This is a genomic window from Coriobacteriia bacterium, from assembly GCA_034370385.1.
Classification (GTDB): Bacteria; Actinomycetota; Coriobacteriia; order Anaerosomatales; family PHET01; genus JAXMKZ01.
Genome location: JAXMKZ010000030.1, coordinates 1 through 115,343, shown reverse-complemented (window position 1 = coordinate 115,343; position 115,343 = coordinate 1). Strand labels below are relative to the sequence as shown.

Here is a 115,343-nt window from a genome sequence, read left to right as displayed (position 1 = left end):
CATCACCTGGCGGGGAACGCGTTGATCGAGCACATCGGGAGAAGGGCGGGAACGTGAGCGGAGTGCAACGATCCGATCGTGGACTGAAGCGAACATCTCTCTACGAGGAGCATCTGGCCCTGGGGGCTCGCATGGTGCCCTTCGCGGGTTTCGAGATGCCGGTGCAGTACGCAGGCATCATCGAAGAACATCGGGCGGTCCGCTCGAGAGCGGGCATCTTCGACGTCTCGCACATGGCCGAGTTCCGGGTATTCGGATTCGGAGCGTTCGAGTTTCTTCAAAGGGCGCTCACCAACGACCTTCGCAAGATTTCAGAGATCGGGCAGGCGCAGTACACGCTGCTGCTGGATGAGCAGGGCGCAATACTCGACGATCTGATCGTCTACCACTCCGGTGACCTCGAGTACTTCATCATCGCGAACGCCTCGAACCGTGAGCAGGATTTCGACTTTCTCAAGCGCCAGGCCCCCGACGACGTCGAGCTGGTCGACGAGTCGGACCGCACCGCGCTCATCGCGCTCCAGGGACCTGAGGCTCTACGTATCGTCTCTGAGCTTGTGGGGCCGGACTGGATCGCCCCGGATCGCTTCTGTATCGGCGAGGGCCTTCTTGACGGAGCCGTTCCGTGTCTGATCGCCCGGACGGGATACACCGGCGAGGACGGCGTCGAGATCGTCTGTCGTTCCTCTGACGCCCCGGTTGTATGGCGCCTGCTCCTGTCATTCTCCGAGGTAACGCCCTGCGGTCTTGGTGCGCGCGATACCTTGAGGCTGGAGATGGGCTACCACTTGTATGGCAGCGATATGGACCGGGGAGTGGATCCGATATCCGCCGGACTCGGCTGGGTCGTGGCCAAGGACAAAGGGGACTTCGTCGGTCACGGCGCGGTTCAACGCATCCGGGACGAGGGCCCCGAGCGCAGACTCGTCTTCCTCTCCGTTGTCGGTGGGATTCCCCGACATGGATTCCCCGTGTTGCATGGCGGTGTCGAGGTGGGTAAGGTAGCGAGCGGTACGTTCTCGCCGACTCTCGAGACCGGCATCGCGACCGCGTACGTTCCAGCGGGACTGTCCTCGCTCGGCACGACGTTCGAGGTCGCGATCAGGGCCAAGAAGGCGTCGGCGACGGCTGTGAAGCCTCCGTTCGTGACATCGACATCGCTGTCCGGGGTTCAGACGCCCTGACCAGCACCACACCGGAAGGAGCACCAATGACACACCCCAACGATCGCGTCTACTCCGAGGCGCACGAATGGGTCGTCGTCGAGGGCGATATCGCCACTGTGGGGATCTCGCACTTCGCTCAGGACCAGCTTGGTGAAGTCGTCTACGTCGACCTGCCGTCCGCCGGGGATGCACTGGTCGCGGGCGAGACCTTCGGTGAGATTGAGTCAGTGAAGTCGGTCTCCGAACTATACGCACCGGTTTCCGGCGAGATCGTCGAGGTCAATGACGCCCTGGGTGACTCGCCTGAGACCGTCAATGCGAGCCCGCACGGTGATGGATGGATGGTCAAGATCAGGCTGGGCGATGCCACCCAGGTCGATGGGCTCATGAGCGCTGAGGACTACGACGAGTTCGTAGCTCAGGGCTAGGAATGCGCTACATCCCGATCACCTGTGCGCAGCGGGAGCATATGCTGGCCACGGTCGGAGTGACCGGGATCGGGGAGCTCTTCGCCGATGTGCCGGCGCAAGCGGTGCTTCAGGGGCTGCTTGATCTGCCCGAGCCCCTGTCCGAAGTCGATCTTGTCCGGCACGTGCGCGGTCTTGCGAACCAGAACGTGCCCGCGACCGAGTTGGTGTCGTTCGCCGGCGCCGGGATGTACGACCATCACATCCCCAGTGTGGTCGACCACATTCTCCGACGGCCTGAGTTCTTCACCGCCTACACGCCTTACCAGCCCGAAGTCAGTCAGGGCACGCTTCAAGGCATCTATGAGTACCAGTCCATGGTCTGCGAGCTGACCGGCATGGACGTGGCCAACGCCAGCATGTACGACGGAGCGACCGCTTTCGTCGAGGCAGCGCTCATGGCGTGTCGAATCACCCGGCGTTCACGTGTGGTGGTGTCGGGAACCGTGCATCCCGAGTGGATAGAGACCCTCGAGACCTACGCCGCTTCGGGGCTGCTGGAGGTAGTCGGCGACGAGTGCACCGGCGGTCTCAGCGATGCGTCGAGTCTCGCCTCGTTGGTCGATGACCGGACGGCCGCGGTACTGGTGGCCTCACCTAACTTCGTGGGCAACATCGAGGACCTGGCCGCTATCGGTGCGGTCGCCAGGGCCGCGGGGGCGCTCTTCGTGGTCGCGTCCAATCCGATCATGCTGGGTGTGCTTGAGCCCCCCTCGACCTTCGGCGCCGATATCGTGGTGGGCGAAGGTCAACCACTCGGAAGCCCCATGAGTCTCGGTGGTCCAGGGCTGGGCCTGTTCGCCTGCCGTGAGAGCCATGTTCGACAGATGCCGGGTCGGCTCGTCGGACGCACCGTCGATATCGACGGTAATCACGCATTCGTTCTGACGCTGTCCACCCGCGAGCAGCACATACGGCGCGAGAAGGCGACATCCAATATCTGCAGCAATCACGCGCTCAACGCGCTTGCGGCCGGGGCGTACCTGTGTGCCGTGGGGGCTGAAGGGTTGGTCGGTATTGCGCGTTCGTGCGTGGCCAAGGCGCACTACCTGCGCGATGCGCTGCTGTCCACCGGTCGGTTCTCGGCTCCGTGGGGTACTCCCTTCGGTTACGAGTTCGCCCTTGCCTACGAGGGCGACGCTTCTGAGATGCACGACGAGATGCTTGCTCGCGGGTATCTGGCGGGTGTCGTCGTGGAGGCGCCGGAGGGCGGGGACCTCGTGGTGTTCGCGGTCACCGAGAAGCGGACGCGTGGCGAGATCGACGCGTTCGTGAAGGAGGTGGCCTCGCTATGAGTGAGCATCTGGCCAACACGCCGGCAGGTGCGCCGTTGCCCGGACCTCGGACGTTGATATTCGACCTCGGAGCGCCTGAGTCTTCTTGTGTGCTCGCACCCGCTCTCGACGTGCCTGATATCGACCTTGACGTTGTGCTGGGTGGAGCAGGACGCAACGAAGCCCCGCGCCTTCCCCATGTCACTGAGCTCGAGATCATGCGGCACTACGCGCACCTTGCGGAGATGAACTTCGGGGTCGACTCCGGCTTCTACCCGCTTGGCAGCTGCACGATGAAATACAACCCCCGCGTCAACGAGGACGCATGTCGGCTCGAGGGCTTCGCCGGCCTTCATCCGTATCAACCCCTCGAGACGCTCCAGGGCGCACTGGCGCTCATGCACGGTTTGGCAACCGCACTCGGCGAGATATCGGGGCTGCCCGGCGTCACGCTGCAGCCATCCGCCGGCGCTCACGGTGAGCTTGCCGCGCTCATGGTCTTCCGTGCCGCCCACGAGGCGGCCGGAGACGCGCGCAAACGGGTGATCATCCCCGAGACCGCGCACGGCACGAATCCCGCCACCGTGACGATGTGTGGATACGAGACGGTAACCGTTGCCAGCGATCCGAACGGTCTCGTGGACGTGGAAGCGCTCAAGGCGGCGCTCGACACCGACGTAGCCGCCTTCATGCTCACGAATCCCAACACGCTCGGGCTGTTCGACCCGCGGATACTCGAGATCACTGAAGCGGTGCATGCTGTCGGAGCCTACGCCTACTGTGACGGCGCGAACCTCAACGCGATCATGGGGGTGACCCGACCGGGTGATCTCGGCTTCGACGCCCTGCACATCAACCTGCACAAGACGTTCTCAACGCCCCACGGGGGCGGAGGTCCGGGTGCGGGTCCGGTGTGCGTCAACGACCACCTCGCCCGCTTCCTTCCCGGGCCCCTTCCGGTCGCATTCCCCGACGGTACGTTCGGACTCGATTGGCCTGAGGAGTCCCTGGGCCGGGTGCGTTCGTTCTACGGCAACTTCGGAGTGCTCGTGCGAGCGTACACCTACATCCGCGCGATCGGTGCGTCAGGCGTTCGAGACGCCGCCGAGCAGGCCGTACTCTCCGCGAACTACCTCAAAGAGCGTCTGCGTGACGCGTTCGAGGTACCCTACGACCGCACATGCATGCACGAGTTCGTCCTGTCCGGTTCACGGCAGAAGAAGGCCAACGGGGTTCGCACCCTCGATATGGCCAAGCGTCTGCTTGACCACGGATTCCATCCGCCGACCGTCTACTTTCCCCTGCTTGTCGACGAGGCGATGATGATCGAACCGACGGAGACAGAACCGCTGAGTGCGCTCGATGCTTTCGCTGAGGCTCTTATCGCCATAGCTGGAGAGGCCGGCTCGGACCCTGACCTGGTGAAGGGCGCACCGTACACGACCCCGGTGAGACGCCTTGATGAGGCTCGCGCTGCGCGCACGCCCGATCTGCGCTGGAGGCCCCCGCAAGCGTGAAGCCGGTATGGAGGCTCCTTATCGACGGCCCGGTCGACGGCGCCTTGAACATGGCGCTTGACCGGGCCGCGCTGCAGGCTCGGGACGACGGCGCGGTTGCGCCGACCCTTCGACTGTACGGATGGGCGCGTCCCACCGTGACGATCGGTCGTTTCCAGGGCGCTGAGGGAGTCGACCGCGACTACTGTGCCGCTGAGGGCATAGACGTGGTGCGGCGCCCTACGGGCGGCAGGGGGGTACTGCACGACGACGAGGTAACGTACGCCCTCATCGCTTCCGCCGACGACGGGATCCCGCGCGGTGTGGCTGCTTCGTATCGGCACCTGTCGGCCGCGTTGGCCGAGGCCTATCGTCTGTTGGGGGTAGACGCCGCGCTGGTGCACCACGACCGAACGGATACCGCGACCGCGGCATGCTACCTTTCGACGACGCGTGCGGATCTGTCGCTTGGGCCACTCAAGCTCTCTGGTTCGGCACAGGTGTGGTCGGGAGCGACGGTGCTACAGCACGGCTCGTTCACCCGAAGCCGCGATATAGGCCGCGAGGCTCGGGCGTTCATGCTGGATACCGAGTGCGCGCAGCGTCTCGCCCGACAGACCGTCACCCTGGACCAGGCGCTCGGCGAAGCCCCCGAGACCCCTCGCATCACCCAAGCCGTCGTCGACGCGTTCGGGCAGATCCTCGATGTCGACCTTCGCCTCGGTTCGTGGACCGCGCATGAGTCCGAGCTCGCACGCGCGGCTCTGGCCTCGACCCGCGTTTGTTCCTGATCTGCACGCGCAGGATAAGGCTTGACCTCACGTCGAGCCATTGTCGGTGCCATGCGATACAATCTGACATGCGCCACTAGGGGAGGAGAGAGATGACCGAAGAGCACAAGCAGATCGATGAGGCACTGCTCGACCTCAGCGCCAAGACCAATGACGAGCTGAGATCGCTACTTGATGATCTCTATGCGGAGGAGCAGCGCACCTCGTATCGTCGCCGCGTCTTGCATGGGAAGATCGACATCCTGCGTGCTGAGCTGGTGCGCAGGCTCAAGAGCAGCCACGACGCCGGCGACGATGTCATCGGAGGCAGCGATGTCGAGCGCCTGATCGACATTCTGGCAAACGACCTGAGGGGCGTCTCGCGCTTCGATGTAGCTATGGACGACTTGGAAGAAGACTAGTCAGGTTGGTGTGACGCCCATGACGGGCCGACAAGGAGGACGTGTGTCAACAATCAATGAGCGACTCAAGAGCTTCCTCGATGACGTCACCACCGACGCCGTCGAAGAGCGAGTGATCGAGTACACGATTCGCGAGGTGCACAACGGGCGCCGACTCATGGAGGTCATCGACGATCCCTACGTTCGTAATCGGCTTAACGATCAGAAGCGCGCTGAGATTCTGGAGAATCCGGAGATCGTCGACGCCCTGGAGAGCGAGATTCGTGCAGCCATGACCAACACGGGATCTGACCTCTTCGGCTAGCCGGCAGGGTCTCGGGAGGTGACGACACGTGCGTGAATGCAGGGTGTGCGGTGCGGACATCAGTGCCGACGCTTCGGGTTGCCCGGCGTGCGGTACCTCGCAGTCCGATGCCACCGAGTCGTTCGAGCCGGTCGTAGCTGAGCTTCATCATGACTCAGCCTTCGGGGAAGCCAAACAGGGCCCCGTACTCGTTGTGCGCAAGGGGCCGGAGACGGGTGAGAGCTTCTACCTTGAGCGTGAGACCCTGAACATCGGCAGAGACCCCGAGAGCGACATCTTCCTCAATGACATGACCGTGTCACGCCGACACGCTCGGCTTGAGGTCTCTTCAGGCGAGGTCACCGTGCATGATGACGGCTCGTTGAACGGGACGTACGTCAATGGCGTATGCGTTGACGTCGCGCAGCTCTCAGACGGTGACGTTCTGCAGATCGGCATGTTCCAGATGGTCTACTCAGCGGGGCGTCATCGCTCGTGAGCAGCAGAGACTACCTGACCATCGGTGAGGTTGTTCAGCGTTTGAAGGGCACCTATCCCGATCTGTCCATCTCCAAGGTGCGGTTCTTGGAGGACGAGGGCCTCATCTGCCCTGAGCGCACCCAAGGTGGCTATCGGAAGTTCAGCCAGTCCGACGTCGCTCGGGTCGAGATGATTCTGCGCCTCCAGAAGGGGCACTTCCTGCCGCTGGCGGTCATCAAAGAGCGGCTTGTCGAGTACGATCGCGGTCGCGTTCCCGCTGAGTTGGAGCGCACGGGAGTCGCCGAGGAGCCCCTGCAGGTCGTCGTGGGCGACGAGGATCCGGTTCCGGTCGACGATGTGCCCTCCGCGTTCGGGATTCCCGTGACGTTCGTGCGCGAGCTTGCCGAGTTCGGTATCGTGCGGCTCATCGTCGGCGAGCGGGGGGACGCCGTCGACCGGGCGGACGTTCCATCGCTTCATGCCGCATGGGATCTGCGGCGTTTCGGCGTCGAGCCCCGTCATCTCCGCATGTACGAGACGTTCGCCGAACGTGAGGCGGCCCTGTTCTCACAGATCGTGCTTCCTACCTTTCGGCACCGCACCGCGGAGTCACGCCAGCGCCTCGCCGAGACGCTCTCAGAGCTTGGCAGCCTGACAGATCAACTGAAAGGCCGGTTGCTTCGCAGGGCGCTAACCAAGTCCTTCGAGGACTTCTCCTGATTCATGGGGAACCGCGCCGACACCAACGCACAGGGCGCGGCGGGCGAGGCGCTGGCGCATCCACCGCTTGACCAGATCGAGTTCGCGCACGCCAGCGAACGAGTGGCGGCTGAGATTCTCGACTACTACCGGATAGCCTGGCAGTACGAGCCCACGTCGTTTCCGATTCAGTGGGACGGCGAGGGTAACGTCATCGCCTATTTCACGCCCGACTTCTACTTGTCCGATTTCGATCTCTACATCGAACTCACCACGATGAGCCAGAAGCTCGTGACGAAGAAGAACCGCAAGGTGCGTCGGCTGAAGGAGCTCTACCCCGAGGTGAACATCAAGGTGTTCTACCAGAAGGATTTCCGCGCGCTCCTCGCGCGGTTCGGCGTCACCTCCGAAGCTCGCGAGCATGCCGATGGAGGCGGATTCGTCGCCTCACCGGACGGCTCCGAATCGGGACGGTTGCCGTGATTCCCGATCCGCCGCTGCCCCCCGAGTGCTCTCGTGTGGTTGCGACGTCAGCTCAGATCGCGACGCGCGTGGCTGAACTGGGCGCCAGACTCGCTCATGACGGTGGTGGAGACACGGTACGGTTGGTCACCGTTTTGCGGGGAGGCGTGTTCTTCCTCGCTGACCTGTGCCGCGCGATGGAGTGTGATGTGAGGCTCGACTTCATGGCCGTTGCGCAGTACGTACCGGGGCAGGGGGGTGCCGTTCGCGTGACGAAGGACCTCGACGATGATATCGAGGGCGCGCGGGTGGTCCTTGTCGAAGACATCGTCGACACCGGCCTGACCGTCAACTACGTGCTCGGCCTTCTGAACGCAAGGGGGGCGGCGAGCGTCGAGGTGTGCGCACTGTTCGACAAGCCGGCGCGCAGGATCGCCGATGTCCCGCTGGCCTATCGTGGATTCGAACTGTCTGACCGGTTCTTGGTCGGCTACGGATTGGATCTAGGGGGGCGGTACCGCAACTTGCCCTACGTGGCCGAACTGCGCGATGAGGCAGTCTACGGATGATGCGCGTGTGGAGGGAGCAGCCTCCTTAAGGTACGCTGTGCGGGCTTCATTCCAACCGACAGGAGGAACCAAGTGGACCTTTCGAGCTACATCCGCGACGTGCCGGACTGGCCGAAGGAAGGCATCATCTTCAAGGACATCACGCCCCTGCTGGCGAGCCCTGAGGGGTTCCATGCCGCGATCGATACCCTGTGCGGTGACTACGCGAAGCACGGGGTCACCAAGGTCATGGGTGCCGAAGCACGAGGTTTCATCTTTGGCGGCGCGCTGGCCTATCGGCTCGGTGCGGGGTTCGTCCCTGCGCGCAAGCCCGGCAAACTGCCCTGGGAAACCACCACGGTGACCTACGATCTGGAGTACGGAACCGACTCTCTCGAGGTTCACGCGGACGCGTTCGGGCCCGCGGATGTCGTCCTGATCGTCGACGATGTACTCGCAACCGGCGGAACAGCGGCAGCGAAGGCCAAGCTGGTGCTGGAGACGGGGGCGAGAATCGCCGGCTTCGCGTTTCTCATCGAACTCGACTTCCTCGAGGGGCGCAGCAGGCTCCCCGAGGACCTGCCAATCGTATCGCTCATTCACATCGACTGAGCCTGCCGAACCGATGGACCGGCGTGCCGGACGCCCCGCGAGGGGCGTCCGTGCTACTATTGGGGTGGCGATTGTGACACTGATCGACACCTCGTACGTAGCAGTCTTGTTGAAGCAGCAGGAGGTGTGTGGTTGTGCGAGTGCTGGGTCCACGTGCGCGACACGCGCTTGTAGCAGCTCTTGTGGTCGCCCTTCTCGGGGGACTCGTCGTTCAGGCGGGCGCGACCCCCAGTAACGAGCAGATCCGCAAGGCTGAGAAGCGGGCCTCTGAAGCCCGCACGCGCCTCGACGACCTTGCCGCTGATCTCGAAGAGCGGACTGAAGACTATCTCGCCGCCGACGACGCGCTGAAGACCACCCGAGCTCGCATCAGTGAAGCTGAGGCGGAACTCGGTTCTGCGATGACGGAGCTCGAGGGCGCAGAGGGGCAGCTCAACGGGCGCGCGGCCGCCATGTATCGCAACGGGGGTATTGATTGGGTCGAGGTCGTGCTCGGTGCGACCGACTTCAAGGACCTCGTCACGCGCATGGATCTGATGCGACGGATCGGGCAGAGTGATGCCGACCTCGTGCAGGATGTGAAGGCCGCCAAGACCACCATTGAGGCCACGAAGTCATCCCTCGAGCGACGCCGTGCAGAGCAGGTAGTGCAGCGAAACGAGGCTCGTGAGGCGCGCGCGGGGATGACCGCCGCGGTCTCCAAGCAGAAGCGCTACCTCGCAGAACTCGATTCGGACCTCAAGAAACTCATCGTGGCGGAGAAGGCACGGCAGGAGAAGCTCGCTCGCGAACGGGCGGCGCGTGCGGCCGCTGTGGCCACGTCCGGGACAGTGGGCCGTGCCGGGCGTCCGTTCGTCGCGTCAGCGCTTGGCGAGCCGCATGCCGCAGTGATCGATATCGCCCGGAGATACGTGGGTGTGACGTGGTACGTGTGGGGTGGAACGACACCGTCAGGCTTCGACTGCTCCGGCCTCGTGCAGTACTGTTACCGCGAGGTCGGCATCAATCTGCCGCGCACGTCGCGCCAGCAGTATCGCGTCGGGGCGTACATCCCCCCTGATCGTCTGGACCTGCTTCAGCCGGGAGACCTCGTCTTCTTCGGGCGCAACGGCGATCCCAATCGCGTTCACCACGTGGCCTTCTATATCGGAGGCGGTCAGATGATCCACGCGCCGCAGACGGGTGAACTGGTCAGCGAAGCCTCGCTCCTCGCGCGGATCGAATCGAGAGGTGACTACGTCGGCGGCGTTCGACCCTGACGTGTGCGGCTGACGGGGCTGACAGCTGTGACGGCAGGAGCGATTGGCCAGCGGTGAGAGTCCCCTTCCGGCCACGGTGAGTGGCTCGTACCATTGAGCCGCCGTTCACGCCGCTCAGCCGCCCGTTCGCCCCGCTCAGCGTCCATTTCGCGGTCAACCCTGTGCTATTATTCGCCACACCCTGGCGCATAGGCTGGGGCTCGGTTATCCGGCCAGCGTAAGGGGTGATCGTGGGGCGAACGCTGCTTTCGGGCAATGAGGCTGTCGCACAGGGCGCATGGGAAGCGGGCGTCTCGGTTGGGGTTGGCTACCCCGGGACACCGTCAACGGAGACCCTCCAGCACTTCGCGACACTTCCCGATGTATATGCCGAATGGGCTCCCAACGAAAAGGTAGCCCTCGAAGTCGCTGCAGGCGTGTCATTCGGCGGCGCCAGGACCCTCGTGACGACCAAACACGTCGGCTTGAACGTTGCGGCGGACCCGCTGTTCACGCTGGCGTACACCGGTGTCAACGGCGGCTTGGTGGTACTGGTTGCCGATGACCCCGGGATGCACTCGTCTCAGAACGAACAGGACTCTCACAACTACGCGGCATTCGCACGCGTTCCGATGCTCGATCCGTCTGACTCACAGGAGGCGCTGCAGTTCACCCGCGAGGCCTTTGAGCTGTCCGAGCGCTTCGACGTAGTCGTCTTGGTTCGCTCGACCGTGCGAGTCTGCCATGGCAAGTCGATGGTTGAGTGTGGCGAGAGGATCGAGCAGTCCGCGCGTGCACCCTACCGCCCGGACCCGTCTAAGTGGGTCATGATGCCAGCCATGGCCAGGGCTCGCCGTGTTGACCTCGACGCGCGGATGAGCGCGCTGGCGGCGTTTGCCGAGAGTTCGCCGCTCAACCGGGCGGAGTACCGTAAGGCCGAGCTGGGCGTTGTGTGCGCAGGTGTGTGCTACGAGCACGTGCGGGAGGCCTTGCCTGAGGCGTCGGTGTTGAAGCTCGGCATGACGTTCCCGCTCCCGGAGAAGCTCATCGCCGAGTTCGCTTCACGAGTGGAGCGCCTCATCGTGGTCGAGGAGGCTGATGGATATCTCGAGCGCTCGCTTCTGCAGATGGGCGTGGTGCTGAGCGATTCAGGGCTTCCAGGGGCCGGTGAGATCACCCCGGGCATGATCAGAAGAGCTGTCGGCATGCCGGATCCGGTGCTGAGGGAGCGCGACGACACTCTCCCGCCACGCCCGCCGCTGATGTGCCCGGGCTGTCCCCACCGACCCGTGTTCCATGCGTTTCGCAAGATCAAGGCCGTGGTGACCGGCGACATCGGCTGCTACACACTGGGCGCCCTTCGACCGCTGGCTGCTATGGACACGTGCGTCTGTATGGGTGCGGCCGTGGGAATGGCGCACGGGGCGGAACTGGCGGGAGGATTCGCTGACCGCCCGGTCGTCGGCGTCATCGGCGACTCAACGTTTGCGCACTCGGGCATCACCGGACTCGTGAACACGGTGTACAACGGAGGCGGAGGCACCATCGCCATCCTCGACAATCGAATCACGGCGATGACGGGCCATCAAGGCAACCCCGTGAACGGCATCACGTTGCAGAAGCGTCACTCCCACGAACTCGACCTTGAGGCGCTGTGCACGACTATCGGTGTCCAGAGGGTCAGGACGGTCGATCCGCACGACGTGGCGGCGACCGAGTCTGCACTGCGTGAGGAGACGTCAACCGAAGAGCTGTCAGTCATCGTGTTTCGGGCCCCCTGTGCCCTCCTCGTCAAGGACAAGGGACAGCCGTACGCCGTCGATGAAGACGCGTGTACCTCGTGTGGCGCTTGTGTCCGCCTCGGGTGCCCGGCGATCGGTAAGGATGAGGCTACGAGCAAGGCCTATATCGACGTCTCGGTCTGTGTGGGCTGTGCGCAGTGCGTGCAGGTCTGCAAGTTCGCTGCGATCACGCACACAGGTCCGGCCTGCGATATCGGGGAGGTGTGAACGTGCCTGCAACCACGGTGATGTTGTGCGGCGTGGGTGGACAAGGGACGATTCTCGCGGCCGACCTGCTTGCCAAGGTCGCCGCGGCAGCCGGCATGGCCGTGAAGCTGTCCGAGGTGCACGGCATGGCGCAGCGCGGCGGCAGCGTGGATACCATCGTGCGATTCGGCGATGAAGTCCACTCACCGGTGACCGACCCCGGCGATGTCGATCACCTCGTGGCCTTCGAGATCATCGAAGCGATGCGCCGTGTCCACTACGTGAAGCTCGGCGGGCGTCTGCTGGTCAACCCGCGGGCCATTCAGCCGTTGCCTGTTCTGACGGGCGACGTGCGCGCAGTCCATGGGCTGGAAGCTGCCCTTGAGCATGAGGGAGCGATCTTCGTCGATGCGGACGTGCTCGCATGTCGCGCGGGCAGCCCCAAGTCCGCCAACGTCGTGCTCATGGGGGCGCTCTCGGTCGGGCTGGAGTTCGACAAGAGCGCCTGGATCGATGTCATTGCCTCAAGGGTTCCGCCCAAGACCGTCGAAGCCAATCTGCGTGCATTTGAACTCGGCCGAGAGGTATGCCTGAAGGGGGAGTGCGGACTGTGAACGTCAAGCAGCTGAGCGTATTCATCGAGAATAAAGCCGGCAGGGTCAGCGAGGTCACTGAGGTTCTCGGTGCGCACGATGTGAACATCCGCGGATTCTCCGTCTCTGACACCGCCGATTACGGCATCGTTCGGCTTGTCGTGAACGATCCCGAGGCCGGGAAGAGCGCCCTCGGTGATGCCGGGTTCACGGTGAAGGAGTCGGAAGTCGTCTGTCTCAACCTCCCGGATCAACCCGGTGGCCTTGCCGCTGTTCTCAAGCAGGTTTCAGATGCGGGCGTGAATATTGAGTACGTCTACAGCCTCATTTCGACCTACGTGGTCATCAACGTCGCCGACATCGATCGGGCCGTGTCGCTCCTGAAGGACTCGCCGGTCGAGCTCGTAAGCCAAGAAGAGATCGCGCGGATCTAGGGGCTCGTGTCGGGCATCTGCGCGGTCGAACAACCGAGTGCCATAGGAGGTACGGGAATGAGAGGAAGAGTTCTAAGGCTATCGATCGCGGTGTTGGTGGCGGCGTTGTCCGCAGCGCTAGCGGTCACGCTAGTGGCGTGCTCCGCTCCGAGTGAACCGGCGCCCGAGGCCGGTGGGAGCGGTGAAGTAAGTGGCGAGCCGGTCAAGATCGGCGCCGTCGTTTCGGTGACCGGCACGTATGCCGGTCTGGGGGAGCCTGAGAAGGCCGCGCTCGAGATGGAAGTGGAGCGCATCAACGCTGACGGGGGTATCAACGGCAGGCCGGTCGAGCTCATCATCGAGGATGACGCCACCGACGAGGCCAAGGCCGTCGCCGCGACGAGCAAGCTCATCGATCAAGACCAGGTTCTCGCCATCATCGGTGCCACCGGCACCGGACAGACCATGGCGATGCGTGGGGACATCAACCGCGCCGGCGTCCCCCAGGTCTCGATGGCAGGCGGAACCGTCATCACCGCTGAGTTCGACCCACTCGTGTTCGCGACTCCGTGGTCGAATACCATCGTTGTCCCGACCACTCTTGAGGCCATCAAGGCCGCCGGAATCACGAAGATCGGAGTCATCACCGACTCTGGCGGCTTCGGCAAGGACGGCCTTGCTGTGCTCGAGGCCGAAGCACCCAAGGCGGGAATCGAGATAGTCTCGAGCCAGACGTTCAATCCCGGCGACACCGACATGACGGCCCAACTCACCAAGATCAAGGGTACCGATGCGGGCGCCCTCGTCATGTGGACCGCAGGCAAAGAGGCGGCTACCGTCGTCAAAAACGCGAACGACCTTGGCATGAAGCTGCCCGTCTACGGTAGCCACGGCAATGCACGCAAGGAGTTTGCTGAGGGTGCCGGCGAGGCCGCCAACGGCATGAAGATCGCGGCCGGAAAGGTGCTCATCCCTGAGGCCTACGGTGAAGGTACCGAGGGCTATGTGGTCGCCACCGAGTTCATCGCACGTTTCAAGGAGGCCACGGGCGTTGAGCCGTCCACGTTCGCCGGGCACGCGTACGACTCGCTGTATCTCATTGTCGAGGCCGCCAGGCGCGTCCAGGGAGATCTGACGTCTGCTGCTATCCGCGACGAGATTGAGAAGACCTCCGGATTCGTTGGTATCGGCGGCACGTTCAATATGTCGCCCACCGACCACAACGGGCTCACGAAGGACGACCTCACCTTCTACGTCATCGAGGACGGTGCCTTCAAGCTCGCCGAGTAATACCACGTGACCAGCGCAGGTGTGGGCGGGGCGAGGCCCGCCCACACCTGCCGTCGTGAGGAGGCTGAAAGTGGATTCGAGGGTGGGAAGAGTCGTTATCGCCGCGATCGCAGTATTGATGATCGGATCGGCGGTCGGATGTGGCGAGGGCGCGCAGGAGACAACGTCTGACGCGCAACCGGTTCGCATCGGTGCGGTGCTGTCCCTCACGGGGACGTACGCCGCTCTCGGCGAGGCCGAGAAGAACGCGCTTGACCTAGAGGTTGCCCGCATCAATGACGCGGGCGGGATCAACGGGTCCCCGATCGAGCTTCTGATCGAGGATGACGCTACCGATGAAGCGAAGGCAGTCGCTGCCACCTCAAAACTCATCGAACAGGACGGGGTCGTGGCCCTGATCGGGGCAACGGGCACTGGACCGACAATGGCTATGCGCGGCGACATCCAGCGTGCAGGAATCGCGCAGATTTCGCTTGCGGGGGGGACCGTGGTCACGGGGGATTTTGATCCGCTCGTGTTTCAGACGCCGTGGTCGAACAATCTCGTGGTCCCGTACGTGCTCGAGGTCATGAAGGAGTCCGGGCACACGAAGGTGGCCTTGCTCACTGACAGTGGCGGCTATGGCAAGGATGGCCGTGATGTGATAATCGCGGAGGCTCCCCCTGCGGGCATCGACATCGTCGCCGACGAGACATTCAACCCCGGGGACACCGATCTGACTGCGCAACTGACACGTATGAAGGGCTCGGGTGCCGACGCGGTACTGCTCTGGACAGCTGGCAAGGAGGCAGCGATCGCGATGAAGTCCGCGCGTGATCTGGGCATGAAGCTGCCGTTGTTCGGCGGGTCGGGACAGGCCCGTGCCGAGTTCATTGAAGGATCTGAGGGGGCAGCGGAGGGTTTCGTATTCGGAACGGGGAAGAGCCTGATTCCGTCGAACTGGGGCGAAGGGTCGCCTGAGTACCAATCGGTATCGGACTTCGCGACTCGCTACGAGGCGGCGTACGGTGAGGCCCCCGACATCTTCGCTGGCCATGCCTTTGACGCCCTCGCCATCGTGGCGGATGCACTGGAGCGCGCAGGTACCGATGCATCTCCCGCGCAGCTTCGCGACGCCATAGAGGCGACGAGTGGGCTCGCAGGCTTCGGAGGCAGCTTCACGTTCAGCGCCGAGGACCACAACGGCCTCACGCGCGAGGATCTCGCCACGTATCGAATCGAAGGAGGCAAGTGGGTGGCTGCTGAGTGACGCGCTCGCGTTCCCATAGCCTGCAAAAGCCGGTGTCGCGGCGTGGCTGACCTGCTGCAATTCATCGTCGCGGGGCTGAAGAGCGGCGCCGTCTACGCACTGGTCGCCCTTGGATTCACCCTCGTCTACGGCGCGACCGGTGCGATCAACTTCGCCCAAGGCGAATTCTTCATGCTCGGAGGCATGATAGGGGTAGCGCTCGCCCAAGCGGGCGCCCCCCTTGGCTTCGCGGTGATCGGATCCGTACTGATCACCGCGGTGATCGGCGGGGTCTTCGAGCTGCTTGCCGTACGACCGATTGCCTCCGGTGATCCGCTGCGAATCATCATGGTCACGATCGGCGGTTCGGTGGTGATACGGCAGCTTGCCCTGCACGTCTTCGGTCCGGACGAGCGCCCTTTGGCACCGTTCACCGCAGGGCCCTCTCTGCGGGTTCTCGGCGCAGCAATCGAGCGTCAGACGGTCTGGGTGTGGGGAATCACCGCGGTAGCCGTGATCGCCTTGGCATTCATGTATCGACGGACACTCTTCGGCAAGGCGATGCGCGCTACCTCGATCCGCAGGGACGCCGCCCGCCTCGTCGGTATCGACGCCGGCCGCATGGTGACGGTCTCGTTCGCGCTCGCGGCCGCGCTCGGGGCTTTGGGGGGTCTGGTCGTAGCGCCGTTGACGCAGACGGCGTTCTACGTCGGAGCGTCCATGGGTGTGAAAGGCTTCTCGGCGGCGATCCTGGGTGGGCTGGGCAATCCGGTGGCCGCGGTCGGCGGAGGGCTGATTCTCGGTCTGCTCGAGAGCATGACGGCGGGCTACATCAATCCCCTGTACAAGGACGCGGTCGCGCTGATCGTTCTTCTCGGCGTCTTGTTCCTTCGTCCGCAAGGGCTGCTCGGTGGACTCGGCCGGGAGAAGGTGTGACCACGATGAAGAAGGCTCAGCTCATCATCCCGTTCGTAGCGGCCGGAGTCGTGGCAGCAGGACCCCTGCTGATTGACGATCGCTTCCTGCTCAAGGTTCTTACCTTCGTCGGTATGAACGTGCTCGTGATCGTCGGCTTGTCGTTGTTGTTCGGCTACGCAGGACAGGTGTCGCTCGGCCACGCGGCCTTCGTGGGCCTTGGCGCATATACCTGCGCGATCTTCACCGTGCGACTCGAGTTGCCGTGGATCGTCGGGTTTGCCACGGCGGGCCTTGTCGCTGCGCTAGGCGGACTCATCCTTGCCCTTCCCAGTCTGCGGCTCAAGGGACACTACCTCGCAATGGCGACGCTTGGCTTCGGGGAACTGATGACCCTCGCCTTTGTCGAGGCGGAGCCGCTCACGGGCGGTGTCGATGGGTTCTCCGGTATCCCGTTTCCCGTGATCGGGTCGTTTGAGTTCCGCGAACCGGCCGCTCTCTATTGGCTTGTCTGGGGGGTTGTCGGTGTCGCGCTGCTGGTTGCGTGGAACATGACGATGCTGCGCCCCGGTCGGGCGATGAGGGCGCTCCATGGGAGCGAGCTGGGTGCGGTGGCGAGCGGCGTTGATACCGTTGGGGTGAAGGTAAGAGTGTTCGTCATGAGCGCTGCGCTCGCCGGTCTCTCGGGCGCGCTGTACGCCGGTGTCGTCGGGTTCGTATCGCCGAGCATCTTCACGGTCGGAGCATCGGTGACGTTTCTGGCCATGGCGGTCATCGGTGGTACCGGGTCCTTGGCGGGGCCGGTGGTCGCCGCGGTCGCGTTGACCCTGCTGCAGTACTCCGACGCCGTCGTTCCGGGCCTTTCTCGCGACGTCGCGCGTGTCGTCCAATCGTATCGAGAGGACCTGTACGGGTTGGCGATCGTGCTCGTGGTCATTCTCGCCCCGCAGGGGGTCGCAGGCCTGCTGCGGCGCCTCGGGGGAGGGGGGCGATCATGACGCTGTTGCAGGTACGGGAGGTTACCAAGCGATTCGGCGGCCTGACCGCCGTCGACGGAGTCTCGTTCGATGTGCACGAGGGTCAGATCAAGGCGCTTATAGGGCCCAACGGGGCCGGGAAGACGACCCTCTTCAACTGCCTCACCGGGTTCGAGAGACCCGATGATGGCTCGGTTCTGTTCAAGGGCGAGCAGATGGTGGGAGTCAAGCCGATCAGGGCGGTGCGCAAGGGTCTTGCCCGAACCTTCCAAAACACTCAGTTGTTCGATGAGATGTCCGCGCACGAGAACGTCATGGTAGGTGCGGGCGCAGGCCTGAAGTCCGGATTCGTTGCGGCGGCACTACGGCATCCCCGAGCTATCGGCGAGGAGCGCCAATCGTCCGAGGACGCAGCGCGTCTGTTACGCCGCATCGGAATCGAGGAGTGGGCCCAGACACCGGCAGCAGATCTTCCGGCGGGAATCCGTCGCCTCACAGAGATCGCTCGAGCTCTGGCCACATCGCCCTCTCTGGTTCTGCTCGACGAGCCGGCGGCAGGTCTCAATGCGAGCGAGACACGCGATCTGGTCGATACCCTGCGCCGCGTGCGCGACTCAGGCGTCACGATTCTCATCGTCGAACACGACATGGGGCTCGTCATGCAGGTCTCTGATGAGATCGTCGTCATCGATCGCGGATGCAAGATCGCGGAAGGTCCGCCGCGCATGATCCAAAACGACCCCGCCGTGATCACGGCGTACCTTGGAGAGGAGCCGGAAGATGGCTGATCCGCTCCTTCGCGTCGAAGAGCTCATGGCCGGCTACGGTCGCTCGGCCGTTCTCCACGGTATCGATCTCGAAGTGCACGAGGGCGAGCTCGTTGCACTCATCGGCGCAAATGGCGCGGGCAAGTCGACCCTGCTCAAGTCCATCGTCGGGCTTCTGCCTGCAAGCGCAGGGAGGGTGTTGTACGCAGGAGCGGACATCACGCGCATGAAGCCTGAGCGGCTCGTTCGGGAGGGCATCGCTCTGGTGCCTGAGGGGCGCCTGCTGTTTGGCAGCATGAGCGTGGCTGAGAACCTTGAGCTGGGTGCATACAGCGTCTCGGGAGGCCGATCCGGTTCTGCGGCACGGCGCGAGCGCGTCCAGCAGCTGTTTCCCGTGCTCAAGGAGCGGGCGACACAGCCTGCGCAGACGCTGTCCGGAGGGGAGCAGCAGATGCTCGCGGTCGGTCGTGCGCTTATGTCCTCGCCACGGCTGCTACTGCTTGACGAGCCGTCTCTCGGCCTCGCTCCGCTTGTCATCGCCGAGATATTCGCGGCGGTTGACGCCCTGCTCGCTGATGGAGTCACGGTGCTCTTGGTGGAGCAGGATGCCCGATTGGCGCTGAAGCACGCGCAACGCGGGTACGTGATGCGCACAGGGCGTATGGTGCTCGAAGGCACGTCCACGGAGTTACTGGGCGATGAGAGTGTGAGTCGCATCTATCTTGGTGGCGACGTGGCAAGCGGTAGCTGACGCGGCAACAGGTCCGTGATCGGCGAAGGCAGAAGGGATGCCAAAGCGTGACTATATGGAATCCGGAGTACGAGTGTATGGACCGCGTGTCCCTGCACGCCCTGCAGCTCAGGCGCCTGCAGATGACCGTGTCGTGGTCCTACGAGCGCGTGCCGCATTACCGGCGGCTCATGGACGAGCGGGGGATCAAGCCCCGCGACATCCGTTCCCTTGACGACGTGCGCAGGTTGCCGTTCACGGACAAGATCGCGCTGCGGGACACGTACCCATTCGGGATGTTCGCCCTGCCGCTTGACGAAGTCGTGCGGATTCACTCATCGAGTGGAACCACGGGCAAACCTATCGTCGTGGGCTACTCGCGCGGCGACATCAACACGTGGACCGAGCTCACCGCCCGGGTGGCCGCATCGGCAGGTGTCCATCGCGGCGACCTCGTGGACATGGCGTTCCTCTACGGGATGTTCACCGGCGGGTGGGGCATGCACTACGGAATCGAACGTATCGGAGCGACCATCATCCCCGCTGGCAGCGGGCAGACCGAACGTCACCTGATGATGATGGCGGATTTCGGCACCACGGTACTCGTTTCGACACCCAGTTACGCTCTGTATCTGGCAGAACAGGGCGAACAGCTGGGCGTCGACTTCTCAGCGCTGCCGTTGCGGCTGGGACTGTTCGGCGGGGAGCCGTGTTCAGCGAAGATGAAGAGCGAGATCGAAGCCAGACTCGGTATCCGCGCCACGGACAACTACGGGCTGTCCGAGGTCATGGGGCCGGGCGTCAGTGGCGAGTGCGAGTGCTCGTGCGGCCTGCACCTAGCCGAAGACCACCTTCTGGCCGAGGTCGTCGACCCGGCCACCGGTGAGCCGGTTGGACCGGGCGAAGAAGGCGAACTGGTCATCACGACGCTCACCAAGGAAGCATTCCCCGTGCTCAGGTACCGAACCCGCGATCTGACCGTTCTCGACACGTCGCGCTGCGAGTGCGGTAGGACTCTCGCCAGGATGAGCCAGGTCAGACAGCGTACCGATGACATGCTCATCATTCGCGGAGTCAACGTGTTCCCCAGTCAGATCGAGGATGTCCTCTTCGCCATCGAAGGCGTGCGACCCCACTACCTCATCGTAGTCGAGCGTCAACACAATCTCGACGACCTTGAAGTGCGCATCGAAGTCGAGGAGGCCGTGTTTTCGGATATCATGGCGGAGATGGTCGGGTTTCAGAAGGCGGTAGCCGACAAGCTGCAATCCGTTCTGGGGTTGCGCGCGAAGGTTACGCTGGTGGAATCGGGGGCTATCGAGCGCTCAGCTGGCAAATCGAAGCGGGTGTTGGACCGCCGAGACGATAGCTGACACGGTGGATTGAACTCTAGCTGCGCGCAGGAGGTGTGTCCGTGCCCGGTTGGGCGACGATTGCTCTTGTAGTTGGTGTGGTCCTTCTTCTTGCGGCCGCCGTCGGTGGCGCTTTCTTGGGCTGGCGCGCGTACAGCCGGAAGCGCCTGCTTCGGCTCCTCGTGAAGGCGGAGGCGGTCGAGGCCGCCGCACAGGGTCTTGACGAGACCCTCACCCGCTTGTCCGAGGGAGATGATGAGGCTCTCGCTGAGTTCGCCAAAGACCCTGAGTCGAGCGAACGCCGGGCGCTGCATGAGGTTGCGATGCGGGCCACGATGCTCGCCGACGAACTGGATCGGATGGCGCTTCCTCGTTCGTTGGTCGTTCTGGCGGAGGAACTTGGTGACGCCGCATTCCTGGTAGCGCAGGAGGCGTCGCGCATCTCGGATGATGATCGGGAAGAAGGCGCGCTGGAACTTCTGGCGACCATCGACCTCAAGGCTGTCAGGGCATATACGCAGAAGGCGCGCCGAAGCCTTGCTGAGGTAAGCGAGTCCTTTGGCCTGGATGAGACCGCTGTCTACGGTGGGGGACTGTACCTGTGAGCGCAGAGACACTCAAGTACGCCAAGGGCATTGCTGCAGCAGTGGTTCTGCTTGTGCTTGTACTGACAGTACGCGGCTGGTGGAGTGAGTATCGCGACGCCAGCAGCCAGGCCGCGCAGGCTGGAAGCGGAGCCGCCTCTGTTGACACGACCGCCCCCCCGCCAGCGCAAGAAGGGGAGGACGAGGCTGGTGACGAGGCGAAGCCCAAGCCCACAACCAAACCGGAAGCCGCCGCCGGTACAGTCGTGGTGCTCATCGACGGGCTCAACTTCCGCACTAAGCCTGAGGCCGATGCCACGCCCATCCGCGGTCTGAGGAAGGGCGAGAAACTCACGCTGCTATCCAAGAGGTCCGGGTGGTACGAGGTTCGGTCTTCAGATGGCTCCAAGGGCTGGGTGTCATCGAACCCTAACTACACCGAGGCAAAGGACAAGTAACGGCATGAAGATCATCGGTGCAGCTGATGATTTCTGGCGGGTAAGGCTCACGCGCGTCGACTCGACTGATGCCGCCGACTTCGAGTGGCGCGACGATATCTTGTACCGGACGCCTCCTGAAGTGGAGCCGCAGGAGTCTGAGCGGTGGAGAATCGAGGCCGTTCGGCTGGACGACTACGAGGCCGTGGTCTCCGTGGGTGTACTCGAAGATCGCGCCGAGGCTGAGGCGATCCTCGAGCGCGCTCAAGAGGATCTCTTGGAGATGACGAAAGCCCAGTTCGAGGACGCCTACCTGACGCCGTCCCCGGCGCCGGACACCGACGAAGACCCGACCGCCTGAACGCTCGGCTCCGCTGAGCGGGTGTATCCAGGGGACACGAGACTCGCAGGGGATAAGTCTTTCGATATCAATATGACATAAGATGCATTATCAGACATATGCGTCAGTCTCCACCCACGCCCAGCAGGCCTTCTCTGGGCATCGCGTGGTGTCGTCACGGGACTTAGTCCCCGTCCTCAAGATCCTGGACCGCGTCCTGCTGCTGCTGTATCACATCGTTGGCGTCGTCGGCGGCATCCTGCGCGTCGTCGATCGGCTCGGTGATTCCACCCGTGGCTGGCGTCGCCGGCTGGGCCTGCGAGTCGTTCTTGTCGTCGCCTCCGGATGTCGAACACCCGGTCAGGATGAGCGCCAGAGCCGCGGACATGACCACGAGTGTGATCCTGCGGCGGAATCGCATGTATGTTCGCCTCCCTAAGTGACGCCCCCGGCCACCAATCCTTATGGCAACCGGGGGCGTCAAACGTCGGACTCGTGCCTAGCTGCTACGCTCGTGCGTCTGCCGCCTCTGCAGCCTCAGCCTGCACTTCGGCGACGAAGGCCGGCGAGTCGACGGCCAGGCCTGTGCTCTCCTTGGGTAGTACCAGATTGAGCAGGATTCCGACGAAGGCAGCGAGTGCCATACCCGGAACGGTGTACTTGCCCAGCGGAATGGCGAACCCGCCAGTCTCCATGCCGATGCCGATGACCAGTACCACACTTGAGAGAATCAGATTCCGGCTGTGGCTGAAATCGATACCACTGTTGGCCAGCAGGCGGATTCCGCTGGAAGCGATCAAGCCGAACAGGAGCAGCGAGATCCCGCCCATGACCGCCGTGGGAATCGAGCTGATCGCCGCGTTGAACTTCGGCACGAAGCCGCCGATGACAATGGCGAACGCACCGGCGAACCAGAACATCTGAGTCGCGTAGACGCGAGTAACGGCCATGACGCCGATGTTCTCAGCGTACGTGGTCGACGGAGTGCCGCCGACGGCGCCCGAGATCGCGGTCGCCAGGCCGTCGCCGAACAGCGACTCGGGAAGCATCGGGGTGAAGTCCTTGCCCGTGATCTCGTTGATGACCAGAAGGTGCCCGATGTGCTCGATGATGACCACGACCGCCACTGGGGCGATGATGAGTATCGCGTCAAGCTCGAAGACCGGGAACGTCAGCGTGGGCAGCCCGATCCATGAGGCGCTCTGGATACCTTCAAAGCTGACGAGGCCGAGCGGAATGGACACAAGGTAGCCGACGACGATGCCCATGAGCACCGGTATCGTCTTGAGAAAGCCTTTGAAGAAGCTTGAGAACACGATGGCTGCAGCCAGGGTGATCGTGGCCACAGCGATGAGCTTGGGATCGAAGCCCTGAGTCGGGTCCGCAAACGGGAACATGGACATCTTCACCGCCACGGCCGACAGCCCTAGTCCGATGACTACGACGATCGAGCCCACGAGTGCCGGTGGAAGCAGTCTGTTGAGCCAGCCGGTTCCAAATGCTTTGACTACGGCTGCCACGACCATGTAGACAACGCCGGCGACAACAAGTCCACCGAGCGCAGCCGGTATATTCTTGCCACCTGGTCCGCCACCGACTGCGATGATCGGAGCGATGAAGGCGAAGCTCGAGCCTAGGTAGCTCGGAATCTTGTTGCGGACGCAGATCAAGTACAGGATAGTCCCGATGCCCGAGGTCATCAGTCCTACGCCGGGGTCCAGGCCCGTGAGAATCGGGACGAGAACGGTCGCGCCGAACATGGCCATCAGGTGCTGAAGCGAGAGCGGGATTGCGCGCGATAGCGGCATCACTTCGTCGGTTTGGACGACGTCTTGACTGGCTGCCACTTCACCCTCCTTGTCCGTTGTGAGAGGCCCCCGGCTCGTTGAACCGGGGGCCTTGAGCTGTTGTTAGCCGGTGATGAGGCTGAGGATCGGCCCCTGAAGGAACGCGCCGAGGAAAGCTAGACCCGCCACCCACATAAGCGGGTGGATATCCTTGACCTTGCCGTGGAAGATCTTGATGACGATGTAGCTGATGAAGCCCAGGCCGATGCCCCAGCTGATGTTGTACGTCAGCGGAATACCGACGATCGTCATGAATGCGGGGAACGCGTCCTCAAGGTTGTTCCAGTCGATTTCGCGAACACCCTTCATCATGAGGAAGCCGACGATGATGAGCGCGCCCGCTGTGATCGGGAACGAGAAGAAACTGGTGCCATCGGGCACGGTGAAGCCAGCAGCGAGGAAGCTCCCGAACCGTTCGGTGTTGACGACCGCGAATCCCCCACCGATCATCTGAACGACGGGCGAGAAGAACGCCGCAATCGCGAAGAGCACGCCCGCAACGATGGCGGTCAGGCCAGTACGACCGCCCTCAGCCACGCCAGCAGCCGACTCGATGTAGGTCGTGATCGAGCTGGCGCCGAACAGGCCACCGGTGGCGGCGGCCGCTGAGTCCACCAACAGAATGTTGCGAACACCGGGGACGTTGCCCTCGGCGTCAGTGAATCCGGCCTGCTCGCCCACTGAGATCACGGTACCCATGGTGTCGAAGAAGTCGGACAGCATGACCGCGAACACCGCGAACAACAGGGCCGGAGTGAAGATCTGGGTGATGGCCATTCCGCCCTCTACCTGCTGGAAGGGCGCCATGAACGTGGAGAAGTCAGGGTTGGCGACAATGGCCTTTGGCAGCGAGGTGACGTTGAGCAGCAACGCGGCGCCCGTCGCAACCAAGATGCCCCACAGGATGTCGCCCTTGATGCCGAGCGCCATGAACGCGAGGATGGCGAACAGTCCGATAAGGGCCACCCAGACGTAGGGCTTGGTGAAGTCACCCAAGGAGACAACCGTAGCCTGGTTCGGGGTGATGATTCCGCCCTCAATGAGGCCTATGACCGTGATGAAGAGGCCGATTCCCACACCGATGGCACGCTTCAGGTCGAGTGGAATCGCGTTCATGATCGACTCACGAAGCCCGGACAGTACCAGCAGGAAAATCAGGATACCTTCGACGAAGATGACCGACATGCCCACCTGCCACGGTACGTTGGCCTGTGCGAACCCGATGATCGAAAAGGTGACCACCGCGTTCAGGCCCATACCCGAGGCCAGTGCCAAAGGCCGGTTGCTGATGACGCCCATGGCGATGCACATGAGTGCGGCACCCAACGCCGTAGCTGTTGCGGCACCCGCGAACGGAACCCCGGCGGCCGATAGGATGCCCGGGTTCACAAAGATGATGTAGGCCATGGTCAGAAACGTTGTGAGGCCAGCGATGATCTCAGTCTTGAGATCGGTCCCGCGCTCAGAGAACTTGAAGAACCCCTCCATTGATCCACCCTTCTGTCATTGCTTCGTGAGTCTGCCTCTTGCCGCTGTTAGAGCAATGCTGAGCGCGGAGCCGTCACCCCCTTCGTGGAGCATATCGTTCGACCGCCGGTCGACTTATGTCAAACTGTTCACGACCCGGTCGTGAACAGTGAGCCCAAATAGCGCGTGGGTTCAACGCTCTGTCCGCTGAGCATCGCCCGTAGCTGGCCGGCGATTGGCGGCCTCAGGTCTAGACCGGTGAGCGCATCAAGCCGGACCAGTTCCACCGCTTCTACCTGTGCGTCAGATGGTCGGTCCGTGATGGCGCCGCCGACGACAGTGGCAGAGAACGTGATGTTGACGACGTGGCGTGGACCGCTGGGGTCTATCGTGTCGGAGATCAGCAGCGGTTCACCGAGCGTGACCGCCAGGCCGGTCTCTTCCTCGACTTCACGCACGAGCGCGTCTTCAAGGGTCTCTCGATAGCCAACGCCCCCACCGGGAAGCAGGTGGTAGGAGGCGCGTGCTGCACGATGTCGCACGAGGACGAGGCGATCGTCGATCAGGATGGCCGCGGCCACACGAATGCGAGGACCGCTAGGTGCCGGTGCTGCCAAAGCCCCCCTCCCCTCTGGTGGTTGGGTCGAGGGCCGTGACCTGGACCGGAACGACCCGAACCACGGGCTGCACCACAAGCTGTGCGACCTTCTGGCCTCTGGTGACTCGAATCGAATCCACCGGATCGAGGTTGACCGCAATCAGCTTTATCTCGCCGCGGTAGTGACTGTCGATGAGGCCCGGCGTGTTCACGAACGAGAGCCCCGAGCGCAGGGCGAGACCGCTGCGCGGTTGGACGAAACCGGCATAACCTTCAGGTATAGCGACAGCGACCCCGGTTCCGATCAACACGCGTTCGCCCGGCTCGATACAGGTGTCGTGAGCTGCGAAGAGATCGAGTCCAGCGTCGCCCTCGTGCGCGTACGCGGGCATCGGGAGTCCACTGTCGAGGAGACGGATGGGGAGGTCCATGGCTAGGCGAGTCCCTTGAGCTCTCGAGTGAACTCATCGAGGTCCTGGAACTCCTTGTAGACTGACGCGAAGCGCACGTAGGCGACCTTGTCGAGCACGAGCAGGCGCTGAAGGACCATGTCACCCAATGTGAGGCTGTCTACCTCATAGCGAAACGAGTTGTGAAGTTCAGACTCGATGTCGTCTATCAGGAATTCGAGTTCATCGGGAGTGACACCGCGTTTGGCGGTAGCAACGAACAGGCCGCGCATGAGCTTGGCTCGGTCGAACGGTTCAGGTGCACCATCCTTCTTCAGCACCATGAGAGGCATCTCTTCGCGACGCTCATAGGTGGTGAACCGCTCCGTGCATTCGAGGCATTCGCGCCGTCTCCTGATGGCGTCTTGCGACTCCGAGGTACGAGAGTCGACGACTTTGGTCTCACCATGTCCACAGAAGGGACAACGCACGCAGCTCACCCCCACATCTAGGTCAGCTGCGACGTTAGCACACAAGATATAGGGCTTCAACAGAAGGTCATCGAGAAAGCGCATTGCAGCGGGCGTGAACCTTCGGCATTGGCTGAAGCGATCGTGTCACCTTGAGCCCGGATATCCTATGCAGTGAGAGTTCGGCGCCCGAGAAAGCCAGGCTAACGCATGGCCACAGCCGCTCCGGGTGAGACAGACGACGGGACGTGTACGACGCTCCCGGCGATCAGTGCCGAGCCGGACATCTGATTGAGCGAGGCGATCGCGCTGGCGCACTGTGCGGTATCGAGACCTCGCACAGGGTGAGCGCTAGCTAGGCTCCACAGGGTATCGCCAGGCTGGACGGTCACCGATGAAGTCGTCGCAAAGTCAACGGTTGGAGACTTCGATGCCAGCACGGCGGCGATAAGCAGAGCGATCATGACAGTCGCCACGGCCACATCGCGATTCAGCACGGGCACCGCCCGCGCTCGGGGGCTCCGGTCAGAGTGACGTCTCCGGTCCATACGTCCTACCTCCTGCTTCGAGTAATCGTGTGCGGTCAGCCTACGCTGAGGGTCTGACATCGCCAGATCACTAATGCGAACGTACGTTCGTATACATAGTAACGAACACCTGTTCGGTGTCAAGTAGAAATAGCGAACGCGTGTTTGCACTACACAGGGAACAAGCGTTACACTCCCTGCGTACAGGCGTTCGATGTCGAGGGAGACCGCATTGGCTTACCAGCGGGAACTGACCAAGCGCCAGCAGCAGATCTTGGACTTCATCCGCGCGGAGATTCATCGCAAAGGGTATCCGCCGAGCGTGAGAGAGATCGGAGATGCTGTCGGACTATCGTCCTCGTCGACGGTGCATTCGCATCTTTCTGCGCTCGAATCGAAGGGGTTCATCCGCCGCGATCCATCGAAGCCGCGGGCCTTGGAGGTCTTTGACTTCCGCGACACCGATTCGGCGATCGATTTCGGCCAGGTCCACGCGGTGCCGATCGTAGGCCAGGTCGCCGCCGGTCAGCCGATTCTCGCATCCGAGAACATCGAGGGCACGCTCCCCCTTCCGGCTGAGTTCTCAGGCGAGCGGACGTTCATACTGAAGGTCCGCGGTGACTCGATGATCGAGGCCGGTATCCTCAACGGGGACTTCGTCGTGGTGAAGCAGCAGGAGACCGCCTCCAACGGCGAGATCGTCGTCGCCATGGTTGCCGACGAGTTCTCTGGAGAGCCGGAGGCCACGGTCAAGACATTCTTCCGCGAGGCAGACCGTATCCGGCTTCAGCCCGAGAACTCGGCTATGGAGCCGATCTACGTTCGTGACGTGGTGATCCTCGGAAAGGTCGTCGCGCTGTTTCGGAGGATCTAGCCGTCTTCGTCGGCTGGGGCAACCCGGAACTCCTCGAAGCGCGGAGCTAGAACCGGCGGCACCCGCAGGACAAGCTGGGTGCCATCCTCGCCGTGACGCTCGGACAGTATCTGGGCTCGTTCGTGCGCGAGCCGAACCATCTCACCGCGCGTGTAGGGCACGACCAAGGTGAGCGTGACGCTGTCGCGCGCCGCCTCGTCGGCGATGCGATCGATCACGCCGTCCACGCCCTCGACGTTGAGCGCCGAGCAATAGACCGCGGTGGGATGGCGTCTGGCTAGCGCCACGCGCTCCTCGTCTGACAGCGTGTCGATCTTGTTGAACACCACAACGCTCGGACGTGTGTGCGCGTCGATCTCCTGCAAGACCTCGCGCACGGACTGCATCTGGGCATCACGTTGTGGCGCGCCCGCGTCGGTGACCTGGAGAAGCAGGTCTGCCTCATTGACCTCGTCGAGTGTGGATTTGAAAGCCTCGACCAAACCGTGTGGCAGCTTGTGAATGAACCCGACCGTATCGGTGATCGTGATCTCACGACCGTCCGGTATCTCGAGGCGCCGCGTCGTCGAGTCGAGTGTGGCGAACAGCATGTCATACGCGAGCACGTCGGCGTTCGTGAGCGCGTTGAGGAGCGTCGATTTTCCGGCGTTCGTGTAACCCACGAGTGCCACACGAAAGACGCCTGAGCGAGCTCGACGCTTGCGCTGCAGCTCGCGTTCGCCGGAGACGGCACGGAGCTCACGCTTGAGTTCGGAGATGCGCCTTCGGGCCAGACGGCGGTCCACTTCCAGCTGCGACTCACCTGCGCCGAATCGTGTCCCGCGTCCGCCTCCCAGACGCTCTCGCGTCAGGTGCCCCCACATGCCGCGCAGGCGCGGAAGAAGGTATTCGAGCTGCGCAAGCTCCACCTGGAGCTTCCCCTCGCGGCTCTCGGCGTGCAGCGCGAAGATGTCGAGGATCAGCTGCGTACGGTCGAGCACCTTGACATCAGGAAGGATACCTTCGAGATTGGCCTGCTGGCTCGGGCTGAGGTCATCGTCGAAGATGACGGCCGTGGCGCGTTGGCTCGCCGCCAACGCCGCCACCTCTTCGGCCTTGCCGCTTCCGATGAACGTGCGCGGGTGCGGGCGGTCCATGCGTTGAGTCAGGGTGCCGACCACGTCGGCGCCGGCAGTGTGCGCCAGGCGCGTGAGCTCAGCGAGCGACTCCTCGAGCGGCCAGTCGGCGGAGTTGCGATCGATGCCGACCAGAATCGCGCGCTCTCGTTCCGCGTCGTGCTCTTCGCCGGTATGCGGGTACGTCCTGTTCTTGGTCACGTTAGAAGGGTACGCCCACCTAGAGAGAGGTCTTGATCCGCTCGAGGGCCTCGACGAGACGATCGTCAGGCGTTGCCAGCGAGATGCGGATGTATCCTTCGCCGTCGGGTCCGTATGCGCTGCCGGGGGCGACGATGACGCCGGCCTCGTCAAGCACGCGTCCTGCATACTCGGCAGATGTCGTCCCCTCGGGAATGCGAGCCCACACGTAGATGGTGCCCTTCGGGGTGCGTGCTGACAGCCCGATGGAGTCGAGGGCGTCCATCACCAGGTCACGACGGCGCTGGTAGAGCTTGCTCATCTCGACGACGTCGTCCTGTGGGCCGAGCATGGCCTCTATCGCGGCGTCCTGGACGGCCGTGAATATGCCGGAGTCGATATTGGACTTGACCGTTCCAAGTGCCTTGATCGCATCGGGATTGCCTGCCGCGAACGCCGCTCGCCAGCCGGTCATGTTGTACGCCTTCGAGCAGCTGAACAGTTCGATCGCGACATCGCGCGCGCCCGGGCGCTCCAGTAGGCTTGGCGGCTTGTAGCCGTCAAAGCCGATCTCCGAGTACGCGTTGTCGTGCACGAGCAGAATGTCGTGCTCGCGGGCGAATGCGATCGCCTTGTCGAAGTATTCGACCGGCGCGATGGCTGACGACGGATTGTTGGGGTAGCTCAGGAACATCATCTTCGTCTTGGCTAGCACGTCTGCGGGCGTGGACTCGAAGTCGGCCAGCCAGTCGTTGCTGTCACTCATCGGCATCCAGTGGGTCAGTCCGCCAGAGAGGATGCCTCCGGTGTGATACACGGGGTAGCCGACGCCGGGCACGAGCGTGTAGTCGCCCGGATCGACGAACGCCGGGAACAGGTGGGCGATGCCCTCCTTGCTACCGATGAGAGCGAGAACCTCGGTGGCGGGATCGAGCTCGATCGCGAAGCGCCGCCGCACCCACTCAGCGCACGCCTCACGGTAGGGCTTGGAGCCGTAGTAGCTCGGATACTGGTGGTTGCCGGGGTTCCGTATGGCCTGCGCCATCGCATCGACGATGCGGTTAGGCGTCGGCATGTCGGGGTCACCGATGCCCAGAGAGATCACGTCCACACCCTGCGCCTGCTTCTCCTCCTTCTTGCGGTCGATCTCGGCGAAGAGGTACGGGGGCAGATTCGCGATGCGCGTGGCGGTCCTCAAGGCGATCAGCATCCTTCTCGTATCGGTGGACGATCACATCGGTGACCGTGGGTCGTGCGTGACATGGTAACACTCGTGGCGGCCCGGTGAAGTGGCCTTCACGAGCCGTTACGCTTGCGAAACATGGAGACGCGTACCGCACCGGTGACCTCGACCTCGGCGGGCAGTCCGGTGATCGATTCTCGGATGACCGCGTCGTCGACATGGTGCGAGGACGGACCCATAGCCACCAGGTCGGTGATGTCTGAGTGACTCAATCGCATCGCGAAGGCGACGTCATGATCCACAGCCATCTCGAAATCGTCGGCCATCACCGCGGCCAGACGCTCGTGCTTTGCTGGCTCGATTCGCAGCAGCGGTAGGATGGTTCGCACTTCACACAGATGCGAAGCCAGCGGCGTCACCGCGACGACGACGCCCGAAGGGGCGAGTACACGCGCGAACTCAGAAGCGTTCCTGGGGGCGAAGAAGTTCAGCACCGCGTCGAAGACCCCAGAGGCCAGCGGCAGGGGTCTCCAGATGTCTGCGACCACAGACAGGATGCGTGGGTGCGCTTGGGCGGCCCGACGCGCCGCGTACTTGGATAGGTCGAGTGCCACACCGGCGCAACGCGCCGAGTCCGCGTCCAGCACCCGTGAGAGCAGCCACCCGGTGCCCGCCCCGGCATCTGCGATCGGACGGCCTGCGCTTGGTGACGACGCTAGGGCGTCGACGACCGCGGCCGCGATGGGGTCGTAGTGTGAACCCGCCAAGAACCGCGATCGCGCGGTGACCATATCCGCGCTGTCCCCGGTGTCAGACGTCGATCCTCCCGCAAGAAGGCTCACGTAGCCTTGACGGGCGAGGTCGAAAACGTGGCCCGCTTCGCACGCGAGAGAACCGGATGTGGCGTGCAGAGGTTCTGTGCAGACCGGACAGGCAAGCGTAGCGAGTGCCTCATTGCTCAGAGCCAGTGAAGGGCGGCGGTCGACGTCAGTCATCCTCGGGAATGCGGAGCACTCCCGCGAAGACCTCTTCCGCAGGCCCGGTCATGAGTACATGTCCGTCTTCAGACCACCGGATAACGAGTTCGCCTCCGGGGAGTTCCACAGTGGCGTCCCGTCCTCCCCGGCATGACAGCGCGGTGGCTACCGTCGCTGCGCAAGCACCCGTCCCACAGGCAAGCGTCTCCCCCACTCCCCGCTCCCACACGCGCAGGCGCATGCGATCGTCTCCAAGGATCTGGACGAACTCGACGTTGGTCTTTCGGGGAAACGCGGGATCAATCTCGATCTCGGATCCAAGCTCGTACACGGGAGCGGTCTCCACATCATCGACGAAGATGATGCAGTGAGGGTTGCCCATAGAGATGCACGATACGGAAACTGGCCCCGTCGAGGTGTTCAGATCGCAGTTGATGACCGGATCCTCAGGGTCCTCGCACGACAAGGTGGTGGGAATATCGGCGGGACGGAGGATGGGAGCCCCCATGTCGACGGTGGCAGACTCCACAAGGCCGTCATCCGAGCGCCTGATCTCGACCTCATAGACTCCCAGATCGGTCTCGACGCGGACGGAGCGTGACTCAGCAGAGACGAGGCCGTGGTCGACCACGTACTTGGCAAAGCACCGAATCCCGTTGCCGCACATCTCCGCCACGGATCCATCGGAGTTTCGGAACCACCACGAGAAGTCCGCCTCTCCTGTGGTCGCCGGGCGCACCAGCATGAGGCCGTCAGCGCCGATGCCGAAGTTCCTGTCGCAGAACCACTCGACCGCTTCAGGAGCCAGCTCGAGTTCTCCCTCACGGTCGTCGATGACGATGAAATCGTTGCCGAGCCCGTGCATCTTCGTGAAGTTCAGATCCACTGTGTTCGCGCCCCCTGACGTGCGGTAGGTACTCTCATCTTAGCGCCTCTTGGGCCGCAGCGAGCGTTTCGGCAGGTGAAAGATCGGTCACATCCACCCATCGTATGCGTTCGTCCGCGCGGAACCAGGTGAGTTGACGCTTAGCGTAGCGACGTGTGGCCATCTTGACCGAAGCGACGGCCTCATCGACCGAGAGGGCGCCATCGAGGACCGGTACGAACTCCTTGTAGCCGATTGCCTGCGCGGCGGTGAGCGCCTCGCGAAACCCCGAGCGCACAAGCAGCTCGACTTCGGCTAGCAGTCCGGCTGCCATCATCGAGTCCACCCGCCTGTCGATGCGCTCATAGAGTGCCCGGCGTTCCATGGTCAATCCGAGAAACGCCGCAGCGAAGATGCTTGTGCGCTCTGAGAACCCACACGCCTGTGTTGCGTAAGAGACCCCCTCGTCCGCCATCTCGAGGGCGCGCAGGACCCGACGCACGTTGTTCGGGTGGATGAGGGCAGCGCTTTTGGGGTCGCGGTCGGCAAGCAGTGCATGGAGGCCCTGCGGGCCCAACTCAGCCGCCAGGGCCCCATAGCGTTCGCGCGTCGTGTCAGCATCCCGTTCAGCCGGCGGCGGGAACGAAAGTGGATCGAGTGCGGCTCTCACGTAGAGTCCTGTGCCGCCGCACACGATAGGCAGTCGACCGCGCGCAGCACAGCCGGCGATGGCCTCGCGTGCGTCTCGCTGGAAGAGAGCAGCGGAGTACGGGGTGCCGGGGTCGACCAGGTCGACACAGTGGTACGGCACCATCCGCTTAGTCAGGCTCGGCTTCGCCGTCCCGATGTCCATCCCCCGGTACACCTGCATGGCATCGGCCGATACGATCTCGCCGTCGTCGGCCAGTGCGAGGCGCTCCGCGACGTCGGACTTCCCTACGCATGTTGGTCCGACCACGGCCAGGACGCGCAGGGTTGAGGTGTCTGAGGGGTGTTCGCTCACCCGCTAAGTGTAGCGGTCCACCTGGAAGCGCTGCAGGGCGTACTCCTCTTTGGGCCCGATTCCGGCCTTTCGCAGCGCAATGGCGATCTGGGTATCAACGTCGTCCACCCCGTCGAGATCGGGTAGGAGCAGACCGCGTCGCCATCCACTGGTGACGATCACCCCGAAGTGCGCGGGGTCCAGGTCCTCCACTGCGGCGGGCTCGGGAGCATGAAGCACATCCACTTTGATCTCGAGGTCCTCGAGTTCATCAGCTGAGAGTGACGGGAACCGCGGGTCGTTGGTCGCCGCCTCGACTGCGTTGCCCACCACCTCCGCTCCAAGGTACGCCTGCGTGGGTGCGATGGTGCCGATGCAGCCACGCAGGTCCCCGTGACGGTGGAGGGAGACGAAGACGCCGGCGCGCTCCGGATACTCAGCACCCGCGAGCGCGGCGTCGGACACCACGGCGTCGGCGCTCACGCGTGACACGATGGCCCTGCGCGCGAGCCTGACGACCTCAGACTCGTCCGCTCCGGGAGTCCCGCCTCGGTACCCGGTCGCGGGTGTCCGAGCCGCGTCGTCGGATTCGAGGGCTGCGTGGCCGACGAGCGCGGTGAGGTATCCGACGCCCCACGGCCCCTCATACGACAACTTCCGTACGGGTGCGGGGTCCTCGCCGCAGTACCCTCCGAGCGCGATGATGGAGCGAAGCCCGCACTCGCCTCCCGCCTCCGCCAGATCGCGATCACAGTCCACCAGCTGCGCGAGAGACCCTTGGGCAACGCGGTCGATGATCCAAGCGTCCAGCTCCTGTCCCCGAACCGAGTAGCCCGCCGGTGCGTCGGGGGTCAATCGATGCGAGAGATCACCGCTGGCGATGAACGCAACGCGGCGACCGATGCGTTCGGCGGCACAGGCGACCGCAGCGCCGAAGTCACGGTGAGCGTGGTAGCCAAGGTGGGACAGTGAGACGACGACCAGCGCATAGCGCGAGTCCTTGTCGAGAAAATCCAGCGGGACGATCGACGCGTGATCGAGCCAGCCGGGCTGCAGCCGGGGGTCCTCCGAGCGCAGGGCGACCGCGTGTCCCACGGTAGCCACTTCCGAGGCGATCGCGGAAGCGAGTTCAGGGTCTCCTCGATACGAGCGCAAACGATCGTCGCCGAACGTACCAAGTGACCCCGACAGCTGCTCGGCCCCGTCAACGAGGAAGGCGTCTGCGAGCGCGGGAGCGTGCGGAGACATGAGCACGAGGGTATCGGGGTCGAACAGATGCAACGCGTGGGCGGCCCTCTGGAGCGCGTCGATCGATCGTCGGGTCTGATGAGTGCGCTCTCCACCCACACTCGCTACGAAGATCGGAGGATGCGGCGCGATGACGCCGAAGACGGGCACGCTACTCATGTCTGCTAGACCCCCTGGACTGCGGCCTTCCCGTATACGCGCTGCCGGAAGACGACCCTACTTAGGGGTTCGTACCCAGCAAGCGACCGGAAAGGAACCAGGTCTGAGCATCTTCGATGGAGACGTCCAGAACCTTGCCGGCGAACGAAGAGGCGCTCTGTTCGTCCCCAAGGGTCACGTGAACCACCTTGTTGCCGGGGGTGCGCCCCGCGAGCACGCGCGGGTCGCGTTTGCTCGTGCCGGTGAACAGCACGGGTTGCACGGTGCCGGTGAGAACCTTGTTCTTGGCGAATGCCGAGCGCTGCACGAGATCCACAAGCCGGTCGAACCTCACCTGCGAGACCTCCCGGGGCACCTGATCACCCATGCTAGCGGCGGGCGTACCCTCGCGTGGCGAGTATATGAAGGTGAACGCCTGATCGACGCGAGCGGTCTGAACGAGGTGCAAAGTGCGTTCGAAATCGTCCTCCGTCTCTCCGGGGAACCCGACGATCACATCGGTCGACAGCGCCATGTGCGGTAGAGCGGAGTAGAGTTTCTCGACCAGTTCCAGGTAGTGCTCGGCGGTGTAGTGACGGTTCATCCTTGCAAGGATCGCGTCGGAACCGGACTGAACCGGCAGATGCAGGTACGGCATGACTGCAGGAGTGTCGGTCATGACGCGGATCGTCTCGTCCAGAAGATCCTTCGGGTGGCTCGTGGCGAAGCGGATCCTCTGCACCCCGGTATCGGCTACACGCCGAAGGATCTCGGCAAAACGGGGTTCGCCGAAAAGGTCCCGTCCATACGAGTTGACGTTCTGGCCCAGAAGCGTGATCTCGAGTACGCCGTCTGCCACGAGGTGCTGCGCCTCCAGGACGATAGCCTCCATGGAGCGGCTGCGCTCCCGGCCACGGACGTGAGGTACCACGCAGTATGAGCAGAAGTTGTTGCACCCGACCGTTATCGGCAGCCATGCGTGCCATGGATGCTCGCGCTCGCTGGGTAGATCGCTCGTGAACTCGGTGGACTCGGCCAACACCTCCACCTGGGCACGGTTGGCGTCGCGGGCCGCCTGAAGCAGGAAGGGAAGCCTGCTCACGTTGTGCGTGCCGAACACCACATCGATGTGCGGCACCTGTTCGATGAGGCGTTCTCCGTCTCTTTGTCCGATGCACCCACCGACGGCAATCAAGGGACCCTCGCCTCTCCGAGGTTTGAGCGCCTTGAGACTTGCCACCTGACCGATGAGTCGTTCGTCGGCATTCTCCCTGACGCAGCACGTCATGAAGACGATGACATGGGCGTCCTGTGCCTCTGAGACCGGCCGCATGCCAGCGGCTGACAGGAGCCCGCTGATGCGCTCGGAGTCGTGCTTGTTCATCTGGCACCCGAAGGTGCGAATCACGAAGGTGTCCATAGCGGATTGGGAGTGTAGCACGCTGTCCGCGAGCAAAGCTCGGGACCTGATCCGCCCCGTCATCTGCCCGAAGCGGCTAGAAGCCGGCGAAGTGCTTCTTCGGGCAGATCGACGCTGCCAAGAGCCGGGTTAGGCCCGTTCAAGGAATGGAAGTCCGAACCGCCGGTCACGAGGAGCCCAAGACGGGTAGCCTGCTCGGCGAACTCCCGGCGCACCTCCGGCAGATGGTCGGCGTGGTAGGCCTCCACGCCCGCAAGGCCATGGGCGGCGAGGCCCTCGATCAGGTTGCCGAGTCCTCCGACTCCGGGGTGTGCGATGACCGGTATCCCACCGGCACTTCTGATGCACCGAATCGCCTCTTCAGGCGAGTGCGCCTCCTTGGCGACGTAGTACGGACGTCCTCTGCCGATGAGGTGAAGAAAAGCATCGTGAACCGACCGCGCATGACCTGCGGTGACGATAGCCCGGGCGACGTGACTGCGACCGACCGCTCCGCTGCCGGCGTGGTGGAGGACGTCGTTCAGTGAGATGGTCAGACCGGCGGCAGACAGAGCTTCGGTCATGAGAGCCGCGCGGCGAAGACGCGCAGCGCGCAGGTCACGGAGTTCACTTCGGAACGGTGCGTTCGTCCGATCGACGAAGAAGCCCAGAATGTGGACGTCAGAACCGTCAGGGGAGGTTGCGGAGAGCTCGACCCCCGGTATCAGCACCACGCCGAGGTTCTTGGCCGAGGCCGAGGCCTCGTCCAGCCCGTCGACGGAGTCATGGTCGGTGAGCGCAAGGTGGGTGAGACCTGACGAGGCTGCAAGTTCGACAAGCTCACGGGGCGTGAGCATCCCATCGGAGGCGGTGGAGTGTGTGTGCAGGTCCGCCTTCACGGCATGCAAGGTCAGACCCGATTCATGTCCCTGGGCTCTACCAGCAGGCGAATCGCAGTTCTCTCCTCGCCGTTGATCAGGATGTCTGCGAAGGCGGGAACACAGGTGAGCTCCAGGCCTGAGGGCGCTATGAAGCCCCGTGCGATCGCAATCGCTTTGATGGCCTGATTGAGAGCCCCCGCTCCCACCGTCTGCATCTCGACCGCGCCTTGCTCGCGAACGATGCCGGCGAGTGCCCCTGCGACGGAGTTGGGATTTGACTTGCTCGACACCTTAAGGACTTCCACGGTCCCTCCCTGGTGGAACTGTAGCTTCGTGCCGCGTGTGAGGCGGCTGCTGCGTTTGGTGGCGTGATCTATGGTACGACGCGTGTAAGTGGCGCGTTCTTCAGTATATCGCGCGGGAGACGAAGGTGTTAGTCCTCTTTATCCACCTCGAACCGAACACGGATATCGTCCCGACCGACAGTGATCTTCGGAGCCGTACGCAAGTGGAGAAAGTAGCGTTCCGCGATCGCATCGAAAGCGCGCTCAAGCTCGCCCGAGAAAGCGTCCAAGTCACCGGCATCGATCTTCAGACCGCGACGATCCCGGTAGATGTCGACGGCACGGGGATCCACGGCCGCCACAGTCGACTTGAGCGCGGTCGCCGCAACAGTCCTCAAGGGCACTACGTCCCCGGCCAGTATGCGATGAGCGGTTCTCTCGGACACCGGTAGACCGATGTCGCTTGCGGTGTCGCACAGTTCGGCTGCATCGACGGCTGCCCCGGGCCGCTGCCACACCTGCAGGCGGCTCAGATCGTCGCAGCGCAAGAGGTCCACTTCGTCCATCTCGAAGCGAGCCAAAGTCACGACGGTGGCAAGTACCTCGGTGGGCGAGCCGAAGAACAGGTCGATCTCCGGGTGCTCCAGGGCGAACTCAACGACGTTGCGTACGATGTTGTGCGGCCCCCGGGCAACTCGTGCGCTACCCGATGCATTCTTGTCGATGGTCGGCCAGGTGGACTGGTCGGCACGCTCCGTCAGCGAGGAGGTATCGACGGTCACATTGACCGAGGCGCCGCGGTGGGGAGCGCTTGCGATGATGTCGGCCGACAGAGCGTTGGAGCGGATGGAGAAGAGCGCCATCCCCCGCCCGTGCACCCCCCAGCGGTCCATGACCATAGTCTCAAGCTTGCTCGTGACGCGCGGCTCGAAGATGCGCTCACGCAACGACGTGGGCACACCAACTCCATCGTCCAGAACCGTGAGCGTGCGAACGTCGCCCTCGCGCTGAGTCGCCACGAGAATCCGTTGAGCGTGGGCATCGCGCGCGTTTCGAAGGAGCTCAACGACGATGTCCTCGACGCCCCGGATGTCGTGCTTCGCCTGGCGGCGCTCCGCCTCAGAGACCTGGAGGCGAACGAAGCCTTCGCCGAGGTTCTCCTCGACCTTGAGATAGGTGTCACCGGATACTGCGGTGACAAATGAGAGCAGGTCTTTGTCCGTCATGGAGACAGGATAACCCGACTCGGCGCGCTGACACTCACTCGACACATCTCTTCTCGAGCCAAACGAGCGTGGTAGCTGCTGTCTCCTCGGTAGCGAAAAGGCGGTATCCCCGCTTCTCGTACAGTGCACGAGGCGCGACTGCGTCGTGCCCGGTGAAAAGGATGAAGCGCTGGGGGCGAGAGAATGAGGACTCGAGCGCGTCCATCAGGGCGCTGGCCACGCCACGTCGTGTCCAGCCGCTCGCCACACAGAGTCTGCCGACCTCCACGCCGGATTCGGTCTGCCAGCCGCGCACGCTCCCGACGAGTTCGCGCCCGCTGAAGGCCATCAAGAACACCGTTCCTTCATCGAGGAGTCGCTGGAGATCCCCCAGGGTTTCGCGCAGCGGAGGAAGAAGATCACTCGCGATCGACAGCTCGGCAGATACCCGATAGAACGCATCTCGTTGAACCCGCAAGCACTCAGCGAGATCGTCCTTGGTTGCGGTTCGTATTTGAACGGACTCATCCGTCGTGATGATGAACTCCCCCGCTTCCCAAACGACCGAAACCCCCGGCCGGTCAGGCCAGGGGTTTCGTGAGTGAAATCACCAAGAACTACTTCGCGTAGTCCACGGCCCTGCTCTCGCGAATCACCATGACCTTGACCTGACCCGGATACTCGAGCTCGTCCTCGATCTGCTTGGCGATGTCGCGGGCAAGTACGACCGAATCGGAGTCTGAAATCTGGTCCGGCTTGACCATAACGCGAATCTCGCGGCCGGCCTGCATGGCATACGTGCGTTCGACGCCGCGATGCGAGTTTGCGACCGCTTCAAGCTTCTCAAGCCGCTTGATGTAGCTCTCGAGCGTCTCGCGGCGGGCACCCGGACGAGCGGCTGATATGGCATCAGCAGCCTGGACCAAGACGGCTTCGATGGTTGCAGGCTCGACGTCTGCATGATGCGCTTCGATGGCGTGGACGATGGCCTTGGGCTCGTTCATGCGGCGGGCAAGGTCCGCTCCGATGACGGCGTGAGGGCCCTCGACTTCGTGATCGATGGCCTTCCCGAGGTCGTGGAGGAGTCCGGCGCGCTTCGCCAGCGTCGTGTCGACTCCAAGCTCCGCAGCCATGACTCCGCACAACCACGACACTTCGAGCGAGTGGTTGAGGACGTTCTGTCCGTAGCTCGTACGGAACTTGAGGCGGCCGAGGGTGCGAATCAGCTCGGGGTGCAGGTTGTGAACTCCGGAGTCGAACGCGGCCTGCTCGCCGGCCTCGTGTATCTGCTGGCTGACGATCTGGTCCGCCTTGTTGAACATCTCCTCGATGCGGGCGGGATGGATACGTCCGTCTGCGATCAGGGTCTCGAGTGTGATGCGGCCGACCTCACGCCGAACCGGGTCGAAGCTGGAGAGCACGACGGCCTCGGGGGTGTCATCGACAATCAGGTTGATGCCCGTCAACTGCTCGAACGCCCTGATGTTGCGACCCTCACGACCGATGAGGCGGCCCTTCATGTCGTCACTGGGGATGTGAACGACCGACACGGTGGACTCGGCCGTGTGATCGGCGGCAACGCGCTGAATCGCAATGCTCACGATGTTGCGCGCCTTCTTGTCTGCTTCCTCACGTGCACGTGATTCCGCCTCGCGAATGTAGTTGGCGGCGTCACGCTTCACGTCATCCTGGATACGATTGAGAAGCTCCTGACGAGCTTCGTCGGCCGTCATGCCGGCCACCGACTCAAGGCGCCCACGCTCCTCGTCGATCATCTCCTCCAGATCCTTCTCACGCTTCTGGATCTGGCCCTGCTGCGAGGCGAGCTGGTGTTCGCGCTTGTCCATGGACTCGGCGCGCCGGTCAACCGACTCCTCGCGCTGTGCGAGACGGGTCTCCGCGGCTTGAATCTCCTTGCGACGCTCCTTGACCTCGGCTTCCGTCTCCTGCTTCAAGCGGAAGATCTGATCCTTCGCTTCGAGCAGCGCTTCCTTCTTGAGGGTCTCGGCCTGCTTCTCCGCGTCCTTGACGAGGCGTTCAGCTTCGTCTGTAGCGCGGGATGCGCGATCCTTGATGAGGTAACGATTGATCGCGTAGCCGAGGGCGATGCCGATGAGTAGTGCGACGATGACGATGAGTAGCTGCGTTGCGTCCATACGCCCTCCTTCCATTGGTGGTGTCAAGCTCATGTCAATGGCGAACAGCGTGCACAGCTCTCAAACAAAGAATAAGAGCCGGACACATCGGTCCGGCACCCGTGATTCACGACGAAAGGGCGAACGACCTGCAGGTATGCGCACGCGAGGCACTACGGCCATTCGTTAGCGCAAATCGTCAGAACGCCACTCAACCGCTCCCCCGCGTATCACGGAGCGCGAATAATCACAGATGCTATGCAGATAGTACGCTTGAGCAGGAGAAACCGTCAACTGAAGCGCCCCACATGCAATCTGACGAACGGCAAAATGCTCTGACGAACGGCACCGCTACTCGTGCCGTGGTTCTTCGCGAAGCACTTCGAGAACCTGGGTGACGCTGAATCCGCGGTTCACGAAACGGCGCAGAACCTTCTCACGACTATCTGAATCACGCCTGGGGCGGTTGGCGAGAAGCGTCCTGAGAAGCTCGGTCTCGGACCCATACTCTTCGGCCAGAGCCGCGGTGGCAATCGTTTCGGCTACGCCGTGACGACGCAGATCGGCGGCGATGCGCCTACCGCCGAATCCGCTCCGAGCCTGGGTGCGCACAAGCATGCGCGCGAAGCGATCGTCGTCGATGAGACCGAGTTCCACGAACCGACCGCAGATGGTTTCGCTCAGGGCAACCGAGTAGCCGTCGGTCTGCAGGCGCGACGCCACATCGGCTCGCGACCGCTCGCGTGAGGACAGCATTCTCAGTACCCGGTCCCGGGCGCATGAGTCTTCACTCTGGGCGAGTTGCTCTTCATCGACCAGTGACCCCTCTTCCAGCGCCAGGACCTTGATGACCGCAGCGGAAGTTGTCCGCGAGCTGCCGTCATCGAAAACGAGGCGCCGGACCCTGCCAGCGGGTCCGGTCACCTCGATTCGTTGCACGGTCACGGCGCCCATCAAGGCGAGCCTACTTGTCAGCGGCGATCGGCACCACGCTCGCCGCTTCAGGGGAGGCCTCGGCGAGGGCCGGAGCCGCACCTGGCAGCCCGATCGACGATCGGATCTTGAGTTCGATCTCGTCACGGAGATCGGGGGTCTCGCGCAGGAACTCCTTCGCGGCCTCACGTCCTTGGCCGAGGCGCTCCTCGCCGTACGTGTACCAGGCACCCGACTTGGCCACGATGCCCTCCTCGACACCCAGATCGAGGATGGACCCCTCCTTTGAGATCCCGCTGCCGTACATGAGGTCGAACTCAGCCTGCCTGAACGGCGGAGCCACCTTGTTCTTCACGACCTTAGCGCGGACACGGTTACCAACGATGTCGGTGCCTTGCTTGATGGAGTCGACCCTGCGCACATCGATGCGGATCGTTGAGAAGAACTTGAGGGCGCGGCCGCCGGTGGTCGTCTCAGGGCTGCCGAACATGACGCCGATCTTCTCTCGGAGCTGATTGATGAATATGCAGGTAGTGTGCGATTTGCTCAGAGAGCCGGCCAGCTTGCGCAGAGCCTGGCTCATCAGCCGGGCTTGAAGGCCGATGGACGCGTCGCCCATCTCCCCCTCGAGTTCAGCACGCGGGACGAGCGCGGCGACCGAGTCGATGACGACGGCGTCGATCGCTCCGCTGCGAACCAGCATGTCGGCTATCTCCAAGGCCTGCTCGCCCGTGTCCGGCTGGCTGATCAACAGCTCGTCGATGTCGACACCCAGCTTGGCGGCATATCCGGGGTCCAAAGCGTGTTCTGCGTCGATGAACGCGACCACGCCGCCCATCGCTTGGGCCTCGGCCAAGATCTGCAGGGCCAGCGTCGTCTTGCCGGATGACTCAGGACCGTAGATCTCCACGATTCGTCCCCGCGGGATGCCTCCGATACCCAGTGCGGCATCCAGGGCCAGCGATCCGGTGGGTATCACCGCGATCTGTACGTTCGACGCATGGTCGCCGAGCTTCATGATCGACCCCTTGCCGAACTTCTTGTCGATCTGTTCCTTGGTGACGTCGAGAATCTTCTCTTTGTCGCGATCCATTCCTCACTCGCTCCAATCCGGGATGCGGGGAACCCTAGGGGCAACCCGACCCTACACGAACACCTGTTCGATGTCAACGACCTCTGATGTACCTGCGCCGCCGACTTTGACGGTCGATCATCGCGGCACACATCGGTCGTCGTCGTTGCCCCCGAGCGGCCATGATTCCAAAACCTCGTAGACCGGGCCGCGCTTCGTCAGCCGGCTTGAGAACAACGTAACCGAGAGCACTGACATGAAGGTGTCATCGCTGGTCAAAGCCACAGAAGCCCCCGTGAGAGCGACGTCACTCAGCGTGCGGACGCCTCGCGCGCGACAGAGGGTCACGTGGGGTTTCACGGACGGCCGATGCGGCGGTCGACCCAGTGCCTGAAAGGCGGAGCCCGCCACGGCGGTGCATAGGCCGCGGAAGGAGTCGTGATCGTCGGAGAACGAGGCCCAGATCATCCGGCATCGTGACGGATGCGGAATCGCTTGAAGGCCGCCGAATCGAAGTGAGAAGGGCGCTATCGACCCGAGCTGCGAGTCCATCGACGACGAAAGCTGGTGCAGACCGCTGGTCGGTACCTCCCCAAGGAAGCTCACCGTGGCGTGGAGGTTGTCCGCAGTAACCCATTTCTCCCCGCCCCACTCAGGCGCAGCCGCTCGGAGGCTTTGGGTACACCGCACGAGGGCCTCGCGCAGCGCTGGCTGCAGGGCGACTGCTAAGAAGCATCTCAAGGTGTCACAACCCCACGATCTCGCGGCGCAGCAGGTCCAAAGCGACGGTCACCGCCCGATCACGGATCGCGAGGCGACCTGTGGGCGCGAAGCGTCGCGCGACCGCATACGTCTTCGAGCGGTCGGCCACCCCGAACCACACCAGTCCGACTGGCTTGTCTGCGCTGCCGCCCGTGGGGCCCGCGATGCCGGTGACCGAGAGCGCAACGTCGGCGTGAAGCCGGGCCCGGGCGCCCTCTGCCATAGCCTTCGCCGTCTCCTCGCTCACGGCTCCGTACTGGGCAAGAAGGCCGGGAGGTACATCGAGCAGCTCGATCTTGACCTCGTTGTCGTAGGCCACGACCCCTCCGAGGAAGACGTCAGAGGCTCCCGGAACGCTCGTGAGAGCCTGAGACACCATCCCCCCGGTACACGATTCGGCAAGCGCGATGTGTACTTTGGATGCGCGGGCTGCAGCAACGACGGCCCCAGCCAGTGTGTCTCCGTCGATCGAGTAGACGTGATCGTCGAGCTCAGAAGCGACCGCGTCGGCCGCCCGTCTGAGCCGGGCGGCACCGCCGCCCTCATCGACGAGGATGACGTGGACGTCTCCTGGTCGCGCGAGCACCGTGAGGCGCACGCCCGGAAACGGCTCGAGCGCACGTAGTGCCCGGACCTGGGCGTCAGACTCTCCTAGGCCCGTGACTCCCAGGTCGATCGGAAACATCTTTTGCTCCGGGAAGCGTGCGAGCAAGGCTGCAAGCATGGGACGCATCTCGGTCGGAGGACCGGGAAGCAGCGAGAGGATGCACGACCCGGTTGAGATGATCAGCCCCGGGGCGGTGCCCGTCGTGGGCATGATCACATCCGCGCCTTCGAGCACGTCCGCTTGTCTGAGAACCTGAGCTGCCGCCTGCGGGTCGGTGTGACGACTGAGGACCGGTCGCAGATGATTCTCTAGAGCCGAGTCTCTGGTGAGAGTGGCCCCGAGGGCCTGAGCCGCCGCCTCGCGGGTGATATCGTCGTGGGTGGGGCCAAGACCACCCGTGACCACGACGAGTGCGTTCTCATCCGCCAGACGCCGCAGCGTATCGGCGATCACTGACATCACGTCACCAACGCTTACCGTCTCGGCGACCCAGAAACCCCGAGCAGTGAGCGCGTGGGCGACCTCGGCGGTGTTCGTGTCGACTCGAAGTCCCTCGACGAGTTCTGAGCCCACCGTCACTATCGCCGCGCGAGGGCGCATCAGGTCTCGCTAGGAAGTGGAGGCTTCATCTGCCACGGCGAGGTTCTCGGGGTTGGACCACGGACCTTCCAGTACGTCTGCCGCATGGCGAAAGTAGTCGATCATCGACGCGATCGTCATTGCGACCGCAGCGCCCATGACCGCCCATGCGGTGAACTGGAAGAAGAGGGCGAACTGGGATCCGAGCGTGTCGGCAAGGAGCAGCGAATCCTTCACGATGAACATGACCACCGCGACGATCTGAAGGACCGTCTTGACCTTGCCGGACCACGCAGCCGCGATGACCTTCCCCTCGGCCGAGGCCACCATACGCAGGCCGCTCACGATGAACTCGCGGCTGATGATCACGAAGGCAACCCAGGCCGGCAAGACGTTGAGTTCTATGAGGGCGAGTAGCGCAGCGGTCACCAAGAGCTTGTCCGCCAGTGGGTCGATGAACTTGCCGAACGTGGTGATTTCGTTGCGCGATCGTGCGAGGTAGCCATCCACACCATCCGTGGCCGCGAGCAGGGTGAACACGATCGCAGCGATCCACGGCTGAAGCGCGCCCCAGATAGTCGGCGTGTTGAGCCACCGTGGCCAGTCAGAGAGCATCAGGACCAGAAAGACGGGAATGAGCACCATGCGTGTGATGGTGACGGCGTTGGCGGCGTTCATCTTCTTCCTGGGAGCGGTCATTCTGAGAGCACTTCCCCTTCTAGGTCGTAGCCCAGGGTGTCGACGATTCTCGCGTTGACGATCTGTCCGGGTTCGCCCTGGTCCAGCAGAACGAATCCATCGATCTCGGGGGCCTGACCTCGCCACCTGCCGACAACAACCCCTTCATCGGGATCGACACCCTCGACCAACACCTCGAGGACATCTCCGATACGGTGCTGCACCCGTGCGACACACATATCATCGCACAGATCGCGCAGGCGCTGAGCACGCGCCCTGCGTGTACGCAGGGGCACTTGGTCAGGCAGAGTCGCGGCTTCAGTGTCCTCTTCCGGCGAGTAGACGAATACGCCGACGTAGTCGAACTGGGCGCGACGAACGAACTGGTGCAGTGCGGCCACGTCAGCGCGCGTTTCGCCAGGGAAGCCTGCGATGAGGGTTGTGCGCAGTGCGATCCCGGGCAGAACGGATCGAATCCGCTCGACGAGATCGAGGTACTCCTCAAGGGAGCCGCGCCGTCGCATCCGGCGAAGCACCGATGCGCTCGCATGCTGAAGCGGGATGTCCATGTAGCGACACACGTTCGCATGCGCGGCCATACGTTCCAGCAGCAGGTCCGACACCCCGTCAGGCTGCAGGTACATCAATCGCAGCCAGCGTAGTCCGGGCACGGCCGCGATCTGGTCGATCAGGTCCGCCAGCGTCAGGTCGGAGTCGAGGTCACGGCCCCACGAAGTGATGTCCTGCCCGATGAGGACGAGCTCGCGCGCTCCCGAATCGACGAGGTGTTTCGCCTCGTCTACGACCTCTGCCAGAGATCGACTGACGTAGTCACCCCGGATCGAGGGGATGGTGCAGTACGCGCAAGCGCGGTGACAGCCGTCGGAGATCTGCAGGTACGCCGAGGGGCCGCTGCCGGTTCGAGTGGCGGTTCCCTGTGCGGCCGGGGAGCGTGCGATGCCCGTGAGCCGTTCGATCTCGTCTACAAGCCGGTGCTCGTCGCTCACAGGGAGGAAGGCGGACACCTCAGTGAGCGAATCCGCCAGCTCGTCGCCGTATCGGGAGACCATGCAGCCAACGACGATGACCGCCGGGGTCTGGCCCGACGAATCCACTCCGAGAACGTCGAAGACGGTCGCTATCGACTCCTCAGTAGCGTCGCGGATGAAGGAGCAGGTGTTCACCACGATGACGTCCGCCGGTTGTGCAGAATCGACGACCGAGTAGCCGGCATTGAGGGTGTCGGCCCGCATGCGGTCGCTGTCCACCTCGTTCTTGGGGCAGCCCAAGGTGATGAAGGCGATAGTCGCGCCGCTGTGAGGCGCCCGGGTCACCGATAGTTGGTGTACTGGAGCGGGATGCCGTAGTCAGCGTCCTTGAGGAATCCTATGACCGCCTGGAGATCGTCTCTACTCGACGAGAAGACACGGAGCTTGTCGCCTTCGATCTGCACTTTGACCTTGAACTTCTGATCGCGGATGTCTTTGTTGATCTTGCGGGCCAGATCCGTCTCGATGCCCATGACGATCTTGCCGAGGTAGCGCACGCCATCGCCGCTGGCCGCCTGAGGGGTGCCCCAGGATACGGCCTTCAGGTCGACGTTGCGCCGAACGAGCTTGCCGTTCAAGACATCCATGACCTGCTTGGCGACGAAATCGGATGGCGCGGTCAGCGTGAACGTCTTCTCGCCCTTGCTGTACTCAAGGGCGGCGCCCGAGTCCTTGAGGTCGTAGCGTTGGATGAGTTCCTTGGCTGCCTGCTGGTAGGCGTTGTCTACTTCCTGCAGGTCCACTTCAGATACGACGTCGAAGCTTGAGTCTTTGGCCACTGGAAACTGCCCCTCTCCATGACTATTGGGTCACGTCTGCTGTGAGCTTCACCGTTGGCGTGTCGCCTTCGGGAATCTGCACAACCTTGCCGTCCTTCTCGATGGTGACCGAACTGGGCTTGCCGACCTTGACAGTCGCCGACTTCGTGACCTCGTAGGTCTTTGACTGCCCGCCGGTAAGTGTGCCCTCGTACGCCTGCTTCTTGTCAACAACGATTCTGATCCAAGACGCCCCGTCCGAGTCGACGGCAACGACCAAGGTGAACGGCACCGTCGCCGCGTCGGGCTCACCTTCAGCCGTCCCCGTGGCGTTCGACGGGTCGTCCCCGGCGGTCCCACTCGCTCCGCTGACGGGCAGCGGCTGCGCCGGCTGGGTGTCGTTCGAGCTTGTCAGGCGACCGATTCCCCAGATCGCGATCGCCACTACCACGATGAGGGCGACGACGCCGACTGCGGCGCCCCACGGGAGCGCGTGCTGTTCTCCCGAGCGAGCGACGGCCTCGTCGACTTGAGGGAGGTTGAGGTCTTGGCTGCGACGCTCGCCGGTCTCGGCCTTGTAGATCTGCAGCAGAGGCTGTGGGTCCAGTTCCAGTAGTCGCGCGTAGCTGGAGATGAAGCCGCGAACGTAACCCGGATTGGGCAGCTTGTCGTAGGAGCCGCTCTCAAGAGCTTCCAGCAGTCTGCCCCGGATCCGCGTGGCGTCCTGAGCCTGTTCGATGGTGATACCGAGGCTGATTCGACGTTCGCGCAGTGTTTCGCCTAGGGTCGCCACGCTAGATTCCCTCCTGAGCGTCTTCGCGTTCGAAAGCTCTGATGGCTTCAAGCTCCTCGACGTCAACGTTGACCTCGCGGGGTTTGGAGCCGTCGGGGGGGCCGACGACACCCTTGGCTTCGAGCATGTCCATGATGCGCCCTGCGCGCGCGTATCCCACCTTGAGTCGTCGCTGGAGCATGCTGGTGGATCCTAGGCCGCTCGTCACGACGATGTCTGCCGCCTCCCAGATGAGCGGATCGTCGTCCTCGCCGGAGTCGACGCCGCCACCACCCGTCGAGGATACCTTCAAGTGAAGGATCTCGGTGTGATAATCGGGTTCCGATTGCTCTTTGAGGTGTGCGACGATCTTCTCGATCTCGTCTTCAGAGACATAACAGCCTTGAATACGCTTGGGCTTGTCGAACTTCGGTGTCGAGAACAGCATGTCACCGAGTCCGACCAGCTTCTCGGCACCGGGCTGGTCCAAGATGACGCGCGAGTCGATCGAGCTGGCGACGTTGAAAGCGATACGGTTGGTGATGTTCGCCTTGATCAATCCGGTCACCACGTTGGCCTCAGGACGCTGTGTGGCCACGATGAGGTGGATTCCTGCGGCACGAGCCAGCTGCGCGATACGACAGATGGAGTCCTCGACTTCCTTGGCCGCGATCATCATCAGGTCAGCCAGCTCGTCGATCACGATGACAAGGTAGGGCATCTCGGCGGCGCCCTCAGGACCTTTGCCCTCTTGCAGCAGGGCGTTGTAGGCGCCGATATTGCGAACGCCGGCCACCTGCAGCACCTTGAGTCGGCGTTCCATCTCGCTTACCGACCATGCCAAGGCGCTTGCGGCTTCTTTGGGTTCGGTAACAACCGGCACGTAGAGATGCGGCACCCCGTTGTAGAGCGAGAGCTCCACGCGCTTGGGGTCGATCAGGATCAAGCGAACCTCGGATGGGGTTGATCGCATGAGGATGCTCACGAGCATCGCGTTGATCGCAACCGACTTGCCCGAACCGGTGGTTCCGCCCAGGAGGATGTGCGGCATGAGCGCAAGGTCGGCCTGCGCAGGGTCGCCTGCGACGTCCTTGCCGATACCCAGGAGTAGCGGACCCCCCTCGCCCGCCGGTGCGAGCACGTCTCCGAGCGTGACTGACGAGCGACGCACGTTCGGTACCTCGATGCCGACCAAGGCCTCGCCTGGAATCGGCGCTTGGATTCGAATCGTGGATGCGGCCAAGGCAAGGGCCAGATCGTCGGCCAGAGCGGTCACCCGGTTGAGCCGAATGCCCTTCGCGATCTCGATCTTGAACAACGTGATCGTAGGTCCTGCAACCCATCCGACGACACGTGACGGGATGTCGAAGGTAGCGAGCGTCGAACGGACAGTCTCGGCCGTGGCCTTGAGCTCGTTATCGGTCGTGCGGTGCTTCGCTGCCGATTCGGAGGTGCGCGCGAGCATCAGTGCGGGTGGAAGCTCGAAACCCTCCATGGCGCGCGGGGCACGGGCGGCCGGGGTGGGTACGGTCTTTCTACCGGCTTCCGGATCGGGTTTGCCGTTCTTGGCGATACGAACCGGATGCGCCGCGGTGGCCTCAGGCGCGGAGCTGGGGTCATCGCTGATCGGCATGGTCTTCGGCGCGCGCTCGCGTCGTCGTGAGGCGGGCTCAGCGGCCGTATGGTCTTCTCCGTTGAAGCGGGCGCGCACCAGCTCGACCAGGCCTGAGATCGACAGACCGATCACCACCAGCCCGATGAGGAGCAGGCCGACCAGCAGAACCGCAGCGATAGCGGGAGTGGTCGGTGTGGCAAGTGCCCAGGCGAGCGCACCTCCGGAGTAGCCGCCATACGACGCGACCAGCTCGGCGTGCAGGTAGTCGCCTTCCGGCGTCATCAGGGCGGTGAGCGAGATCAAGGCGATGACGATGATCGCAATGCCGATGCCGGTGCGCCCCTCCCTAATGTCCGCGCGCACGAAGAAGGAAACGCCCCACAGCAAAAGGCCGATGGGAATCAGGTAGGCACCGATGCCAAACGCGGCCTTCAGGCCATATGAGGCGGCTTCTGCGGCCACACCCGTCGACCGACTCACCACCGCGATCATAAGCCCGACAGCGAGCGCCGACAGGGCAACACCGACTATGTCGCGTTTGGCGCGATCGTCGAGCATGCCCTGAGGTGCGCTGGGCTTGCGCGCGGGAGGACGCTTGGAGCCGTTGCTCGAGCGGCTGCGCGAGGGGCCTGTGCTCTTATCGCTTGCCACCGGGTGCGAGTCGTTTCTGCTAGAGGGGTCCGTAGACTGCCAGCAAGAGAATACCTGCAATCGAGGTGTATGCGGCGAACCACAACAAGGAGTGCTTGCGTACAAACGGCAGCAGAAGGCCGATGACCGCGTAGCCGACGACTGCTGTAACGGCGATACCCACGATGACGAGCATCGGCTCAGGCATCGACTCTTCACCTGTTGCTACATCCAGAAGCTTCTTGGCCGTCGCAGCAGAGATGATCGGAATGGAGAGCAGGAATGAGAAGCGGGCAGCTTCGCCGCGCGTGATGCCAAGTGCCTGTGCCGAAGCGATCGTGGTCCCCGAGCGTGACACTCCCGGTAGCACAGCGAATCCCTGCGCGAACCCGACGGCAAGCGCCTTGGGCCATGAGATGGCCGATGCGTCATCACTGGGTGCCTGTCGCCGCTTCTCCAGCGAGGATATGGCTTCCGAGGCCACCAGTAGGACGGTGGTGACGAGTAGACCCCAGGCGGAGATGACGATCTGCTCGTTGACAGGCCTCGATTCGACGCCGCTTACAAAGGCCTCCAAGACGAGCACCACCGCAACACTAGGAACGGTGGCGGCCAGCAGCACCCACGCTAACCTGCGGTCCTTAGAGCGCTCGGGTTCACGGGAGAACAAGCCTAGCGCAAGCGCTGCGACATCTCTACGAAAGTAGATGACCGTGGCGATGAGCGTTCCCAGGTGGAGCGCAACGTCGAAGCCGAGGCCGAAGCGTTCCCACCCGGCGAGCGTCGGCACCAGTATGAGGTGACCGTCTGACGAGATGGGCAGGAACTCCGTGATTGCCTGAACAACAGCGAGGACCACCACTTCGAAGAGGCCCACGTCTAGACCTCCATAACGACGGGGATGATCATCGGCCGACGACGCGTGCGCTCCCAGAAGAACTGCGACAGCGACTCGCGCACAGCCCGCTTGACAACCGCATGGTCAGTGACGCCCTCTCGTCCGGTCTTGGCGAGGGTCTTGGCCACCCGAGCGCGCGCCTCTTCGGCAATATCTCCGCCCTCAGGCACGACAATGCCGCGAGTGACGAGTTCGGGTTCGGCGGTGACCTTGCCCGTGCGGCTGTCGATGACGATGACGATCGTGGCGATACCGTCCTGGCTCATGTGCTGCCGGTCGCGCAGAATGACTTGGCCCAGGTCGCCTACGCTCGTGCCGTCGACATAGACGACGCCGGACTCCACCCGCTCGCCGACACGGGCCTCCTCCTCGTCGATCTCGAGGACATCACCGTTGTCGAGAATGAACACGGCGTCTTCAGGAATACCCACTGAATGCGCCAGTCGGGCATGAGCAGCAAGATGCCTGGTCTCGCCGTGGATGGGAGCGAAGAACTCCGGCTGAGTGAGATTGAGCATCAACTTGAGTTCCTCGGCTGAGGCATGGCCCGAGACGTGGACGTCGGCGGTTCCTCGGTGTACCACGTGAGCTCCCGCCTTGGTCAGACGGTTGATGACACGGCTGACCGCTTTCTCGTTACCGGGAACCGGGCTCGCCGAGATGATGACCGTATCGCCCCGCTCGACCGCGACGGTGCGATGGTCGCCGTTAGCCATGCGCGCAAGTGCCGAAAGAGGCTCTCCCTGACTACCGGTGCACAGGACCACGACCTTCTCGGGGGGAAGACCGTTGGAGTCGAAAGCGTCGAGGATGTTGTCATCGTCGATGGTGAGGTAGCCCAAGTCGCGGGCGATCTTGGTGTTCTGGACCATGGAGCGGCCTGTAACGACGACCTTTCGCCCTGATGCCACCGCCGCGTCGCAGACCTGCTGAAGGCGGTGGATGTGGCTTGCGAAGGAGGCGACGATCACCCGCTGCGCGGCAGACGCAGTGATGCTTCGAAGTGCCGCGCCGACTTCAGACTCTGAGCGGCAGAAGCCCTTGCTCTCCGCGCCGGTGGAGTCGCTCATGAGAAGAGTGACCCCCGACTTCCCGAAACGGGCGAGTGCTCCGTAGTCGGTGAGTCTTCCGTCGATGGGGGTCTGGTCAAGTTTGAAGTCGCCGGTATGCAGCACAGTGGCCACCGGGGTGCGGATGAACACACCCACACCGTCCGGTATGGAGTGGTTCACGGCGAAGAAATCAAGTCCGAAGACGCCGAGTGACACGTGGCTTCCACCCTTGACCTCGCGCAGCTTGGGCTTCTTGATGCCGTGTTCGTCGAGCTTGCCCTTGACGAGCCCCAGCGTAAGCTGGGTGCCCAAGATGGGAACCGGCACATCGAGCTCTTTGAGTAGGTAGGGCAGGGCCCCCGTGTGATCCTCGTGACCGTGCGTGATCACGATTCCTCGAAGACGTTCTCGATTCTTCACGACGTAGGCGTAGTCGGGCAGTATCAGGTCGACCCCAGGGGTGTCGTCATCGGGAAACATGATTCCCGCATCGACCAGAAGCATTTCGCCTCCGAACTCGAAGACGGTCATGTTCTTGCCGATTCCGTCGAGCCCCCCCAAGGGGATGACTCTCAGTCTTTGTGCCTCACGAGGAGGATTCTTCTTCGCCATAGGCGTGGGCAGCGTTCCTTTCAGGTGGATGGTGCCGTACTACTGCTCGAGCGCGCCTACATGACGCATGACCCGAATCAGCTCTTCAATCTGTTGTTGGGTGGGTTCCACCAGCGGCAGCCGCACGCCGCCTACGGGGAAGCCCATGAGTTCGAGGGCCTTCTTCACCATGATGGGGTTGGAGGTGAGGAAGAGCGTCTTCATGAGCGGGAGGAGTTCGAGATGGATGCGCAGAGCACGGGTGTGATCGCCCGTCGCAGCGGCATCGATCATCTCCTTGAAGCGTACTCCCGACACGTGGCTGAGCACCGAGATGACCCCGGTGGCACCAAGTCCCATCAACGGCAGCGTGAGTTCATCGTCCCCTGCGAAGACCTCGAATCCAGCGGGCGCATCTGCCAAGATCGCCGCGGTCTGCGAAAGGTCGGCGTTGGCCTGCTTGAGGGCAACGACATTGGTGCAGTCGTGCGCCAGTCTCAGGACGGTGTCAGGCTCCATGTTGATGACGCAACGACCCGGGATGTTGTAAAGGATCACGGGCACGTCTACCGCTTCAGCTATCGCACGGAAGTGGCGATACAGCCCTTCTTGGGGCGGTTTGTTGTAGTAGGGCACGACGGCCATTATCGCGTCGACTCCGATGTCGACAACCTTCTTCGCGAACTCCACCGAATCATTGGTGCAGTTGTCGCCGGCGTTGGCGATGACGCGCGCTCTTCCATCGACCGCGTCCAGCACGGCGCTGAAGAGGTCCATCTTCTGGTCGTAGAAGACGGTTGGACTCTCGCCGGTCGTTCCGCACACGACGAGCGAATCCGAGCCCGTTGCCAGCAGCCGATCGGCGAGCTGCGCAGCTCGCGGCAGGTCGAGCGCATTATCGGAGTCAAACGGCGTCACCATCGCGGTGATCATCCGCCCGAATCTCGGTGTGGTCATGTGTGATCAGCCCCTCATGCGGCACACCCGGGTCGTCCCGAGCGAAATCGTGCAATCAAACCTACCGTATTGTGCCACAGGGCAGTAACGTGCGTTCCCGAAGCGTCACGTCTTACGGTGCATGATCGACGTCATGGCACGCAGGCGACCCACGTGCTGCTGCCTCATGCGGGCGAGCTCGTCCTTGCGAGCAGGGTCAAGAAGTGCAGCGACATAGTCCGTGAGCTCCGACGGCTTGAATGGTTTCGTGAGGTACTCCGCACCGCCCTCCTCGAGCGTGTGGAGCTGCTGGTCCAGATCTCCGATGGCAGACAGGAAGATGAACGGGATGTCACGTGTCTTGGCGTCCGCCGCCAGTCGCCGTTGCACTTCGCGTCCGTCCATACGCGGCATCATGATGTCGCACACGATCAGGTCCGGATGCTCCAGCGCCACCTTGTCGAGTGCCTCCTCGCCGTTGAAGGCGTTGACCACCTCGTAGCCTTTGGCGCTCAGCGCTGCGGTGACGAGCCTCACGATCGACGGCTCATCGTCCACGGCAAGAATCTTGTACGGCATGACTCTCCCCTCGTCGCTATCGGTCGCTGAGGATGTCAGCGACGGTCTGTCCGAGTACGCTAGGCGTGAATGGTTTGCAGATGTACTTCACCGCGCCGACCCTGAGTCCTTCGTTCTGCTCGTACTCCTGGCTGCGAGCTGACAAGAAGACGACCGGGATCGAGGCCGTCCGAGAATCGGACTTCAGCAGGTCAACTGCCTCAAGGCCGGTCATCACTGGCATCATCACGTCCATCAGAATCACGTCCGGGAGCCGCTCGGTGGCAAGGGATATTCCGGTAGGCCCGTCCTTGGCTTCCAGAACCTCGTGCCCCCTCTTCTCGAGCGCAAACGCAACAAGCCGCCGAATATGCGGCTCGTCATCTACCACGAGGATGAGGCTCATGCCAGCTCCTCATCTGCACCGAGCACGGCGGCCACTCGCATCGCCAACGTCTCGGGTTCGAAGGGCTTAGACACGTGTTCCGCGGCAAGCTTGAGGATGTCGGTCTTGTCGTGGTCGATGCGGTGCGCGGTCATGACCACGATGGGGATGTGGCGCGTCTCCGCATTCCCCTTGACCGACTGAATGACCTCGTAACCGTCCATGACCGGCATCTTCAAGTCGAGAAGGATGAGATCGGGGGGCGTGGCCTCAACCGCCTGCATCGCCTCCTGCCCGTTGTAGGCCTGAGCCACGGCGAACCCACGAGCCCTCAGGGTGTGCGCGAGGGAGTCCGCGATGTGTCGGTCGTCGTCGACCACGAGGATCACCGGCGACGCCTTCGCACCTACCAAGTCATCGACGAGCTTGATGAGCCGGGACTTGTCGATGGGCTTCTCCAGATAGTCCGCCGCACCCAACCGGAGGCTCTTGCCCTCGTCGGTGACGATCGAGAGTACGACTACGGGCACATCGGCTGTGGCCGGATCCTCCTTCAGATGCTGGAGCAGGTCGAAGCCGTCGTGATCGTCAAGCAGGACGTCAAGGGTGATCAATGACGGCTTGGTGTCTGCCGCTGCCGCGAGCGCTTCGCGTGCCGTGTGGGCCTTCATGACGTCGTAGCCGCGCTTGATGAGGAACGTTTCGATCAGACTCGCGATCTCAGGGTCACGGTCGATCACGAGTACGGTACCGCCGTGCGTCTTGACCGGCCCCTCGACGGCCGGCATGCGGATCAGCTCGGATGGAGCGATGGGCACGCTGAAACCAAACGTCGACCCTTCGCCCAACACGCTCGTGACGCTGACGGCACCGCCGTGAAGCTCGACGACACTCTTGCAGATGGACAGCCCGAGTCCTGTGCCTCCGATCTCTCGCGTGAGTGACGAGTCGACTCGGAAGAACTTGTTGAACAGCTGCCGTTGGTCCTCCTCAGAGATTCCCAGCCCGGTGTCGGTCACGCGGAACTCAACGAAGTCGCCTGCGTGTGAGGCCCCTAGGGTGACCTCGCCGCCGCCGGGAGAGTACTTGATCGCGTTGCTCGTCAGGTTCATCAGGACCTGTCCGATGCGGTCGCCATCGACCGCCACACGCGGTAGGTCGGAGGGAATCCGCGCCGTGAGGGTGATACCTGATTGATCGGCGTAGGTGCGAAACGTACCCATGACCCCGTTGATGATGTCGATGGGCTCAAGGGGCTCGATCCTGAGGTGGACTCGTCCAGACTCGATGCGCGATATATCGAGTAGATCGTTTATCAGGGAGACGAGGCGGTCCGAGTTCTCCTGCACGATCTGCAAGAACTCGCGCTGGACGTCGTTGATCTCGCCGGCTTCACCGTCGACGATCAGATCGACGTAGCCCTTGATCGAGGTGAGCGGTGTGCGTAGCTCGTGGCTGACCATGGAGACGAACTCGTTCTTCATGATGGCGATCTCACGGGTGGCGGTCACGTCGTGAAGCGTCGAGATGCACCCGAGGTAGTGCCCATCGCGGTCGGTCACCGGGCTGGTTCGTACCTCCAAGAAGCGGTGTTCGGGTTCGGCAATCTCGATCTCGACGGTGCCCTGAGCGCCCGGGTCCCCAAGCGCAGGGCCGTTCACGGCCCGGATGTCGCAGCCGACACAGCGTTCTTGCTTGTCTCTGAAACTCAAGGCCTCACCGTCCGGCCCCGGGGTGCCGTGTTTCAACCAGCAGCGCAGGTCTTCGCTTCCGTACTGGGGGCATTCGACCACGCCGCATGCGCGGGTCTGCCAGCACGGCATGCACTGCGAAGCGTCCGCCGGCTCGAGGCCGAGCAGCCCCGACAGAGGCGCTTGGTTGCCCACTGCATCGAGAAGGCTCTCCCCGAGCAGTTCGACTGCAGCAGGATTGACGAAGGTCACACAGTCATCGGGCGTGAATACGATGAGGCCATCCCCCACACTGGACAGGATAGCCTCGAGACGCTCTTGCTGTTCGAACAGCTCACTGTCATCCCTGACCACCACGGCCACACCGGATTCATGATCATCGCTGTATGCCGTGACCGTGCATCCGAGATGGCGTCCTCGATGGGTGATTCGAAGTGTGCGGGCGTCAGGCCCGTCAATCAGAGCGCTGCGAACCGCCGCCTGCAGCTGAGTGCAGCCCAGCGTCTCGATCGGTGCTCCCACGGCGGCGTCTCGCGCGATGTCGAAGACATCGACCGCTGCCTCGCTCAAGACGCGGATGTTGCCCGTGCCATCAATGACGACGAAGCCCTCAGACGCATGTGCGATCAGTGTTCGCAGGTGAGTGCAGCGACGCAGTTCGCGATCACCCTCAGTCACGGTCGGTGCCTTCCTGTGCGCGATTCCGGTCCAGTGGTCCCTCTTCGACATCGAGGGAGCCGAACCTTCAACCAACGCGAACAAGGCAGGAGGGCGATGCGCCATGGCGAATAGGGTTTGTGTCGATTCACCAACCGGGGGGGTGCTCGTGGGGGGCCGCAGAGTGCTCGTAGTCGACGACGACCGATTGATTCGAATGCTGATTCAGGCGTCGATCAAGTCGCTCGACTGTGAAGTGCGCGAGGCCGTTGACGGCGAGGACGCGCTTAACGCCGTGGAGGAGTTCTGCCCGGATGTGATCGTCCTTGACGTGGTGATGCCCAAGCTCGACGGGTTCGCTGTGCTGGAGCGTTTGCGATTGTCCGCCGACGGCCCCGGCTACAGGATCCTGATGCTGACCACTGCAGTCGCGGCAGCGGACCACGAACAAGCCCGGTCCCACGGCGCTGACGCCTACATCGAGAAGCCGTTCGACCACGGGGAGCTGCGAGAGCTCGTCGCGGAACTGCTGTCACAGGGTGCTGCTGGCTAGGTCGTCGCGTCGGTGCTCAAGTTGAATCCGTCGTGAAGGGCACTCACCGCAGTGCGCGCGTCTCCCCCGGGAATCAGCACGGAGATCGTGGTGTGTGAGTCGGCGGTCTGGAGCACACTGACTCCGGCGTTCGACAGGCACTCGATCGCGCGGGCCACGACACCGGGGACTCCATGCATACCCGCTCCGACCACTGTCACCTTAGCGAGGTCGGGCGTGAGTTCACAGGGCAGTCTCAAGGCGTCAACGGCCCGTTTGGCCCGTCCGAGCGCTTCCGCCGAGACAGTGAACACGAGTGCGTGCCCGACGGGTGTGAACATATCGAGCGAGACGCTGGCATCCGCAAGCGCCCGGTACACGCGAGCCTGGGCTCGCATGTTGGCATCGGAGCCCTCATCGGCGAGCAGATCCACGCGCAGGCGTACGATATCGGTGGCGCACGTGACGGCGGTTGCGACGACATCTGGTCGTAGGGCGCCGATATCCGACACACGGGTGCCGGGGTGATCTGAGTAGGTACTGCGGACGCGTACCGCCAGCCCGCTAGCCAGGGCCATCTCGGCGGCAGGTGTGTGCACGACCCGACTCCCGGCGCGCGCCATCTGGAACAGTTCGTCGGCGCGGATCACTTCAAGGACGGTCGCAGCCTGGCAGGTGCGGGGGTCGGCGGTCATCACGCCGTCGACGTCAGTGTAGATCTCGACCTCCTCGGCGCCCAGAGCCACCCCCAAGGCGCATGCGGTGGTGTCGCTTCCACCGCGACCGAGGGTGGTGATCGCTCCCGACGCGCTCATGCCCTGGAAACCGCAGACGACGGGCACGGCGCCGCGTGACAGCAGTGATTCGATCGGACCGGTGTGCAGCTCGGTGATGGATGCGCGGTCATGAATCCCGTCGGTGAGTATTCCTGCCTCGGGCCCGGTCAGGGCGATGGCATCGATGCCGGTCGAACGGAGCTCATGTGCGACGACGACGGCGCTGATGACCTCTCCGACGCTGGTCAACAGGTCACGTTCTCGTAGGTCGGTCGGCAGGTCCGCTATGAGGGAGAGCAGGGTATCGGTGGCGTACGGGTCACCCTTGCGGCCCATGGCGCTTACAACGACGACGGGTCTACGTCCGAGCGCAAGAGCTGCACAAACGCGTCGCGAAACGGCCAGTCTGCCCTCTGATGTCGAAACCGAGGTCCCGCCGAACTTCATGACCACGACCGAACGCTCCCCCTGCGGCGCAGCGGTCACCTCATTCGCCCATCAGATTCTCGAGTCCGACCACCAGTCCGGAGCGTGATCCGACCTCTCTGATGGCCAAGATGACTCCGGGCATGAAGCTGGTGCGGTCCAGGGAGTCATGGCGAATCGTGAGCGTCTGACCGGGTCCACCGAAGATGACCTCTTGATGAGCCACCAGTCCAGATAGCCGAATCGAATGGACATGAACGCCGTCGACCGTGGCGCCCCGAGCACCTTGCATTCCGGGCAGCTCGGTCTCGGCGCCGGGTGTCTCGGGCCGCTCGCTGCGTGCCGAAGCGATCAGTGCAGCCGTTCGCACCGCGGTTCCTGAGGGCGCGTCGGCCTTCTGATCGTGGTGCAGCTCGACGATCTCGGCGTGAGGCAGGTACTTTGCCGCCCTCTGGGCGAACGACATCATCAGTACCGCACCGATGGCGAAGTTGGGCGCGTAGAACAAGCAGGCACCGTCGACTGCGGCCGAGGCGATGTCATCCAAGGTCTCGTTGGTCAATCCCGTGGTTCCAACCACGCAGTGCACGCCGTGGGTCAACGCGATGCGCAGGTTCGCCTCGACAGAACTGGGGTGGGTGAAGTCGACCATGACATCCGGGGAGAACTCGGCGATGGCGGAGGCAAGGTCTGGTATGCACTTCACGCCGCCTTCGAGCAGACACCCCGTAACGGTTGGGTCGACAGCAGCCACGAGCTGCATGCCTTCGGCTGCAGCCACTGCGTGGACCACTTCAGAACCCATGCGCCCCCCGGCGCCTGCAACCATGACGCGAATCATAGAACCGGCTCCTCGAGTAGCGCTGTCACTTCGTCGGCATCGACGGGACCGATGACGGCGAGCGCGTAGGGCCTGTCAAGGGCCTCGCCTGCCACTCGCTTGATGTCAGCCAGGCTCACAGCGTCAAGCCGCGCCATGATCTCGTCGAGGGAGAGGATCTCGGATTCGGTGGTGGCCGCCTCGCCAAGGCGCATCATGCGGCCCGTGGTGGACTCCATGCTGAGCGCCCTGCGGCCCTTGGCACCCTCACGGACGCGCTCCAGCTCCTCCTCAGTCACGCCGTCCACGATCACCTTGGCGATCTCGGAGCGGACGATGCGGATCACCTCGGTGGTGTTCTTCGGCTGGGTACCGGCGTACACCGAGAAGACACCGGCTCCCTGGAACAACTGCGGCGAGGAGCCGACGGCGTACGCCAATCCCCGCTTCTCGCGGATCTCATGAAACAACCGCGAGGCCATGCCCCCGCCGAGGATGCCGTTAAGCATGCTCAGAGCGAAGCGGTCAGGGTGATTGGACCCGAACGTCTCGGTGCCGATGACGATGTGCGACTGCTCAGTGTCCTTGTGAAGAACGCGCGCACGGGGGCCGGCTAGGGCAGTGGGTCGCTTCCGGATGCCGCGAGGCCCTGCCGCAAGTTGGAGATTGTCTCGAGCGGAGGTCACAAGAGCGTCGTGGTCGATGCTCCCGGCAGCGACCACGAGCGTGTTGCCGGTGAGGTAGTGACGCGTTCGAAAAGCGGCGAAATCGGCGTGAGAGAATCCGGATACCGTTTCGCGCGTGCCGAGGGTCGAGGCGCCGAGCGGATGATCCGGCCAGATGAGCTCTTCGAACAACTCGTGCACGTGGTCACCGGGATCGTCATCACGACGCGAGATCTCCTCGATGACCACGTTGCGCTCGAGGTCAGCTGATTCGTCAGAGAGACTCGCATTGCTGATCATGTCGCCGAGAAGGTCGAACGCGACGTCGAGGCGCTCGTCGACGAACCGGGCGTAGTAGGCGGTGCCCTCTTTCCAGGTGAACGCGTTGAACTCAGCGCCCATGCCGTCGAACTCCTCAGAGATGGCCTTCGCCGTGCGCTTGGGGGTGCCCTTGAACATCATGTGCTCCATGAAGTGGGACATCCCCGCCTCCGCGGGGCTCTCATCGCGACTGCCGACCGCGAACCAGATGCCGAGAGCCACTGAGCGGACTGAGTCCATCGGCTCGGACATGACGGTGATGCCGTTATCGAGCACCGTCTTGCGATAGAACATGCGTCAACTCCCTCGTAAGTGCGTAAAGCCACTGTGAATCAGAGTACCCGATGCGCCTGACACGCGTGCGAAGAAGCGGAACGGCCCCCGTCTGAGGGGGGCCGTCTGAGTAGCTTCAGTGTGCGCGACGGCGCCTAGCGACGGCGCGGGCGGCGGTCGTCGCCATCGCGGCGTGGGCCGCGGTCGCCGGACGGCGCGGAGTCGGCAGACCCTTCAGGCGCCGGCGGCTTGTCAAGGCGGTCGAGACTGACCTTGCCGCGGTCATCGATGTCGATGACCTTGACGTTGACTTCGTCACCGATGTTCAAGACGTCCTCGACCTTGCCCACGCGGCCTTGCGCAACGCGACTGATATGCAGGAGTCCGTCCTTGCCGGGGATGAGCTCAATGAAGGCGCCGAACGCCTGGATCGAGACGACTCGACCGTGGTACTCCTCGCCGACCTCGACGTCCTTGACGATGGCCTGAATGCGGCGGACCGCTTCCTCGCCGCCCAGGTCACGGGATGCGACGTAGATGGTGCCGTCTTCCTGAATGTCGATCTGGGCGCCGGTCTCTTCCTGGATGCCGCGGACGACCTTGCCGCCCGATCCGATGACCTCACGGATCTTGTCTGACGGGATCTTGATGGTGATGATGCGCGGCGCGAACTGGCTCATCTCGGCACGAGACTCACCAATCACCTCGAGCATCTTCCCCAGGATGAACAAGCGACCCTCTTTCGCCTGCAGAAGCGCCCTGCGCAAGATGTCCACTGACAGGCCCTTGGCCTTGTTGTCCATCTGCATGGCGGTGATGCCGTTAGGTGTCCCTGCGACCTTGAAGTCCATGTCGCCGAGGAAGTCCTCAAGACCCTGGATGTCAGAGAGGATGGCGACGTCGTCGCCCTCCTTGATCAGACCCATGGCGATACCCGAGACCGGGGCGGCGATGGGAACACCCGCGTCCATGAGGGCCAACGTCGAGCCGCACACCGAACCCATCGAAGACGAGCCGTTGCTCTCAAGAACCTCAGAGACGATGCGGATCGTGTACGGAAAATCGTTCTCCTCGGGGATGACCGGCAAAAGTGCGCGCTCGGCCAAGGCGCCGTGTCCGATATCACGGCGCTTCGGGCCACGCATGAACCCGGTCTCGCCGGTGGAGAACGGCGGGAAGTTGTAGTGGTGGATGTAGCGCTTGCCCTCCGACACGTCGATGGTGTCGAGGCGCTGCCACTCGTTGAGCATGCCGAGTGTCAGTACCGACAGCACCTGAGTCTGTCCGCGGGTGAACAGTCCGGAGCCGTGGGCGCGCGGCAGATAGCCGGCGACGTTGCTGATCTGGCGGATCTCAGTGACCTTGCGGCCGTCGGCCCGCTCCCCTTCTTCGAGGACCATGGCGCGCATGGTCTTCTTCTCAAGCTGCTTGAGGGCCGCCTTGATGTCCTTGCCCGATGCGGCAAGCTCGACCTCGTCGAACGTGGCAAGAAGCTCGTCCTTGACAGCCTGGACGGCGTCCATGCGGGCGTGCTTGTCGGGGTTATGAAGGGCGGCGCGCATGGTGTCGGCTCCAGCGGAGAACACACGCTCAACGATGGCAGGATCGATGACTGAGAGCTTGACCTCCATCTGCTTGATCTCAAGCTTGGCGAGGAATCGTTCCTGCACCTCGCAGAACGCGCCGATCGCCTCCTGCGCAAACATGAGCGCGGCGAGCATGTCTTCTTCGGAAACCTCCTGGGCACCAGCCTCAAGCATGTACACGGCGTCTTTCGAGCCTGCAACCACGAGGTCGAGATCCGAATTCTCAGACTCATCGAAAGTCGGGTTCACGAGGAACTCGCCGGTCTCGGGGTTGCGGCACACCCTGACGCCCGCAAGCGGACCCTCAAACGGGATGCCGGCAGCCATAAGAGCAGCCGACGCGCCCATGATCGAGATCACGTCGGGCTGGTGCACCTGATCGGCGGACAGAACCGTCGCGATGACCTGGACCTCGTTGCGGAAACCGTCCGCAAAAGCAGAGCGCAAGGGACGGTCGATCATGCGCGCGGTGAGGGTGGCCTTCTCAGAGGGACGGGACTCGCGCTTGATGAAACCGCCGGGCAGCTTGCCCGCAGCGTACATGCGCTCCTCGAAATCCACCGTGAGAGGGAAGAAGTCCAGGTCCTTCGGATGCCTTGAAGCGGTCGCGGTGACGAGGACGACGGTGTCGTCCTGACGAACGAGAACGGCGCCACCTGCCTGCTTGGCCAACTCCCCGGTCTCGAGGACGTACTCCTTGCCGTAGAGCTCAAACGTTTCAACTGTCTTGGTCATGTTCTCTCTTCTTCCCTCTGCCTCGATGACCGCAACGCCCCATGCGTGCGGCCAGTTCATGACGAAGGCGGGGATGCACCCCGCCTTCGATACTCCCGTGTTGGGTGTTTACCCGCGAATACCGAGTTGTGCGATGAGTTCGCGGTAGCGCCCGATGTCATTCTTCTTGACATAGCCCAGAAGGCGACGGCGCTGGCCGACGAGCTTGAGAAGCCCCCGGCGCGTGTGGTGGTCCTTCTGATGCATCTTCAGGTGCTCAGTGAGATCCCGGATGCGCTGCGTGAGCAGTGCGATCTGAACATCGGCGGAGCCGGTATCGGCTTCGCCGCGCTTGTACTCGGCGATTATCTGCGCCTTGACGTCCTTCTCGAGCGGCATACGTAGTCCACCTTTCCACACATTGTCCGCCCTGGTCCGGGATCGCCGCGAAGGTGGTCGCGTGCCTCTCAGGCCAGGGTATGGTCGATAGCCGAGGAAGTATACCACAGGGGGACTCGTTGGAAGCGGATGAATCTCAGGGGGCGCCGCGTGCGTGCGGTGCCACGGCGTGCCCCGCATCGACCTCAGAGGCGACGTGCGCCACCGAGCAGAAGTGAGCGCGCCTCATCGGCAGAATCGGCGGGCACCAGCAAGGTGAACTCGCGCAGCCAGTTGAAATCCGGGCGAGCGCTCTGTGACGCATCCGGGGGGAAGGGATCCCAGACGAACGGGATTCCCGCTGCGCGCAGAGGTCCGGTGACGAGCGCTGCTCCGACTCCGCCGTCGGTGAACAGCGTCGACATTCGGTGGGGACCGAACACCGCCACCCACGAGTCGTCATAGTCTCCGTAGTCGGGTTCACCTGAGATGCGGGAGACCGCCGCCGTTGCCTCCTCAAGGGCCCGGGGATCATCCACCAGTAGCTCGTCTGATGGCGCGAGATCAGTGACCGGCGCAGCGTCTCCCTGCACCAGCAGCGCGCTCTCTATGTCGTGAGCGATCGCAGCCGACAACTCTCGTTCGCTCGGGAACGCCTTCTGGTCACGTAGGCGATCGAGAAACTCGATGACGATGCGTTGCTCATAGAGGTCTCCGGCAAATCCGATGAGGTGTGCCTCGAGATAGTCTCGTGCCTCAGGGAAACTGGGGGGAGTTCCTACGGAGATGGCTGCGGGCCAACTCGAGCCGTCTTGGAGGAGAACGCGTCCGGCATAGACTCCGTCAGCCGGAATCGCGAGTCCCGTGTCAGGGTTCACGTTTGCGGTGGCGAAGCCCAGGTCCGCGCCGAGACCGCGCCCGTGATGAACCTCGCCCAGAACGCGGTGCGGCGCATCAAGCAATGCCGCCGCCGAGGCCACATCGCCGTGAGCGACAAGGGCGCGGATCCGCGTCGAGGAGACCGTCGCGCCGTCGACCATGATCAGTGGGTGCGGCTTGACGTCGATGTTGTGTTCCACACCCCAGACGTACAGGGTGTCGATGTCCCCTGCCCCCCCAGCTCCGAAGCGAAACCCCTCTCCAACACGAACGGCGACGGGGTCACAGCACCCGCAGATGATGTCGTCGAGGAATGCCTCCGGTTGAAGAGCGGCGGTCGCGTCGGTGAAGGGGACCACGACCACCGCATCGACTCCCGCTTGAAGTATGCGGTCGAAACGCTCAGCGGCAGTGAGCAGACGGGGTGAAGCGGCATAGGGATGCAGTATCTCGTCGGGATCTCGATCGAAAGTCACGGCGATGGAGGTCACGCCGAGACGGTGGGCATGGTCGGCCGCAGCGCCGAGAAGAGCGCGGTGTCCGACGTGCACGCCGTCGAACGCCCCGAGTGCCACGACTGCTGCACCAAGATGACGGTCATGGGGAAAGTGGATCACACGTTTCATCACGTGGTACCCCTGAGCGGTTCGGGGAAGACGACGTCGGCTTTGAGCAGGTTGCCTTCGCGATGGTACACGCCGCCCAGCCGTCCCGCGACAGTCACCGCGAAACGACCCGGCTGCCCGTCTGGTCTTACGAGCGGTCGACCGTGAGCGACCTCTTCAACGGTGGCCTCGACCAGCGGCAGCTCAAGGCCCGCACATGCGTCGGCGAACAGGCTGGCGATGCAACCCCGACCACTCGCCTCTTCGATCTCTTCCATGGAGTGGGCCTGAGCGAGGTCGAAGGCTCCGGAGGCAGTGCGCCTGAGGCCGCACAGGTGTGCTCCCGTACCGTTTCGTCGACCGATGTCACGCGCGAGGGCGCGGATGTAGGTGCCCTTGGACACCTCGAAGTCCGCGACCCATACCAAGGGGTCCGGCTGCAGCTCCACGAACTCAGCGCGAAAGATCTCGACGGGGCGAGGAGCCATCGTCAAGGGCTGTCCTGCGCGCGCGGCCTTGTGTGCCGTCTGCCCGTGCACCTTTATGGCCGAGAACGCCGGCGGCTCCTGCAGCTGGGGTCCCTCGAGCTCCGACAGAATCTCAGCCGCATGCGTTGAGCTGCGCAAACGATCAGGAATCACGGAGGACATGATGACTGAACCCTCAGCATCGTCAGTGTCGGTCTGGGTGCCCAGAGCGATAGAGGCCCGGTAGGACTTGTGAGCACAGGACAGATACGGCTCTAGTCGGGTGTAGGGTCCTACGAGCACCACAAGCAGTCCTGTGGCCAGCGGGTCGAGAGTTCCCGCGTGGCCGACGCGGCGCTCGCCCGTCAGGCGGCGGACCGCTGCGACAATGTCATGACTCGTGGGACCAAGCGGCTTGTCGACCAGCAGGATGCCCGACAAACCGCTCGCACCGCGGGGCGGCACCCGTCACTCACCGCCGGGCAGCTTGGCGAGGACCTGCAGCGCTACGTCGGGGACGGCTCCGGGGGCTACGGTGAAGCCCGCAGCGGCACGGTGACCGCCCCCACCGAAGCCTTGGGCGATGACTCCGACGTCGGCGCCGGTCTTTGCCCGCAGATTCCCCCGGACTTCGCTTCCGCGCTGTCTGAGGAGCATCACGACGTCGACTCCGCCCAGCACTCTGATGGCGTCGGGAAGGTGCTCGCCCTCCTCGGGCAGAGCGCCTGTCTCGACGAAGTCCTCGTCGGTCAAGAAGGTCCAGGCGACGCGACCGTTGTTGGCAAGCGTCAACCGGGAAAGGGCCCGCGCCTCAAGTTCGAGTGAGCCGGCGGTGCGCTCCTGATACACGAGTCGAGCGACTTGGGCAGCATCGACTCCCGCCTCCAGCATCTGCGCGGCGGCGCGAAACGCCTCAGCAGACGTGTTGTCGTACGAGAAGCGCCCGGTATCGGTGAGCAGGGCTACGTAGAGCGGCAGCGCGATCTCGACGGTGGGGGTGACTTCGAGGGCTTGCAGAAACTCCCAGACGATCTGACCCGTTGCGGCCATGGCGGGGTCACAGACGCAGTGCGCACCGTAGTGCACAGCGCCGGGATGGTGGTCGAACACGACCACTGAACCGGCAGACTCCATCAGCGGTCTGGCCTCGCCGAGTCGTTCTGCGACCGGGGTATCGAGAGCTACGAACACATCAGGTGTCGCGAGATCCGCTGCGGCGACATAGAGCGAGTAGCCAGGCAGAAACGCGTAGGTACTCGGAGCGGGGCGATCGTCAGCCAGGGTCGGTACCGCAGGAATGCCCGCCGCTCTGAGGGCGAGTGTCATACCGAGCACCGAGCCAACTGCATCGCCATCAGGTCGCACGTGCCCGCACACGATGACCGATGACGCCTTGCGAAGGGTGACCGCGGCTCGGTGATACGGAATCATGTTTCGGACCCTACTCGTCCTCGGGGACGCTCGGCTCGGCTCCGTGCCCGTCCACGAGGGTCGGCGGGACATTCGTGAGAGCCCGGGCCATGCGCTCGCCCGTGTCGACGCTGTCATCTATGAAGAAGCGCAGCTCAGGAGTGACGCGCCAGCCGAGCGTCTTGCCCAGAAGCGTGCGTACTCGCCCCTTGGCGGACTCCAGCCCGGCCAAAACGTCGTCGTAGCGGTCGGGATCGCCGCTGACATAGACGCTCGCAACGCTTTTGTCAGGGCTGACTTTGGCCCCTGTCACCGTCACGAGCGCGACGCGCGGATCCGAGATCTCGGTCGCCAGAATCGAAGCGACCACCTCGCGCACCTGCTCGTCCGTGCGTCTTGCGAACGATTCGCGGCTCACCTGAGCACCTCCTGGTCCTTAAGCCTCGCGGGCGACTTCGATCGTGCGGAAGCTCTCGATGATGTCACCCTCCTTGAGGTCCTGGAAGTTCTCGATGCCGATACCGCACTCGTAGCCCGCCTTGACTGACTTGACGTCCTCTTTGAAGCGTCGAAGCGATGCCATCTTGCCCTCGAGCACCACGGTACCGTCTCTGACGATGCGGACCTGGTCGTCCCTCGAGACCTCACCGTCCTGAACGTAGCATCCGGCGATGACGCCTGCCTTGGGAACTCGGAACAGCTCCCGCACTTCGATGCGCGCGGTATCCTTCTCGACGATATCGGGGGCCAGCATGCCCACGCGTGCGGCGTTGATCTCCTCGATCGCCTGGTAGATGACCCGGTACAGCCGGATGTCGACGCCTTCGCGCTCCGCAAGGGCCTTGCCTTTGGGCTCCGGGCGCACGTTGAAGCCGATGATGATGGCATCGGATGCGTCGGCGAGCATCACGTCTGACTCGGTGATCCCGCCAACCGCGCCATGGATGACGTTGATGCGGACTTCCGTCTGATCCATCTTGTCCAGCGCGTCCTTGAGTGCCTCGATGGACCCCTGCACATCCGCCTTGACCACGAGGTTGAGGTCCTTGAGCTGGCCCTCTTCGATGCGCGCGAACAGGTCGTCGAGTGTGACGTGCTTCTTGGTTGCCGCCTGCGCGACCAGGCGCCGCTTGAGCGCTCGATCCTCAGCCAGGTTGCGCGCGTCACGCTCGTCGGCGAACACGCGGAACTCGTCTCCCGCTGACGGGACGCTGGCAAGACCAAGCACCTCGACGGGCTCCGCGGGGCCAGCCTCAGCGACGTTCAGGCCGAGCGGGTTGAACAGCGCACGTACGCGACCGTAAGCGGTTCCTGCGACGAGAGTATCGCCGACCCGCAGCGTGCCGCGTCGCACGAGAACCGTCGCAACAGGTCCACGTCCCTTGTCGAGGTTCGCCTCGATCACGACGCCGGAAGCGTGCGCGTTAGGATTAGCGGTGAGTTCGAGCACATCGGCCTGCAGGAGAATCATCTCGAGCAGCCCGTCGATGTTGAGCCTCTTCTTCGCAGACACCTCGACGAAGATGGTGGTGCCGCCCCACTCCTCGGGAACGATCTCGTGCTCGGTCAGCATCTGCTTGACCTGCTCCGGGTTCGCACCATCCTTGTCGATCTTGTTCACCGCGACGATGATCGGCACACCTGCTGCCTTGGCGTGGTGAATGGCCTCGATAGTCTGCGGCATGACGCCATCGTCTGCGGCGACCACGAGGATGACGACGTCAGTGATGTTGGCGCCACGCGCACGCATGGCCGTGAAGGCCTCGTGACCCGGCGTATCGATGAACGTGATTCGTCGGCCGTTCTTCTCCACAACCGAAGCTCCGATGTGCTGCGTGATACCACCGGCCTCAGTGTCCGCAACGCCGGTCTCGCGGATCGCGTCGAGCAGCGAGGTCTTACCGTGGTCGACGTGACCCATGACGGTGACCACCGGCGAGCGCGGCAACAGATCCTCGGCATTGTCGTCGAAGGTCCAGCCAGCTTCCTCCTCAGGCTTGACCACCCTGACCTCGCGGCCGAGGTCTTCGCCGATGATCTCGAGAACGTCGCGCATCATCGGCTGATTGACGGTGAGCGGCGTACCAAGCAAGAACAGTCGCTTGATGATGTCGTTTGCCGGGACATCAAGAAGCTCCGCAAACTCGCCGACCGTGGCACCCTCTGTCACGGTGACAGAGTCGCCACCGCACGGCAGGTCCACGTGGGTGGCCTCCTCATGCAGGCGTGCTTCTTCTGCTTCCTCACCGGTCTTCTTGTGCTTCTTCTTCTTGCGTCGACCGGTATCAGCGGCTGCGGCTGCAACGGCTGCCTTGGCCTCCTCGATCACCTTGTCGCGCTGCAGCTGCTCGGCCTCGACGGCCATGCGCCGGTAGCGCTCCTCTTCCACCTTCTCGAGTTCAGCTGCACGCTCGCCTTCAAGGCGGCTCTTCTCAGCATCGATAGCGATCTCCAGCGGAGTCCTCGTGTCGAGACCGGCCTCTTCGACGACTGGCTCGACCGCGACAGGCTCGATGATCTCGGCAGCCTGAACCTCCATCTGAGCGCGCGCATCAGCCGTGTCAGCTTCGATGCGCGAGGCCTCCTCGGCGGCTGCGCGGGAGCGAGCGTCTTCCTCGAGGCGACGCTGCTCTTCCTCGCGGCTCTTACGCTCCTCTTCGCGGGCTTTGCGTTCGGTCTCCTCGGCTTTGCGGCGAGCCTCTTCTTCAGCCTTGCGCGCGGCCTCTTCTTCAGCCTTGCGAGACGCCACAGCCTCTTCCTCGGCCTTGCGCTCCGCTTCGATCTGGGACTGGCGCTCGGCAATCTCCGGGCCAAGCTCCTTCCGGATCTTGTCGACGTAGGCTTCCACCAGGGTCGATGCGTGGTTCTTGGCGGGAATCTTCATGGCTTGGAGCCGATCCAGCAGCTCCTTGCTCGTCATCCCGAACTCCTTTGCGAGCTCGTGGACTCTCATGCTCGGCATCTGTTCTCAGTCACTCTCCCTGGTTCGCGTCCTGCTTCGAAAGCAGTTCGTCGAAGTCTCGTCTCAGTCGTGCATAGTCATCGTCTTGCAGTCGCACCCGGAGCGCCGAATCGAATCGACGCCGCTTAGTCGCCTTCTCGTAGCAGTCCGGGTCCGCGCACAGGTACGCTCCCCTGCCGTTGGCCTTTCCTGTCGGATCCAACTCGACATGGCCATCGGGAGTCCGCACGATACGCACGAAACCACGCTTGTCCGATGACAAGCCGCAACCCGTGCAGGTGCGCGTGGGAGTCTTGCGCGGCTTCATCACTCGGAGGCGGCCTCCTTCTCGTGCAAGCCGCAGTGGTATCCGCCTTCAAGAGCACGGTTGCGGCAGCGCACGCCGGTAGACGTAACAGCACAGCATCGACCATCGAAGTCCTCAGCAGGCTCCGCGGATGATGAGGTGTTCTGGGTCAGTCCCTGCTCAAGTGCGATGGCCGAGCTCTTGATGTCGATACGCCACCCCGTGAGCTTGGCAGCGAGTCGAGCATTCTGGCCCTCTTTGCCGATGGCCAGCGAGAGCTGATCATTGGGCACGATGACGGTAGCGGTGTGAGAATCCTCGTCAACGATGACGCGGTCGACCTTCGCAGGCGACAGGGCGCTGGCTACGAAGACCGTGGGGACCTCATTCCATGGAACGACGTCGATACGCTCGCCACGAAGCTCGCCGACGACCATGCGCACACGGCTTCCCTTGGGGCCCACGCAAGCTCCGACAGGGTCCAGTCCGGGCTCTCGGCTCGATACGGCCACCTTGCTGCGAGCACCCGGCTCGCGGGCGACGCTCTTGATCTCGACGATTCCGTCGTAGACCTCAGGAACCTCGATCTCGAACAGGCGACGGATGAGGCCGGGATGCGTGCGGGACACGACGATCGAAGGCTCGTTGCCCTGACCCTTGCGGACGTCAGTGACGTACGCCTTGATGCGCTCGTTGTGGTTGTAGCGTTCGTTGGGCGGCTGCTCCTGCGGCGGCAGAAGGGCTTCGACGCCCTCACGAAGCTTGATGAGGGTGTAGCTGGACACCGACTGCTGGATCGTGCCGGTCACCGACTCACCGATGCGGTCCGCGTACTCCTCGAAGATGCGCTCACGCTCGGCATCCCTGATGATCGAGGTGATGACGCTCTTGGCGTTCTGGGCCGCGATGCGACTGACGTCAGGAGGGGTCACGTCACGCTCTTCGTAGGACTCGGCCTCGCCGGTCTCCTCGTCGATCTCGCCGACCGGCACGCGTTCGTAGACGTAGATGTGTCCCGACTCGCGGTCGATGGTCACTCGGGTGGCATTCTCCAGGTCAAGAATCCGCTGGTACGTGCTCGCGAGCGACTGCTCGAGCTTGTCAAGCATGTCGTACTCGTCGATGCCCTTCTCTTGGGCCAGCAGCTTCAAGGCCTCCATGACGTTCACGTCGGAGCTCATCTAGTTGTCGTCCCTTCCGCGATCGAAACTGACCGCGCCTTTGAGGCGGGCCTTGGCAATGTCATCGAATGGCACCGTGACGCTGTCGCCGTCGACGTCAAGCAGGATGGATTCGCCCTCGCGGCCTACGATGGTTCCGGTCCACGCTCCCCGGACTGACGCATCCGGGCGGGTCTTGACCTTCGCGGTCTGGCCGGTGAAGCGTTCGTAGTCCTCCAGCTTGGTGAGCGGGCGATCCACCCCCGGCGTTGATACCTCAAGGGTGTAGGGGCCAGAGATGGGATCCGCTTCATCGAGCGCTTCGCTGACCCAGGTATTGGCCGCGCAGATCGCGTCGATGTCCACTCCGCCTTCACGATCCAGAAGGACCCGGATCACGGGCGTATGACGACCGCCGGCCTGCTCTACTGCAACGAGTTCGAACCCGTGGTCGTGGGCGATCGGCTCGAGCAATATCGTGAGCTTGGCGCTCAGGTCCTTAGCGATCATGGCGGTCACCTCCTGGTCCACAGAACAAAAGAAGCGAGCGTGAGCCCACTTCTCGCGAAACGACAGATTCCTGTGCGGTGGTGATGATACCACACGCTGGCGGGGATGCCAGAGCAGCCACGGACGAGAATCGCCTGCTCTGAGCACACGACTCCTCAGGTCAGGCGGCCCCTAGTGCGCAAAGCGGGCCCGCTCTGTGCGAACACGCTCGCTCACGAACGACACCACCTCGTCGATGGGCACGTTCAGGCGCTCCTGGGTCGCGCGATCCTTGACCTCGATGGCACCCGAGGCCAAGCCCTTCTTCCCGACGATGATCTGGTAGGGCCATCCGATAAGGTCCGCGTCAGCGAACTTGACGCCTGCGCGTTCGTCGCGGTCATCAAGCACAACCTCGATGCCGGCGTCTGCAAGCTCGCTCCACAGGCGTGTCGCGACCTGGGCAACCTCGCCGTCGGCCATGAGCGGGAGAACCGCGACCTCGAGCGGTGCGATCGAGACTGGCCAGATGATGCCGTTCTCATCGTTGTGTTGTTCGATGACGGCTGCGAGCGAGCGGCTGACGCCTACCCCATAGCAGCCCATGATGAACGGACGTTCATCGCCATTCTCATCAGTGAACGTCGCACCCATGGATTCGGAGTACTTGGTTCCCAGTTGGAAGACCTGACTCACCTCGATGCCGCGTATGGAGGAAAGGATGCCGCCGCACGCGGGGCAGCCGTCACCAGATTCGGCCACGACGAGGTCGGCCCACGTCGTTACTTCGAAATCACGCCCCGGCATGGCGCCGAAGAGGTGGAAGCCATCTTCGTTGGCGCCAACCCCCCAAGCGACGTCGTCTCGAAGTGATGAATCCGCTATGACGAGCGTTCCCTCGGGAGGCGCGACCGGACCGAGCGACCCCCTTGGGATGCCGAAACCGGCGAAGTCCGCCTCCTCCAGAAGTACCACGCCGGCCATGACCCCCTCCGCCTTCACCTGGTTGAGCTCCCGGTCTCCCGGCACGCAGAAGTAGACAAGGCGGCCGTCAGGCGACTTGCCGGCCATCGTCTTGACGGTGTCGTGGGCAGAGATGTCGAACGCCGACGCGAGTTCGGCGATCGTCTTGATGTTCGGCGTCGCATGCCGGGACATCTCAAGGGGCGCCGTGGTCGACGGATGGCGCAATACGACGGAATCGGCGGCCTCGACATTGGCGGCCCAGCCGCATGCGCAGTACACGAGAGACGCCTCCCCTGCCTCAGCAAGGGCCATGAACTCCGTCGTGACGCTGCCACCGATCTGCCCGGAGTCGGCCACTACCGGCCGATAGCTGAGGTCGAGACGGTCACAGATGCGGCCGTAGGCGCGTGTCTGGTCATCGTAGTGCTCTTGGAGCGACTCCTGCGTCGCGTGGAACGAGTAGGCGTCCTTCATGATGAACTCGCGGCCGCGCAGCAGGCCGAACCGGGGCCTGACCTCATCGCGGAACTTGATGTTGACCTGATAGAGCGAGAGCGGAAGGTCACGATACGAGCGCACCTCATTGCGAACGAGTGCGGTGATGATCTCCTCGTGCGTGGGCCCAAGGCAGAAGTCGCGATCGTGCCGGTCTTTGAGCCGCGCGAGTTCCGGACCATACACCGTCCAGCGCCCCGACTCGTGCCACAGCTCCGCCGGCTGAACCACGGGCAGAAGGAGTTCCTGCGAGCCGATCGCATCCATCTCTTCTCGCACGATGCGCTCGATCTTGACGATGGAGCGCCACCCGAGGGGCAGGAACGAATAGATGCCGCTCGCCGCTTTGCGGATCATGCCAGCACGGAGCAGCAGTCGATGCGAGGCGAGCTCGGCCTCGACCGGATCCTCTTTGAGGGTGGGGGCGTAGAGAGAAGACATGCGGTGTGCGACGGTCATTGACCAGGCTCCGTTCGTGATGAGGGGGGCAACGCCGCGTCAGCCGATGCCTCGGTCGTGCGGATGGACGGTCTCCACGAGGGTCTCCGAGTTGGTGGCAAGCGACAGAATGAGCCGACCAACCACGTCGGGAACGATCACCGTGACGCGGTTTCCCTGGGCGATGAACGCATCGCGCAGCGCAGGTTTGACCGCAGGATCCCCCGATACATCGACGATAAGGTCGATCTGGTCGCCCTTGGCGGCCAATACGTCCGCGTGCTGGACGACGAACACCCCCCTATCACGGGCGATGGTCGCCCCGGGGCTGTCCAGATCGAAGTCGGCCACTCCTACCAACTCGACGTAGGGCAACTCGAGCATCTTCTCGATGAGCGGTGCTCCGGCCCGGCCGCCTCCGACGACGGCAACGCGTACGGTCTCAGACATGGCGAATCCCCCTGTGGACGGATGCGTTGAATGGACTGTGTGCAGCAGGATACCAGCAACCGCGCGAAACGAACGCCGCCTTCTCGGGACGTCACGCTCCCGACGACAGGCGGTCGACCTCCATCATGAGGGCCTCAACGATGTCGGACTCCGGTACCTTTCGCAGGGCCACTCCTTTGGCGAAGATGACGCCGACCCCACGGCCTGCAGCTACTCCGATGTCCGCCTCAGCAGCTTCACCGGGTCCGTTGACGACACAGCCCATGACGGCGACCTTGACGGGGCTGGATGAGGCCTTGAGTCGATCTTCGATCTCGGATGCGATGGAGAAAAGGTCGATCTCGCAGCGTCCACAGGTTGGGCAGCTGATGAGTTCGGGGCCACGGCGACGCAGGTCAAGAGCGGCAAGTATCTCCCATGCGACGCGCGCCTCTTCCACGGGGTCTGCGGTGAGTGAGACGCGCAACGTGTCCCCGATCCCCTCCGACAGAAGAATCCCCAGCCCCACGGACGACTTGACCGTGCCGGCACTGAGCGTTCCGGCCTCGGTAACCCCGATGTGCAGCGGGTAGGGAACCTCGCCGGCCAGCCGGCGATAGGCCTCGACCGTGGCGTTGACACTCGAGGCCTTGGCCGAGACGACGATGTCCTCGAATCCCCGTGAGACGAAGTGCGCGCAGAACGCCTGAGCGCTCAGGGCGAGTTTCACGGCAAGCGGTTCGTTAAGGTCACGGAACTCATCGGCCAAAGAACCGGCGTTGACCCCGATGCGAATCGGGATCCCTGCCTCGCCTGCCGCCTCGATGACGGCGTCGACTCGGGAGAGGTCCCCGATGTTGCCGGGGTTTATCCGAAGTTTGGCGGCACCCCTGCGCGCCGCCTCGACCGCGAGCCGATGATCAAAGTGGACGTCTGCCACCACGGGCAATGAACTGCCCTCGCAGATTGCGGCAAAACCGTCGAGGGCGTCAGCATGCGGGATCGCGACGCGCACGATTTCACAGCCGGCGTCCGCAAGCCTGCTGATCTGCGCCAAGGTCGCAGCGGAATCGCGCGTGTCAGTGCAGGTCATCGACTGGACGGCGACGGGCGCTCCGCCCCCCACAGCGACGGAGCCCACCTGTACCTGGCGCGTGGTGCGACGATCCCTCAAGACCCCTCCGGAAGACTCAGCCTGCGGCGAGGCGTGATACGTCTTGGAACATAAGGTACCCGATGAGCGCAAAGAGCAGGACCGCTCCCACCACTGAGATCCCGAGAGCCAGGTCCCGTGGCAAGGGGCGACCTCGGAGCTTCTCGATGATCTCAAGTGCGATCCTGCCTCCGTCAAGCGGCGGAAGCGGGAATATGTTGATCACTCCAAGGGACAGAGACAGCACGGCGACGATGAAAGCGTAGTCGAGCGGGCCCGACTTCGCGGCATCCGCAGTGATGTAGGCGGCGCCGATCACGCTTGACGACTGGCTCACGGACTCCGTGAAGGTCTGAGGGTTGAAGAACCCGGCGATAGCCACGAAGGTAAGACCGATGTAGGAGAACGACAACGCGAGTGCTTCAAGTACCGAAGGATTCACCTTCTCGAACCCAGGAGATACGCCGAGTTGCGCGTTCCCCGTCTCCGGATTCGTGCCGAAGACCACGCTGGTCGTCTTCGTGTCGCCGTCGCGCACGAAGACGACGGTCGCCTGCTCGCCCGGCTCGTACGTGGCTACAGCTGCCACGAGACTCTGGAAGTCCGTTGTCTGGACGTCCCCGACCCGGGTGATCTGGTCGCCCACCTTGATCCCGGCGAGTGCCGCGGCCGACTCGGAACCCACTCGGCCGATAGCGCCGGTTGGTTGGTCGAAGCCGAAGGCCGACAGGGTTATGGTGAAGACGAGTACAGCGGTCAGAAGGTTGAGCACCACACCCATGGAGAGCAGTACGATGCGCTGCCAAGTCTTCAGCGCACGGTACGTGACGCTGCGGGCACGATCGAGCAGCATCCCCTCGTCTTGGGCAAGCGAAGCGTCGAAGGTGCTGCGATAGGTGTACTCCTCGTCCTTGACCTGCTCGAGGGCACTCCAGTCGGAGAGGGTGAGAAGCAACCTGTCGGCATCAGCTTCATCGATACCGAGTTCGGTGGCCACGGTGAAGGCGTTTGCGGTGCCGTGACGGGTCACTGAAGCGAGTGCGGCGCCCAGTTGTGGATCCTCGGGTCCCGGCTCCATCCCGGCGATCCGCACGTAGCCCCCGAGGGGAATCGCGGTGATGCCGTAGGTTGTCTTCTTGCCACGAAACCGGATCGCCGGACCGGGCAGCCCCACCATGAACTCGTGGACCTTCACGCCGAAGAACCGAGCCGCCATGAAGTGACCACCCTCGTGGATGACCACGAGGAGGCTGAAGGTCACAACGCCCCAGAAGATCGCAGAGAAACCATCGCTCATGCGGTGCCTTTCGTGTGTTCTCGCTGACGCCTTGCGAGTCGGCGCGGACTGATTGGAGGCGTGTGGTGCAAAGGCCGCGCCACCGCGGCCAAGGAACTCAGAGTGCAGCGATACTGCTGGTGGCTGCCGAACGGGCCCAAGCGTCAACCATCTCGATCTGCTCGACCGATGACAGAGCCTCGACGTGGTGATCGGTCATGACCGCATCGACCGTTCGCTCTATGTCGAGGAACGCACAGCGTCCCTCAAGGAACGATGCGACCGCGATCTCGTTGGCGGCGTTCATGGCGGCGGGCATGGTGCCACCGATTCGGCCCGCCTCGAAAGCGAGCACCAGGCAGCGGAACGTGTCGAGGTCGGGATCGGCGAAGTCGAGGCGGCCGAGCAACGCAAAGTCCACGGGCTCGATGGGGCCGGCCCAGCGTCGCGGCATGGACAGCGCGTACTGTATAGGGATCCGCATGTCCGTCGCACCAAGATGGGCCTTCACGCTACCGTCAGTGAACTCGACCATGGAGTGTACGCAGCTCTGCGGATGGAGGACGACCCGAATGTCCGGGTAGGGGGTCCCGAACAGATGGTGCGCTTCTATCACCTCAAGCCCCTTGTTCATAAGCGTGGCGGAGTCGATCGAGATCTTCTGGCCCATGTTCCACGTCGGATGCGCCAGTGCCTGAGACGGGGTAACCCCGACGAGATCAGAACGACTGAGGCCCCTGAACGGCCCGCCGCTGGCCGTCAACCAGATCCGGGAGACATCGCGTTCGTCTTCGCCGACAAGGCACTGATGTATCGCCGAGTGCTCGCTGTCGACCGGCACCAACTGGTCCGGCTCGGCCAAGGCAGTGACCAGGGGTCCGCCGACGACAAGAGACTCCTTGTTGGCAAGGGCGAGCGTGTGCCCTGCCTTGAGCGCCTCGATGGTGACACGCAGCCCGGACGATCCGACCAGCGCGTTCAAGACGACATCGACATCATCGCGTGCGGCCAGTTCGGCGACGGCCGCAGCGCCTGACGCCACTTCGTGGCCGGGCAGTGCATCACGAACGCGATCTGCGGCGTCCTCATTCGCAAGGGCAATGGTCCGGACTCCCAGCTCGCGAGCTTGCTCGATGATCATGTCGGCGCTTGAAGCGGCGGCCAGAGAGACGATCTTGATCTGTTGCGGGTGAGCGGCCGCGACCTCGATCGCTTGGCGCCCGATGGAACCTGTGGATCCGAGGACCGCAACGCGGAGCGGTTCGCTCATGACACCCCTCCCCACACGAGAATCCAATACGCGACAAGGCAGGCCAGAATCAGTGAGTCGAGGCGATCAAGAAAGCCCCCGTGGCCAGGCAGGGACGTTCCCGAGTCCTTGACCCCGGCCTCACGCTTAATGCGTGACTCGGCAAGATCGCCGATCACGGATGCGACGCCCACTCCAACGCCCGTCACGATTGCAAGCCACAGAGGCGGGGCTTGTCCGGGTACGTCAGGAATCAGCGTCCATACGAGCGGCACGAGCGCCCAAATAGCCACGCATGCGACGAGTCCGGCGACGAAGCCCTCCCATGACTTCTTCGGAGATATCACGGGGGCCATCTTGTGACGACCGATGAGCGATCCGATGAAGAACGCACCGACATCACTGAGCCACACGCTGAGCACGAGGGCGAGCGACAAGACCAACCCCGAGTTCAGATCCCGAATGAGCACGAGGTAGCTCAGAAGGAAGCCCGTGTACGCCGCACCGAAGATGGCCTCGGCGGTGTCAGCCGTCCGGACTCTGATGATCAGGGTGTGCCACAACAACGACGCGGCGATGAGGGCAGTCATCACCGACATGGTGCCCGAAAGCCCCCACAGCGCAGCAGCGAGGGGCATGATCGCGGCGGCGAAGGCGCCGAACAACTCGTTCGGGAGACGGTCTTCACGACGCTGCATAGCGTAGAACTCAGCGGCGGCGAGTCCCGCCATGACGCCGAACAGCACGGCGGTGACATACGTGCCGGCTGCAAGGGCGACAACCACCGAAACCGAGTACAGGGTCGCCGTCATGACCCGGGGTCCCAGAGACGCCTTCTTGATACCTGCCGGCTCCTCGACCACCGATCCAAGCACGTTCGACCTCATGAGCTTCCTCCGAAGCGCCGGTCTCGGGACTGAAAGTCGACTACGGCATCGAGAAGATCATCCCGGTCGAAGTCAGGCCACAGGGTCGTCGTGACCCAGAACTCGCTGTAGGCGATCTCCCAGAGCAGGAAGTTCGAGATACGCATCTCGCCACTGGTACGAATCAACAAGTCCGGGTCGGGAATCCCGGCGGTCGACAGGGACGCGGCGATCAGGGAGTCATCGATGGCATCGGGTTCAACAAGGCCAGAAGCGACCTGCTTGGTGATGGTACGGACCGCCGAAGCGATGTCGCCACGTGCGCCGTAGTTGAGGGCCACAACAAGGGTAAGCCCCGAGTTGGCAGCCGTACGCTCGACGCAGCGGCCGAACACCTGCGCTGTCTCGGTGGGTACGCCGTCCATGGACCCGATGGTACGGACACGAACGGCGAGCTTCTCCAAGTTGCTGAGCTCGCGCTCGAGCACCTCAACGAAGAGGGTCATGAGCCCAGAGACCTCGTCTCGGGGTCGGTTCCAGTTCTCAGACGAGAAGGAGTAGATAGTCAGATAGTCAACGCCGAGTTCGATGGCCGCGAGGATGCACTCGCGAACCGCTTTGGCACCGGCTCTATGGCCGGCCAGCCGCGGCAGTCCTCGCTTTGTGGCCCACCTTCCGTTGCCGTCCATGATGATCGCGATGTGCGACGGCACCGAGTCGACATCGAGTCGCTCGAGGAGCGCGGCTGCGCGCGCGCTAGGGAAGAAGTCCGTGCTGGGCAAGGCGGATCGAGTCACAGGGCGCTAGACCTCCATGATCTCGGCCTCTTTGCGCTTCATGGCTTCGTCGATCTCCTTGACGTGCGCGTCGGTGGCCTTCTGCACCTCGGTCTCGGCGCGTCTGACGTCATCTTCAGACGCTTCGCCGTCCTTCTCAAGTTTGACGAGCTTGTGGTTGGCATCGCGCCGGATGTTGCGCACGCCGACGCGTGCCTCCTCGGCGTAGCCCTTACAAAGCTTCACGAGCTCACGCCGGCGCTCCTCGTTGAGCGCGGGGAACGGCACGCGTATCACGATGCCATCGTTGCTGGGGTTCAACCCGAGATCGGAGGCTATGATGGCTTTCTCGATCGCATGAAGCACGGACTTGTCCCAAGGCTCGATGACGATCAGCTGGGGTTCGGGGGACTTGATCCCCGCGACCTGGTTGAGCGGCATGGGACTTCCGTAGGCGTCTACGGTGATCTTGTCGAACACCGCCGCCGATGCCCGACCGGTTCGAACGGTTGCGAATTCGTGCAGGAGCGCCTTGTAGGTCTTGTCCATGTGCGCGGACGCGTCTTTGATGATTTCGTTCGTCATCTCTTACCACCCTTCACGATGGTTCCGACAGGCTCGCCGCTCAGAGCGCGAGCGATATTGCCTTCCACCTCCATGTTGAACACGATGATGGGGAGATCGTTGTCCATACACAACGTGATCGCAGTACTGTCCATGACCTGAAGCCCTAAGTTGAGCACCTCGATGTAGGTCAGCTCCTCGAACATGACCGCATCCGGGTTCTTCTTGGGGTCCGAGTCGTAGACGCCTTCGACTTTGGTCGCCTTCATCACACAGTCCGCGTTGATCTCAAGCGCCCTGAGCGCCGCGGTCGTGTCAGTTGTGAAGTACGGGTTACCCGTACCTGCGGCGAAGATGACGACGCGTCCCTTCTCCATGTGGCGAACGGCCCGCCGTCGGATATAGGGTTCGGCAACGGCCTGCATCTCAATGGCGCTCATGACTCGGGTGTAGACTCCATGCCGCTCAAGAGAGTCCTGTAGCGCAAGGGCGTTCATCACCGTGGCTAGCATCCCCATGTAGTCGGCTTGCGCACGATCCATACCCGATGAAGATGCGGCCAGCCCACGGAAGATGTTGCCGCCGCCCACCACGATAGCGAACTCAACGCCCAGACTACAGACATCACGGATCTGCCGAGAAAGCGATTCGAGAATCGTCGGGTCGATACCGTACCCGACGTCGCCGATGAGTGCCTCACCGGAAAGCTTCAGCAGCACGCGCTTGAACCGCGGAGTATCGCCCACCATCGCCCCTCTTTCCAACGTGACGCTTCCGGTAACAACGCGACCAAGGATACCGCAGACGGGCCGACGCGTGGCGCGCCGACCCGTCTGAGATGAACACCTGACTCGCCAGGCTAAGGCTACTCGGCGGGGGCTGTCTCCCCTAGGGTCCAACGAGAGAACTCGAGGATGGAGATATCGTCCCCCACTTCCTTGGAGACCTTGGACAGGTACTGCGCGACGGTGAGATCCTGATCCTTCACGAAGACCTGCTCCGGAAGCACGACCTCCTTGAAGTACTTCTCGAGGCGACCCTGCGCCATCTTCTCCTGTATGTTCTCCGGCTTGCCCGACTCCGCGGCCTGGGCCTTGTAGATGGAGAGCTCGTGCTCGATGACGTCGCCGTCGACGGCCTCGCGGCTGGAGAAGAGCGGCATGGCGGCGGCTACCTGCATCGCGATGTCTCGTGAGGCCGTGCGAAACGCCTCGTTCACGCCGGTCGCGGCATCCGAGAAGGCGAACTGCACCATGACGCCGATCTTGCCTCCGCCATGGATGTAGGTGGACACGGCACCGGTGCCCTCGACTTCGAGACGTACGAAGCGGGCCACTCCCATGTTCTCACCGAGCTTGCCGACCGCTTCGCCGAGCACCTCTTCTACCGATAGACCGCGATCTGAATAGGGCGCAGCCATAAGAGCGGCCACGTCATCCGGAGCTGACGCCGCGACCGTATCAGCGAGAGTCTGCACGAAACCGAGGAACTCGGCGTTGCGCGCCACGAAATCTGTCTCGCAGTTGAGTTCGAGCAGCGCGCCGACGGTCCCCTTCTCATTGATGGAGGCGGCGATGGCGCCCTCGTTCGTGGCACGACCAGCCTTCTTGGCCAGGGCGGCCAGCCCCCGAGTACGCAAAACGTCGACGGCCTTGTCGAGATCTCCCTCAGACTCAACCAGCGCCTTCTTGCACTCCATCATGCCTGCGCCCGTGCACTCGCGCAGCTCCTTTACCATTCCAGCGGTGACTTCAGCCATCTTCAGAGGCTCCTTCGTGTATCGGATTCGTTCAAGCGTTCGGTCTTGCTCGATCATGTCAGGGCGGTGGATCCTATTCGCCGGCGGTCGCCTCAGGCTGCGCAGGTGCCTCGACCGGCGTCTCACTGACAGCAGGTGCCTCGGCGGGCGCGTCCGGTACGACGGGCGCCTCAGCAGCAGGAGCAGCTTCGATCACCGGGGATTCCACGCGATCGTCGACCACGACAGGTGCGGCCACGTCGGCGGGAATGACGTCCTGGCTGTCAGGGACGCCGCCGCGGCCGTCGATGATCGCGTCGGCGATCACGCGACACATCAGGCCGACTGAGCGAATCGCGTCGTCGTTGCCGGGAATCACATAATCGACTTCATCCGGATCCGCGTTGGTGTCGACGAGCCCGATGATCGGGATACGCAGTCGGCGGGCTTCTTTGATCGCGATGTCTTCGCGCTTCGTGTCCACGACGAAGATGGCGCCGGGAAGGTCGCGCATGTCGCGAACGCCGTCCAGGTTGGCCTTGAGCTTCGCCAGCTCTTTGCCGCGCACGATCTGCTCCTTTTTGGGCAAGGTCGCCATTCGGCCGTCGGCGACCATCGCCTCAAGCTCCTCCATGCGCTGCACGCGACCGCGCATCGTGACGAAGTTGGTGAGCATGCCTCCAAGCCAGCGGTTGGTCACGTACGGCATACCGGCGCGAGTCGCCTCGGACACCATGGGCTCCTGAGCCTGCTTCTTCGTGCCCACGAACAGAATCTGCTGACCGCGCTGTCCGACGCCGCGGGAGAACTGATAGGAGCGCTCCAGCTCACGCAGGGTTCTTTGAAGATCGAAGATATAGATGCCGGAACGCTCGGTGAAGATGTAGGGCTTCATCTTCGGGTTCCAGCGGCGAGTCTGGTGTCCGAAGTGGACACCGGCCTCAAGGAGGCTCTTGATGGTAACGACGGGCATACTTCTCCTACCTTCCTGGTTGATCTTCCGCCCGACTCATCCCCCGGCTGCGACCGCATCGAAACGCGGCACCTCGCGCCGAAGTCCTCGGGCGTGCGAATTTACGAGCCTTGGAACTATAGCAGATTGTTCACGGACTGAAAGCCCGATTCTAGTACTCCCTGCTGCACATCGGGCAGACGAAGTGCGCTTCGTACCATCCCGTGCGGTCAGACGCCGGGAGCATCTCGAGGGCCAGTTCGACCTCGCAAGCCGGGCACCAGAAGCGACGCGTCAGCCCAGAGTCCGCGACCAGTTTGTCCGCGTCGCCCTCATAGTCGCGCACCGAGATGCGATACCGAGTGAGGTCCGCGTCCTGCCCGCCCCGCACCATGAGGACCGAATGGACTCTCTCGGCGATATCGATCGGACGAACGTCGTTCTTGATGAGGTAATCGACGGCGCCCATCGAGACTCCCTTCTGGATATCGGAGTCTTGTCCGAGATTGGACAGGATGATGACGGGAATCGAGGACAGTCGCGGATCCTTGCTGAGAAGCTCCATCACTTCAAGGCCGCCCATCTTGGGCATGATGAGGTCCATGAGGATGAGGTCAGGTGTGTCGGTACGAAGCATCGACAGAGCTTCGAGCCCGTCTGCAGCCGAGATGACCCGGTACCCCGACTGCATGAGGCTGTCTGAGTACATTCGCCTCAGCAGCTCGGTGTCTTCAACCACAAGCACCGTCATCGACACGTGGAGCACCTCACTTCATCGGTGTGCCGCGCAACGTGACCAAGCACGACTCATTCGGATTCTACTTGATTCTACGGAAGGTTCTGCGCCGCGTGAAGCCGTGCGCGCAAACGAAGCACGGCCTTGGTGTGCAGCTGGCTGACGCGTGACTCGGTGACGCCGAGCACCTCGCCGATCTCCTTGAGGGTCAGACCCTCGTAGTAGTACAGGGCTATCACGGTCTTCTCTCGCTCAGGGAGCCGCTGAATGGCGTCCGCGAGGATCTCTTTGATCTCACTGCTCTCAAACATGGCCACCGGATCGGGGGCGGAGTCGTCACGAATCGCTCCGATGGCGCTTTGGCCGTCTTCTCGGTCGCCTCCGACCCACAGCTCCTCGAAACTCACCACGGAGGTGTAGCTCAGCTTGGTGAGGATTCCTTGGTACTCCTTCACCGTGACGCTCATCTCCGAGGCGACTTCGGCATCCGAAGGAACCCGTTTGAGGTTGTTCTCGAGACTGATGTAGGCCTGTTCGATCTCCCGGGCCCGGGAACGTACCGAGCGCGGCACCCAATCCATCGCTCGAAGCTCGTCGATGATAGCGCCCTTGATGCGTGCGATAGCGTATGTCTCGAACTTGATCTCGCGGGAGGGATCGTACTTCTCGATCGCGTCGATGAGCCCGAAGATGCCGTAGCTGATGAGGTCAGCGGTCTCTACCGTCTGCGGCAGACTCGCGGCCAGTCGCCCCGCGACGTACTTCACGAGCGGCGAGTAATTGAGGATGAGCGCGTCACGCGCTGGGGTGTCGTCTTCATTCTTGTAGCGCGCCCAGAGGACAACGACGTCCGACCGCGGCTCCGGCTTCATTCGATTGCCCCTATCGGTGAAACATGGAGGTACGTCAGGCGCGTGGATGTGACGACGCATGAACGTCCTGTAACCGCTTCATGCTGACGTGAGTATAAATCTGGGTGGTCGACAGGGCAACATGACCGAGAAGCTCCTGAATGGACCTCAGATCGGCGCCCCCTTCGAGCAGGTGCGTAGCGAACGTGTGACGCATGGCATGGGGTGACAGACCCGAAGTCGCCCCTGCAGCCACCAGGTGGCGGTGAAACACACGGCGCACCGCATCCGACGAAAGCGGCCGTCCCCTGCTCGACAGAAACACAGCGTCTGTGGGGACATCCTTGGCGCAAAGTGCGGCTCTGCCGTGCTGCAGGTAGGAGCTCAGTCGGCCGATGCCTATGCGGTGCACGGGAACGATACGCTGCTTGGATCCCTTTCCCATGACGGTCACCTGGGATTGCCCGATGTCGATGTCGTTCAACCTCAGAGCGGACACTTCACTGACCCGTAGGCCGCAGGCGTAGAGCAGCTCGAGCAGGGCGCGGTCACGCATGCCGCACGGAGTGGAGGGGTCGGGCGCCTCAAGTAGACGCTGGAGCTCGTCGGATGGCACAACGCGAGGCAGCCTTCTCCCGACCTTCGGGGTCGCCAGCACCGCAGAAGGATCCGAGGGGACGACCTCGGTATCGACAAGAAACGCGTAGAACGCGCGAACCGCTGCCAGCCTCCGCGCGATCGTTGACCGGGCATAGCGCGCAGCATCCAGTTCCGCCAGGTAAAGCCGAAGCTGCCTGTGGGTTGCGGTGAGCACGTCGATGCCCGTGCGATCGCCCCACTCTGAGAAGCGCGACAGATCGGCTGCATACGCCCTGACGGTGTGCGGCGAGAGCCCGCGCTCGGTCGACAGTCGAGAGAGGAACCGATCGATGTGGACCTGAATCTCCGATGTGGTCACGAGTGCAGTCCCTCATCGTGCGCGTCGAACACATCCGATCGAGATCTGATCAGTGCGGATGTGGCGTCCAGAGCGCGCTCAGCGTAGGCAGCGTAGCGCTCGCGCTTGCCACGCACACGGTCAGGCAAGGGCGGAACCAAACCGTAGTTGACGTGCATCGGTTGGTATCCCGTGGTCGCTGGGTCTGTAGCGTACGACACCAGCGCACCGAGAACCCCCTCGCGAGGCATGGTCACGGCAGGGCGGCCGGCGATCTGGGCCCAGGTGTTCAGCGCGGCAAGCAGCCCGGTGGCCGCGGCCTCCAGGTAGCCCTCGGTTCCCGTCAACTGCCCGGCGAGCCTGACGCGAGGTTTCGCGCGCACGGCAAGGGTGGCATCCAGCAGCGAGGGCGCATTGACGAACGTGTTGCGGTGCATCACGCCGAAGCGAAGAAACTCGGCTCCCTCAAGCCCGGGGATCAGGCGAAACACCCTCTCCTGCTCTCCCCACCTCAGGTTGGTCTGGAACCCGACCAGATTGTAGGCGGTGAGATCGCGATTCTCGGCCCTGAGCTGGACGATTGCCCACGGACGGTTTCCCGTGCGAGGGTCCGTCAGACCCACCGGCTTGAGGGCACCGAAACGAATCGCGTCGTGGCCCGTGCGGGCCACTTCCTCAATGGGCTGACACGCGGCGAACAGTTCACGACGGTCGAACTCCTTGTCGATGGCCCTACGTGCGTCAACGAGCTCGTGAACGAACCGCTCGTACTCGTCGCGGTTCATGGGGGCGTTGAGATAGTCGGCGCCCCCTCCCTTGCCATAGCGCGAATCGGCGAAGACCACCGACCGGTCGATGGAGCTGGCATCGACGATAGGCGCCGCAGCATCGTAGAACGCGAGCCGACCCTCGCCCACCAGATCGATGAGAGTCGGCTCCAAAGCGTCGCTCGTAAGTGGTCCGGTGGCGATGATGACCCTTCCCTCGGGCAGGGAAGACGCCTCACGGCGTTCGATCCGTATGAGTGGCTCGGCGGTGATTCGGGCGGTCAGGGCCACCGCGAACATGTCGCGGTCCACAGCCAGTGCTCCACCGGCGGGCACGGCGCACTGTCGGGCGACTTCAAGCACCTGTGAGCCCATCATCGTGAGTTCACGCTTGAGGGCTCCGGCGGCAGAAGTAGGATCGTCGCTCTTGAGGGAGTTCGAGCACACGAGCTCGCCGAACAGGTCCGAATGGTGCGCAGGTCCGCTACGGACGGGTCGCATCTCGATGAGCGTGACAGGCACGCCACGTCGCGCCAGTTGAAGTGCTGCTTCTGATCCGGCGAGACCGCCGCCGATCACAGTCACAGGGTGTGCGGGCTTCACGGCTGGGGCGGTCCTTTCGAATCGTCGAGTGCACCGCATTGTATCCCTGCAGCAGGGCGATCACGGCCCATACTTTCCATCGGGGTACCTACGAATGGCTCCCTGTGCTTCCAGGACGCCCACTCGACGAAGGACGGTCACGATGTCGTGACCGAGGAACAGGGCGGCGTCGTCCGGACGCATCGGCTCGGCGCAGAGGGCGGCAACCAGTCGGTCCTGCAGGTGCCTCACATCCGGGCTCATCGAAGGCCCGTCCGAGGCCGGTGGTCCCAGGTGAGACATGAGCGCATCCCTCAGGTCCGAGGGTTCGGTGATCATCGTCGCCCCCTCCCGAAGAAGCCGATTGCATCCACGCGAGTTGGGCGAGAAGATCGAACCGGGAATCGACAGTACCTCACGACCGGCCGCGAGCGCGTACTCCACCGTGGAGAGCGTGCCGCTGGGCAGACCTGCTTCGACGACGAGAACCGCCGCGCTCAGTCCCGCGATCAGGCGATTACGTCGGCGGAAGAGCCAAGGCTGCGGCTCGGTGCCCCAGGCCATCTCGCTGACGATGGCTCCCTCCCGCGAGATGGACCGAAACAGCTGTGCTGCTGCCCGCGGGTACGTCACATCGGCACCACCTGCGAAGACGGCCACCGTCACTCCGTCCGCCTCGAGTGCGGCGCGATGTGCTGCTTGGTCACAGCCGACCGCACCACCGGAGATTATCGTGTAGCCCGCTCGGGCAGCCCAGCCGGTCATCTGACTGGCGACCTTCAGCCCATAGGGTGTTGCATGTCGTGCCCCGACCACCGCGAGGCCCGCACTGAGGGCCGACGGGTCCCCGATGCCATAGAGAACCTCGGGAGGACGGTCGATCTCTCTCAGGAGTTGGGGATACTGTCGGTCGTTGACTGAGAGCTCGAACCGCTCTTCGGACCCCATCATGTCCCCTCGGTCCATCGGTACGACAATGCCTCCGCAATGTGGTCCATGGCGACGGCATCGAGATCATCGAGGTCGGCGAGCGTCCTGGATACGCGCAGAAGGCGGGTGATTCCCCGACCGGACAGATGGTGGGTCCGTGCGAGATCCTCGAGCGACTCCGCAGTACGGGCAGCTAGACGGCACGCGTCGAACAACGCGCGCCCACGCAAACGGGTCGCATCAGTCTCTCCCCGTGCGGACGCCCGACTGCGCGCTTCGAGCACCCTTCCTGCCAGGTGCGCGCTGGTCTGGCCGCTGCCGCCATCAAGCACTCGGCCCGGATCCGGTCGCCACACCGAACAGACGATGTCGATGCGGTCCATGAGAGGACCCCCGATTCGAGATTGATAGCGCGCTACCGCTGTGGGAGTGCACTGACAGGGTCGATCAGAATCACCAAGGAATCCGCAGGGGCACGGATTGGCTGCACCAACGAGGGAGAACCGTGTGGGAAAGGTGAGTCTGCCGTCCGCGCGGACCAAGGTCACCTGTCCGTCTTCCATCGGCTGCCTGAGTGACTGCAAGCAGGACGGTCCGAACTCCGGCATCTCGTCGAGGAAGAGCACACCGTTGTGTGCGAGCGACGCCTCCCCGGGTCCCGGGGGACTGCCGCCGCCGACAAGCCCGGCTGTGGACGCTGTGTGATGAGGTGAGCGAAAGGGGCGGGCGCCTGCATGGATTCCGGCGGTTGGGAGCCCCGCAACCGAGTGGACGAGCGCGGTCTGAAGTCGCTCTTCTCCGTCAAGGGGAGGCAGAATCGTCGGAAGGCGTCGCGCAAGCATCGTCTTTCCGGTCCCGGGAGGACCGATGAGAAGGACGTTGTGTCCTCCGGCCGCGGCAGTGAGCAAAGCTCGCACCGCCAACGCCTGTCCCGATACTTCGGCGAAGTCCGGTAGACCCTTCGCAGCGCGGGAGGGCTGCGAAGGGTTCGAGCCTCGTGCGATCTGTGCGGGTCTGCGCAGATCACTGAGATGGTCGAGTGCGTATGCGGTGAGGCCGGTCAGTGTCTGAACCGGCTCGAGTGATGTCGGGGCAACCAAAGGAAGACCGGCCTCGCGAGCCGCGACCGCGTGAGCGAGCATCCCCGAGACGCAGCGAACCGAACCGTCCAACGACAGTTCTCCCACGCTGTAGGCGTCACGGAGACGCTCCATGGCGATCTGGCCTGTGGCCCCTAGGACACCCATGGCGATCGGAAGGTCGAAGCCCGTACCGTGCTTGCGGAGAGGGCCCGGCGCCAAGTTGACCACGATGCGCGCGTTGGGCACGTCGTATCCGGATGAGCGCAGGGCGGACCGAACTCGCTCGCGTGCCTCCTGAACGGCCATGTCCGGCAGACCGACTATGGCGAATGTAGGTAGACCGGGCCCTACTTCGACTTCGACTTCGACCAGAGTAGCGACCACCCCCCGGATGGTGCCCGTCGCTGTGCGGCAGTGTCCGCTCATGCGGCTGAGTCTGGATCTGCCGTGAATGCGCCTCGGTGATGCCTGAGCAAGGCGCGGTCGGGTGCAACCACCAGAATGGATACGACATCGAACCGGACCGAGGTCTCGATCGATCCCGCGTGAAGAAGGTAAGCAGCAGCCAGTCTGGCGTAGCGCCGCTGCTTAGCCGGTGTGACCGCTTCGTCCGGCGTGCCCTTTGCGGGAGTCTTCCTGGTCTTCACCTCGCACAGAACGAGGGTCTCACCATCCAGCGCGACGATGTCCACCTCTCCGGCGGGGCAACGCCAGTTCCGCTCCACTATCGTGAGTCCGCTGCGCTCCAGGTAGGCCGCGGCTGCGTCCTCTCCCCTGTCGCCGAGCTTGCGTGATTCCTGGGTCATGTCGACCACCTCCTGAGCTCACACTCTCAGAAGGCTCTTGCCAAAGACTTAGCAGGGTCTTACGGCTCGGGAACCGCATTCAGAACAGCGATTGAGTACCTCCGCCAGGACAGAAGGTGCGTCGGTGGAGTGCGCTGGGGCCGTGAACGGCTATCGCATCGAGGTGCTCGCGAGTGCCGTAGCCCTTGTTCAAGGCGAACCCATACGCGGGATACTCCTCGTCGTGTGCGCGCATGAGCGCATCACGTTCGACTTTGGCGATCACCGAGGCAGCCGCTATCGTAGCGACCTTACGGTCTCCGCCGACGATCGCCGTTTCAACATCGAAGATCGAGAGCGGATTGCCATCGACGAGGACGTGGTCCACAGATACGGCAAGGCCGCGTACAGCCTCGAGCATGGCGCTCTTGAGAGCGTTGGACAGGCCACGCGAATCGACCTCAGTGGCTGGTACGTGAACGATGGTGTAGGCGATTGCGATCTCGCGAACATGCGAATCGACTTCTTCTCGCCGGCCCGGCGTCAGGCGTTTGCTGTCATCAAGGCCCTCGATCAGGGGTCGCGCAGGGAGAATGACGGCGCCCACGGTGAGCGGCCCGGCGAGTGCGCCCCTGCCCACCTCATCGATTCCCGCGATCGACGCGAAACCTCGGGCTCGTAAGTCGTTCTCCAGACGGTAGAGGCCCTCCAGACGGAGCGCCTCATCGGCCACTGAGTTGTGTCGCGCGCGGCCAGCTGCAACCGCCGCCTGAACCCCGGGGCGCCGATCGCCCTGGTAGGCATCGCACAGTTCAAGCAACCGCCGGTCCTGAGCCTCACTGATGAGGCGCCTGACTGTTGCCACTGATAACACGGAGACGTCACGCACGACACGACACCGTGAACGCACGAAGCGGGGCCGAACCAGTGGTTCGGGCCCCGCTTCCAATGATGCGGTTCATGATCTGGGCCTGCGTTCTTCCGGCCTAGAAGCCCTTCTCCCTGAGACGGGCCGCCTTGCCGACCTTGTCTCTGAGGAAGTAGAGCTTCGAGCGACGGACCTTGCCGTGCGAGAGGATCTCGACCTTATCGATCTTCGGCGAGTGAACGGGGAACGTGCGCTCGACGCCGACGCCGAAGCTGATCTTGCGGACGGTGAAGGTCTCACGGTTGGACGCGCCGTGACGACGCGTGATGACGCCCTGGAACACCTGGGTGCGCTCGCGAGTTCCTTCGATGATCTTGTAATGCACCTTGACACTGTCGCCTACCTGGAAGCGCGGCAGATCCTCACGAATCTGCTGCAGCTCAAGGGCGCGGATGATATCCATCGTTGAATTCCTGTTCTCACGTTGATTTCGGCAAGCCGCCTACCGGAGGGTGGGCGCGAGTGGAGAGTATAGACCAGGAGCAGGTCAGGGGGCAACGCATTCTTCCGGGGCGAGCAGTCGAGCAGTCGACCGCGCCCGGGTGTTTCAGTCGAGCGCTCCGAACTGGGTGGGAGGCCAGTAGGTCCAGAAGGCTCGTCCTCGAACGGTCTCAACCGGACGCGGGCCGAAGAACCTGCTGTCGCCGCTGGCAGGCCGGTTGTCGCCCATCAGCCAGACGTTGCCGGGAGGAACGACGACGGGCAGCGGGACGGAGCCCTCCACGCTGGGTCTCCCATGGACGTAGGGCTCATCGAGCTTCTCGCCGTCCACGTACACCAGGTCATCCCGGATCTCGACGGTCTGGCCCTCGGTCGCGATGACGCGCTTGATGAGCTGAGGATGCTGGGCCATCGGGTCGTCAAAGACGACGATGTCTCCGGCGACAGGCCCTCTTCCAAACCGGAAGGTGAGCTTTTCGGCGAGTACGCGGTTGCCCTCCATGATCGTCGGACGCATCGAGCCCGTGGGAATGACGAATGGTTGAACGACGAAGGCCTTGATTCCCTGGGCCAGGGCGAACGCCAGAAGAACCAGCAGCGCGGTTTCGATGATCCATCGAACGAAGGAGGTCTCCCGCGTCTTCGGTGGGCCGTCCGGGCTCACTGCGGCCTCCGACGCGTTTGATTCGGCATCAGGCAGCGGTGCGAACGGCTCGAGTTGATCGGTCACAGGTCTTCCTTCCGGGTTTCTGATGGGAACATCGTCTCCGAGTCAGCGAGGGACCGCTCCTCGGCGGTGAGATCAGCCGTGCGAAGTAGGTCGGGCCTGGTGCGTGCGGTGCGTCTGATCGATTGCTCGCGCCTCCATGCGGCGATGCGCCCGTGGTCTCCGCTTCGCAGCACGTCGGGGACGCTGGTTCCGCGGAAGACGGCGGGTCGAGTGTAGTGAGGATACTCGAGGAGGCCATCGGAGAACGACTCCTCCACCGAACTGCCATCATCGCCGAGCGCGCCGGGTAGCAGTCGTGTCACGGCATCCGCGACCACCATCGCAGGCAACTCTCCGCCGGTCAGAACGTAGTCGCCGATCGAGAGCTCAACGTCCGCCAACGCCAATGCGCGTTGGTCGAAGCCCTCGTATCGGCCGCACACGAGGACGAGGCGCTTCGCACGCGCGAGCTCTCGAGCGATCGACTGATCGAAGCGTCGACCGCTGGGCGTGAAGAACACCACGACACCGGGGTCCTGCTCCAGTGCCCTGACCGCCTCGACGGCCTCGAAGAGGGGTTCCGGCTTCATGACCATTCCCGGTCCACCGCCATAGGGCTCATCATCAGTCGAACGATGCCGGTCGTGCGTCCAATCTCTCAGATCATGGGAGCGAAAGACGAGCAGGCCGCGTTCCTGCGCGATGCCGAGAATCGACGTGGACATGGGCGCGTCGAACATGCGGGGGAAGATGGTGATGGCGTCGATGATCATGATTCTTGCCCCTCGGGTAGCAGGCCCTGAAGCAGCGTCACCTCAATGGTCTCTGCGTCCTCATCGATGACGTCCACGACATCGTCAATGACGGGGATGAGCACCTCTCCCAAGGGACCGCTCACGACCCATACGTCGTTCGCTCCCGTGAGGATGGTCTCCGTGATCGTACCGAGAAAGCCGTGTCGGGGATCGGTGACGCGAAAGCCGCAGTAGTCAGGCGTATCGAACTCGGGTGAGAGGACCTCATCAGGCACGTGACGGGATTCTGCGAGCAGTTCGCATCCGACCAGCAGCGCGGCAGCGCCGACATCCTCGACGCCGGCGAGCTTGAGGAGGGGGCCCTTGGGTCCGGGTCGAACACCGTTGACGATCGCGGTCCTGATGGTACTTGGCGGTGGCACAAGCCACACCTGGGTGCCCTGAAGGAACGAAAGAGAGGTCGCGGTGGTAGCTATCACCGCGACCTCCCCCTTGAGTCCGTGCGTCTTCACTATGCGTGCAACCGAGGAGTATCCTGCGTCGTCCATCGCGTCAGCCGACGATGTCGACCTCGACGTGACGCCCCTCGGCGCTACCAGCAGCACGCGCGAGCGTGCGGATCGCCTTGATGATCCGCCCGCCTCGCCCGATCACCTTGCCAACGTCGTCACCTTCAAGTGCGACCTCGAAACGCACGGTGTCCCCATTCTCGGTCACCGTGATCTGAACGGCTTCAGGCGAGTCCACAAGAGACTCGATAAGGAACTTGACGAGGCCTTCGGTGTCGGCTCCTGAGTGTGCCATGGAGTCCGCCGCTACTCGGCGGGCTCGTCGGCGGCATCCTCAGCCGAAGGAGCGGGCTCCTCAGCCGGGGTCTCCTCGACAGCAGGCTCCTCTGCGGGGGCTTCCTCGACAGCGGCCTCCTCAACGACCTCTTCAACCTCGGGCGCTGCGGCGGCTGCGGCTGCGGCCTCAGCGGCATCGGCAGCCGCCTTCTCCGCAGCGTCTGCTTCGGCCTGCGCCTTCTCAGCGGCCTTCTTCGAGACCTTGGACCCGGAATCAGGTGCGGTCTTCTCACCCTTGGCGATGGCCAGAATCTTCACAACCGCCTCGGTGGGCTGGGCGCCCTTTGCGATCCAGGCTTCGACCTTCTCGACGTCGAGTTCGACGAAAGAGGGCTCGGTGCGCGGGTTGTAGCGACCGACGACCTCGATGAAGCGTCCATCACGACGTGCGCGGCCGTCAGCGACGACCACACGGTAGAACGGCGCCTTCTTGGCACCGTGACGGGCCAAGCGGATCTTGACTGCCAACGATTTCACCTCCGGACAAGGCGGCCCGCACAGATGGGGCCGCTCCTTTCGAGCACAGCGGTTGAGTATGTTACTTCAAGCGGGCAACAAGGGTCAAAGAGGCGACGATATCACGCTCAGATCCCGCCGAAACCACCCGGCATGCCGGGTATGCGCATCCGCTTGCGACCCTTGCCCTGCATGCCAGCGAACTGCTTCATCATCTTCTGCGTCTCAGCGAACTGCTTGAGAAGCCTGTTGACGTCAGAGACCTCGACGCCGGCACCCCGTGCGATGCGCGACCGACGGGACCCGTTGATGGTCTTGGGCAGCCTGCGCTCCTTGTGCGTCATGGATCGGATGATGGCTTCTATCCGATCGAGGTCTCGTTCATCGACTTGCGCGTCGAGGTCCTTCAACTTGCCGGCACCCGGAAGCGACTTCAGCACGCTGCCCAGCCCGCCCATCTTGCGCACGCTGGCGATCTGGGTCACGAAGTCATCGAGAGTGAACTCCCCCGCGGTCATCCGCTGGGCAGCCGCCTCATCAACGTCTTCGGCGGAGGCGACCTCCTGAGCCTTCTCGATCAGGGACACCATATCGCCCATGCCCAGAATCCGCTTGGCCATGCGGTCCGGGTGAAACGTCGTCAGTGCGTCGGTCTTCTCGCCCTCGGAGACGAACTTGATCGGCTTGCCGGTCACGTGTCGGATGGAGAGGGCCGCTCCCCCGCGCGCATCACCATCGAGTTTGCTCATGATGATGCCGTCGAAATCGACTCTTCGAGCGAACGCCTCGGCGACATTGACGGCATCCTGACCGGTCATAGCGTCAACGACCATGAGAATCTGATCCGGCTTCACGGCCGACCTGATGGCGGCGGCCTCGGCCATCATCTCGTCGTCGACGTGGAGTCTGCCTGCGGTATCGACGAGCACGACGTCCTTGAGCTTGTCGATGGCATGGCGCACGCCCGCGCGGGCGATCGCCACAGGCTCGTGGCCCTCTCCGCGGTACACGGGGATGTCGAGCTCAGAGCCGAGGGCCTCGAGTTGGTCGATGGCTGCAGGGCGGTAGACGTCGCATGCCACCATCAGCGGGTGCTTCCCCTGCGTGCGCAGGAGCCGGGCCAACTTCGCGGTCGCCGTCGTCTTGCCCGAGCCCTGAAGCCCCACGAGCATGATCACGTTGGGGAGGCGTCCGGACAGGACCAATCGGCTCTCCGTATCGCCCAGCAGATGGGTCATCTCTTCGAGAACGATCTTGACCACCTGCTGTCCAGGGGTCAATGAGTTCATCACGTCGGCGCCGACAGCCTGCTCGCGCACCTTGGCCACGAACTCCTTGACGACCTTGAAGTTCACGTCGGCTTCAAGCAGTGCCATACGGATCTCGCGCATGGCGGCATCGACATCGGCCTCGGTCAGCCTTCCTTTGCTGGTGAGGCCTGCGAAGATGGACTGGAGGCGGTCTGAGAGGTTCTGGAACATCACGAGTCCTTGCTGGTGTGCGGTTGGTGGGACCTACACGCTACGACGGGCTTCTCCGGCGGTCAACGCGGCAACTGAATCTTGCGAATCTTGTGGACGGGGGCCCAGACCCACTCAGCCCTTCCCTTCACGGCAGAAAGGCGAATCGGGCCGATGAAGCGGCTGTCGAGCGAGATCGGTCGATTGTCGCCCATCACGTACACCGTTCCTGCAGGCACCTGATACGCCTTGAAGCGGCGGGAGTCCTGGGGATCGAAGATCACGTCAGTCCGTGACTCGGCAACGCCGTTGACGATGGGGCGGTCTCCTACCACTTCGATCGTGTCCCCCGGGACGGCTATGACCCGCTTGATGAGGGTCTCTGGTTCGCTGGTTCGTTGATCAAGGGTCTCGAAGCTGACAACATCGCCGCGCTGAGGCGAGTCATATCCCTTGGTGGTGAGGATACGCTCGCCATTATCGAGGGTCGGAAGCATCGAATCACCATTGATGGTGGACGGGCTGTAGAACACGTAGAAGACCAGCGAGAACGCGAGAAGCACAAGAGCGAGCGGACCGACGACCCATCGGCCGAGCGTCTGGCTTCGGTCCTTCTTGATCGGCGATAGTACGCTCTCGCCGAATTCGAGATCCTCAGTCACCGGACACCAGGGCGCGCGCAAACGTGAGTGCGTCGAATGGTCGAAGATCCTCAAGCGCTTCGCCGACACCTATGCGAACGATCGGGATCTTCAGCTCGCGGGATATCGCGACCGCGACGCCGCCCTTGGCGGTGCCGTCAAGCTTGGTGAGGACGATGCCGTCGACGCCTAGGGCGGCATGGAACTCTTTGGCCTGCACCAGACCGTTCTGGCCTGTGGTGGCGTCCATGACAAGGACGGTTCTTGTTGGCGCTACCGAGCGATCGCGCGTGACTCGCTGTACCTTCTGCAGCTCACGCATGAGGTCTGCTGACGTGTGAAGTCGACCGGCGGTGTCGATGAGGGTCAGGTCGGTCTTGGACTGTTCCGCGAGTACGACCGTGTCGAACGCCACGGCCGCGGGATCCGCTCCCCTGTCCCTGCGGACCACAGAAACGCCCGCTCGTTGGGCCCAGACGTCGAGTTGCTCGGACGCCGCCGCCCTGAACGTGTCAGCGCTACCCAGCAGAACGGTGAGACCTGCATCGGTGGCCTGCTTCGCGATCTTGCCCACCGATGTGGTTTTGCCCGTTCCGTTGACCCCGACCATCAAGACGGTGACCGGGTGCTCGGCGAACGGATCTCTCCCCACGACGAACTCCTCGGCGATACGGGTGACGAGGCGCTCGATGACCGCTGCGGCGTCCGGAAGCGCCTTGCGAGCGGCCTCGTCCCGCAGGGTATCGACGATCTCGGTGGAGGCGGTGACGCCCACGTCTCCGCCGATGAGGGCGTCTTCGAGCTCCTGCCAGAACTCCTCATCGAGGTCCGGGCCACGTCTCAGCAGTACGTTGAGCTGCTCGCCCAGTCGTTCGCGACTGCGACTGAGACCGTCAGAGAGCCTACTGAACCACGCCGAGCTCATCTGCGACCTCCCCGACGTTTCCGGCACGGTCGAGCTTCTGGCTGACCACTTTGCTGACGCCATCCGCCTGCATCGAGACGCCGTAGAGCACGTCAGCCATCTCCATGGTGCGCCGCTGGTGGGTCACCACGATGAACTGCGTGTGCGTGCGCATCGAATCGACGAACGAGATGAAACGCCGCAGGTTGGTGTCGTCGAGGGCCGCTTCGACTTCGTCGAGGATGTAGAACGGGCAGGGGCGCGTTCGATAGACGGCGAACAGAAGGGCGAGCGCCGTGAGTGATTTCTCGCCACCTGACATGAGCGACATCTTCGCAAGCTTCTTGCCCCGTGGTTGCGCAGCCACCTCGACCCCGGTCATCTCAGGGTCGTCCGGCTCCGTCAGTACCAGTTGCGCGGCACCGCCGGGGAAGAGGATCGCGAAGATCTCCTGGAAGTGAGCATCCACGGATTCGAAGGTCTCGAGGAATCGATCTTTCATCTTCCGGTCGATGGCGGCGACGACCTTGCCCAGAGCGCGCCGCGAGGTGTCGAGGTCCTCGATCTGCGCGGTCATGAAGTCGCGACGCGAACGCAGCGCTTCAAACTCCTCAGCGGCTACCGGGTTGACCGGGCCGAGGTTGGCCATGCGCTTGCGCAGTGCATGAGCCTGGTCCTCGGTCACCCTACGATCCTCAAGCGGTTCGGAGCCCAGAGCCGTCTCGATAGGCACGCCGAGCTCTTCGACGATCCGGCGAACCGCTTGGTTGACCTGGATCTCGAACTGTCCACGGGATACCCGGATCTCGCTGATGGCCTCGCTCTTGTCGGCGATCTCACCCTGAGCTGCACGAACCGCGTCCTGAGCATCGTGAATGGTCTGACGCAAGGATTCTGAGTCGGCCTGTTCGAAACGTGCCCGATCTCTGAGCTTGAGTGACCAGGACTCCGCATACTCTTGGAGGGCCAGATAGTGATCGTGAAGTGGTTGAATACGCAGCCGAAGCAGCTCGAGCGCCTTCTCAGTATCGCGCGACCGTATCACCGTCTCCTCAAGCTCGGTGATCTCAGCGGTGATGGTCTTGAGCTGACGCTTCAGGTGCACCTCACGCTCTGAAACGGTCGCAATCTCGACCTGGCACGCCGAGAGGCGTTCGGCGACCGCGCTTTCCTCCCTGAACCGAACATCTCGCACCTCGCGGGCGGCAGCGGACTCTTCCTCCAGGGATTCGATGTTCGCTTCACAAGCGGCGATAGAATCCGTCAGCTGCTGGACGAGTGGCTGGTCCTTGGACGAGCGTTCGTTGATGAGGTGCGCGCGGTTGGAGATAGACTCAGACTCAGCGTCGAGAACCGTCAGCTGCTCCTCAAGCCGGCCGACTTCCTCAAGCAGGGAGTCATGTTCACCCAAGAGGGCGGCCAACTTCTGAGACAACTCGAGAGCGTCCTGTTGCGCGAGGGCCAACGCATCCTCGGCCTCCGCCTGCGCGGCCTCCGCTTCGCCGAGACGCGCGGTCAGGGCACCCATATCCTCGTGGAGCGAGTTGATACGGCGCTTGCGGGCGAGGACTCCCTCGGTGTCTGCGACCTGGGTACCCAGCGTCAGTTTTCCCGACGGCCACACGACGGCCCCGGAGAGCGTGGTGAAGCGAGAACCCGTGGTGTCGGCGGCTGAAGCGGCCAGCGCATCCTCAATCGAGTCGACCAACATGACGTCGCCGAGAAGGGCCTCCAGAGCCGGTCTGGCCTGTTCGTCACAGTCCAGGTGGTCGAAGAGCCTCGTGCCCGCTGCAACAGTGCTCGAGTGATGAGAACGCATGTCCGCGACGGGCAGAAGGGCGATCTCGCCCGCTGCGTTCGACGCAACCGAAGTCGCCACGGCCGCAGCTGAAGCCGCGTCTTGAACCAGAAGGCCGAACAGGTCAGCCCCGAGCAGCCGCTCCACCAGTCCCTCAAAGCGGTCTGAGGTGCGGAGCGCCTCGGCGACAGGCCCGATGACACCAGGTAGCTCGTCACGCTTGGAGATCGCCCATGCAAGTGCCGGAGAGGCTGCAGCGAACGCGCGATCGACCTCTTCCAGCCCGCGTGCCTCGGCACGGGCAGACGTCAGGGCCTCTCGCTGGGCATCCAGTTCACGGCGGCGCGAGTCAAGAACGCGCACTCGCTTGTCGACATCTGAGTCGGCCAAAGCCATGTCACGTTTGACTCGCGCGGTGAGTGAGTCGAGATTGTCTAGACGCGATCGGCGCGCGGACAGCGTCGCCTGTCCAGCCTGACGGCTCTCGTGCACCTGGGACTGGCGCCGTTCCAGAAGTTCGATCTCCAACCCTGAAGACGAGACAGCCTGCTCCGCCTTGGAGAGTGCAAGGCGATCATCATCGAGAAGCTTGCGCGAGCGCCTCACCTCGGCGGACAGACGGGCCAGTTCATCATCAGCGGCCGTACGAGCCTTGCGCACGCGCTCGGACTCTTTGCGCAGCTCACTGAGCTGAGTGTAGAACCCGCGCAACCTCGCGTCGGTCTCAAGCCGATCGGCGGTCAGAGCCTCCAGTTCGCCCCCGCGTGAGGCCGCCCGTGTCTCCGCCTGGTGGAGTTTGGCGCGCAGTTCTGACAACCGCGAGATGAGATTCTTGCCCTTCTCCTCAAGCAAGAGGAGCCCCGCGTCCAGTCGTTCGAGTATGGACTGCATGCGGCGACGTTGCTCGGAGAGATCGCCGACGAACAGTCCCTTCTCTTCGAGCAGGGACTGGAACTTGTCGAGTTCATGCTCCTTCTCTGTGAGGCGGTAGCGCGACAGGTCGATGTCGGCTTCAGCCTCCTTCTCACGCTTCGAGATCTCGTCCCACTCTGCCTGAAGCCCACGCAGGTCATCGACGGCAAGGGCAACGTCGAGATCTCGGATGCGATGGACGAGGTCCGTGTGCTGAGTGGCCTTCGATGCCTGACGCTCCAGCGGTCTCAACTGTCGGTCGATCTCGAGGGCGATGTCGCGCGCGCGTTCCAGGTGCGCTTCCAAACCGGCGAGCTTGCGAACCGCACGCTCCTTGCGCTTCTTGTGCTTCAGGACACCTGCAGCCTCTTCGATCAGGGCGCGGCGATCCTCTGGACGTGAGTTGAGTACCTCGTCCAAGCGGCCCTGGCTGATGATCGAGTGTGTGTCCCGCCCGAGGCCCGAATCGTGCATCAGGTCCTGTACGTCCATCAGACGAGCCGGGGACTGGTTGATCAGATACTCGCTCTCACCTGAGCGGTACATTCGTCGGGTGATGGTGACCTCGGTGAACTCAAGAGGCAAAGTCCCATCTGAGTTGTCCAGCACGAGATCGACTTCCGCGACGCCAACAGCCTGACGCGCCGACGAACCGGCGAAGATGACGTCCTCCATGGCCTGGCCGCGCAGCGTCTTGGCGCTCTGCTCACCCAGGACCCACAGGACAGCGTCAGAGATGTTGGACTTGCCGGATCCGTTGGGCCCGACGACAGTCGTCACGCCTGGCTCCAGCGAGAGCACGCTCCTGTCGGCGAAGGACTTGAAACCCTTCAGTATCAGCGACTTGAGGTGCACGTTCCCCCTCGAAAAGGGCAGGTCGGACGGGTGGGTTGCCGCATGAGAGCGGCGGCGGACAGTGTATCACGACGAGGTGCCGCGTCAGGGGGTCAGATCCGGATCCATCGCCCTGAGTGCATCAGCAGCCGCAGCAGCCTCGGCATCCTTCTTCGAGCGTCCCGATCCCGAACCGCGGACGGTTCCCGCCACTTCCACGATCGCAACGAAACTCCGATCGTGGGGCGGGCCGTCAGTGCGGGTGATGCGGTACAAGGGGGCAACGCCGTCGGCCTGCAACAACTCCTGAAGGCGCGACTTGGGATTCTCGGGAGTGTGGGCGGCGTCGGAGCTGATCAGCGGTCCGAGCGAATCCAGAACCCACGCGCGAGCGGTCTCGATACCGTCATCGACGTAGAGCGCGGCGGTGAGCGCCTCAAACGAGTTCTCGAGCGCGGAGGTGAGTCCGCGCCCCGCAGTCCCGACCTCGCTGTGGCCCAGAATCAAGACGTCGGCAAGGCCGAGACGTGATGCTACGGACGCGAGCACCGTTCCGGCGACCACCGACACGCGGATGCGGGTCATACCGCCCTCGTCCATCTCGGGAAAGCGTCGATAGACCTCTTCAGCCACCAGCATCCCGACCACGGCATCCCCGAGAAACTCAAGTCGCTCGTAGTAGGCAGACGGGTCGCGATCCTCAGAGGCGGAGGGGTGCGTAATCGCCTGTTGGAGCAAAGCCCGATCAGCGAAAACGTGGCCGGTTATCGCCTCCGCTCTCGCGAGTCGAGCTTCAACTGAATCGACGGGCTTGCCCGCGGTGGCCATCGCGCGCCGGTCCTACGTGCGTGCGAAGACGAGGGTGGCGTTGTGGCCGCCGAATCCGAACGAGTTGCTCATGGCCACGTGCAGATCGGCCTGTCGGGCCACGAGAGGAACATAGTCGAGATCGCACTCCGGATCAGGGTCGTCCAGGTTGATGGTCGGAGGCACGAGCCCATTCTCCATCGCAAGTATGCAGGCGATTGCCTCGACGGCACCCGCTCCCCCGAGCATGTGACCCATCATGGATTTGGTGCTGGACACGAGGGGCGCGGTGTCGCCGAAAACGCTCTTGATCGCGTTGGTCTCAGCGAGGTCGCCCACCGGCGTGGAAGTGCCGTGGGCATTGATATAGTCGACGTCATCAGGTGTGAGTCCGGCCTTCTCCAGGGCCAAGAGCATCGAACGCCTGGCACCGGATCCGTCGGGAGCGGGAGCAGTCACGTGGTATGCGTCCGCTGTCGCCCCGTAGCCCACCAGCTCGGCTCTGATTCGAGCACCGCGGGCAACGGCGTGTTCCCACTCCTCAAGCACCAGTATCGCGCCGCCTTCCGCCATGACGAATCCATCGCGCGAGGCACTCCATGGCCGCGAGGCGGCCTGCGGGTCATCGTTGCGGGTGGACAGTGCACGAGCGGACGCGAAGCCGGCAACGCCCAACGGCGTGACACCAGCATCGAAGCCGCCCGAGACGACGATATCTGCATCTCCGCGCCGAATGACTTCGAAGGCCTCTCCCAGCGCGTGGTTGCCGGTGGCGCATGCGGACACCACGGCGTAGTTGATGCCCTTGAGACCGTAGCGAATGGAGATGTGCCCGGCGGCAAGGTCGACGATCATCATCGGCACGAGAAACGGGCTGATGCGCCCGGGTCCGCGCTCAGACAGGACGGTGGTCTGCTCCTCCATGGAGGAAACGCCGCCGATTCCCGAACCGACTATCACACCGACACGCAGCGCCAGCTCGTCGTCGATCTCGGTGAGCCCGGCCTCGCGCATCGCCTCGTCAGCGGCGACCATCGCGAACTGCTGGAAGCGAGACATGCGCCTGGCTTCCTTGGAATCGATCACCCCGGAAGGGTCGAAACCGTTCACTGAGCCGGCGAATCGAGTGGTGTAGGCAGACGCATCGAAGTGCTCTATAGGAGTTATTCCGCTGCGCCCGTTGGCCAGGGAGTCCCACATAGCGTCCACGCCGACTCCCGTGCAGGAGACGACACCCATACCGGTGACGGCGACACGCCTCATGATGTCGGTCCTCCCTGAGCAGCCTGCCATTCGCTCTCGAGTCTGCTCATCAACTCACCGACGGTGGGAACATCGTGTATGCGCGCGGCGGCAGATCCCGAGAACACCAGACCTTGCTCCACGTCACCACGTTGGGCCATCTCCAGCTCGTTGACGATGCAGTACTCCTTGTGACACTCCTTGAGACAGGCGCGGCAGCGTTCGATCTCAGGGTAGTCCTCGGCCTGAGTGCGGTGCCAGAAGGGGTTCTTCAAGGCGCGCCCGGGCAGACCGACCGGGCTCTTCACGATGACGATGTCGTCATCGGTTGCATCGACGTACATCTGCTTGAAGGCCTCGGGTGCGGAAGACTCGACGGTGGCGGCAAACCGGCTGCCCATCTGAACGCCAGCAGCTCCCCTGTCAAGCGCCGTCTTGATGTCGGCGCCCGTGACCACGCCTCCGGCGGCGATCACGGGAATCTGCACTGCGGCCACAATCTCGGGAAGCAGATCGAGCATCAATCGGTCGGTGCCCAGATGCCCTCCAGCCTCGAAACCCTCGACCACGACAGCGGAGGCACCGAAGCGTTCCGCGAGCTTGGCCACCCGAGCGCTGCCGACGATCGGCACGACCGGGACGTCGAACTCGCGTCCCCAGGCGAACACGTCGCGTGAGAACCCGGCTCCTGCAACGACGAGGTCCACTCCCTCGGACATAGCTGCGCGCATACGTTCCTTGAACTTGGTGATGGCCACCATGATGTTCACACCGATGACACCACCGTCGGCAAGCGCACGCGCGTTGCGAATCTCAGATACGAGTTCGTTGTGGGACAGTCCACTGCCGGCGATCAGCCCGATTCCACCCGCAGCCGCAACGGCCCCAGCCAAGGGCGACAAGGAGATCCGAACCGCCATACCGCCCTGGACTATGGGAAGTCTCGAGGTGGCCGTGCCGATTGTCAGGGTGGGCATATCCACGAGCGCAAGGCCTTTCGCCGAGAGACGGTCATATCGGCTCGGCGGCACCGACCACACAGGGCCGCCGAGCCGTTAGATCAGTGAAGGAACCTACACCTTCTCGATGTAGGCGATAGCATCGCCGACGGTCTTGATGTTCTCCGCCTCCTCGTCGGGGATGGAGATGCCAAACTCCTCCTCGAGGGCCATGACCAGCTCGACAATGTCGAGAGAGTCAGCGCTCAGATCATCGACGAAGGATGCATCCTCGGTCACGAGGTCGTCATCGACATTGAGCTGTTCGACGATGACGGCCTTGACTTTGCTCATGATCTCATCGTGCTCCATGCTCACACACCTCCCTCCACATCGTCATCCAACCGTGCTCCGCGGCGTCGCGTGACGCCTTGAATGGCTACGAGAATGTCATACCGCCGTCCACGGCGAGAACCTGTCCGGTGATATAGGCAGCATCATCTCCTGCAAGGAAGGCTACCGCACGCGCGACATCGCCGACGCTTCCGAAGCGCTTGAGGGCGATCTGAGCCCGAGCGGCTTCGCATACGGCCTCGGGCAGTGCGCGGGTCATGTCGGTCTCGATGAATCCCGGTGCGACCGCGTTGGCGCGTACGCCTCTACCCGCGAGCTCCTTGGCGACGGATTTCGTGAGTCCGATGACGCCCGCCTTGGCGGCGGCGTAGTTCGCCTGTCCCGCGTTGCCCACAAGGCCGATGACTGACGTGACCGAGACGATCGAGCCAGAGCGCTGCTTCATCATCACTTTGGCAGCGGCCCGGGTCACCGAGAAGACCCCGGTGAGGTTCGTATCGATGACCGCACGCCAGTCGTCATCAGACATGCGTACCAACAATCCGTCGCGGGTTATCCCCGCATTGTTGACGACGATATCAAGCGCACCGAACTCGGCCACCGTCGCATCCACCAGTGACTGAGCCTCAACGGGATCGGTCACGTCGGCCCGAAAGGCCAGCGCTTGGCCGCCAGCGGTGATGATCTCGGCAACTACAGACTCGGCTGCTTCACGAGACCCGGCGTAGTTGACGACGACGACCGCGCCACGCGCCGCAAGCTCGACTGCGATCGCTGCACCGATGCCACGGGATGCCCCGGTGACCAGGGCGGCCTTGCCGGAAAGATCGCTCATGAACGCGCCGCCTCCTCGATGACCGTCTCTATTCCCACCGATTCTACGGCACGGGCGCGTACCGACTCTATGCGCTTGGCGAGGCCGGTGAGCACGTTGCCCGGGCCGGCTTCGATCAGATGAATGGGTCCGTCCGCGGTCATCTGCGCCATCGTGTCCGTCCACATCACCGGGGAGGTCATCTGTCGGATGAGGCGCTCACGAATGGTCTCTGCGTCAGTGGTCGGACGCGGGTCGGCGTTCTGGTAGACAGGAAACACGGCGTCTGAGAAGTCGGCTCCCCTCAGGGTCTCGGCGAACGCGTGCGCCGCGGGCTCCATCAGCGGGGTATGGAAAGCGCCTGACACCTTGAGCGGGATGATGCGTCGGGCTCCCGCTTCAGAAAGCACGAGCGATGCGGCCTCTACCGAAGCATCAAGGCCCGAGATGACGATCTGACTATCCGAGTTATCGTTGGCGACCCAGACAGAATCGATACCGTTGAGACAGGCACTCACCGTGCTTGCGTCGAGCCCGATCACAGCGGCCATGGACCCTAGATCACCGGCGGTCTGAGTTGCCATCAGCTTGCTGCGTTCCACAACCAGCTCAAGGCCTGCCTCGACGGAATAGACGCCGGCTATCGCCAGCGCCGCGAGCTCACCCAGGGAGTGTCCTGCGGCGCCGTCCGGCTGCAGTCCACTGTCAAGCAGGGCGGTGCCCCATGCCCAATCGGTCAGATAGAGAAGAGGCTGGGCCACGCGCGTATCAGAAAGGTCCTCGTCCGAACCCAGAACAGAGATGGCTCCCAGCTCGATATCGCTCAGAGCTTCTGCTGCATCAAGTAGGCGCTCGAAGCCGTCGGTTTCCGGGGCGGCGTCAAGCATGCCGGCATGCTGGGAGCCCTGTCCGGGAAAGACGATCATCGTTCGGGGTTGAATCGTCACGATGCGGCCCCGCGAGGTAGGCTGCCCAGAACCGCTTCGGCCTCAGCGAGCATCTCTAAGACAATCTCGGCGGCGGGCTGGATGGAGCAGACCATGGCAGCGGCCTGCCCCGCCATGAGTGAACCCATCTCGATGTCACCCTGGCGCATCGCCAGCGCGAGTTTGCCGGAGCCGAGCGCTTCGATCTCGTCGACCTTGTTGTCCCGGTCGAGGACGGCGATCTCGCGAGCGAGCTTGTTCTTGAGCACGCGCACCGGATGGCCTGTGGACCTGCCGGTGACTACCGTATCGCGGTCCTTGGCCTTGATGACCTGCTCTTTGACTGCGGGGTGGATAGTGCACTCCGTCGCGCACATGAAGCGCGTTCCGACCTGCACCGCCTCAGCGCCCAGAGCGAAGGCAGCCGCGATGCCCCTGCCATCAGCAATGCCCCCCGCGGCTATGACGGGTACCTGCACGGCATCCGCGAGCTGCGGGATGAGGACGAATGTCGTGAGTTCGCCGATGTGGCCACCGGCCTCCATGCCTTCACCGATGATCGCGTCCGCACCGATGGACTCCATGCGTCTCGCAAGCGCGACCGATGGGGCGATAGGCATAACCTTGATGCCCTGTTCCTTGAGTGCCGCCATGTACTTGCCCGGGTTGCCGGCTCCGGTTGTGACGACAGGGACGTGCTCATCGAGAACCAGCTGTACCAGATCGTCGATGTGCGGCGTCATCAGCATGAGGTTGACGCCGAAGGGCCGATCGGTGAGGGCCTTGGCCGAGCGGAGTTGCTCTTGGAGCAACTCGGTGGGCATGTGGCCCGCGCCGATGATGCCCAGACCGCCGGCGTTGGACACGGCAGCCGCAAGCTCGGCGGTAGCCGTCCAAGCCATACCGCCCTGGATGATGGGGTGATCGATGCCGAGAAGCTTCGTGAGTCTGGTGCGCAACGCCATTAGGACAATGCCTCCTTCTCGGGCGGAGCCATAGTCCATGTCACGACGGCGGCCCCCCAGGTGAGCCCCGCGCCGAATCCTACGAGTGCGAGCAGGTCGCCGGGCGCGAGTCGCCCGCTAGTATACAGGTCGTCCAAAGCCAAGGGTATCGATGCTGCCGAGGTATTGCCCGTGGCCGCGAGGTTGAGGTAGACCCGCTCATCTTCGATACCGAGCCTCTCCTCAACGGTGGTGATGATGCGCTCATTGGCTTGATGAGGAACGAGCCAACGAAGGTCGGCCACCGAATGCCCGGATGCCGTCAGGGCCTCCTGAGTTGCTCGCGGAATGACGCGGACGGCGAACTTGAAAACCTCGCTACCATTCATCTTCAGGAAGTGGTCGTGTGAATCGACGGCCGCAGCAGTCACCGGATACGTCGCTCCACCCGCGGGAACCACCAGGTGATCGCCTCCTGAACCGTCGGCACCCAGCACGATCGCTTCGACACCGCTCACATCACCGGCCCGCAGCACGACGGCGCCGGCACCGTCACCGAAGAGCACACAGGTGGATCTATCGGTGAAGTCGATGAGACGAGTCAGCGCTTCGGCGCCGACGACGAGAACGGTGTCTGCTCGCCCGGACTCTATGGCCGCAGCACCGTACTGAAGCGCATAGATGAAGCTTGAGCACGCGGCCATCAGGTCAACAGCCGGACACGCGAGGCCGAGTTTGTGCTGAGTTCGGCAGGCGGTGGAGGGCATGATGTGGTCGGGACTGGATGTGCCCACCAACAGCAGGTCCACGTCGTCGGCTCCTACGCCCGCCCGGTCCATCGCCACGCGTGCAGCTCGTTCGGCGAGATCGGAAGTGGTCTCCCCTTCTGCCACGAAGCGACGTTCGCGAATGCCCGTGCGAGAGACGATCCATTCGTCAGACGTGTCCACGAGCTGTTCAAGGTCTGCGTTGGTTACCACGTGCGTCGGCAGATAGCCTCCGACACCGATGATCTGGGCGAACCGCTGCATTGTGCTCCATGGTGGTTAGGCATGCGAGCGCGTGGTGCGCGCCCGCCCGGTCGAGGAATAGTACCCAACGCTTGACACCATGTCCACGAACGCTTTCTCAGCGTACCAACGCGTTCGCGATGCGCGAGGTAAGGCCCCCGCGAACAGCCGTATCTCCGACGCGGATGGCGTTTGCGACGGCCTTGGCACTCGACGCGCCATGACCGATGATGCACACCCCATTGACACCGAGCAGAGGAGCGCCCCCGTAGGTGTCAGGATCCAATCGTGCCTTGAGGCGAAGGAGCGCGGGCTTCATCGTGGCGGCCGCCAAGGTAGTGATGACAGACGAGGTCATGGCCTCCTTGACCTGACGCAGCAGAACGCTGCTGGTACCCTCCAGAAGCTTCAGTGCGACGTTCCCGGTGAACCCGTCAGTCACGATGACGTCAGCCACGCCTTCGAGGACATCACGTCCCTCGACGTTCCCGATGAAGCCCGGACAGCCCTCAGACAGCAGCGCGAAGGCCTCTTGGGTGAGCACCGAACCCTTAGTGGGCTCCTCGCCGATGTTGAGAAGTGCGACCCTCGGCGCGTCGACAGACAGAACCGTCGTGGCGTACGCGGATCCCATGTGGGCGAACTGAAGCAGGTTCTCTGCCTTGCAGTCTGCGTTGGCACCTGCATCCAGGAGCACGCAGGGAAGGCCCACCGTCGGCAAGACCGTCGCAATCGCGGGCCGATGAACGCCGGGGAGTCGACCCACGACAAGCGTCGCTGCGGCCATGACGGCGCCGGTCGATCCCGCAGAGAAGAACGCGTCGGCGCGACCCTCCTTGACCAGACGAGCCGCAACGACGATCGACGAGTCCTTCTTCGCCCGGACCGCGCTTGCAGGATGGTCGTGCATGTCTATGGCTTCAGTCGCCACGACGGCCACGATGCGCTCGTGCGCGGCCGCCAGGGGTTCGACGATGTCGACGGGGCCGACGGCTATGATGCCGACCCCCTTGGTTTCCCGAAGCGACAGCTCAATGCCCGCGATGATCTCAGCGGGCGCGAAATCGCCGCCGACAACGTCGACGGCGATCATGGGTTGATGGGTGGACATCGACCGGGCTCCGATCCTTGTGCCAGAAAGGCGGACGGTCGTACACAATCAGTGACGACACCTACTCGGTGTCGATGATCTCCTTGCCGTTGTAGTAGCCGCAGCCAGAGCAGACGTGGTGAGGCAACTTGGCCTGCTGGCACTGGGGGCACACGCTGACGGTTGCAGCGGTGAGCTTGTGACTCGAGCGCCGTGAGTTGGTGCGGGCGCGACCGGTCTTACGCTTGGGAACAGCCATCGTCTCGATCTCTCTCTCCGTGAGGGTTGCGAACTTCGCTACCCGTATCCATTCACCTTCGGGGGCCAGAACGCCTGACCGCACGAGGCGAAACAATACCACGCCCACGGCAACGAGTGCAAAACCCCATTTTACTCGCCGGTGCCAGGTGCAACCGGGTCCTCGACAAGGGCAGCAAGCGACGCGAACGGATGATCGGCATCGGGGACCTGTCCACACCCACACGAATCCACGTTCAAGTCAGCTCCGCAGTGGGCGCACAGACCGTGGCATTCTTCATCGTGAACAGGCGCGAACGGAGCTTCCACGATGAGGGCAGCGAGGAGGGCAGGCCCCAGATCGACGGTGTCGTCCTCGGATACGGTGCCCTCGTCGTCCTCGCCGACCTCTTCGCCCACGGGGACGAAGAAGGCCTCGATCTCAGCCTCGATCCGTGTGGCAAACTCGCACAGACACCGAGAGCACGTGGCATTGACCAGAGCGACGACGGTTCCCGTGGCGACAAACCCGGAACCCGCGTTGCTGAGCGTGGCCATCACCCTGGCGGGCTCGACGAGGACGAATCGCTCGTCGCCAACACGGATCTCGCCTACGGCTAGTTCGCCCTCGATGTCCTCAGACAGTCCGGCCGTGTCGAGAATGTCGCTGATGTCGACGAGGAACGCTGTCATAGGGCCGGTGAGCGCCTACTGGCGCTGCGATACCTTGCCCTGGAGGCGGTCCCGGCCGCGCTGGACGGCGGTGAGAAGCTTGCCGAGGTTGACCTCCAGATTCGCGAGCATCTCGTCTGCGTAGTCCTCTGCGCCAAGTCGGATCTCGCGTTCTTGAGCGCGAGCGTTGTCCATGATGTCAGCGGCCTGCTGCTCGGCGAGCCGGACGATCTCTTGCTCGCTCGCGATCGACTGAGCGCGTCCTTGCGCCTCTTCGAGGATGCGATTGGCCTCCTTCTCCGCCTCCTCGAGCATCTCCTGGCGCTCCTTGACGATCCAGCGTGCCTGCTTGAGCTCGTCGGGGAACTGCGCACGGATCTCGTCGACGATCTCGTACACGGCGTCCGGATCGACCATCTTGTTGCTTGTCAGCGGTACGTTCTTAGCACCGTCGACGATCTCCTCGATCCGGTCGATAAGGGCCATGATGTCCATCGAACGTCCTCCCTATGAGGCTGGGTTCTGTGCTCGTTCCAACGCTGTGGCGACATGCCCGGGCACAAGCCCACGGACGGTTCCGCCGTGTTTCGCAATCTCCTTGACCGCAGACGAACTCAAGAACATGTACTCCGGCACGGCCATGATGAACATGGTTTCCACGTCTGCATCAAGACGCCAGTTCAGCGCCGCCATCTGGAACTCGCGTTCGAAATCCGTGACGGCGCGTAGCCCCTTCACAATCACCGACGCACCGACTTCTTCTGCGAAGTTCACCAATAGGGTATCAAAAGGGCGGACTGACACGTTGTCGAGATGCGCGACGGCCTCAACAAGCAGCTGTACGCGTTCGTCGACGTTGAACAGCGGGCCACCATTCTTCTCCGGTGATGAGGCGACCCCAACGATGAGATCGTCAAAGATGGCCGCCGCCCTTTCGATGATGTCCAAGTGCCCTGAGGTGACGGGATCGAACGTGCCGGGCACGACGCCGCGCTTCATGATCCCCGCCCCTCCATGTGCCGCGCTACCGATATGCCTATGGTGCCGTAACGCTTCTGAGCGACTGACTCGAACCCCTCGGGCCACTCCACCTCAGTGGAGCTGGCGTGCTCCCATGACACGAGTGCCCCAGGTTCCACTGCTCCAGTACTCAAAAGGTCTGAAAGCAGTGACCGAACCTGAGCAGCGTCGAGTGTATACGGAGGGTCCAGCAGAATCAACGAGAACGGACCGCCGATGCCGCACTTCGCCAGCGAGAACACACTCCCTTTGAGCACCCTGGACTCACCGCGCAACGAGAGCGAGTCGAGGTTATCGTCAAGCACCGACAAGGCAGCGCGGTCGGTCTCGACGAAGGTGGTCGGACCGGCTCCACGCGAGAGTGCCTCGATACCGAGGGCGCCCGACCCGGCGAATGCATCAAGGCACGGGCCCCCTCCGATCTCGGGCCCCGCGAGTGAGGCGAGCACGGAGAAGAGCGACTCACGAACCCGGTCGGTGGTGGGTCGTGTGTGATTCCCCTTGGGGGCCTTCAGGCGTCGACCTCGAAGACGACCGGCGATCACTCTCATCCGCTGCTCACCCAGTCCCCTGCGCCCGAGAACGTACGCTGGACCTCGCCGCGGAGTGGCGCGTGCATCGGTGAGGCCATATGGGGATCGACGAGCACCATTGAGAACGCGTCTGAGCGAGCGGCTTCGACCAGGTCAAGGTCGGTGAGCAAATCGGCGACCTTGAGGTCAGGAATGCCATGCTGACGTTCACCCAGAACCTGTCCCGCGCCACGAAGCATCAAGTCGCGCTCAGCGAGCTCGAACCCATCGCTAGACTCGACGAGGGCCGCTATGCGCTCCTTGGCTTCGTTGGAGCGCGGGTCGGTGATCAGCCACACCTCGCCAGAGTGGTCTCCCCGACCAACCCGGCCCCGAAGCTGATGCAGTTGCGCAAGACCGAACCGCTCAGCGTCCTCGATCAGCATGACCGTGGCGTTCGCAACGTCGACCCCCACCTCGATGACCGTGGTTGAGACGAGCACCTCGATCTCTCCGTTGCGGAAGGACTTCATCACCGCAGCCTTCTCGGCAGGCCGCATCCGACCGGTCAGAAGCCCTACGTTGAGATCGGGAAATACCTCACTTCTGAGACGTTCGGCCTCGCGTACTGCTGCCTTGGCTTGTGCGGTCTCACTCTCATCCACGAGCGCACATACGACGTACGCCTGATGACCGGCTGACACCGCCCGCCTCACAGCCTCATGCGCGGGGGCCGCCTGATGCGGCTTGACTCGCTTCGTCACGACGCCGGACGCGGCGTTGGGCCGGGATCGCAGGTACGAAGTCGCCAGATCGCCGTAGAGGGTGAGCGCCAGCGACCGAGGGATCGGAGTCGCGGTCATGACAAGCAGGTCGGATGCGGCCCCCTTGCCCCTGAGGCCAAGTCGCTGACCCACGCCAAAGCGGTGCTGTTCGTCGACGATCGCAAGTGACAGGCGGTTGAACTGGACCTTCGATTCAAGCAACGCGTGCGTCCCGAACAGCACGGACAGCTCGCCGCCCGCGCATCGGTCAAGAATCGCCGCGCGGGCAGATGCGCCCGTCGAGCCCGTCAGCACACCCCACGGGATACCTGCTGCCTCGAGCAGAGGACCGACCTTCTCGGCATATTGGAGAGCGAGCACCTCCGTCGGCGCCATCATCGCCGCCTGGAATCCCGAGTCATGAGCCGCAGCCAGAGCGCACGCCGCGACGACCGTCTTACCCGTGCCGACGTCGCCAAGAAGAAGTCGATTCATGGGGCGCGGCGCCGCCATGTCCGCAAGGATGTCGCCCACACAACGATCCTGGTCGTCGGTGAGCAAGAACGGCAGTCCCTCACGAAGCGTGCGAAGCGCCGAGCCATCCACGGTGTGTGCGACTCCCGCGACCTCACGAGTGATCGCGTGCCTACGCATGGCCATATAGAGCTGAAGGACCACGAGCTCGTCGTAGGCAAAGCGCCTGCGCGCCCGGTCCGCATCCTCGAGGGAGTCAGGGAAGTGCAGCCCGCGCAGAGCTGCGGCCCGCCCGAGAAGTCCCCGCTTCATTCGGATGGAGGACGGCAGTGGGTCGGCTACATCGCCAAAGTCATCGATGGCTGATGCGATGAGGCGCCTCAGCCACGGAGCAGTGAGACCCTCGGTGCTGTGATGGACGGGGATGACCCGACCGTCGGCGTCCGAGGAGTCCTTCGCCAGCTTCTCGACGAAAGGAGCCTTCATGGTGCGTAGCCCGAAGTCGAGTTCCACGCGACCGGCCAGGGCGACCCGCTCCCCTACCACGAACCTCTGCTGCACCCACGGCTGGTTGAACCACACACCTACCACGGTCCCGGTCGCGTCGGTGAGGGAGACCTCAGTGACGGCCAGACGAGGTCGCGGGCGCTTGACGCGAACCTCATGAACGGTGCCGACAATGGTGCAATCCCCTCCGATGCGAGCATCGCGGACCAGCGTCACCCTCGTCAGATCGACGTAGCGAAAGGGGGCGTGAACGAGCAGATCGAATACGGTGTTGATGTCGAGTCTTGACAGCGCCTGGGCGCGCGCGGAGTCCACGTGCCGGGCTGCCGAGGCAGGCTCGTCGAACGCCGCCAGTCTGTCGGCACGGCTGTGTGCCGGGGGCCGCGTTGACATGGAAGGCTACTCCACCGGGTAGTAGGCGCACCCGATGGCGCCCTGGCCGACATAGGTTCCGATCACTGCGCCGATGAGTCCGTTGGGCATGAGCTCGATGTCTGCACCGGTAGCTTCGATCTCGCGCAAGAGCTCGGCCCCCTCGTCATCAAGGCATGCGTGTAGAACGGTAAGCCGCATACGGCCGTTGGCCGCCGCATCTCGTGCGACTTCAGCGGCAATCAACTGAAGTGCCCGCTTTCGACCCTTCACCTTCTTGTAGGGTTCAACGATGCCATCTGCGTTGACGGTCAGAATCGGCTTGATTCCCAGCAGTGAGGCGGCGAGTCCTTGGGCTTTGCCTGCCCGACCGCCCTTGACGAGATACTCGAGGGTTTCCAGCACGAAGAGGAAGCGCATCTCCTGAGAGACCGACTGCGCACGCGCGACGATTCCCTCGGCGTCGGCGCCTGAGTCGCGTGCCTCTACTGCGGCACGCACAACCAAAGACAGCGAATGGCTGACCTTCTTCGTGTCAACCACGTGGACGGGGATCGGGGATTCCTCTGCAGCCATCAGGGCCGAAGCCACCGTGCCCGACAGGGCACTCGTCAGATGGACGGAGACGATCTCGGTACAGCCGCGCTCGGCAAGCTCGCGGTAGGTAGCAAGGAACTCCGCGGGAGAAGGCTGCGAGGTCTTCGGCAGGATCTCGGCATTGGCCAGCATCGGGTAGAACTCGGCAGGAGGCAGCTCGACCCAGTCCAGGTAGGTCCGGTCGCCGAACAGAACCTTCAAGGGAACCATTGTTACGTCGAGGCGGACGAGTTCTTCGGCAGAGAGGTCTGAGGTGCTGTCGGTGACGATTCCGATTGATCCCACGATGTGCGCTCTTTTCTACTCTGCGGACAGGATGACCGGATACAGTGGCTGCTCGCCGCGATGCGACTCGATCTCGACGCCGGGAAGTGACTCGCCGAGTCTGTTGACCAGACTCGTGAGGGATACGTCGTCAAGATCGGCACCGGCGAACAAGGTGAGCGTCTCGATGTCCTCATCGACCAGCGCAGCTGCGAGCCTGAGCGTGACATCGGCAACATCCTCACCGATGACGGCGATGTCGTCATCGTCGATGATGCCGATGACCTGACCCGCCTTGATCGGACCGGCGGAGCCAACGGCGTCCTTGACTGCGTGCGTCACCTCGCCGGTACGCACGAGGGACGCGGCATGCGCCATCTCCTCAAGGGAAGCCTCAGGCTGGTCGCCGCCGTCCCACGCGATGAGCGCCGCGAATCCCTGCGGAACCGACGTGGTCGACAGCACGTGTACCGGCCTGTCCGCGACGGTGGCTGCCGACTGAGCAGCCATGACGATGTTCTTGTTGTTGGGAAGGATGATCACCTGTGCAGCGCGGGTCTTCACGATGGCGTCCACCAAATCTGCGGTGGACGGGTTCATCGTCTGCCCGCCGTTGACCACAACATCAACACCCAGAGACGTGAGAATCTCGGCAAGTCCGCCCCCCGACGCGACCGCCACGAAACCGACTTCCTTGACGGGTTGCGCTGAGGAATCCTGGCGCAGAAGTTCGTCTCGGGCAGCCGTCTGGCGGCGCATGTTGTTGATATGCACCTCAGCCACCTCGCCCATCGAGGTGACGTGCGATAGGACCGCGCCCGGATCGTTGGTGTGAACGTGAACCTTGTACTCGCCGTTGCTGCCGACGACGAGCTCACTGCCGCCGACTGTGGCAACGAACTCCCCGACCGCCTCCTGGTCCACGTCCTCGCCGAAGAGTAGGAACTCCGTGCAGTAAAGGAACTCGCCATCATCCCAGTCATCAACCGGCTCCACAGACAGCTCACCTGCGGTTCTGGTGGTCGAGTCCGCAAGGGTGATCCCTTTGCCGGTCAGCGCGCCGACGAAGCCTTCGAGGAGGATCGCCAGTCCGAACCCGCCTGCATCGACGACGCCATTTTCCTTGAGTATCGGTAGAAGCTCAGGAGTGCGATCAACGGACCGATACGCGGCCGCTACGATGCTGTCGAGGGCGTCACCCGCATCCATCGCGCTGGCGGCCGCTTCCCGAGCGGCCAGTGCGGCGTCGGCGACAACCGTGAGCATAGTGCCCTCAACGGGCTTGCGCACCGCCTGATAGGCCACGTCGCGGGAACGCTCCGCGGCAAGAGCGATGTGCTCCGTATCCAGTACAGGTGCAGCCGAGATCCCCTCACACAGACCCCTGAGAATCTGCGACAGGATGACCCCGGAGTTGCCGCGTGCACCCATGAGAGCCCCATGAGATACGGCGTGGCACACCTCGGCGAGCGTTGCGCTGCTGTCGAGCTTGCCGACCTCAGCCACGACCGTGGACATGGTGAGCGACATGTTGATGCCCGTGTCGCCGTCAGGCACCGGAAAGACGTTGAGTCGGTTGACCTCGTCCGCGCGCTCGGCCAGGGCTGCGGCCGCCGCGCTGATCAGGTCGGGAACGCTTGGGGTCGAACCCTCGCCGCCCACTAAGACTGCCGCACCTTCACGCCAAGGACGTGCACATCGATGCGTGCGACGGCGACGTCGGCCATGTCCGTCATCGCGTAGCGCACCCGCTGGGCAAGATTGTGTGATACCTCCGCGATATTCACGCCGTGCTCGACAACGACGTACAGGTCGATCTCGACCCCGCTCTGACCGCCTGCGACGCGGACTCCCTTGCGGAGCTTCTGCCGCGGGAGAATCTGAGCGACGCCGTCTGCAAGCGTGGGGCTTGCCATGCCGACCACGCCGTAGCCCTCAAGGGCGGTGTACCCTGCAAGGTCCGCCAGAACGTCGTTGGCGATGTGAACCGCTCCCTGCGCGCACTTCGTCATCGTCGCACTCCAATCCCGGTCAGAGACACCCTCATCAGCTCACAGCTTGGCGAGCGAATCCTCGTCGGCTGAGTATATCTGATGAAGGGGTTGGCGCGACCTGACCGCGTGCAGTGATAGACACGGCCCGTTGCCTCACGTAAGAATGTCGTCGAACGTCACCTTCGTTGACTCATCATAGATGTCGTCGAAATCGGGTGCCTGCACCTCCCTTCTCCTGATCGATTCCTTGAGTGAGACGAGCTCATAGAGACGACGCTGCCGT

The 115,343-nt window shown here is 63.3% G+C and carries 121 protein-coding genes and 1 pseudogene; 28 read left to right on the top strand and 94 right to left on the bottom strand.

The features are described 5' to 3' along the window. Positions 1-53 precede the first annotated feature (53 nt). The 26 genes from gcvT to U1E26_07235 all read left to right on the top strand — a co-directional run bounded on the left by gcvT (position 54) and on the right by U1E26_07235 (position 21,552). Positions 54-1,184, top strand: coding sequence for a glycine cleavage system aminomethyltransferase GcvT (gcvT, locus tag U1E26_07360; protein ID MDZ4169458.1), 1,131 nt, complete (start codon positions 54-56; stop codon positions 1,182-1,184). Positions 1,185-1,210: 26 nt separating this feature from the next. Next, complete coding sequence (gene gcvH, locus U1E26_07355; protein MDZ4169457.1) at positions 1,211-1,594, top strand: glycine cleavage system protein GcvH; 384 nt, start codon at positions 1,211-1,213, stop codon at positions 1,592-1,594. A 2-nt stretch (positions 1,595-1,596) separates the two neighbouring features. Further along, positions 1,597-2,928 (top strand): aminomethyl-transferring glycine dehydrogenase subunit GcvPA, encoded by a 1,332-nt coding sequence (gcvPA, locus tag U1E26_07350; GenBank protein ID MDZ4169456.1) that lies wholly within the window; start codon positions 1,597-1,599, stop codon positions 2,926-2,928. Then, positions 2,925-4,424, top strand: coding sequence for an aminomethyl-transferring glycine dehydrogenase subunit GcvPB (gene gcvPB, locus U1E26_07345; GenBank protein ID MDZ4169455.1), 1,500 nt, complete (start codon positions 2,925-2,927; stop codon positions 4,422-4,424). Before gcvPA ends, gcvPB begins: the two co-directional genes overlap by 4 nt. Then, positions 4,421-5,194 (top strand): biotin/lipoate A/B protein ligase family protein, encoded by a 774-nt coding sequence (locus U1E26_07340; protein MDZ4169454.1) that lies wholly within the window; start codon positions 4,421-4,423, stop codon positions 5,192-5,194. The genes gcvPB and U1E26_07340 overlap by 4 nt, the downstream gene beginning before the upstream one ends. Positions 5,195-5,286: 92 nt before the next feature. Continuing rightward, positions 5,287-5,595: a hypothetical protein gene (locus U1E26_07335; protein MDZ4169453.1), complete on the top strand. Its 309-nt coding sequence runs from the start codon at positions 5,287-5,289 to the stop codon at positions 5,593-5,595. A 43-nt stretch (positions 5,596-5,638) separates the two neighbouring features. Beyond that, positions 5,639-5,899 carry a hypothetical protein gene (locus U1E26_07330; protein MDZ4169452.1) on the top strand — a complete coding sequence of 87 codons (261 nt, stop codon included), beginning with the start codon at positions 5,639-5,641 and terminating at the stop codon, positions 5,897-5,899. A 28-nt stretch (positions 5,900-5,927) separates the two neighbouring features. Continuing rightward, on the top strand, positions 5,928-6,377 hold the full coding sequence (locus U1E26_07325; protein ID MDZ4169451.1) for an FHA domain-containing protein: 450 nt from the start codon (positions 5,928-5,930) through the stop codon (positions 6,375-6,377). Continuing rightward, complete coding sequence (locus U1E26_07320; protein ID MDZ4169450.1) at positions 6,374-7,078, top strand: MerR family transcriptional regulator; 705 nt, start codon at positions 6,374-6,376, stop codon at positions 7,076-7,078. The genes U1E26_07325 and U1E26_07320 overlap by 4 nt, the downstream gene beginning before the upstream one ends. Before the next feature lie 3 nt (positions 7,079-7,081). Beyond that, a complete protein-coding gene (locus tag U1E26_07315) occupies positions 7,082-7,540 on the top strand; it encodes a hypothetical protein (protein ID MDZ4169449.1) in 459 nt (152 codons plus the stop codon). Beyond that, a complete protein-coding gene (gene hpt / locus U1E26_07310; protein MDZ4169448.1) occupies positions 7,537-8,088 on the top strand; it encodes a hypoxanthine phosphoribosyltransferase in 552 nt (183 codons plus the stop codon). Before U1E26_07315 ends, hpt begins: the two co-directional genes overlap by 4 nt. A 72-nt stretch (positions 8,089-8,160) precedes the next feature. After that, complete coding sequence (locus U1E26_07305; GenBank protein MDZ4169447.1) at positions 8,161-8,679, top strand: adenine phosphoribosyltransferase; 519 nt, start codon at positions 8,161-8,163, stop codon at positions 8,677-8,679. Positions 8,680-8,807: 128 nt separating this feature from the next. Beyond that, the gene (locus U1E26_07300; GenBank protein MDZ4169446.1) at positions 8,808-9,938 is read left to right on the top strand and encodes an NlpC/P60 family protein; all 1,131 of its coding nucleotides are present in this window, start codon (positions 8,808-8,810) and stop codon (positions 9,936-9,938) included. Between the two features lie 230 nt (positions 9,939-10,168). Then, entirely contained in the window at positions 10,169-11,926 is a 1,758-nt protein-coding gene (iorA, locus tag U1E26_07295; GenBank protein MDZ4169445.1) for an indolepyruvate ferredoxin oxidoreductase subunit alpha, read from the top strand. Positions 11,927-11,928: 2 nt separating this feature from the next. Next, entirely contained in the window at positions 11,929-12,519 is a 591-nt protein-coding gene (locus tag U1E26_07290; GenBank protein ID MDZ4169444.1) for an indolepyruvate oxidoreductase subunit beta, read from the top strand. Beyond that, positions 12,516-12,932, top strand: coding sequence for an ACT domain-containing protein (locus U1E26_07285; protein MDZ4169443.1), 417 nt, complete (start codon positions 12,516-12,518; stop codon positions 12,930-12,932). The genes U1E26_07290 and U1E26_07285 overlap by 4 nt, the downstream gene beginning before the upstream one ends. 57 nt (positions 12,933-12,989) lie before the next feature. Next, positions 12,990-14,201, top strand: coding sequence for an ABC transporter substrate-binding protein (locus U1E26_07280; GenBank protein ID MDZ4169442.1), 1,212 nt, complete (start codon positions 12,990-12,992; stop codon positions 14,199-14,201). 70 nt (positions 14,202-14,271) lie between these two features. Continuing rightward, positions 14,272-15,450: an ABC transporter substrate-binding protein gene (locus U1E26_07275; protein ID MDZ4169441.1), complete on the top strand. Its 1,179-nt coding sequence runs from the start codon at positions 14,272-14,274 to the stop codon at positions 15,448-15,450. A gap of 42 nt (positions 15,451-15,492) precedes the next feature. Further along, positions 15,493-16,365, top strand: a complete 873-nt coding sequence (locus U1E26_07270) for a branched-chain amino acid ABC transporter permease (GenBank protein ID MDZ4169440.1) — start codon at positions 15,493-15,495, stop codon at positions 16,363-16,365. 5 nt (positions 16,366-16,370) lie between these two features. Further along, positions 16,371-17,342: a branched-chain amino acid ABC transporter permease gene (locus tag U1E26_07265; protein MDZ4169439.1), complete on the top strand. Its 972-nt coding sequence runs from the start codon at positions 16,371-16,373 to the stop codon at positions 17,340-17,342. Beyond that, positions 17,339-18,109 carry an ABC transporter ATP-binding protein gene (locus tag U1E26_07260; protein ID MDZ4169438.1) on the top strand — a complete coding sequence of 257 codons (771 nt, stop codon included), beginning with the start codon at positions 17,339-17,341 and terminating at the stop codon, positions 18,107-18,109. The genes U1E26_07265 and U1E26_07260 overlap by 4 nt, the downstream gene beginning before the upstream one ends. Beyond that, on the top strand, positions 18,102-18,839 hold the full coding sequence (locus U1E26_07255; GenBank protein MDZ4169437.1) for an ABC transporter ATP-binding protein: 738 nt from the start codon (positions 18,102-18,104) through the stop codon (positions 18,837-18,839). The genes U1E26_07260 and U1E26_07255 overlap by 8 nt, the downstream gene beginning before the upstream one ends. A 77-nt stretch (positions 18,840-18,916) precedes the next feature. Continuing rightward, the gene (locus U1E26_07250) at positions 18,917-20,191 is read left to right on the top strand and encodes a phenylacetate--CoA ligase (GenBank protein MDZ4169436.1); all 1,275 of its coding nucleotides are present in this window, start codon (positions 18,917-18,919) and stop codon (positions 20,189-20,191) included. Positions 20,192-20,232: 41 nt separating this feature from the next. Next, positions 20,233-20,775, top strand: a complete 543-nt coding sequence (locus U1E26_07245; GenBank protein ID MDZ4169435.1) for a hypothetical protein — start codon at positions 20,233-20,235, stop codon at positions 20,773-20,775. Beyond that, complete coding sequence (locus U1E26_07240) at positions 20,772-21,212, top strand: SH3 domain-containing protein (GenBank protein ID MDZ4169434.1); 441 nt, start codon at positions 20,772-20,774, stop codon at positions 21,210-21,212. Before U1E26_07245 ends, U1E26_07240 begins: the two co-directional genes overlap by 4 nt. Before the next feature lie 4 nt (positions 21,213-21,216). Further along, entirely contained in the window at positions 21,217-21,552 is a 336-nt protein-coding gene (locus U1E26_07235; protein MDZ4169433.1) for a hypothetical protein, read from the top strand. A 163-nt stretch (positions 21,553-21,715) separates the two neighbouring features. Here U1E26_07235 and U1E26_07230 read toward each other — a convergent pair whose 3' ends face one another. From U1E26_07230 to U1E26_07200, 7 genes are all read right to left on the bottom strand, one after another. Further along, positions 21,716-21,952 (bottom strand): hypothetical protein, encoded by a 237-nt coding sequence (locus U1E26_07230; protein ID MDZ4169432.1) that lies wholly within the window; start codon positions 21,950-21,952, stop codon positions 21,716-21,718. A gap of 85 nt (positions 21,953-22,037) precedes the next feature. Continuing rightward, complete coding sequence (locus U1E26_07225) at positions 22,038-23,339, bottom strand: solute carrier family 23 protein (protein MDZ4169431.1); 1,302 nt, start codon at positions 23,337-23,339, stop codon at positions 22,038-22,040. Positions 23,340-23,441: 102 nt separating this feature from the next. Further along, positions 23,442-24,866, bottom strand: coding sequence for an NCS2 family permease (locus U1E26_07220; GenBank protein MDZ4169430.1), 1,425 nt, complete (start codon positions 24,864-24,866; stop codon positions 23,442-23,444). A 128-nt stretch (positions 24,867-24,994) separates the two neighbouring features. Beyond that, entirely contained in the window at positions 24,995-25,462 is a 468-nt protein-coding gene (locus U1E26_07215; GenBank protein MDZ4169429.1) for an NUDIX hydrolase, read from the bottom strand. Next, positions 25,443-25,874, bottom strand: coding sequence for a dUTP diphosphatase (dut, locus tag U1E26_07210; protein ID MDZ4169428.1), 432 nt, complete (start codon positions 25,872-25,874; stop codon positions 25,443-25,445). Before dut ends, U1E26_07215 begins: the two co-directional genes overlap by 20 nt. Positions 25,875-25,876: 2 nt before the next feature. Beyond that, positions 25,877-26,323 carry a transcriptional regulator NrdR gene (gene nrdR / locus U1E26_07205; GenBank protein MDZ4169427.1) on the bottom strand — a complete coding sequence of 149 codons (447 nt, stop codon included), beginning with the start codon at positions 26,321-26,323 and terminating at the stop codon, positions 25,877-25,879. Between the two features lie 182 nt (positions 26,324-26,505). Continuing rightward, the gene (locus U1E26_07200) at positions 26,506-26,850 is read right to left on the bottom strand and encodes a LysM peptidoglycan-binding domain-containing protein (protein MDZ4169426.1); all 345 of its coding nucleotides are present in this window, start codon (positions 26,848-26,850) and stop codon (positions 26,506-26,508) included. A gap of 193 nt (positions 26,851-27,043) precedes the next feature. On the opposite strand from U1E26_07200, the gene lexA reads away from it, so the two are divergent. Then, positions 27,044-27,703: a transcriptional repressor LexA gene (gene lexA / locus U1E26_07195; GenBank protein ID MDZ4169425.1), complete on the top strand. Its 660-nt coding sequence runs from the start codon at positions 27,044-27,046 to the stop codon at positions 27,701-27,703. Here the strand turns inward: lexA and hflX are convergent. The 26 genes from hflX to U1E26_07065 form a co-directional block, all read right to left on the bottom strand. After that, positions 27,700-29,019, bottom strand: coding sequence for a GTPase HflX (gene hflX / locus U1E26_07190; GenBank protein ID MDZ4169424.1), 1,320 nt, complete (start codon positions 29,017-29,019; stop codon positions 27,700-27,702). The two genes, lexA and hflX, sit on opposite strands and share 4 nt — an antisense overlap. Positions 29,020-29,038: 19 nt before the next feature. Then, positions 29,039-30,196 (bottom strand): LL-diaminopimelate aminotransferase, encoded by a 1,158-nt coding sequence (locus U1E26_07185; GenBank protein ID MDZ4169423.1) that lies wholly within the window; start codon positions 30,194-30,196, stop codon positions 29,039-29,041. Between the two features lie 98 nt (positions 30,197-30,294). Continuing rightward, a complete protein-coding gene (locus tag U1E26_07180; protein ID MDZ4169422.1) occupies positions 30,295-30,972 on the bottom strand; it encodes a methyltransferase domain-containing protein in 678 nt (225 codons plus the stop codon). Positions 30,973-31,168: 196 nt separating this feature from the next. Further along, positions 31,169-32,044 carry a diaminopimelate epimerase gene (gene dapF / locus U1E26_07175; protein MDZ4169421.1) on the bottom strand — a complete coding sequence of 292 codons (876 nt, stop codon included), beginning with the start codon at positions 32,042-32,044 and terminating at the stop codon, positions 31,169-31,171. Between the two features lie 34 nt (positions 32,045-32,078). Beyond that, positions 32,079-33,026, bottom strand: a complete 948-nt coding sequence (gene miaA / locus U1E26_07170) for a tRNA (adenosine(37)-N6)-dimethylallyltransferase MiaA (GenBank protein MDZ4169420.1) — start codon at positions 33,024-33,026, stop codon at positions 32,079-32,081. A gap of 3 nt (positions 33,027-33,029) precedes the next feature. Continuing rightward, entirely contained in the window at positions 33,030-34,412 is a 1,383-nt protein-coding gene (gene amrA, locus U1E26_07165; GenBank protein ID MDZ4169419.1) for an AmmeMemoRadiSam system protein A, read from the bottom strand. Positions 34,413-34,473: 61 nt separating this feature from the next. Further along, the gene (miaB, locus tag U1E26_07160) at positions 34,474-35,811 is read right to left on the bottom strand and encodes a tRNA (N6-isopentenyl adenosine(37)-C2)-methylthiotransferase MiaB (GenBank protein ID MDZ4169418.1); all 1,338 of its coding nucleotides are present in this window, start codon (positions 35,809-35,811) and stop codon (positions 34,474-34,476) included. A gap of 59 nt (positions 35,812-35,870) precedes the next feature. Beyond that, positions 35,871-36,689, bottom strand: a complete 819-nt coding sequence (locus U1E26_07155) for a PHP domain-containing protein (GenBank protein MDZ4169417.1) — start codon at positions 36,687-36,689, stop codon at positions 35,871-35,873. An 11-nt stretch (positions 36,690-36,700) separates the two neighbouring features. Continuing rightward, positions 36,701-36,976, bottom strand: a complete 276-nt coding sequence (locus U1E26_07150) for a stage V sporulation protein S (GenBank protein MDZ4169416.1) — start codon at positions 36,974-36,976, stop codon at positions 36,701-36,703. A gap of 128 nt (positions 36,977-37,104) precedes the next feature. Continuing rightward, positions 37,105-38,181, bottom strand: coding sequence for an ATP-binding protein (locus U1E26_07145; GenBank protein ID MDZ4169415.1), 1,077 nt, complete (start codon positions 38,179-38,181; stop codon positions 37,105-37,107). A gap of 34 nt (positions 38,182-38,215) precedes the next feature. Continuing rightward, positions 38,216-38,638: a GNAT family N-acetyltransferase gene (locus U1E26_07140; protein ID MDZ4169414.1), complete on the bottom strand. Its 423-nt coding sequence runs from the start codon at positions 38,636-38,638 to the stop codon at positions 38,216-38,218. Between the two features lie 139 nt (positions 38,639-38,777). After that, positions 38,778-40,316 (bottom strand): ribonuclease Y, encoded by a 1,539-nt coding sequence (gene rny / locus U1E26_07135; protein ID MDZ4169413.1) that lies wholly within the window; start codon positions 40,314-40,316, stop codon positions 38,778-38,780. A 330-nt stretch (positions 40,317-40,646) separates the two neighbouring features. After that, the gene (locus U1E26_07130) at positions 40,647-41,249 is read right to left on the bottom strand and encodes a regulatory protein RecX (GenBank protein MDZ4169412.1); all 603 of its coding nucleotides are present in this window, start codon (positions 41,247-41,249) and stop codon (positions 40,647-40,649) included. Positions 41,250-41,259: 10 nt separating this feature from the next. Next, a complete protein-coding gene (gene recA, locus U1E26_07125; protein MDZ4169411.1) occupies positions 41,260-42,321 on the bottom strand; it encodes a recombinase RecA in 1,062 nt (353 codons plus the stop codon). A gap of 724 nt (positions 42,322-43,045) precedes the next feature. Next, on the bottom strand, positions 43,046-44,269 hold the full coding sequence (locus U1E26_07120; GenBank protein MDZ4169410.1) for a nicotinamide-nucleotide amidohydrolase family protein: 1,224 nt from the start codon (positions 44,267-44,269) through the stop codon (positions 43,046-43,048). Positions 44,270-44,278: 9 nt separating this feature from the next. Further along, on the bottom strand, positions 44,279-44,947 hold the full coding sequence (gene pgsA, locus U1E26_07115; GenBank protein MDZ4169409.1) for a CDP-diacylglycerol--glycerol-3-phosphate 3-phosphatidyltransferase: 669 nt from the start codon (positions 44,945-44,947) through the stop codon (positions 44,279-44,281). Continuing rightward, positions 44,944-46,260: a 30S ribosomal protein S12 methylthiotransferase RimO gene (rimO, locus tag U1E26_07110; GenBank protein ID MDZ4169408.1), complete on the bottom strand. Its 1,317-nt coding sequence runs from the start codon at positions 46,258-46,260 to the stop codon at positions 44,944-44,946. The genes pgsA and rimO overlap by 4 nt, the downstream gene beginning before the upstream one ends. Further along, on the bottom strand, positions 46,257-46,754 hold the full coding sequence (locus tag U1E26_07105) for a YajQ family cyclic di-GMP-binding protein (GenBank protein MDZ4169407.1): 498 nt from the start codon (positions 46,752-46,754) through the stop codon (positions 46,257-46,259). The genes rimO and U1E26_07105 overlap by 4 nt, the downstream gene beginning before the upstream one ends. Positions 46,755-46,776: 22 nt before the next feature. After that, positions 46,777-47,526, bottom strand: a complete 750-nt coding sequence (locus U1E26_07100) for a DUF4115 domain-containing protein (GenBank protein MDZ4169406.1) — start codon at positions 47,524-47,526, stop codon at positions 46,777-46,779. A gap of 1 nt (position 47,527) precedes the next feature. Then, positions 47,528-49,771: a DNA translocase FtsK gene (locus U1E26_07095; GenBank protein ID MDZ4169405.1), complete on the bottom strand. Its 2,244-nt coding sequence runs from the start codon at positions 49,769-49,771 to the stop codon at positions 47,528-47,530. A gap of 19 nt (positions 49,772-49,790) precedes the next feature. Then, positions 49,791-50,627 (bottom strand): undecaprenyl-diphosphate phosphatase, encoded by an 837-nt coding sequence (locus tag U1E26_07090; GenBank protein ID MDZ4169404.1) that lies wholly within the window; start codon positions 50,625-50,627, stop codon positions 49,791-49,793. A gap of 2 nt (positions 50,628-50,629) precedes the next feature. Beyond that, on the bottom strand, positions 50,630-52,312 hold the full coding sequence (locus U1E26_07085) for a ribonuclease J (protein MDZ4169403.1): 1,683 nt from the start codon (positions 52,310-52,312) through the stop codon (positions 50,630-50,632). Positions 52,313-52,351: 39 nt separating this feature from the next. After that, entirely contained in the window at positions 52,352-53,248 is an 897-nt protein-coding gene (gene dapA / locus U1E26_07080; protein MDZ4169402.1) for a 4-hydroxy-tetrahydrodipicolinate synthase, read from the bottom strand. 105 nt (positions 53,249-53,353) lie between these two features. Continuing rightward, complete coding sequence (locus U1E26_07075) at positions 53,354-53,806, bottom strand: response regulator (protein MDZ4169401.1); 453 nt, start codon at positions 53,804-53,806, stop codon at positions 53,354-53,356. A 16-nt stretch (positions 53,807-53,822) separates the two neighbouring features. Continuing rightward, positions 53,823-54,191, bottom strand: a complete 369-nt coding sequence (locus U1E26_07070; GenBank protein ID MDZ4169400.1) for a response regulator — start codon at positions 54,189-54,191, stop codon at positions 53,823-53,825. After that, the gene (locus U1E26_07065; protein MDZ4169399.1) at positions 54,188-56,590 is read right to left on the bottom strand and encodes a response regulator; all 2,403 of its coding nucleotides are present in this window, start codon (positions 56,588-56,590) and stop codon (positions 54,188-54,190) included. Before U1E26_07065 ends, U1E26_07070 begins: the two co-directional genes overlap by 4 nt. A 97-nt stretch (positions 56,591-56,687) precedes the next feature. On the opposite strand from U1E26_07065, the gene U1E26_07060 reads away from it, so the two are divergent. Next, positions 56,688-57,071, top strand: a complete 384-nt coding sequence (locus U1E26_07060; GenBank protein MDZ4169398.1) for a response regulator — start codon at positions 56,688-56,690, stop codon at positions 57,069-57,071. Here U1E26_07060 and U1E26_07055 read toward each other — a convergent pair. The 61 genes and pseudogenes from U1E26_07055 to U1E26_06755 form a co-directional block, all read right to left on the bottom strand. Continuing rightward, positions 57,068-58,273, bottom strand: coding sequence for an aspartate kinase (locus tag U1E26_07055; GenBank protein ID MDZ4169397.1), 1,206 nt, complete (start codon positions 58,271-58,273; stop codon positions 57,068-57,070). The genes U1E26_07060 and U1E26_07055 overlap by 4 nt on opposite strands. A gap of 40 nt (positions 58,274-58,313) precedes the next feature. Then, complete coding sequence (gene dapB / locus U1E26_07050; protein ID MDZ4169396.1) at positions 58,314-59,093, bottom strand: 4-hydroxy-tetrahydrodipicolinate reductase; 780 nt, start codon at positions 59,091-59,093, stop codon at positions 58,314-58,316. Continuing rightward, the gene (locus tag U1E26_07045) at positions 59,090-59,230 is read right to left on the bottom strand and encodes a hypothetical protein (protein MDZ4169395.1); all 141 of its coding nucleotides are present in this window, start codon (positions 59,228-59,230) and stop codon (positions 59,090-59,092) included. Before U1E26_07045 ends, dapB begins: the two co-directional genes overlap by 4 nt. Positions 59,231-59,398: 168 nt before the next feature. After that, positions 59,399-60,298: pseudogene (locus tag U1E26_07040) on the bottom strand (pitrilysin family protein). Between the two features lie 188 nt (positions 60,299-60,486). Next, on the bottom strand, positions 60,487-62,652 hold the full coding sequence (locus U1E26_07035) for a polyribonucleotide nucleotidyltransferase (GenBank protein MDZ4169394.1): 2,166 nt from the start codon (positions 62,650-62,652) through the stop codon (positions 60,487-60,489). Positions 62,653-62,760: 108 nt separating this feature from the next. Further along, positions 62,761-63,030: a 30S ribosomal protein S15 gene (gene rpsO, locus U1E26_07030; protein MDZ4169393.1), complete on the bottom strand. Its 270-nt coding sequence runs from the start codon at positions 63,028-63,030 to the stop codon at positions 62,761-62,763. A gap of 185 nt (positions 63,031-63,215) precedes the next feature. Continuing rightward, positions 63,216-64,514 carry a riboflavin biosynthesis protein RibF gene (gene ribF, locus U1E26_07025; GenBank protein MDZ4169392.1) on the bottom strand — a complete coding sequence of 433 codons (1,299 nt, stop codon included), beginning with the start codon at positions 64,512-64,514 and terminating at the stop codon, positions 63,216-63,218. Continuing rightward, positions 64,514-65,425 carry a tRNA pseudouridine(55) synthase TruB gene (gene truB, locus U1E26_07020; protein ID MDZ4169391.1) on the bottom strand — a complete coding sequence of 304 codons (912 nt, stop codon included), beginning with the start codon at positions 65,423-65,425 and terminating at the stop codon, positions 64,514-64,516. Before truB ends, ribF begins: the two co-directional genes overlap by 1 nt. A gap of 3 nt (positions 65,426-65,428) precedes the next feature. Further along, the gene (locus U1E26_07015; GenBank protein MDZ4169390.1) at positions 65,429-66,391 is read right to left on the bottom strand and encodes a DHH family phosphoesterase; all 963 of its coding nucleotides are present in this window, start codon (positions 66,389-66,391) and stop codon (positions 65,429-65,431) included. Positions 66,392-66,401: 10 nt separating this feature from the next. Further along, positions 66,402-66,788: a 30S ribosome-binding factor RbfA gene (gene rbfA, locus U1E26_07010; protein ID MDZ4169389.1), complete on the bottom strand. Its 387-nt coding sequence runs from the start codon at positions 66,786-66,788 to the stop codon at positions 66,402-66,404. Positions 66,789-66,806: 18 nt separating this feature from the next. Further along, positions 66,807-69,332 carry a translation initiation factor IF-2 gene (gene infB, locus U1E26_07005; GenBank protein MDZ4169388.1) on the bottom strand — a complete coding sequence of 842 codons (2,526 nt, stop codon included), beginning with the start codon at positions 69,330-69,332 and terminating at the stop codon, positions 66,807-66,809. A 10-nt stretch (positions 69,333-69,342) separates the two neighbouring features. Next, positions 69,343-69,639 (bottom strand): YlxR family protein, encoded by a 297-nt coding sequence (locus U1E26_07000; GenBank protein ID MDZ4169387.1) that lies wholly within the window; start codon positions 69,637-69,639, stop codon positions 69,343-69,345. Beyond that, complete coding sequence (gene nusA, locus U1E26_06995) at positions 69,639-70,799, bottom strand: transcription termination factor NusA (protein MDZ4169386.1); 1,161 nt, start codon at positions 70,797-70,799, stop codon at positions 69,639-69,641. Before nusA ends, U1E26_07000 begins: the two co-directional genes overlap by 1 nt. Next, the gene (gene rimP / locus U1E26_06990; GenBank protein MDZ4169385.1) at positions 70,800-71,288 is read right to left on the bottom strand and encodes a ribosome maturation factor RimP; all 489 of its coding nucleotides are present in this window, start codon (positions 71,286-71,288) and stop codon (positions 70,800-70,802) included. Positions 71,289-71,459: 171 nt separating this feature from the next. Beyond that, positions 71,460-73,187: a proline--tRNA ligase gene (locus U1E26_06985; protein MDZ4169384.1), complete on the bottom strand. Its 1,728-nt coding sequence runs from the start codon at positions 73,185-73,187 to the stop codon at positions 71,460-71,462. 39 nt (positions 73,188-73,226) lie between these two features. Further along, on the bottom strand, positions 73,227-73,616 hold the full coding sequence (locus U1E26_06980) for a hypothetical protein (GenBank protein MDZ4169383.1): 390 nt from the start codon (positions 73,614-73,616) through the stop codon (positions 73,227-73,229). Between the two features lie 91 nt (positions 73,617-73,707). Further along, complete coding sequence (ispG, locus tag U1E26_06975; protein ID MDZ4169382.1) at positions 73,708-74,769, bottom strand: flavodoxin-dependent (E)-4-hydroxy-3-methylbut-2-enyl-diphosphate synthase; 1,062 nt, start codon at positions 74,767-74,769, stop codon at positions 73,708-73,710. Positions 74,770-74,785: 16 nt separating this feature from the next. Beyond that, on the bottom strand, positions 74,786-76,045 hold the full coding sequence (locus tag U1E26_06970) for a site-2 protease family protein (GenBank protein ID MDZ4169381.1): 1,260 nt from the start codon (positions 76,043-76,045) through the stop codon (positions 74,786-74,788). Positions 76,046-76,142: 97 nt separating this feature from the next. After that, positions 76,143-77,294 carry a 1-deoxy-D-xylulose-5-phosphate reductoisomerase gene (gene dxr, locus U1E26_06965; GenBank protein MDZ4169380.1) on the bottom strand — a complete coding sequence of 384 codons (1,152 nt, stop codon included), beginning with the start codon at positions 77,292-77,294 and terminating at the stop codon, positions 76,143-76,145. Continuing rightward, a complete protein-coding gene (locus U1E26_06960; protein MDZ4169379.1) occupies positions 77,291-78,160 on the bottom strand; it encodes a phosphatidate cytidylyltransferase in 870 nt (289 codons plus the stop codon). The genes dxr and U1E26_06960 overlap by 4 nt, the downstream gene beginning before the upstream one ends. Next, positions 78,157-78,936 (bottom strand): isoprenyl transferase, encoded by a 780-nt coding sequence (locus tag U1E26_06955; GenBank protein ID MDZ4169378.1) that lies wholly within the window; start codon positions 78,934-78,936, stop codon positions 78,157-78,159. Before U1E26_06955 ends, U1E26_06960 begins: the two co-directional genes overlap by 4 nt. Positions 78,937-78,942: 6 nt before the next feature. Next, entirely contained in the window at positions 78,943-79,500 is a 558-nt protein-coding gene (frr, locus tag U1E26_06950; GenBank protein MDZ4169377.1) for a ribosome recycling factor, read from the bottom strand. Next, positions 79,497-80,228 carry a UMP kinase gene (pyrH, locus tag U1E26_06945; GenBank protein MDZ4169376.1) on the bottom strand — a complete coding sequence of 244 codons (732 nt, stop codon included), beginning with the start codon at positions 80,226-80,228 and terminating at the stop codon, positions 79,497-79,499. The genes frr and pyrH overlap by 4 nt, the downstream gene beginning before the upstream one ends. Before the next feature lie 116 nt (positions 80,229-80,344). Next, positions 80,345-81,238, bottom strand: a complete 894-nt coding sequence (gene tsf / locus U1E26_06940; protein MDZ4169375.1) for a translation elongation factor Ts — start codon at positions 81,236-81,238, stop codon at positions 80,345-80,347. A 73-nt stretch (positions 81,239-81,311) separates the two neighbouring features. Beyond that, the gene (rpsB, locus tag U1E26_06935) at positions 81,312-82,190 is read right to left on the bottom strand and encodes a 30S ribosomal protein S2 (GenBank protein ID MDZ4169374.1); all 879 of its coding nucleotides are present in this window, start codon (positions 82,188-82,190) and stop codon (positions 81,312-81,314) included. 151 nt (positions 82,191-82,341) lie between these two features. Continuing rightward, positions 82,342-82,920, bottom strand: a complete 579-nt coding sequence (locus U1E26_06930) for a response regulator (protein ID MDZ4169373.1) — start codon at positions 82,918-82,920, stop codon at positions 82,342-82,344. Positions 82,921-82,997: 77 nt separating this feature from the next. Then, entirely contained in the window at positions 82,998-83,777 is a 780-nt protein-coding gene (gene whiG / locus U1E26_06925) for an RNA polymerase sigma factor WhiG (GenBank protein ID MDZ4169372.1), read from the bottom strand. A 34-nt stretch (positions 83,778-83,811) separates the two neighbouring features. Then, positions 83,812-84,714, bottom strand: a complete 903-nt coding sequence (locus U1E26_06920; GenBank protein MDZ4169371.1) for a tyrosine recombinase XerC — start codon at positions 84,712-84,714, stop codon at positions 83,812-83,814. Next, positions 84,711-86,063 (bottom strand): methylenetetrahydrofolate--tRNA-(uracil(54)-C(5))-methyltransferase (FADH(2)-oxidizing) TrmFO, encoded by a 1,353-nt coding sequence (gene trmFO / locus U1E26_06915; protein ID MDZ4169370.1) that lies wholly within the window; start codon positions 86,061-86,063, stop codon positions 84,711-84,713. Before trmFO ends, U1E26_06920 begins: the two co-directional genes overlap by 4 nt. 60 nt (positions 86,064-86,123) lie before the next feature. Then, entirely contained in the window at positions 86,124-86,990 is an 867-nt protein-coding gene (gene dprA / locus U1E26_06910) for a DNA-processing protein DprA (protein MDZ4169369.1), read from the bottom strand. Further along, positions 86,990-88,480, bottom strand: a complete 1,491-nt coding sequence (locus tag U1E26_06905) for a YifB family Mg chelatase-like AAA ATPase (GenBank protein MDZ4169368.1) — start codon at positions 88,478-88,480, stop codon at positions 86,990-86,992. The genes dprA and U1E26_06905 overlap by 1 nt, the downstream gene beginning before the upstream one ends. Beyond that, positions 88,477-88,860: a YraN family protein gene (locus U1E26_06900; protein ID MDZ4169367.1), complete on the bottom strand. Its 384-nt coding sequence runs from the start codon at positions 88,858-88,860 to the stop codon at positions 88,477-88,479. The genes U1E26_06905 and U1E26_06900 overlap by 4 nt, the downstream gene beginning before the upstream one ends. 79 nt (positions 88,861-88,939) lie before the next feature. Beyond that, positions 88,940-89,728, bottom strand: a complete 789-nt coding sequence (locus U1E26_06895) for a ribonuclease HII (protein ID MDZ4169366.1) — start codon at positions 89,726-89,728, stop codon at positions 88,940-88,942. A 97-nt stretch (positions 89,729-89,825) separates the two neighbouring features. Beyond that, complete coding sequence (gene rplS, locus U1E26_06890; protein MDZ4169365.1) at positions 89,826-90,170, bottom strand: 50S ribosomal protein L19; 345 nt, start codon at positions 90,168-90,170, stop codon at positions 89,826-89,828. 144 nt (positions 90,171-90,314) lie between these two features. After that, positions 90,315-90,938, bottom strand: coding sequence for a signal peptidase I (gene lepB / locus U1E26_06885; GenBank protein MDZ4169364.1), 624 nt, complete (start codon positions 90,936-90,938; stop codon positions 90,315-90,317). Further along, a complete protein-coding gene (gene trmD / locus U1E26_06880) occupies positions 90,935-91,690 on the bottom strand; it encodes a tRNA (guanosine(37)-N1)-methyltransferase TrmD (GenBank protein ID MDZ4169363.1) in 756 nt (251 codons plus the stop codon). The genes lepB (U1E26_06885) and trmD overlap by 4 nt, the downstream gene beginning before the upstream one ends. Then, positions 91,687-92,220, bottom strand: a complete 534-nt coding sequence (gene rimM, locus U1E26_06875; GenBank protein MDZ4169362.1) for a ribosome maturation factor RimM — start codon at positions 92,218-92,220, stop codon at positions 91,687-91,689. The genes trmD and rimM overlap by 4 nt, the downstream gene beginning before the upstream one ends. 4 nt (positions 92,221-92,224) lie before the next feature. Further along, positions 92,225-92,476, bottom strand: coding sequence for a KH domain-containing protein (locus U1E26_06870; protein ID MDZ4169361.1), 252 nt, complete (start codon positions 92,474-92,476; stop codon positions 92,225-92,227). A gap of 11 nt (positions 92,477-92,487) precedes the next feature. Then, on the bottom strand, positions 92,488-92,985 hold the full coding sequence (gene rpsP / locus U1E26_06865) for a 30S ribosomal protein S16 (GenBank protein MDZ4169360.1): 498 nt from the start codon (positions 92,983-92,985) through the stop codon (positions 92,488-92,490). Positions 92,986-93,101: 116 nt separating this feature from the next. Next, positions 93,102-94,454 carry a signal recognition particle protein gene (ffh, locus tag U1E26_06860; protein MDZ4169359.1) on the bottom strand — a complete coding sequence of 451 codons (1,353 nt, stop codon included), beginning with the start codon at positions 94,452-94,454 and terminating at the stop codon, positions 93,102-93,104. Positions 94,455-94,516: 62 nt separating this feature from the next. Beyond that, on the bottom strand, positions 94,517-95,095 hold the full coding sequence (gene lepB / locus U1E26_06855) for a signal peptidase I (protein ID MDZ4169358.1): 579 nt from the start codon (positions 95,093-95,095) through the stop codon (positions 94,517-94,519). Beyond that, positions 95,088-95,999: a signal recognition particle-docking protein FtsY gene (gene ftsY, locus U1E26_06850; GenBank protein MDZ4169357.1), complete on the bottom strand. Its 912-nt coding sequence runs from the start codon at positions 95,997-95,999 to the stop codon at positions 95,088-95,090. The genes lepB (U1E26_06855) and ftsY overlap by 8 nt, the downstream gene beginning before the upstream one ends. After that, positions 95,977-99,543, bottom strand: coding sequence for a chromosome segregation protein SMC (gene smc / locus U1E26_06845; GenBank protein MDZ4169356.1), 3,567 nt, complete (start codon positions 99,541-99,543; stop codon positions 95,977-95,979). Before smc ends, ftsY begins: the two co-directional genes overlap by 23 nt. 84 nt (positions 99,544-99,627) lie before the next feature. Next, positions 99,628-100,350: a ribonuclease III gene (gene rnc / locus U1E26_06840; protein ID MDZ4169355.1), complete on the bottom strand. Its 723-nt coding sequence runs from the start codon at positions 100,348-100,350 to the stop codon at positions 99,628-99,630. 12 nt (positions 100,351-100,362) lie between these two features. Further along, on the bottom strand, positions 100,363-101,592 hold the full coding sequence (gene fabF / locus U1E26_06835; protein ID MDZ4169354.1) for a beta-ketoacyl-ACP synthase II: 1,230 nt from the start codon (positions 101,590-101,592) through the stop codon (positions 100,363-100,365). Beyond that, positions 101,589-102,548, bottom strand: a complete 960-nt coding sequence (locus U1E26_06830; GenBank protein MDZ4169353.1) for a nitronate monooxygenase — start codon at positions 102,546-102,548, stop codon at positions 101,589-101,591. The genes fabF and U1E26_06830 overlap by 4 nt, the downstream gene beginning before the upstream one ends. A gap of 96 nt (positions 102,549-102,644) precedes the next feature. Then, complete coding sequence (locus U1E26_06825) at positions 102,645-102,881, bottom strand: acyl carrier protein (protein MDZ4169352.1); 237 nt, start codon at positions 102,879-102,881, stop codon at positions 102,645-102,647. A gap of 67 nt (positions 102,882-102,948) precedes the next feature. Then, entirely contained in the window at positions 102,949-103,698 is a 750-nt protein-coding gene (gene fabG, locus U1E26_06820) for a 3-oxoacyl-[acyl-carrier-protein] reductase (GenBank protein MDZ4169351.1), read from the bottom strand. Next, positions 103,695-104,624: an ACP S-malonyltransferase gene (gene fabD / locus U1E26_06815; GenBank protein MDZ4169350.1), complete on the bottom strand. Its 930-nt coding sequence runs from the start codon at positions 104,622-104,624 to the stop codon at positions 103,695-103,697. Before fabD ends, fabG begins: the two co-directional genes overlap by 4 nt. Further along, positions 104,621-105,568, bottom strand: coding sequence for an enoyl-[acyl-carrier-protein] reductase FabK (fabK, locus tag U1E26_06810; GenBank protein ID MDZ4169349.1), 948 nt, complete (start codon positions 105,566-105,568; stop codon positions 104,621-104,623). Before fabK ends, fabD begins: the two co-directional genes overlap by 4 nt. Beyond that, positions 105,568-106,578, bottom strand: a complete 1,011-nt coding sequence (locus U1E26_06805; GenBank protein ID MDZ4169348.1) for a beta-ketoacyl-ACP synthase III — start codon at positions 106,576-106,578, stop codon at positions 105,568-105,570. Before U1E26_06805 ends, fabK begins: the two co-directional genes overlap by 1 nt. A gap of 97 nt (positions 106,579-106,675) precedes the next feature. Beyond that, entirely contained in the window at positions 106,676-107,668 is a 993-nt protein-coding gene (gene plsX, locus U1E26_06800; GenBank protein MDZ4169347.1) for a phosphate acyltransferase PlsX, read from the bottom strand. Between the two features lie 61 nt (positions 107,669-107,729). Beyond that, positions 107,730-107,906 carry a 50S ribosomal protein L32 gene (gene rpmF / locus U1E26_06795; protein MDZ4169346.1) on the bottom strand — a complete coding sequence of 59 codons (177 nt, stop codon included), beginning with the start codon at positions 107,904-107,906 and terminating at the stop codon, positions 107,730-107,732. Positions 107,907-108,037: 131 nt separating this feature from the next. Next, positions 108,038-108,577, bottom strand: a complete 540-nt coding sequence (locus tag U1E26_06790; GenBank protein MDZ4169345.1) for a DUF177 domain-containing protein — start codon at positions 108,575-108,577, stop codon at positions 108,038-108,040. 15 nt (positions 108,578-108,592) lie between these two features. Continuing rightward, on the bottom strand, positions 108,593-109,051 hold the full coding sequence (locus tag U1E26_06785) for an ATPase (protein MDZ4169344.1): 459 nt from the start codon (positions 109,049-109,051) through the stop codon (positions 108,593-108,595). 12 nt (positions 109,052-109,063) lie between these two features. Beyond that, positions 109,064-109,555, bottom strand: coding sequence for a pantetheine-phosphate adenylyltransferase (gene coaD, locus U1E26_06780; protein MDZ4169343.1), 492 nt, complete (start codon positions 109,553-109,555; stop codon positions 109,064-109,066). Further along, positions 109,552-110,127 (bottom strand): 16S rRNA (guanine(966)-N(2))-methyltransferase RsmD, encoded by a 576-nt coding sequence (gene rsmD, locus U1E26_06775; GenBank protein ID MDZ4169342.1) that lies wholly within the window; start codon positions 110,125-110,127, stop codon positions 109,552-109,554. The genes coaD and rsmD overlap by 4 nt, the downstream gene beginning before the upstream one ends. Next, on the bottom strand, positions 110,124-112,226 hold the full coding sequence (recG, locus tag U1E26_06770) for an ATP-dependent DNA helicase RecG (GenBank protein MDZ4169341.1): 2,103 nt from the start codon (positions 112,224-112,226) through the stop codon (positions 110,124-110,126). Before recG ends, rsmD begins: the two co-directional genes overlap by 4 nt. A 6-nt stretch (positions 112,227-112,232) precedes the next feature. Then, on the bottom strand, positions 112,233-113,087 hold the full coding sequence (locus tag U1E26_06765) for a DegV family protein (protein MDZ4169340.1): 855 nt from the start codon (positions 113,085-113,087) through the stop codon (positions 112,233-112,235). 15 nt (positions 113,088-113,102) lie between these two features. Next, entirely contained in the window at positions 113,103-114,728 is a 1,626-nt protein-coding gene (locus U1E26_06760; GenBank protein ID MDZ4169339.1) for a DAK2 domain-containing protein, read from the bottom strand. Next, positions 114,728-115,078: an Asp23/Gls24 family envelope stress response protein gene (locus U1E26_06755; GenBank protein ID MDZ4169338.1), complete on the bottom strand. Its 351-nt coding sequence runs from the start codon at positions 115,076-115,078 to the stop codon at positions 114,728-114,730. The genes U1E26_06760 and U1E26_06755 overlap by 1 nt, the downstream gene beginning before the upstream one ends. Positions 115,079-115,343 lie beyond the last annotated feature (265 nt).

Coding starts and splice junctions, on each gene's coding strand:
- U1E26_07225 (MDZ4169431.1), bottom strand. CDS start 23,339: ATGCCGCTATCGCGCGCAATCCCGCTCTCGCTTCAGCACCTGATGGCC.
- U1E26_07070 (MDZ4169400.1), bottom strand. CDS start 54,191: ATGAGCCTCATCCTCGTGGTAGATGACGAGCCGCATATTCGGCGGCTT.
- U1E26_07180 (MDZ4169422.1), bottom strand. CDS start 30,972: ATGGTCACCGCGCGATCGCGGTTCTTGGCGGGTTCACACTACGACCCC.
- rpmF (MDZ4169346.1), bottom strand. CDS start 107,906: ATGGCTGTTCCCAAGCGTAAGACCGGTCGCGCCCGCACCAACTCACGG.
- recA (MDZ4169411.1), bottom strand. CDS start 42,321: ATGGATCGCGACAAAGAGAAGATTCTCGACGTCACCAAGGAACAGATC.
- dapA (MDZ4169402.1), bottom strand. CDS start 53,248: ATGACCACACCGAGATTCGGGCGGATGATCACCGCGATGGTGACGCCG.
- U1E26_06790 (MDZ4169345.1), bottom strand. CDS start 108,577: ATGACAGCGTTCCTCGTCGACATCAGCGACATTCTCGACACGGCCGGA.
- pyrH (MDZ4169376.1), bottom strand. CDS start 80,228: ATGGTGGGCGATACTCCGCGGTTCAAGCGCGTGCTGCTGAAGCTTTCC.
- lexA (MDZ4169425.1), top strand. CDS start 27,044: ATGTCGAGGGAGACCGCATTGGCTTACCAGCGGGAACTGACCAAGCGC.
- dxr (MDZ4169380.1), bottom strand. CDS start 77,294: ATGAGCGAACCGCTCCGCGTTGCGGTCCTCGGATCCACAGGTTCCATC.
- U1E26_07260 (MDZ4169438.1), top strand. CDS start 17,339: ATGACGCTGTTGCAGGTACGGGAGGTTACCAAGCGATTCGGCGGCCTG.
- U1E26_06970 (MDZ4169381.1), bottom strand. CDS start 76,045: ATGAGCGATGGTTTCTCTGCGATCTTCTGGGGCGTTGTGACCTTCAGC.
- frr (MDZ4169377.1), bottom strand. CDS start 79,500: ATGACGAACGAAATCATCAAAGACGCGTCCGCGCACATGGACAAGACC.
- U1E26_06960 (MDZ4169379.1), bottom strand. CDS start 78,160: ATGAGGTCGAACGTGCTTGGATCGGTGGTCGAGGAGCCGGCAGGTATC.
- U1E26_07335 (MDZ4169453.1), top strand. CDS start 5,287: ATGACCGAAGAGCACAAGCAGATCGATGAGGCACTGCTCGACCTCAGC.
- rsmD (MDZ4169342.1), bottom strand. CDS start 110,127: ATGAGAGTGATCGCCGGTCGTCTTCGAGGTCGACGCCTGAAGGCCCCC.
- ftsY (MDZ4169357.1), bottom strand. CDS start 95,999: ATGAGCTCGGCGTGGTTCAGTAGGCTCTCTGACGGTCTCAGTCGCAGT.
- U1E26_06785 (MDZ4169344.1), bottom strand. CDS start 109,051: ATGGACATCATGGCCCTTATCGACCGGATCGAGGAGATCGTCGACGGT.
- rimP (MDZ4169385.1), bottom strand. CDS start 71,288: ATGATCGCTAAGGACCTGAGCGCCAAGCTCACGATATTGCTCGAGCCG.
- U1E26_06980 (MDZ4169383.1), bottom strand. CDS start 73,616: ATGTCTGAGACCGTACGCGTTGCCGTCGTCGGAGGCGGCCGGGCCGGA.
- U1E26_06825 (MDZ4169352.1), bottom strand. CDS start 102,881: ATGGAGCACGATGAGATCATGAGCAAAGTCAAGGCCGTCATCGTCGAA.
- U1E26_06985 (MDZ4169384.1), bottom strand. CDS start 73,187: ATGACCGTCGCACACCGCATGTCTTCTCTCTACGCCCCCACCCTCAAA.
- coaD (MDZ4169343.1), bottom strand. CDS start 109,555: ATGAAGCGCGGCGTCGTGCCCGGCACGTTCGATCCCGTCACCTCAGGG.
- ribF (MDZ4169392.1), bottom strand. CDS start 64,514: ATGAAACGTGTGATCCACTTTCCCCATGACCGTCATCTTGGTGCAGCA.
- dut (MDZ4169428.1), bottom strand. CDS start 25,874: ATGGACCTCCCCATCCGTCTCCTCGACAGTGGACTCCCGATGCCCGCG.
- U1E26_06930 (MDZ4169373.1), bottom strand. CDS start 82,920: ATGACGGTGCTTGTGGTTGAAGACACCGAGCTGCTGAGGCGAATGTAC.
- U1E26_07145 (MDZ4169415.1), bottom strand. CDS start 38,181: ATGACGGACAAAGACCTGCTCTCATTTGTCACCGCAGTATCCGGTGAC.
- U1E26_06870 (MDZ4169361.1), bottom strand. CDS start 92,476: ATGGCACACTCAGGAGCCGACACCGAAGGCCTCGTCAAGTTCCTTATC.
- U1E26_07045 (MDZ4169395.1), bottom strand. CDS start 59,230: ATGGCGCGGCTTGACGCTGTGAGCCTGGCTGACATCAAGCGAGTGGCA.
- rnc (MDZ4169355.1), bottom strand. CDS start 100,350: ATGGCCACCGCGGGCAAGCCCGTCGATTCAGTTGAAGCTCGACTCGCG.
- U1E26_07255 (MDZ4169437.1), top strand. CDS start 18,102: ATGGCTGATCCGCTCCTTCGCGTCGAAGAGCTCATGGCCGGCTACGGT.
- tsf (MDZ4169375.1), bottom strand. CDS start 81,238: ATGGCTGAAGTCACCGCTGGAATGGTAAAGGAGCTGCGCGAGTGCACG.
- amrA (MDZ4169419.1), bottom strand. CDS start 34,412: ATGAGTAGCGTGCCCGTCTTCGGCGTCATCGCGCCGCATCCTCCGATC.
- U1E26_07200 (MDZ4169426.1), bottom strand. CDS start 26,850: ATGGACCGGAGACGTCACTCTGACCGGAGCCCCCGAGCGCGGGCGGTG.
- U1E26_06905 (MDZ4169368.1), bottom strand. CDS start 88,480: ATGAGCGGACACTGCCGCACAGCGACGGGCACCATCCGGGGGGTGGTC.
- rny (MDZ4169413.1), bottom strand. CDS start 40,316: ATGGACGCAACGCAGCTACTCATCGTCATCGTCGCACTACTCATCGGC.
- U1E26_06830 (MDZ4169353.1), bottom strand. CDS start 102,548: ATGCCCACCCTGACAATCGGCACGGCCACCTCGAGACTTCCCATAGTC.
- U1E26_06755 (MDZ4169338.1), bottom strand. CDS start 115,078: ATGACGAAGTGCGCGCAGGGAGCGGTTCACATCGCCAACGACGTTCTG.
- U1E26_07065 (MDZ4169399.1), bottom strand. CDS start 56,590: ATGTCGAAGAGGGACCACTGGACCGGAATCGCGCACAGGAAGGCACCG.
- ffh (MDZ4169359.1), bottom strand. CDS start 94,454: ATGTTCCAGAACCTCTCAGACCGCCTCCAGTCCATCTTCGCAGGCCTC.
- miaB (MDZ4169418.1), bottom strand. CDS start 35,811: ATGGACACCTTCGTGATTCGCACCTTCGGGTGCCAGATGAACAAGCAC.
- U1E26_07120 (MDZ4169410.1), bottom strand. CDS start 44,269: ATGCGCCCTCGCGCGGCGATAGTGACGGTGGGCTCAGAACTCGTCGAG.
- U1E26_07315 (MDZ4169449.1), top strand. CDS start 7,082: ATGGGGAACCGCGCCGACACCAACGCACAGGGCGCGGCGGGCGAGGCG.
- rplS (MDZ4169365.1), bottom strand. CDS start 90,170: ATGGATATCATCCGCGCCCTTGAGCTGCAGCAGATTCGTGAGGATCTG.
- U1E26_07055 (MDZ4169397.1), bottom strand. CDS start 58,273: ATGAAGTTCGGCGGGACCTCGGTTTCGACATCAGAGGGCAGACTGGCC.
- rimM (MDZ4169362.1), bottom strand. CDS start 92,220: ATGGACGACGCAGGATACTCCTCGGTTGCACGCATAGTGAAGACGCAC.
- U1E26_07085 (MDZ4169403.1), bottom strand. CDS start 52,312: ATGGCGAAGAAGAATCCTCCTCGTGAGGCACAAAGACTGAGAGTCATC.
- dapB (MDZ4169396.1), bottom strand. CDS start 59,093: ATGATTCGCGTCATGGTTGCAGGCGCCGGGGGGCGCATGGGTTCTGAA.
- U1E26_06900 (MDZ4169367.1), bottom strand. CDS start 88,860: ATGACCCAGGAATCACGCAAGCTCGGCGACAGGGGAGAGGACGCAGCC.
- recG (MDZ4169341.1), bottom strand. CDS start 112,226: ATGTCAACGCGGCCCCCGGCACACAGCCGTGCCGACAGACTGGCGGCG.
- gcvPA (MDZ4169456.1), top strand. CDS start 1,597: ATGCGCTACATCCCGATCACCTGTGCGCAGCGGGAGCATATGCTGGCC.
- gcvH (MDZ4169457.1), top strand. CDS start 1,211: ATGACACACCCCAACGATCGCGTCTACTCCGAGGCGCACGAATGGGTC.
- U1E26_07220 (MDZ4169430.1), bottom strand. CDS start 24,866: ATGGAGGGGTTCTTCAAGTTCTCTGAGCGCGGGACCGATCTCAAGACT.
- nusA (MDZ4169386.1), bottom strand. CDS start 70,799: ATGAGCTCCGACGTGAACGTCATGGAGGCCTTGAAGCTGCTGGCCCAA.
- gcvPB (MDZ4169455.1), top strand. CDS start 2,925: ATGAGTGAGCATCTGGCCAACACGCCGGCAGGTGCGCCGTTGCCCGGA.
- U1E26_07230 (MDZ4169432.1), bottom strand. CDS start 21,952: ATGCGATTCCGCCGCAGGATCACACTCGTGGTCATGTCCGCGGCTCTG.
- infB (MDZ4169388.1), bottom strand. CDS start 69,332: ATGCCGAGCATGAGAGTCCACGAGCTCGCAAAGGAGTTCGGGATGACG.
- U1E26_07075 (MDZ4169401.1), bottom strand. CDS start 53,806: ATGCCGTACAAGATTCTTGCCGTGGACGATGAGCCGTCGATCGTGAGG.
- fabF (MDZ4169354.1), bottom strand. CDS start 101,592: ATGAGGCGTGTCGCCGTCACCGGTATGGGTGTCGTCTCCTGCACGGGA.
- plsX (MDZ4169347.1), bottom strand. CDS start 107,668: ATGTCCACCCATCAACCCATGATCGCCGTCGACGTTGTCGGCGGCGAT.
- whiG (MDZ4169372.1), bottom strand. CDS start 83,777: ATGAAGCCGGAGCCGCGGTCGGACGTCGTTGTCCTCTGGGCGCGCTAC.
- trmD (MDZ4169363.1), bottom strand. CDS start 91,690: ATGATCATCGACGCCATCACCATCTTCCCCCGCATGTTCGACGCGCCC.
- U1E26_07235 (MDZ4169433.1), top strand. CDS start 21,217: ATGAAGATCATCGGTGCAGCTGATGATTTCTGGCGGGTAAGGCTCACG.
- U1E26_07015 (MDZ4169390.1), bottom strand. CDS start 66,391: ATGATTCCGTATCACCGAGCCGCGGTCACCCTTCGCAAGGCGTCATCG.
- U1E26_07280 (MDZ4169442.1), top strand. CDS start 12,990: ATGAGAGGAAGAGTTCTAAGGCTATCGATCGCGGTGTTGGTGGCGGCG.
- U1E26_07250 (MDZ4169436.1), top strand. CDS start 18,917: ATGGACCGCGTGTCCCTGCACGCCCTGCAGCTCAGGCGCCTGCAGATG.
- U1E26_07000 (MDZ4169387.1), bottom strand. CDS start 69,639: ATGAAGCCGCGCAAGACTCCCACGCGCACCTGCACGGGTTGCGGCTTG.
- pgsA (MDZ4169409.1), bottom strand. CDS start 44,947: ATGACCGCTCCCAGGAAGAAGATGAACGCCGCCAACGCCGTCACCATC.
- fabK (MDZ4169349.1), bottom strand. CDS start 105,568: ATGGCGTTGCGCACCAGACTCACGAAGCTTCTCGGCATCGATCACCCC.
- U1E26_07130 (MDZ4169412.1), bottom strand. CDS start 41,249: ATGGGCGCCGTGACCGTGCAACGAATCGAGGTGACCGGACCCGCTGGC.
- U1E26_07035 (MDZ4169394.1), bottom strand. CDS start 62,652: ATGACCAAGACAGTTGAAACGTTTGAGCTCTACGGCAAGGAGTACGTC.
- fabG (MDZ4169351.1), bottom strand. CDS start 103,698: ATGAGCGATCTTTCCGGCAAGGCCGCCCTGGTCACCGGGGCATCCCGT.
- U1E26_06805 (MDZ4169348.1), bottom strand. CDS start 106,578: ATGCAGCGGTTCGCCCAGATCATCGGTGTCGGAGGCTATCTGCCGACG.
- dprA (MDZ4169369.1), bottom strand. CDS start 86,990: ATGGGGTCCGAAGAGCGGTTCGAGCTCTCAGTCAACGACCGACAGTAT.
- rpsO (MDZ4169393.1), bottom strand. CDS start 63,030: ATGCCGCTCGAGAAGGACGTCAAGGCGCAGATAATCGCCGAGTACAAG.
- U1E26_07265 (MDZ4169439.1), top strand. CDS start 16,371: ATGAAGAAGGCTCAGCTCATCATCCCGTTCGTAGCGGCCGGAGTCGTG.
- rpsB (MDZ4169374.1), bottom strand. CDS start 82,190: ATGCCCGTCGTTACCATCAAGAGCCTCCTTGAGGCCGGTGTCCACTTC.